Annotated in this window: 109 protein-coding genes and 4 tRNA genes (2 of these 113 cut by a window edge); 55 read left to right on the forward strand and 58 right to left on the reverse strand. The window is 71.0% G+C overall.

Annotated elements, in window-relative coordinates; all coding sequences use genetic code 11:
• The 9 genes from AC6CQV_RS00175 to AC6CQV_RS00215 form a co-directional block, all read right to left on the reverse strand.
• A protein-coding gene (locus AC6CQV_RS00175; protein WP_219879390.1) for a hypothetical protein crosses the window boundary here: on the reverse strand, positions 1-455 show its 5' portion. 445 nt of this gene lie to the left of the window's left edge; the window shows 455 of its 900 coding nt (coding positions 1-455); the start codon lies at positions 453-455; its stop codon lies off the left edge, out of view.
• Entirely contained in the window at positions 452-1,576 is a 1,125-nt protein-coding gene (locus AC6CQV_RS00180) for a Gfo/Idh/MocA family protein (protein WP_060960525.1), read from the reverse strand. The genes AC6CQV_RS00175 and AC6CQV_RS00180 overlap by 4 nt, the downstream gene beginning before the upstream one ends.
• Positions 1,573-2,724, reverse strand: coding sequence for a DUF1972 domain-containing protein (locus AC6CQV_RS00185; protein WP_498259934.1), 1,152 nt, complete (start codon positions 2,722-2,724; stop codon positions 1,573-1,575). Before AC6CQV_RS00185 ends, AC6CQV_RS00180 begins: the two co-directional genes overlap by 4 nt.
• Positions 2,724-4,250, reverse strand: a complete 1,527-nt coding sequence (locus AC6CQV_RS00190) for a sugar transferase (protein WP_101306986.1) — start codon at positions 4,248-4,250, stop codon at positions 2,724-2,726. Before AC6CQV_RS00190 ends, AC6CQV_RS00185 begins: the two co-directional genes overlap by 1 nt.
• 314 nt (positions 4,251-4,564) lie before the next feature.
• A complete protein-coding gene (locus AC6CQV_RS00195) occupies positions 4,565-5,992 on the reverse strand; it encodes a carboxylesterase/lipase family protein (RefSeq protein WP_498259935.1) in 1,428 nt (475 codons plus the stop codon).
• Between the two features lie 80 nt (positions 5,993-6,072).
• Positions 6,073-7,149, reverse strand: a complete 1,077-nt coding sequence (locus AC6CQV_RS00200; RefSeq protein ID WP_498259936.1) for a Gfo/Idh/MocA family protein — start codon at positions 7,147-7,149, stop codon at positions 6,073-6,075.
• Entirely contained in the window at positions 7,146-7,976 is an 831-nt protein-coding gene (locus AC6CQV_RS00205) for a carbohydrate ABC transporter permease (protein ID WP_492492632.1), read from the reverse strand. Before AC6CQV_RS00205 ends, AC6CQV_RS00200 begins: the two co-directional genes overlap by 4 nt.
• Positions 7,973-8,869: a carbohydrate ABC transporter permease gene (locus AC6CQV_RS00210; protein ID WP_492492630.1), complete on the reverse strand. Its 897-nt coding sequence runs from the start codon at positions 8,867-8,869 to the stop codon at positions 7,973-7,975. The genes AC6CQV_RS00205 and AC6CQV_RS00210 overlap by 4 nt, the downstream gene beginning before the upstream one ends.
• A 3-nt stretch (positions 8,870-8,872) precedes the next feature.
• Positions 8,873-10,186, reverse strand: coding sequence for an extracellular solute-binding protein (locus AC6CQV_RS00215; RefSeq protein ID WP_492515579.1), 1,314 nt, complete (start codon positions 10,184-10,186; stop codon positions 8,873-8,875).
• A 571-nt stretch (positions 10,187-10,757) separates the two neighbouring features.
• Here AC6CQV_RS00215 and AC6CQV_RS00220 point away from each other — a divergent pair.
• Both AC6CQV_RS00220 and AC6CQV_RS00225 read left to right on the forward strand, forming a co-directional pair.
• Positions 10,758-12,401 (forward strand): glycoside hydrolase family 13 protein, encoded by a 1,644-nt coding sequence (locus AC6CQV_RS00220; protein ID WP_492492626.1) that lies wholly within the window; start codon positions 10,758-10,760, stop codon positions 12,399-12,401.
• Positions 12,398-13,003, forward strand: coding sequence for a nucleoside deaminase (locus AC6CQV_RS00225; RefSeq protein ID WP_492492624.1), 606 nt, complete (start codon positions 12,398-12,400; stop codon positions 13,001-13,003). Before AC6CQV_RS00220 ends, AC6CQV_RS00225 begins: the two co-directional genes overlap by 4 nt.
• Before the next feature lie 26 nt (positions 13,004-13,029).
• On the opposite strand, the gene AC6CQV_RS00230 is transcribed toward AC6CQV_RS00225, so the two are convergent.
• Positions 13,030-13,242, reverse strand: coding sequence for a chemotaxis protein CheY (locus tag AC6CQV_RS00230; RefSeq protein WP_498259937.1), 213 nt, complete (start codon positions 13,240-13,242; stop codon positions 13,030-13,032).
• A gap of 95 nt (positions 13,243-13,337) precedes the next feature.
• Between AC6CQV_RS00230 and AC6CQV_RS00235 the strand changes: the two genes are divergently transcribed.
• A complete protein-coding gene (locus AC6CQV_RS00235) occupies positions 13,338-13,832 on the forward strand; it encodes a GNAT family N-acetyltransferase (protein WP_498259938.1) in 495 nt (164 codons plus the stop codon).
• Positions 13,833-13,840: 8 nt separating this feature from the next.
• Here the strand turns inward: AC6CQV_RS00235 and AC6CQV_RS00240 are convergent, their stop codons facing one another.
• The 7 genes from AC6CQV_RS00240 to AC6CQV_RS00270 all read right to left on the reverse strand — a co-directional run bounded on the left by AC6CQV_RS00240 (position 13,841) and on the right by AC6CQV_RS00270 (position 17,891).
• A complete protein-coding gene (locus AC6CQV_RS00240) occupies positions 13,841-14,074 on the reverse strand; it encodes a hypothetical protein (RefSeq protein ID WP_498259939.1) in 234 nt (77 codons plus the stop codon).
• A gap of 129 nt (positions 14,075-14,203) precedes the next feature.
• The gene (locus AC6CQV_RS00245; RefSeq protein WP_498259940.1) at positions 14,204-14,692 is read right to left on the reverse strand and encodes a hypothetical protein; all 489 of its coding nucleotides are present in this window, start codon (positions 14,690-14,692) and stop codon (positions 14,204-14,206) included.
• A gap of 624 nt (positions 14,693-15,316) precedes the next feature.
• Positions 15,317-16,696, reverse strand: coding sequence for an RNA/DNA-binding domain-containing protein (locus AC6CQV_RS00250; protein ID WP_498259941.1), 1,380 nt, complete (start codon positions 16,694-16,696; stop codon positions 15,317-15,319).
• Between the two features lie 166 nt (positions 16,697-16,862).
• Positions 16,863-17,198 carry a hypothetical protein gene (locus AC6CQV_RS00255; RefSeq protein WP_498259942.1) on the reverse strand — a complete coding sequence of 112 codons (336 nt, stop codon included), beginning with the start codon at positions 17,196-17,198 and terminating at the stop codon, positions 16,863-16,865.
• Positions 17,199-17,562: 364 nt separating this feature from the next.
• Positions 17,563-17,635, reverse strand: a tRNA-Phe gene (locus AC6CQV_RS00260).
• A gap of 82 nt (positions 17,636-17,717) precedes the next feature.
• Positions 17,718-17,791 (reverse strand) — tRNA-Asp (locus AC6CQV_RS00265).
• A gap of 27 nt (positions 17,792-17,818) precedes the next feature.
• Positions 17,819-17,891: transfer RNA gene (locus AC6CQV_RS00270), tRNA-Glu, on the reverse strand.
• A 284-nt stretch (positions 17,892-18,175) separates the two neighbouring features.
• On the opposite strand from AC6CQV_RS00270, the gene AC6CQV_RS00275 reads away from it, so the two are divergent.
• The gene (locus AC6CQV_RS00275) at positions 18,176-19,579 is read left to right on the forward strand and encodes a peptidoglycan DD-metalloendopeptidase family protein (RefSeq protein ID WP_498259943.1); all 1,404 of its coding nucleotides are present in this window, start codon (positions 18,176-18,178) and stop codon (positions 19,577-19,579) included.
• A gap of 69 nt (positions 19,580-19,648) precedes the next feature.
• Here AC6CQV_RS00275 and AC6CQV_RS00280 read toward each other — a convergent pair whose 3' ends face one another.
• Positions 19,649-20,182 (reverse strand): inorganic diphosphatase, encoded by a 534-nt coding sequence (locus AC6CQV_RS00280; RefSeq protein WP_060960536.1) that lies wholly within the window; start codon positions 20,180-20,182, stop codon positions 19,649-19,651.
• 195 nt (positions 20,183-20,377) lie between these two features.
• Between AC6CQV_RS00280 and tilS the strand changes: the two genes are divergently transcribed.
• The 12 genes from tilS to lysS all read left to right on the forward strand — a co-directional run bounded on the left by tilS (position 20,378) and on the right by lysS (position 31,781).
• Positions 20,378-21,373 (forward strand): tRNA lysidine(34) synthetase TilS, encoded by a 996-nt coding sequence (gene tilS / locus AC6CQV_RS00285; protein ID WP_498259944.1) that lies wholly within the window; start codon positions 20,378-20,380, stop codon positions 21,371-21,373.
• A gap of 31 nt (positions 21,374-21,404) precedes the next feature.
• A complete protein-coding gene (gene hpt, locus AC6CQV_RS00290; RefSeq protein ID WP_060960537.1) occupies positions 21,405-21,956 on the forward strand; it encodes a hypoxanthine phosphoribosyltransferase in 552 nt (183 codons plus the stop codon).
• A gap of 211 nt (positions 21,957-22,167) precedes the next feature.
• On the forward strand, positions 22,168-24,177 hold the full coding sequence (gene ftsH / locus AC6CQV_RS00295) for an ATP-dependent zinc metalloprotease FtsH (RefSeq protein WP_060960538.1): 2,010 nt from the start codon (positions 22,168-22,170) through the stop codon (positions 24,175-24,177).
• Between the two features lie 9 nt (positions 24,178-24,186).
• A complete protein-coding gene (folE, locus tag AC6CQV_RS00300) occupies positions 24,187-24,777 on the forward strand; it encodes a GTP cyclohydrolase I (protein ID WP_060960539.1) in 591 nt (196 codons plus the stop codon).
• Complete coding sequence (gene folP / locus AC6CQV_RS00305; protein ID WP_498259945.1) at positions 24,774-25,601, forward strand: dihydropteroate synthase; 828 nt, start codon at positions 24,774-24,776, stop codon at positions 25,599-25,601. The genes folE and folP overlap by 4 nt, the downstream gene beginning before the upstream one ends.
• On the forward strand, positions 25,598-25,972 hold the full coding sequence (gene folB, locus AC6CQV_RS00310; RefSeq protein WP_060960541.1) for a dihydroneopterin aldolase: 375 nt from the start codon (positions 25,598-25,600) through the stop codon (positions 25,970-25,972). Before folP ends, folB begins: the two co-directional genes overlap by 4 nt.
• On the forward strand, positions 25,969-26,562 hold the full coding sequence (gene folK, locus AC6CQV_RS00315; RefSeq protein WP_498259946.1) for a 2-amino-4-hydroxy-6-hydroxymethyldihydropteridine diphosphokinase: 594 nt from the start codon (positions 25,969-25,971) through the stop codon (positions 26,560-26,562). The genes folB and folK overlap by 4 nt, the downstream gene beginning before the upstream one ends.
• On the forward strand, positions 26,559-27,053 hold the full coding sequence (locus AC6CQV_RS00320; RefSeq protein ID WP_060960543.1) for a DUF3180 domain-containing protein: 495 nt from the start codon (positions 26,559-26,561) through the stop codon (positions 27,051-27,053). Before folK ends, AC6CQV_RS00320 begins: the two co-directional genes overlap by 4 nt.
• 166 nt (positions 27,054-27,219) lie before the next feature.
• On the forward strand, positions 27,220-27,720 hold the full coding sequence (locus AC6CQV_RS00325; RefSeq protein ID WP_060960644.1) for a PH domain-containing protein: 501 nt from the start codon (positions 27,220-27,222) through the stop codon (positions 27,718-27,720).
• Entirely contained in the window at positions 27,717-29,453 is a 1,737-nt protein-coding gene (locus AC6CQV_RS00330) for a PH domain-containing protein (protein ID WP_498259947.1), read from the forward strand. The genes AC6CQV_RS00325 and AC6CQV_RS00330 overlap by 4 nt, the downstream gene beginning before the upstream one ends.
• On the forward strand, positions 29,450-30,139 hold the full coding sequence (locus AC6CQV_RS00335) for a DUF2520 domain-containing protein (protein WP_061781947.1): 690 nt from the start codon (positions 29,450-29,452) through the stop codon (positions 30,137-30,139). Before AC6CQV_RS00330 ends, AC6CQV_RS00335 begins: the two co-directional genes overlap by 4 nt.
• A gap of 91 nt (positions 30,140-30,230) precedes the next feature.
• The gene (gene lysS, locus AC6CQV_RS00340; protein WP_498259948.1) at positions 30,231-31,781 is read left to right on the forward strand and encodes a lysine--tRNA ligase; all 1,551 of its coding nucleotides are present in this window, start codon (positions 30,231-30,233) and stop codon (positions 31,779-31,781) included.
• Between the two features lie 265 nt (positions 31,782-32,046).
• On the opposite strand, the gene AC6CQV_RS00345 is transcribed toward lysS, so the two are convergent.
• Positions 32,047-32,811 (reverse strand): IclR family transcriptional regulator, encoded by a 765-nt coding sequence (locus AC6CQV_RS00345; RefSeq protein WP_498259949.1) that lies wholly within the window; start codon positions 32,809-32,811, stop codon positions 32,047-32,049.
• A gap of 209 nt (positions 32,812-33,020) precedes the next feature.
• On the opposite strand from AC6CQV_RS00345, the gene dhaK reads away from it, so the two are divergent.
• From dhaK to AC6CQV_RS00360, 3 genes are read left to right on the forward strand one after another with little or no spacing between them, the layout of a single operon-like run.
• Positions 33,021-34,013, forward strand: coding sequence for a dihydroxyacetone kinase subunit DhaK (dhaK, locus tag AC6CQV_RS00350; protein WP_498259950.1), 993 nt, complete (start codon positions 33,021-33,023; stop codon positions 34,011-34,013).
• A gap of 1 nt (position 34,014) precedes the next feature.
• A complete protein-coding gene (gene dhaL, locus AC6CQV_RS00355; RefSeq protein ID WP_498259951.1) occupies positions 34,015-34,677 on the forward strand; it encodes a dihydroxyacetone kinase subunit DhaL in 663 nt (220 codons plus the stop codon).
• Positions 34,674-35,465 carry an HPr family phosphocarrier protein gene (locus AC6CQV_RS00360; RefSeq protein WP_498259952.1) on the forward strand — a complete coding sequence of 264 codons (792 nt, stop codon included), beginning with the start codon at positions 34,674-34,676 and terminating at the stop codon, positions 35,463-35,465. The genes dhaL and AC6CQV_RS00360 overlap by 4 nt, the downstream gene beginning before the upstream one ends.
• 3 nt (positions 35,466-35,468) lie before the next feature.
• On the opposite strand, the gene AC6CQV_RS00365 is transcribed toward AC6CQV_RS00360, so the two are convergent.
• Positions 35,469-36,644: a DUF4192 family protein gene (locus tag AC6CQV_RS00365; RefSeq protein ID WP_498259953.1), complete on the reverse strand. Its 1,176-nt coding sequence runs from the start codon at positions 36,642-36,644 to the stop codon at positions 35,469-35,471.
• Positions 36,645-36,761: 117 nt separating this feature from the next.
• Here AC6CQV_RS00365 and AC6CQV_RS00370 point away from each other — a divergent pair, with 117 nt between their 5' ends.
• The 4 genes from AC6CQV_RS00370 (at position 36,762) to AC6CQV_RS00385 (ending at position 42,021) form a co-directional block, all read left to right on the forward strand.
• On the forward strand, positions 36,762-37,001 hold the full coding sequence (locus AC6CQV_RS00370; protein ID WP_101307289.1) for a hypothetical protein: 240 nt from the start codon (positions 36,762-36,764) through the stop codon (positions 36,999-37,001).
• A 50-nt stretch (positions 37,002-37,051) separates the two neighbouring features.
• Positions 37,052-38,512: a cardiolipin synthase gene (cls, locus tag AC6CQV_RS00375; RefSeq protein ID WP_498259954.1), complete on the forward strand. Its 1,461-nt coding sequence runs from the start codon at positions 37,052-37,054 to the stop codon at positions 38,510-38,512.
• Between the two features lie 74 nt (positions 38,513-38,586).
• Positions 38,587-39,297, forward strand: coding sequence for a hypothetical protein (locus AC6CQV_RS00380; protein WP_498259955.1), 711 nt, complete (start codon positions 38,587-38,589; stop codon positions 39,295-39,297).
• Positions 39,298-39,495: 198 nt separating this feature from the next.
• Positions 39,496-42,021 carry an ATP-dependent Clp protease ATP-binding subunit gene (locus AC6CQV_RS00385; protein ID WP_060960554.1) on the forward strand — a complete coding sequence of 842 codons (2,526 nt, stop codon included), beginning with the start codon at positions 39,496-39,498 and terminating at the stop codon, positions 42,019-42,021.
• 310 nt (positions 42,022-42,331) lie between these two features.
• Here AC6CQV_RS00385 and AC6CQV_RS00390 read toward each other — a convergent pair whose 3' ends face one another.
• From AC6CQV_RS00390 to AC6CQV_RS00400, 3 genes are read right to left on the reverse strand one after another with little or no spacing between them, the layout of a single operon-like run.
• A complete protein-coding gene (locus AC6CQV_RS00390) occupies positions 42,332-43,063 on the reverse strand; it encodes a gamma-glutamyl-gamma-aminobutyrate hydrolase family protein (RefSeq protein WP_498260703.1) in 732 nt (243 codons plus the stop codon).
• A gap of 8 nt (positions 43,064-43,071) precedes the next feature.
• Positions 43,072-43,971 carry a transglutaminase family protein gene (locus AC6CQV_RS00395; RefSeq protein WP_498259956.1) on the reverse strand — a complete coding sequence of 300 codons (900 nt, stop codon included), beginning with the start codon at positions 43,969-43,971 and terminating at the stop codon, positions 43,072-43,074.
• Complete coding sequence (locus AC6CQV_RS00400) at positions 43,968-46,499, reverse strand: circularly permuted type 2 ATP-grasp protein (protein WP_498259957.1); 2,532 nt, start codon at positions 46,497-46,499, stop codon at positions 43,968-43,970. The genes AC6CQV_RS00395 and AC6CQV_RS00400 overlap by 4 nt, the downstream gene beginning before the upstream one ends.
• Positions 46,500-46,547: 48 nt before the next feature.
• On the opposite strand from AC6CQV_RS00400, the gene AC6CQV_RS00405 reads away from it, so the two are divergent.
• From AC6CQV_RS00405 to AC6CQV_RS00415, 3 genes are all read left to right on the forward strand, one after another.
• Positions 46,548-47,081 carry an amino-acid N-acetyltransferase gene (locus tag AC6CQV_RS00405; RefSeq protein ID WP_060960557.1) on the forward strand — a complete coding sequence of 178 codons (534 nt, stop codon included), beginning with the start codon at positions 46,548-46,550 and terminating at the stop codon, positions 47,079-47,081.
• Between the two features lie 52 nt (positions 47,082-47,133).
• On the forward strand, positions 47,134-47,817 hold the full coding sequence (locus AC6CQV_RS00410; RefSeq protein ID WP_198553643.1) for a hypothetical protein: 684 nt from the start codon (positions 47,134-47,136) through the stop codon (positions 47,815-47,817).
• Positions 47,818-48,088: 271 nt separating this feature from the next.
• On the forward strand, positions 48,089-48,496 hold the full coding sequence (locus tag AC6CQV_RS00415) for a dehydrogenase (protein ID WP_498259958.1): 408 nt from the start codon (positions 48,089-48,091) through the stop codon (positions 48,494-48,496).
• 604 nt (positions 48,497-49,100) lie between these two features.
• On the opposite strand, the gene radA is transcribed toward AC6CQV_RS00415, so the two are convergent.
• Positions 49,101-50,456, reverse strand: coding sequence for a DNA repair protein RadA (radA, locus tag AC6CQV_RS00420; RefSeq protein ID WP_498259959.1), 1,356 nt, complete (start codon positions 50,454-50,456; stop codon positions 49,101-49,103).
• Positions 50,457-50,521: 65 nt separating this feature from the next.
• Positions 50,522-51,475, reverse strand: coding sequence for an L-lactate dehydrogenase (locus AC6CQV_RS00425; RefSeq protein ID WP_101306964.1), 954 nt, complete (start codon positions 51,473-51,475; stop codon positions 50,522-50,524).
• Between the two features lie 114 nt (positions 51,476-51,589).
• On the opposite strand from AC6CQV_RS00425, the gene AC6CQV_RS00430 reads away from it, so the two are divergent.
• A complete protein-coding gene (locus tag AC6CQV_RS00430) occupies positions 51,590-52,291 on the forward strand; it encodes a DUF899 domain-containing protein (RefSeq protein WP_060960561.1) in 702 nt (233 codons plus the stop codon).
• Here the strand turns inward: AC6CQV_RS00430 and AC6CQV_RS00435 are convergent.
• Positions 52,261-53,658 (reverse strand): MFS transporter, encoded by a 1,398-nt coding sequence (locus tag AC6CQV_RS00435; protein WP_498259960.1) that lies wholly within the window; start codon positions 53,656-53,658, stop codon positions 52,261-52,263. The two genes, AC6CQV_RS00430 and AC6CQV_RS00435, sit on opposite strands and share 31 nt — an antisense overlap.
• A gap of 219 nt (positions 53,659-53,877) precedes the next feature.
• On the opposite strand from AC6CQV_RS00435, the gene AC6CQV_RS00440 reads away from it, so the two are divergent.
• Positions 53,878-53,968 (forward strand) — tRNA-Ser (locus AC6CQV_RS00440).
• Between the two features lie 182 nt (positions 53,969-54,150).
• Here the strand turns inward: AC6CQV_RS00440 and AC6CQV_RS00445 are convergent.
• Positions 54,151-54,489 carry a tyrosine-type recombinase/integrase gene (locus AC6CQV_RS00445; RefSeq protein ID WP_498259961.1) on the reverse strand — a complete coding sequence of 113 codons (339 nt, stop codon included), beginning with the start codon at positions 54,487-54,489 and terminating at the stop codon, positions 54,151-54,153.
• A 132-nt stretch (positions 54,490-54,621) separates the two neighbouring features.
• Between AC6CQV_RS00445 and AC6CQV_RS00450 the strand changes: the two genes are divergently transcribed.
• From AC6CQV_RS00450 to AC6CQV_RS00460, 3 genes are all read left to right on the forward strand, one after another.
• Positions 54,622-54,909 (forward strand): hypothetical protein, encoded by a 288-nt coding sequence (locus AC6CQV_RS00450; RefSeq protein ID WP_498259962.1) that lies wholly within the window; start codon positions 54,622-54,624, stop codon positions 54,907-54,909.
• 48 nt (positions 54,910-54,957) lie between these two features.
• Complete coding sequence (locus tag AC6CQV_RS00455; RefSeq protein ID WP_498259963.1) at positions 54,958-55,164, forward strand: helix-turn-helix transcriptional regulator; 207 nt, start codon at positions 54,958-54,960, stop codon at positions 55,162-55,164.
• A 357-nt stretch (positions 55,165-55,521) separates the two neighbouring features.
• Positions 55,522-56,124, forward strand: a complete 603-nt coding sequence (locus AC6CQV_RS00460) for a hypothetical protein (protein WP_498259964.1) — start codon at positions 55,522-55,524, stop codon at positions 56,122-56,124.
• Between the two features lie 254 nt (positions 56,125-56,378).
• Here AC6CQV_RS00460 and AC6CQV_RS00465 read toward each other — a convergent pair whose 3' ends face one another.
• Positions 56,379-56,960, reverse strand: coding sequence for a hypothetical protein (locus AC6CQV_RS00465; RefSeq protein ID WP_498259965.1), 582 nt, complete (start codon positions 56,958-56,960; stop codon positions 56,379-56,381).
• 20 nt (positions 56,961-56,980) lie between these two features.
• A complete protein-coding gene (locus AC6CQV_RS00470) occupies positions 56,981-57,367 on the reverse strand; it encodes a hypothetical protein (protein ID WP_498259966.1) in 387 nt (128 codons plus the stop codon).
• 180 nt (positions 57,368-57,547) lie between these two features.
• Between AC6CQV_RS00470 and AC6CQV_RS00475 the strand changes: the two genes are divergently transcribed.
• Positions 57,548-59,776, forward strand: a complete 2,229-nt coding sequence (locus AC6CQV_RS00475) for a glycosyltransferase family 2 protein (RefSeq protein ID WP_498259967.1) — start codon at positions 57,548-57,550, stop codon at positions 59,774-59,776.
• Entirely contained in the window at positions 59,773-61,320 is a 1,548-nt protein-coding gene (locus AC6CQV_RS00480) for a carbohydrate-binding protein (RefSeq protein WP_498259968.1), read from the forward strand. The genes AC6CQV_RS00475 and AC6CQV_RS00480 overlap by 4 nt, the downstream gene beginning before the upstream one ends.
• Here the strand turns inward: AC6CQV_RS00480 and AC6CQV_RS00485 are convergent.
• From AC6CQV_RS00485 to AC6CQV_RS00520, 8 genes are all read right to left on the reverse strand, one after another.
• Positions 61,287-63,431: a DUF8320 family protein gene (locus AC6CQV_RS00485; protein WP_498259969.1), complete on the reverse strand. Its 2,145-nt coding sequence runs from the start codon at positions 63,429-63,431 to the stop codon at positions 61,287-61,289. The two genes, AC6CQV_RS00480 and AC6CQV_RS00485, sit on opposite strands and share 34 nt — an antisense overlap.
• Entirely contained in the window at positions 63,424-64,071 is a 648-nt protein-coding gene (locus AC6CQV_RS00490; RefSeq protein ID WP_101306957.1) for a LuxR C-terminal-related transcriptional regulator, read from the reverse strand. Before AC6CQV_RS00490 ends, AC6CQV_RS00485 begins: the two co-directional genes overlap by 8 nt.
• A 148-nt stretch (positions 64,072-64,219) precedes the next feature.
• Complete coding sequence (locus tag AC6CQV_RS00495) at positions 64,220-65,449, reverse strand: Dyp-type peroxidase (protein WP_498259970.1); 1,230 nt, start codon at positions 65,447-65,449, stop codon at positions 64,220-64,222.
• The gene (locus tag AC6CQV_RS00500) at positions 65,449-66,033 is read right to left on the reverse strand and encodes a copper chaperone PCu(A)C (RefSeq protein ID WP_498259971.1); all 585 of its coding nucleotides are present in this window, start codon (positions 66,031-66,033) and stop codon (positions 65,449-65,451) included. The genes AC6CQV_RS00495 and AC6CQV_RS00500 overlap by 1 nt, the downstream gene beginning before the upstream one ends.
• Positions 66,030-66,638, reverse strand: coding sequence for a copper resistance CopC family protein (locus tag AC6CQV_RS00505; protein WP_498259972.1), 609 nt, complete (start codon positions 66,636-66,638; stop codon positions 66,030-66,032). The genes AC6CQV_RS00500 and AC6CQV_RS00505 overlap by 4 nt, the downstream gene beginning before the upstream one ends.
• A gap of 93 nt (positions 66,639-66,731) precedes the next feature.
• Positions 66,732-67,361 carry a hypothetical protein gene (locus tag AC6CQV_RS00510; RefSeq protein ID WP_498259973.1) on the reverse strand — a complete coding sequence of 210 codons (630 nt, stop codon included), beginning with the start codon at positions 67,359-67,361 and terminating at the stop codon, positions 66,732-66,734.
• A 29-nt stretch (positions 67,362-67,390) separates the two neighbouring features.
• Positions 67,391-68,962 carry an amino acid permease gene (locus AC6CQV_RS00515; RefSeq protein ID WP_060960593.1) on the reverse strand — a complete coding sequence of 524 codons (1,572 nt, stop codon included), beginning with the start codon at positions 68,960-68,962 and terminating at the stop codon, positions 67,391-67,393.
• Between the two features lie 348 nt (positions 68,963-69,310).
• Positions 69,311-70,240: a LysR family transcriptional regulator gene (locus AC6CQV_RS00520; protein WP_060960594.1), complete on the reverse strand. Its 930-nt coding sequence runs from the start codon at positions 70,238-70,240 to the stop codon at positions 69,311-69,313.
• A 120-nt stretch (positions 70,241-70,360) separates the two neighbouring features.
• Between AC6CQV_RS00520 and AC6CQV_RS00525 the strand changes: the two genes are divergently transcribed.
• Genes AC6CQV_RS00525 through AC6CQV_RS00560 form a run of 8 tightly spaced genes read left to right on the forward strand, consistent with a single transcriptional unit; the run spans position 70,361 to position 76,992 of the window.
• On the forward strand, positions 70,361-71,080 hold the full coding sequence (locus AC6CQV_RS00525; RefSeq protein ID WP_498259974.1) for an SDR family NAD(P)-dependent oxidoreductase: 720 nt from the start codon (positions 70,361-70,363) through the stop codon (positions 71,078-71,080).
• Positions 71,077-71,790 carry an SDR family NAD(P)-dependent oxidoreductase gene (locus AC6CQV_RS00530; protein WP_492493295.1) on the forward strand — a complete coding sequence of 238 codons (714 nt, stop codon included), beginning with the start codon at positions 71,077-71,079 and terminating at the stop codon, positions 71,788-71,790. The genes AC6CQV_RS00525 and AC6CQV_RS00530 overlap by 4 nt, the downstream gene beginning before the upstream one ends.
• A gap of 57 nt (positions 71,791-71,847) precedes the next feature.
• Positions 71,848-72,720 (forward strand): substrate-binding periplasmic protein, encoded by an 873-nt coding sequence (locus tag AC6CQV_RS00535; protein ID WP_060960597.1) that lies wholly within the window; start codon positions 71,848-71,850, stop codon positions 72,718-72,720.
• Between the two features lie 56 nt (positions 72,721-72,776).
• Positions 72,777-73,562, forward strand: a complete 786-nt coding sequence (locus AC6CQV_RS00540) for an amino acid ABC transporter ATP-binding protein (protein WP_269801237.1) — start codon at positions 72,777-72,779, stop codon at positions 73,560-73,562.
• A 1-nt stretch (position 73,563) separates the two neighbouring features.
• A complete protein-coding gene (locus AC6CQV_RS00545; protein ID WP_060960598.1) occupies positions 73,564-74,226 on the forward strand; it encodes an amino acid ABC transporter permease in 663 nt (220 codons plus the stop codon).
• Complete coding sequence (locus tag AC6CQV_RS00550; protein ID WP_498259975.1) at positions 74,223-74,870, forward strand: amino acid ABC transporter permease; 648 nt, start codon at positions 74,223-74,225, stop codon at positions 74,868-74,870. The genes AC6CQV_RS00545 and AC6CQV_RS00550 overlap by 4 nt, the downstream gene beginning before the upstream one ends.
• Positions 74,867-75,700, forward strand: coding sequence for an aspartate/glutamate racemase family protein (locus AC6CQV_RS00555; protein ID WP_061781954.1), 834 nt, complete (start codon positions 74,867-74,869; stop codon positions 75,698-75,700). The genes AC6CQV_RS00550 and AC6CQV_RS00555 overlap by 4 nt, the downstream gene beginning before the upstream one ends.
• Positions 75,697-76,992 carry a flavin-containing monooxygenase gene (locus tag AC6CQV_RS00560; protein ID WP_498259976.1) on the forward strand — a complete coding sequence of 432 codons (1,296 nt, stop codon included), beginning with the start codon at positions 75,697-75,699 and terminating at the stop codon, positions 76,990-76,992. The genes AC6CQV_RS00555 and AC6CQV_RS00560 overlap by 4 nt, the downstream gene beginning before the upstream one ends.
• 258 nt (positions 76,993-77,250) lie before the next feature.
• Here AC6CQV_RS00560 and AC6CQV_RS00565 read toward each other — a convergent pair whose 3' ends face one another.
• From AC6CQV_RS00565 to AC6CQV_RS00620, 12 genes are all read right to left on the reverse strand, one after another.
• Positions 77,251-78,141 carry an aldo/keto reductase gene (locus AC6CQV_RS00565; protein ID WP_498259977.1) on the reverse strand — a complete coding sequence of 297 codons (891 nt, stop codon included), beginning with the start codon at positions 78,139-78,141 and terminating at the stop codon, positions 77,251-77,253.
• A 65-nt stretch (positions 78,142-78,206) separates the two neighbouring features.
• Positions 78,207-79,004 carry an enoyl-CoA hydratase/isomerase family protein gene (locus AC6CQV_RS00570; RefSeq protein ID WP_498259978.1) on the reverse strand — a complete coding sequence of 266 codons (798 nt, stop codon included), beginning with the start codon at positions 79,002-79,004 and terminating at the stop codon, positions 78,207-78,209.
• A 9-nt stretch (positions 79,005-79,013) separates the two neighbouring features.
• Complete coding sequence (paaE, locus tag AC6CQV_RS00575) at positions 79,014-80,171, reverse strand: 1,2-phenylacetyl-CoA epoxidase subunit PaaE (RefSeq protein WP_498259979.1); 1,158 nt, start codon at positions 80,169-80,171, stop codon at positions 79,014-79,016.
• On the reverse strand, positions 80,155-80,592 hold the full coding sequence (gene paaD / locus AC6CQV_RS00580) for a 1,2-phenylacetyl-CoA epoxidase subunit PaaD (protein WP_375140960.1): 438 nt from the start codon (positions 80,590-80,592) through the stop codon (positions 80,155-80,157). Before paaD ends, paaE begins: the two co-directional genes overlap by 17 nt.
• Before the next feature lie 56 nt (positions 80,593-80,648).
• On the reverse strand, positions 80,649-81,482 hold the full coding sequence (gene paaC / locus AC6CQV_RS00585) for a 1,2-phenylacetyl-CoA epoxidase subunit PaaC (protein WP_060960605.1): 834 nt from the start codon (positions 81,480-81,482) through the stop codon (positions 80,649-80,651).
• The gene (gene paaB / locus AC6CQV_RS00590; RefSeq protein ID WP_498259980.1) at positions 81,479-81,784 is read right to left on the reverse strand and encodes a 1,2-phenylacetyl-CoA epoxidase subunit PaaB; all 306 of its coding nucleotides are present in this window, start codon (positions 81,782-81,784) and stop codon (positions 81,479-81,481) included. The genes paaC and paaB overlap by 4 nt, the downstream gene beginning before the upstream one ends.
• The gene (gene paaA, locus AC6CQV_RS00595) at positions 81,784-82,746 is read right to left on the reverse strand and encodes a 1,2-phenylacetyl-CoA epoxidase subunit PaaA (protein ID WP_101306947.1); all 963 of its coding nucleotides are present in this window, start codon (positions 82,744-82,746) and stop codon (positions 81,784-81,786) included. The genes paaB and paaA overlap by 1 nt, the downstream gene beginning before the upstream one ends.
• Positions 82,747-82,774: 28 nt before the next feature.
• Positions 82,775-83,227 carry a hydroxyphenylacetyl-CoA thioesterase PaaI gene (gene paaI / locus AC6CQV_RS00600; protein ID WP_498259981.1) on the reverse strand — a complete coding sequence of 151 codons (453 nt, stop codon included), beginning with the start codon at positions 83,225-83,227 and terminating at the stop codon, positions 82,775-82,777.
• Entirely contained in the window at positions 83,224-85,284 is a 2,061-nt protein-coding gene (paaZ, locus tag AC6CQV_RS00605; protein ID WP_191009126.1) for a phenylacetic acid degradation bifunctional protein PaaZ, read from the reverse strand. The genes paaI and paaZ overlap by 4 nt, the downstream gene beginning before the upstream one ends.
• Complete coding sequence (locus tag AC6CQV_RS00610) at positions 85,281-86,159, reverse strand: 3-hydroxyacyl-CoA dehydrogenase family protein (protein WP_498259982.1); 879 nt, start codon at positions 86,157-86,159, stop codon at positions 85,281-85,283. Before AC6CQV_RS00610 ends, paaZ begins: the two co-directional genes overlap by 4 nt.
• Positions 86,156-86,923: an enoyl-CoA hydratase/isomerase family protein gene (locus tag AC6CQV_RS00615; protein WP_498259983.1), complete on the reverse strand. Its 768-nt coding sequence runs from the start codon at positions 86,921-86,923 to the stop codon at positions 86,156-86,158. Before AC6CQV_RS00615 ends, AC6CQV_RS00610 begins: the two co-directional genes overlap by 4 nt.
• Positions 86,920-88,125 (reverse strand): thiolase family protein, encoded by a 1,206-nt coding sequence (locus AC6CQV_RS00620; protein ID WP_498259984.1) that lies wholly within the window; start codon positions 88,123-88,125, stop codon positions 86,920-86,922. Before AC6CQV_RS00620 ends, AC6CQV_RS00615 begins: the two co-directional genes overlap by 4 nt.
• A 166-nt stretch (positions 88,126-88,291) precedes the next feature.
• On the opposite strand from AC6CQV_RS00620, the gene AC6CQV_RS00625 reads away from it, so the two are divergent.
• Positions 88,292-88,951, forward strand: a complete 660-nt coding sequence (locus AC6CQV_RS00625; protein ID WP_498259985.1) for a TetR/AcrR family transcriptional regulator — start codon at positions 88,292-88,294, stop codon at positions 88,949-88,951.
• A complete protein-coding gene (locus tag AC6CQV_RS00630) occupies positions 88,948-89,382 on the forward strand; it encodes a PaaI family thioesterase (protein ID WP_223848747.1) in 435 nt (144 codons plus the stop codon). Before AC6CQV_RS00625 ends, AC6CQV_RS00630 begins: the two co-directional genes overlap by 4 nt.
• A 30-nt stretch (positions 89,383-89,412) precedes the next feature.
• Here the strand turns inward: AC6CQV_RS00630 and AC6CQV_RS00635 are convergent, their stop codons facing one another.
• Positions 89,413-90,591 carry a sensor histidine kinase gene (locus AC6CQV_RS00635; RefSeq protein WP_498259986.1) on the reverse strand — a complete coding sequence of 393 codons (1,179 nt, stop codon included), beginning with the start codon at positions 90,589-90,591 and terminating at the stop codon, positions 89,413-89,415.
• 70 nt (positions 90,592-90,661) lie between these two features.
• Here AC6CQV_RS00635 and AC6CQV_RS00640 point away from each other — a divergent pair, with 70 nt between their 5' ends.
• From AC6CQV_RS00640 to AC6CQV_RS00650, 3 genes are all read left to right on the forward strand, one after another.
• On the forward strand, positions 90,662-91,201 hold the full coding sequence (locus AC6CQV_RS00640; RefSeq protein ID WP_498259987.1) for a YaeQ family protein: 540 nt from the start codon (positions 90,662-90,664) through the stop codon (positions 91,199-91,201).
• Positions 91,202-91,301: 100 nt separating this feature from the next.
• Complete coding sequence (locus AC6CQV_RS00645) at positions 91,302-92,021, forward strand: VIT1/CCC1 transporter family protein (RefSeq protein WP_101306939.1); 720 nt, start codon at positions 91,302-91,304, stop codon at positions 92,019-92,021.
• A gap of 370 nt (positions 92,022-92,391) precedes the next feature.
• Positions 92,392-93,402 (forward strand): tocopherol cyclase family protein, encoded by a 1,011-nt coding sequence (locus tag AC6CQV_RS00650; RefSeq protein WP_191009120.1) that lies wholly within the window; start codon positions 92,392-92,394, stop codon positions 93,400-93,402.
• 156 nt (positions 93,403-93,558) lie between these two features.
• On the opposite strand, the gene AC6CQV_RS00655 is transcribed toward AC6CQV_RS00650, so the two are convergent.
• Positions 93,559-94,569 (reverse strand): NADP-dependent oxidoreductase, encoded by a 1,011-nt coding sequence (locus AC6CQV_RS00655; RefSeq protein ID WP_498259988.1) that lies wholly within the window; start codon positions 94,567-94,569, stop codon positions 93,559-93,561.
• Positions 94,570-94,647: 78 nt separating this feature from the next.
• Positions 94,648-95,034, reverse strand: a complete 387-nt coding sequence (locus AC6CQV_RS00660) for a DUF1304 domain-containing protein (RefSeq protein WP_498259989.1) — start codon at positions 95,032-95,034, stop codon at positions 94,648-94,650.
• Between the two features lie 75 nt (positions 95,035-95,109).
• On the opposite strand from AC6CQV_RS00660, the gene AC6CQV_RS00665 reads away from it, so the two are divergent.
• The 5 genes from AC6CQV_RS00665 to AC6CQV_RS00685 all read left to right on the forward strand — a co-directional run bounded on the left by AC6CQV_RS00665 (position 95,110) and on the right by AC6CQV_RS00685 (position 100,483).
• Entirely contained in the window at positions 95,110-95,703 is a 594-nt protein-coding gene (locus AC6CQV_RS00665; protein ID WP_498259990.1) for a TetR/AcrR family transcriptional regulator, read from the forward strand.
• Between the two features lie 675 nt (positions 95,704-96,378).
• Positions 96,379-97,929 (forward strand): APC family permease, encoded by a 1,551-nt coding sequence (locus tag AC6CQV_RS00670; RefSeq protein WP_498259991.1) that lies wholly within the window; start codon positions 96,379-96,381, stop codon positions 97,927-97,929.
• Positions 97,930-98,009: 80 nt separating this feature from the next.
• Entirely contained in the window at positions 98,010-99,236 is a 1,227-nt protein-coding gene (locus AC6CQV_RS00675; RefSeq protein ID WP_191009116.1) for a saccharopine dehydrogenase family protein, read from the forward strand.
• A 45-nt stretch (positions 99,237-99,281) separates the two neighbouring features.
• The gene (locus AC6CQV_RS00680; RefSeq protein ID WP_498259992.1) at positions 99,282-99,977 is read left to right on the forward strand and encodes an SDR family oxidoreductase; all 696 of its coding nucleotides are present in this window, start codon (positions 99,282-99,284) and stop codon (positions 99,975-99,977) included.
• Positions 99,974-100,483, forward strand: a complete 510-nt coding sequence (locus tag AC6CQV_RS00685) for a glutaminase (RefSeq protein WP_101306933.1) — start codon at positions 99,974-99,976, stop codon at positions 100,481-100,483. Before AC6CQV_RS00680 ends, AC6CQV_RS00685 begins: the two co-directional genes overlap by 4 nt.
• Positions 100,484-100,530: 47 nt before the next feature.
• Here AC6CQV_RS00685 and AC6CQV_RS00690 read toward each other — a convergent pair whose 3' ends face one another.
• Positions 100,531-101,124, reverse strand: coding sequence for a sugar O-acetyltransferase (locus AC6CQV_RS00690; protein WP_498259993.1), 594 nt, complete (start codon positions 101,122-101,124; stop codon positions 100,531-100,533).
• 75 nt (positions 101,125-101,199) lie between these two features.
• On the opposite strand from AC6CQV_RS00690, the gene AC6CQV_RS00695 reads away from it, so the two are divergent.
• On the forward strand, positions 101,200-102,714 hold the full coding sequence (locus AC6CQV_RS00695; protein ID WP_492493016.1) for an alpha-N-arabinofuranosidase: 1,515 nt from the start codon (positions 101,200-101,202) through the stop codon (positions 102,712-102,714).
• A 72-nt stretch (positions 102,715-102,786) separates the two neighbouring features.
• Here AC6CQV_RS00695 and AC6CQV_RS00700 read toward each other — a convergent pair whose 3' ends face one another.
• Genes AC6CQV_RS00700 through AC6CQV_RS00715 form a run of 4 tightly spaced genes read right to left on the reverse strand, consistent with a single transcriptional unit; the run spans position 102,787 to position 108,329 of the window.
• A complete protein-coding gene (locus AC6CQV_RS00700) occupies positions 102,787-105,108 on the reverse strand; it encodes a beta-xylosidase/alpha-l-arabinosidase (RefSeq protein ID WP_498259994.1) in 2,322 nt (773 codons plus the stop codon).
• A 5-nt stretch (positions 105,109-105,113) separates the two neighbouring features.
• Positions 105,114-106,013, reverse strand: coding sequence for a carbohydrate ABC transporter permease (locus AC6CQV_RS00705; protein WP_060960627.1), 900 nt, complete (start codon positions 106,011-106,013; stop codon positions 105,114-105,116).
• Positions 106,010-107,011: a carbohydrate ABC transporter permease gene (locus tag AC6CQV_RS00710; protein WP_060960651.1), complete on the reverse strand. Its 1,002-nt coding sequence runs from the start codon at positions 107,009-107,011 to the stop codon at positions 106,010-106,012. The genes AC6CQV_RS00705 and AC6CQV_RS00710 overlap by 4 nt, the downstream gene beginning before the upstream one ends.
• A gap of 28 nt (positions 107,012-107,039) precedes the next feature.
• A complete protein-coding gene (locus AC6CQV_RS00715; protein ID WP_101306930.1) occupies positions 107,040-108,329 on the reverse strand; it encodes an ABC transporter substrate-binding protein in 1,290 nt (429 codons plus the stop codon).
• Between the two features lie 170 nt (positions 108,330-108,499).
• Here AC6CQV_RS00715 and AC6CQV_RS00720 point away from each other — a divergent pair, with 170 nt between their 5' ends.
• Entirely contained in the window at positions 108,500-109,498 is a 999-nt protein-coding gene (locus AC6CQV_RS00720) for a LacI family DNA-binding transcriptional regulator (protein ID WP_498259995.1), read from the forward strand.
• A gap of 61 nt (positions 109,499-109,559) precedes the next feature.
• On the opposite strand, the gene AC6CQV_RS00725 is transcribed toward AC6CQV_RS00720, so the two are convergent.
• Positions 109,560-110,732, reverse strand: a complete 1,173-nt coding sequence (locus AC6CQV_RS00725) for an ROK family transcriptional regulator (RefSeq protein WP_492493008.1) — start codon at positions 110,730-110,732, stop codon at positions 109,560-109,562.
• 114 nt (positions 110,733-110,846) lie between these two features.
• Here AC6CQV_RS00725 and xylA point away from each other — a divergent pair, with 114 nt between their 5' ends.
• Together xylA and AC6CQV_RS00735 are read left to right on the forward strand one after the other, a co-directional pair.
• Complete coding sequence (gene xylA / locus AC6CQV_RS00730) at positions 110,847-112,034, forward strand: xylose isomerase (RefSeq protein WP_191009111.1); 1,188 nt, start codon at positions 110,847-110,849, stop codon at positions 112,032-112,034.
• A gap of 98 nt (positions 112,035-112,132) precedes the next feature.
• Positions 112,133-112,508 carry the beginning of an FGGY family carbohydrate kinase gene (locus AC6CQV_RS00735; RefSeq protein WP_498259996.1) on the forward strand. 923 nt of this gene lie beyond the right edge of the window, so 376 of the gene's 1,299 nt are visible here — the first part of the coding sequence; its start codon is at positions 112,133-112,135; its stop codon lies beyond the right edge, outside the window.

The raw sequence follows: 112,508 nt of genomic DNA on the forward strand, positions 1-112,508 counted from the left end.
GCGAACATCTTCAGCTCGGCGTCGATGAGCAGCGTCGCCACGCCCTCGATGTCCTTGCGGGCGAACGAGGACGCGCCGCGGGCGATGCTGTCGAGCAGACCCTCCTCCGGCAGGAACCGCCGCACGGCCCCGAGGAAGCCGTCGTCGGTGATCGCGTTCGCGTACTTGTGCGCGTACGGCATGCACGGGAAGAAGCTCATGCCCTCGTAGCGGTCGGGATGGGTCCGCACGCGTTCGGCGATCTCCCCGATGCGGTCGTGGGTGGTGCACATGAACGTGTGGACGCCCTCGTCGTACGCGGCATCCAGCACCGACATGATCGCGTCGGTGTCCTGGAAGCGCATCTGCTGGGCGCGCGCCTTCTCCTCCGACATGTGGTTCACCCCGAAGAACTGGTTGTCGCCGAACAGCAGGCGATCCATGGTCCGGGTGGACGACGGTGTGATCAGAGTCATCGTGCTCCTCCTCGCAGCGCACGCAGCGCCGTTCCGAACGGGTTGCCGCGTCGAGCGGGCAGGGGTGTGATGGTGGCGACGTGTCCGGGGGTCGTCAGCCTCGCGTCGACGCGGGTCGCGTCTTCGCTGATCATGGCGATGACGCGATCGGTGGCGGCGGCCGAGCCGAAGTCGTTCTGACCGTGCACGGCGTGCGCACGCACGCGCCACACGAAGGCGTCGAGCTGCGCGCTGTACTCCTCGCCGCGCAGGTAGAACCAGGGCGCGGCGGTGAGGTCGGTCGTGTAGCGGACGTTCCAGCCGGCGCGATAGCCCTCGGGGATCTCGGCCGTGTCGCGCAGGTAGACCTGGATCTCCTGCCGGTCGGCGTAGATGCGCCCGTGCTCGCCCCAGAGGGTCACCTTCGTCGTCATCTTGCGCTGCGACTCGTCGGACCAGTTCGCGATGATCTGCGCCGTCCCCTGTGGGTAGTGGAGGGTCGCGGCGACGGCGTCGTCGATCTGGGCGGAGAAGATGCTGGTGAGCTGGCTTCCGCTGACGGACTCCGGCTCGCCGAGATACCAGGTCAGCAGGTTCAGCGGGTGGGCGGCGTAGTCGTACAGGCATCCTCCGCCCGTGGCCCGCTGACTGCGCCACGTGTGACCCGAGGGTTTGAGGACCACCGGCCCGTACGCCTCCGCGAGCGCGGTCTCCACCGTGCCGATCGCGCCGAGCTCCAGCAGTCGCTGCACCTCGCGGAACGCCCCGACGAAGCGGTTGTGGTACCCGACCTGGGTCACGATCCCGCGCGCCTCGGCGAGCGCGGTCAGCTCCGCGCCCTCGTCGGGGTCGATCACGAGCGGCTTCTCGCAGAACACATGGATGCCGCGGCGGATCGCCTCGCGGATCATCCCCGCGTGCAGGTGGGTGGGAGTGGCCACGATGATCGCGTCGGGCTGTGCCGTGTCGAGCATCTTGCCGAGATCCTTGAAGGTCGCCACCCCCGTGTACTTGGCGAGGACGTCGAGGAGGTACCCCGTCGCGTCACACACGCCGACGAGGTTCACCTCCGGGTGCGCCTTGATCATGGACAGGTGAGACAGCCCCATTTTGCCGAGGCCCACGACAGCGACATCGATCACACCAGCACCTCCGTTCGTCGAGTGACATGGCCGTGGCGCGCGAGCGCCGTGAGCAGCGACTGCTCGTACTGGGCACCGATGTGGTCCCAGGTGAACTCCTCGCGATGGCGCGCGCGGCTCGCCTCGCCCATGCGACGTCGGCGTCGCGGGTCGGCGAGCAGGTCGTCGAGCAGGTCGCCGAGATCGTCCGCGCCTCGGAAATAGGCGTTCCCGGGGCCCGCGACCCACGTGTTGTACCTGTTGTCGTGGGCCACGACGGCGTTGCCGGCGCCCATCGCCTCGACCAGGGACGGGTTCGTGCCCCCGACGGTGTGCCCGTGCAGGTAGAGCGCGCTGTGGAAGCGCAGCGCCTGCAGGCGCCCGCTGTCGAAGATCGCCCCGGGGAAGCGCACCTCGTCGGATGCCGCCGCGCGGACGGCGACGTGATACGGATCGGTGTCGGTGTACGGGCCCACCACGACCAGCGGCATCCCGCGGCGTCGCGCCGACCACGCGGTGACGATCTCGAGGACGGAGTTCTCGGGGATGGGACGGCAGACCACGATGCCGTAGGCGTCGGGCTCGAGGTGCAGGTCGCGCACCGGCGCGACCGGTGACGACGTCACCGAAGGGGCGCCGTAGGTGATGGTCTCGACCCGGCGGCGGCCGAAGTGGCGTCCGAGATAGGCCGAGATGACGGGGTGGTCGCCGATCAGGACGTCGCCCACGAGACCCGCGAGGCGTTCGTTGGCCAGCAGGATGCCCTGCTTCGCGAGGCCCCACCGGCGGCGGGTCCACTCCATGCCGTCCATGTTGATCACGTTCGGGATGCCGCGAAGGCGCGGCATGACGTCGAGGACGCCCGTGTTGTAGCCGAACGTCAGCCAGACGTCGCCGTCGCGGTGGTGCTGCGTCGCGTGGCGGATGGACACGAGGTCGAAGTGCGAGGTGCCCTTCCAGCCGTCGCGCGGCTCGGGGATGAGGACGCGTTCGATGCCGTTCCACCGGTCGGAGGCGATCTCGCCTTCCCCGTCGACCTGGCAGTAGACGACGACGTCCCACCCGTGGTCGCGCAGGTACAGCCCCACGTGCTCGGCGGCGGTCTCGAACCCGCCGTAGGCGGCCGGCACCCCGTGGGTGCCGAGGATGCGGACGGTGCGGCGCGTCATCAGTACGCCCCGTCCGGGCGGAGCATGACGCGCACCGTCCGCCACATGAGCACCAGGTCGGTCATGACGGTCCAGTTCTCGACGTAGCGCAGGTCGAGGCGCACGCTCTCCTCCCAGCTCAGGTCGCTGCGTCCGCCCACCTGCCAGGGGCCGGTGATACCCGGCTTGATGTAGAGCCGGCGGAGGACGTCGTCGTCGTACGTCGCGACTTCGCTCGGGAGGGGAGGGCGCGGACCCACGACGCTCATGTCGCCGACCAGCACGTTCCAGAACTGGGGAACCTCGTCGAGCGAGTACTTCCGCAGGATCCGGCCCACGCGGGTGACACGAGGGTCGTCGTGCATCTTGAACAGCGGGCCCGCGCCCTCGTTCGCCGCGAGCAGCGCGGCGCGCCGCTCCTCGGCATCCACGGTCATCGAGCGGAATTTGATCATCCGGAACTCGTGACCGTCCCGTCCGACCCGTGCCTGGGGAAAGAGCAGCGGACCGGGCGAGTCGAGCCGGATCGCGAGGGCGATGACCGCCGCGACCGGTGCGAAGAGCAGAAGGGCCGTGGCGGACACGACGATGTCGAGCGCGCGCTTGGCGAGATAGGCCCGACCGGCGAACGAGGCGATCTCGACGTGGATGAGCGGCAGGCCCTCGATCGGGCGCAGCGACATGCGGGGTCCGGCGACGTCGGACAGGCGGCTCGAGATGACGAGCTCGGCCGCCGTGTTCTCCAACTGCCAGGCGAGGTGCTTGATGTCGTCGGGATCGCGATCACCGCCGCTGGCGACGATGATCGTGTCGGCGTCGAGGGCGGCGGCCGCCTCCGCGACGGTGTGCGTGCGCAGGACCGGGTAGGTGGCGTCGTCGACGCGGAGACTGTCGAGCTCGTCGCCGCGCAGCGAGGCCCCGACGACCTGATAGCCCAGCCCGGGGTCGGCGATCGTGCGGATGACGTACTCGACGTCGGCGCGGTCGCCGACCACCATGGCGCGCGAGGTGTAGGCCCCCGTCGCGCGGCGGCGGATCAGCCAGCGGCGCCACAGCCAGCGCTCCACGAGCAGGACGCTGACGCCCAGCGGGAGCGCGACGAACAGTTGAGAGCGGATGCCGTCGACGTCGAGGGCGACGTCGAGCATCGCCAGCAGCCCGAACGCGAATCCGGTCGCGTGCACCAGCCGGGTGTACTCGGCGGCGCCTGAGCCGATCAGCTTCACATCGCGCGTGGCGAACAGCGACAGCATCAGCAGCCACACGGCCGCGGTCACGAGGGCGATCTGACCGACGAGGCCGGGGTCGCCGGCGGCGAGCGGACCGCCGGCGACCCCTGTCGACACGACCGTCGCGATCGCGCAGGTGATCACGACCGCGGCGGCGTCGCTCGTGCGCAGGATCCACCGGTAGCGGCGTTCCCACGAGTGACGCCGCTCCAGCGCCCGTGACGGGCCGGCGGTCGCCGATGCCCGCGAGGTGATCGTCGTGAACGGTGCGGCGAAGCCCGTTCGCGCGATGCTCGCGGCGTCGTGGATCGCGGTCATCGCGTGACCACCGCCACGACGGAACGCAACAGCAAAGTCGGCATTTTGCCCCCCAGCAAACCGACGGGCGAATCGTGATCCGCCCCATCCCCAGTAAGACGACGCGAAGACCCCCGTCTCCTGCGGACCAACCCCCCGGCTGTCACGCGTGCGTCGGGAGCGACTCTACCCCGCCGATCGTGCGGAGCGCCACCGTCAATCGTCAGACTGTGGACAGATCCCGTTCTCCCGGTGTTCAGACGCTCTCGCCGCCCGCGCCCTCCCGCCCACCTCCCGGTCGTCGAGCGAGGCGCGCAGCGCCGAGTCGAAGCGCCCTACCCCAGTGCGTCGACGACGGCCGCGCGGCGCTGAGGGGTCACGTGTGACGCGGCATCCCACACCTTCGTCGTCCGATCGGCGCCGAAAGCCGGCCAGCCGGGATCACCCGTCGTGATGAACGCCACCCACGCGCGGTGCATGTCGCGGGCGAGGTCGGCGGGTGCGTCGTCGCCCGCCAGTCTCACGGCCTGGTCGGTCGTCAGGGTGTCGAAGACGAAGCCGAGTTCCAACGCGTGCGCGGCGCGGAGGTCTCGCACCGGGCTCTCCCAGGCGAACTCGTAGACGTAGGTCGGGGCGGTCCGCGCCCGTGCGACGCGCGTCGCGGGGCCGCGCAGGAGGCGGTCGGTGAGCAGCTGACCGAGGACCTCGCCGGCGCTCGCGTCGGGCATCGCGGCCCGCACGGCCCGGGCGGCGCGTTCGGGGGTGCGCAGGGCGCGGCGGGCGAGCCACGACTTCACGCCGCCGATGGCGGCGATGGCGTCGGGCGTCAGCCAGAGGCGGTACTCGTCGGTGTTGGTGCCGATCAGGAGCGGTATCCCGAGGCTCGGCAGGGCGTCGACCGGCGATGCGGGAAGGGTCTCCGGGTCGAGCGCGAGCGTGAAGCCGGGTGCGCCTCGCAACGGGGACGAGCCGGCGGCGATCTGCGATCGCGCCCGCAGGAGCTCGGCCGTCGTCCGGGCCGCGAACGCCTCGCGCGTCGCCGGGATGCCGAGGCGGCGCGCGATCGCATCCGACGCGCGGCGCGCCTTCTGCAGGGGTGCCGCGTCGAGCGGCCCGGACTGGATGATCGCGCCGGCGACCAGGGCGCGCGATGCCGGGCGCGACAGGAGTGCGGCCACCAGCGCCCCACCGGCGGACTCTCCCATCAGCGTGATGCGGGCGGGGTCGCCGCCGAAGGCGCCGATCTCGGCGTGCACCCACTCCAGCGCCCGCGCCACGTCGAGCAGTCCGAGGTTCGTCGGCGCCCCGTCGAGCACGCTGAACCCCTCGACGCCGAGGCGATAGTTGACCGACACGAACACGACCCCGTCGCGGGCGAAGCCGGTCCCGTCGTAGGTGGGCTCGGCCGCGGCCCCGCGCTCGAGGGCGCCGCCGTGGATCCAGAGGACGACGGGGGCGGCGGATGCCGCGGCATCCGCCGGGGTCCACACGTTGGCGGTGAGGATGTCGTCGCCCTCGATCGCCGGGCAGCTGAGGAGCTCGCCGATCGCGCCTGCGTAGGGCGCCTGCGGCGCCGTCGCGCCGAACCGCGTCGCGTCGCGCACGCCCGACCAGGCCGCCGGCGGGGCGGGCGCGCGGAAGCGGCGTCCGCCCACGGGTGCCGCCGCATACGGGATGCCGAGGAAGCGGCCGATCCCGTCGGTCAGGCTGCCGCGAACGGTGCCGGTGGATGTCGTGACCTCGAGGGCGACGGGCTGCTCCATGGCCTCACCCTATTCACCCCCGTCGGCGGGATGTCGGCGGGGTGAGGGCGGTGGTGGGGTGAGCCGCACTGTCCTCGTCGTCAGAGGCGCGTGATGGTGACCGTCGGAGGTCTGCTGGTGACGAGGGTGCGACGACCGGTCTGAGCGGACTCGACGATGGCGTCCATGACCTCCAACACATGCGCCGCCACTTCCAGCGACGCGCGATGGGGCACACCGGCGCGCACGGACCGGACGAGGTCGACGATGCCGATCCCGCGCCCGGCTCTTCCGGCCGGCGCATCGATCTGCTCCGAGCGATCGTCGCTGCGCACGCCGATCACGCCGCCGAAGGCATCGGGGTCGGGCACGGAGATTTCCCCTCGCTCGCCTTCGACGGTCAGGATCGCACGGCTGACGACGGTGTCGAAGGTGAAGTACGCGACCGCTTCTGCACCGGCCGCGAATCGGAGCACGGCTCGCACGGCGGTCGGCACTTCGGCCTCGATTCTCGCGCCGGCGTGCGGGCCGGTCGCGACGACGCGAGGGCGGTGGGAGAGAGTCGTCGATCCGACGACGGACTCGACAGCGCCGAGGAACGGCACCAGCGCAGTGAGGTAGTAGACGCCCATGTCGTGCAGGGGACCGGCGCCGCGTCGGTAGAGGAAGGCCGGGTTGGGATGCCAGCTCTCCGGCCCGGGCTTCTGCATCACCGCCACCGCACCGGTGAGCGCACCCACTCGCCCGGCATGCGCGAGGCGGAGGGCACCGTCGACCCCGGGGCCGAGGAAGGTGTCGGGTGCCACACCCACGCGCCGATCCCGGGCCGCGGCGAGGCGTGCAAGCGCGTCCACCCCCTCTCGATCCAGGGCGACGGGCTTCTCGCTCCAGACGTGCTTGCCGGCGTCAAGGATCGCGAGCGACACGTCCACATGGGCATCGGGCGGGGTCAGGTTGACGACGAGATCGATGCTGTCGTCGCCGAGCAGCTGCTCGATCGAGCCGGAATCGCGGATCCCGTGGCGGGCCGCCGCGAAGGCGGCCCGCTGGGGATCTCGGCTCGCCAGCATCGCGACTTCCACTTCGGGGTGGTCGCGCAGGGTGCTGATGTACTGCGCGCTGATGCTGCCCGGACCGATGATGCCGATCCGTGCGCGCGACCGCTGCTCGCCGTTCACTTCAACCCCGTCGTCGCCACGCTCTGGATGAAGAAGCGCTGGAAGAAGAGGAAGACGACGAGCACCGGGATGAGAACGACCATCGCGCCTGCCAACAGCACGCCGAACTCCGTGGTGTTGCCGGTCTGAGTGGCCACCGCCAATCCGACGGGAAGCGTGTACGTGGACGACGACTGCGCGACCAGGAGCGGCCAGAGGAAGTAGTTCCACGAGTACATGAACGTCAGGATGCCGACGGTCGCCAGCGCCGGGCCCACGATGGGAAGGAAGATCGTGAAGAAGATCCGGAACTCCCCGGCCCCTTCCAGCCGTGCCGCTTCCAGCAGTTCCTCCGGCACAGCGGTGGCGAACTGACGCATGATGAAGACGGCGATGGGCATCACCAAGACGGGAATGATGATCGCCGCGAGCGTGTCGATGAGTTTCAGCTGGACGATGATCAAGAACTGCGGGACGAAGATTGCGACGTACGGCACGGTCATCGCGCCGATGACGGCGACGAACACGGCCTTACGCCCCCGGAACGACAGCTTGGCCAGAGCGTAGCCGGCCATGGAGCTGAACACGAGATTGCCCGCGACGGCGGCGATCGACACGATGAGGCTGTTCATGAGGTACCCGCCGAAGCCGCGCTCGGTGAAGAGCACGACGTAGTTCTGCAGGTAGGCGAAGCTCGCCGGGAACCAGGCCCCCGGGTTCGCCAGGAACTCTCCTTGTGTTTTGAAGGATCCGGCGAACACCCAGAGGAAGGGGAGCAGCATCATCGCCACGACGACGACGAGCAGGACGTACATGGAGCCCGCACGCAGGGCGGTCGATGTTTTCAATGTTTGGGCCTCAGCAGTCGGAACTGGATGACGGCGATCACGCCGACGAGTGCGAGCAGAAGGAACGAGCCGGCCATGGATGCGGCGATGTCGCCGAAGCCGAACTTCTCGTAGACCCACAACGCGAGCGACTGGGTGGAGCCCAGCGGTCCGCCGCGCGTCACGAGGTACGGCTCGTCGAAGATGTTCAGGAACGACACGGTGGTCAAGATCGCGACGAGCAGCGTGGTGGGCCGCAGCAACGGGATCGTGATCCGCAGGGTGCGTCCCCAGAACCCGGCTCCGTCCAGCGACGCGGCCTCGTTGATCTCGGTCGAGATCCCCTGCAGGCCGGCGAGGAAGAAGATCATTGCGGTGCCGATGTTGCGCCACACTCCGAGCGAAGCAACGGTGGGCACGGCCCAGAACGGATCGCCCAACCAGTTCGGTCCGTCGATGCCGATGGAGGCGAGGGCGCCGTTGACGGGGCCGCCGATCGTGAAGGCGTACTGCCAGATCACTGCCGCCGCCACGATGTTCGTGATGACGGGCAGATAGATGGCCGCGCGGAAGAACGAGCGGAGCCGGCGGATGCCTTCGTTCAGCACGAGCGCCAGCAGAAACGCGATCACGATCGTGCTCGGGACGGAGATCCCGACGAACAGCAGTGTGTTGAAGGCGGCGCGCAGGAACGTCGGATCCGTCAGCACGTCGCCGAAGGTCTGAAAGCCGACGAGGTTCACCCCGAGCGGATCGCGCAGGTCGGACGGCCCGATGTCGGTGAACCCCAGGATCAGGGCGATGGCGGCCGGCAGCGCGGTGAACGTCGCGAGGATGAGGACGAGCGGGCTGACGAACAGCCACCCGATCCTGTTCGCGTGTCGCTCCCGCGGCGTTGCGTGGATGGTCGACATGGCTCAGTGCGTCCCCGTGCCGATCTGTTCCGCCTGCTGCTGCGCCTCATCGAGGGCCTGCTGCGCCGTCGCCTGGCCGCGGGCGACCCGCTCCATCTGCTTGCCGATGATCGCGCCGACCTGGGCCCAGGTCGATACGGGCGGGACGCCGACGCCGATCTGCATCCCCTCCTTCACCGGAACGAGCAGTGCGTCGTCGGCGATTGCGGGGTCGTCCCAGGCCGAGACCACCGCAGGGAGATTGCCCGAGGCTGCGTACCAGGCGAGCTGAGTCTCAGGTTCCGCCATCCAGCGGACGAACTTCCATGCGGCGACGGGGTTCTTCGCATCCTTCAGGACGGCGAGCGTCGAACTGCCGACGGTCGCGGACTGCCCCTTGGGTCCCGCTGGCGGAAGGACCGCGCCGATGTGGGCCTTCGACCAGCCCTCGCCGTTCGCCTGATCCAGCCAGGAGGTCAGCCACGGTCCGTTGTTCGTGGAGGCGACCTTGCCCGAGGTCAAGAAGGGCACCACGTCGAGGAACTGAGGCTCGTCCGCGGAGGCGTATCCCTCCGCGAACAGGGTGCCCCAGAACGAGAGAGCTTCGACGTTGGCGGGCTCGTTGATCGTCCAGGTGCTCAAGTCCGAGCTGATGAGGCTGCCGCCGTTGCCGACGATGAAGTCGTTCAACTGCTGGGGGGAGTACTGGTCCCAGGAGATGCCGAGTCCGAGCCCGTGCTCGGCCAGGCCGGCATTCTGGAGTGCGGCGGCGAAGGTCTTCATGTCCTCCCAGGTCAATGGCGGCTCGACGCCGGCCTGCTGCGCGAGGTCGGAGCGGTAGTAGAACACCTGCGAGTACGCGTACCACGGCACGGCGTACGACTCCCCGTTCACGACGGTGGGCTCGTACGACGCGGGGAAGAAGACGGACGAGTCGACGAGGCCTGTGGGAACAGGGGCGATGCCCCCGGTGGTGAAGATCGTCGACTGCGTCTGAGAGTAGAGGTTGATCACGTCCGGGACCGATCCGGAAGCGATGGCGGCGGTGATCTTCGCATCGAAGGCCGTGTTGGCGGGGAGGGAGGTCACGGTGACGGTGACGTCCGGGTTCTCCGCCTCGAACGACTTCACGAACTCCGTCAGCGCGCCGCCCTCTCCGGCTTGTGCCCAGATCTCGACGGTTCCGGTGGCGGGGGTGTCATCGATCGAGAGGGAGGCAGCGGACGACGCGCCCGCGTCGTCCGCACGACCGCAGCCGGCGAGGACGAGGGAGAAGACGAGGACCGGCGCGGCGCCGAGCAGCGCGCGGCGCGAGCGGGGGTGAGCGGTGAGAGGCATGAGGTGACGGGTTCCTTTCGGGCAGGGAAGAACCGCAGTGCCGTCGCCCGTCGCCTCGTCGCTGACATCGAGGAGGACCCCGAGATGCACGGGTTTCGTACATCGCTGCAGCGGTCGGTGAGCATCGTGAGCTCCGTGCGAAGCGGGGGCTCGACGCAGACCATCGAAGGGAGGACGATCCGCGGCGGGCACGCGGTGGTTTCTGGTGTGGCGTGGAAAGCCAAGACTCGTTAACCGCGGTCGCAGGAGCCTGCGCGTCGGGGCCGGAGGTGCCGGCCAGCTCGCTGACATCGAACGCCAGGTGCGGCGTCCTCCGCCTCGATCTGATCGAGTGATCGAGGTTGAGTTCAGAGTGTAGGAACTCGGCTGTGCGTGCACAAGTGTTTTTTTCCGGATGTCGATCGTGCCGCTCCGCTGGACTTGCGGGACCGGTGCTGGGCGGTGCTAGTGTGCTCACCGAGCAGCGAAAAGACGACATGCGGTGCCTTCCGTAAACGCGATATTTCACTCCCGCTCGAAGTGATCAATCGCGAAAGGAATGGCACTCTTGCATACCCTCGATGCGTCCGCTGTGACGCGCGCGACCGACGATGCCCGCGCCCACTGGGCCGCGGACGCGGTCATCTATCAGGTCTATCCGCGTTCGTTCGCCGATGCGACGGGCGACGGCGTGGGCGACCTTCCTGGCATCATCCAGCGACTTCCGCAGCTGTCCGAGCTCGGTGTGGACGCCATCTGGCTGTCGCCCTTCTACACGTCCCCGATGAACGACGGCGGCTATGACGTCGCGGACTACTGCGATGTGGATCCGCTGTTCGGCACGATGGCGGATTTCCGCAGGTTGGCCGATGCTGCTCACTCCCTCGGGCTCCGCGTCGTCGTCGACATCGTTCCGAATCACACCTCAGATGAGCATCCATGGTTCCAGGCGGCACTCCGGACGGCGCCCGGTTCCCCGGAACGGTCGCGATACGTGTTCGCCGAAGGGCGCGGGGACGACGGCGACCTGCCGCCGAACAACTGGCAGTCTGCGTTCGGCGGCCCGGCCTGGACGCGCACGAAGGACGCCTCGGGTGCGCCGGGGCAGTGGTACCTCCACACCTTCGACGCGTCGCAGCCCGACCTCGACTGGTCCGACCCGTGGGTTGCCGATCGGTTCGACGAGATCCTGCGTTGGTGGATCGACGCGGGCGTGGATGGATTCCGCGTGGACGTCGCTGCGGGACTCATCAAGGACCCGGCGCTGCCCGATTTCCACCCCGAAGGACCGGAGCTGTTCGGGGTGGCGCCGTTTCGTGGTCAGCCGGGCGTCCACGATGTCTTCCGACGCTGGCGCCGCACCGTCGACAGTGCAGAGCGGCCGGTGATCCTGTGCGGTGAGGTCTGGATCGAGCCGGCGCGACTGCTCGCAGACTGGGTGCGCCCCGACGAGATGCACCAAGTCTTCAATTTCGCCTTCCTGAACGTCGGCTGGGACGCCGACGAGCTTCGGGAGGTGATCGCGGGCACGCTCGCCGACATGGACAGCGTGGGCGCTGCCCCGACGTGGGTGCTGTCCAACCACGACTACGTACGGCACGGCTCTCGCCTGGCGGTGGCCCCGCAGCGCCCGGCGATGATCGGTCGGGCACCCCAGGATCCGGTGCCCGACCCCGACCGGGCCGATGCCATCGCTCGCGCGGCATCCCTGCTCATGCTTGCGCTCCCCGGCGCGGCCTATCTCTATCAGGGGGAGGAGCTCGGGCTCCCGGAAGTCATCGACATCCCCGATGCGGAGCGGGTCGATCCCACCTGGGAGGGGAGCGGACGCACGCTCCTCGGGCGAGATGGGTCTCGCGTGCCCATTCCCTGGGAACGAGACGGGCGCAGCTTCGGGTTCAGCTCCACCGGCGCATCGTGGCTGCCGCAGCCGCGCGACTGGGGCGCCCTCTCGTGGGAGGCGCAACGCGGTGACTCCGCATCGACGCTGGAACTCTACCGCGCCGCGCTCACGCTTCGACGTGAGCTCGCCCTCGGACGTCGGACGGCTACGGATGTCGCCGTCTCCGGAGGGGTTCTGTCCTTCACGGTCGGCGACGTCCGGTGCACCACGAACCTCTCGGCCGCCGCTGCTGACCTGCCGCGGGGCGAGATCCTGCTGCGCAGCTCGCGGTCCGATGACGCCTTCCTGCGTGCCGACGAGACCGTCTGGACGCGCATCGGAGCGGAGCGATGAGCCGTCCCTTTGGAGACCTGTTCGCGGTCGAGCTCCCCGAGTGGCTGCGCGCTCGCCGCGCGCAGCTTCCCGACTCCTTCGACGATCTCGACGACCTCGTCGGGGCGCTGAACGAGCTCGCCGCAACGAACGTCGCCGAGGGAACCGGTGGGCCGTTCGCCGCCGCCGTGATCGAGACCGACACCGGCCGTCTGGTCTCCGTCGGCGTGAACCTGGTGTTGTCCTCCCAGCTGTCGCTCGCGCACGCGGAGATGGTCGCCCTCGGCTTCGCGCACGCGCGAGTCGGATCGTGGGACCTCTCGGAGACGGGGAAGTCGCACACCCTGGTCGTGAACGCGCAGCCGTGCGCGATGTGCTGCGGAGCAGTCGTCTGGTCCGGCGTGAAGGCATTGGACTTCTCGGTTTTCGGAGCCGAGGTCGAAGCGCTGACAGGGTTCGACGAAGGGCCGGTCGCGTTGGACTGGCGTGGACAGCTCGAAGCGCGCGGCATTCGTGTGACCGTCGGGCGTCTCGCCGACGACGCCCGACGGGTGCTCGGAGACTTCGGCGCCAAGGCCCGACGTGGGCAGATCACGCTCTACAACGCACGCTCATCCGGCTGAGCGCCGCGGGGCGGTCGACCGAGGCGTCAGATGGTCGCCGCGGGCTGGTCGGGAGTCTGCTGTGCAGCGCGCAGGCTCTCGACCAGCGGTTCGTGGACGGGGTTCATGAAGATCACCGGGATGCTGCGGCTCATACTGAACAGGTAGCTGTCAGCGGTGACAGCCGAGGTGAAGCGGACCGTGATGTCGGGGTGCTCCGTCATCAGACGGGCCACCCGCTCGGCGACGCGTTCGGCCATGGGGCACTTTCCGGGTGGGGGTAAGAAGGATATCAGCGGCCGGAGGGTCCTCGCCGCGGGCCGATCGGAGTGACCGCTCGTGACACGATCGGTGCATGGCATTCGTGATCCGAGAGCCCCAGCCCGCGGATGCGGCGGCCATCGCCGAGCTCCACGTCGCGACGTGGAAGGAGGCCTACGCGCATCTGCTGCCCGACGGCTACTTCTCGGCGGAGTACGTCGACAGGCGGCACCGGATGTGGCGTCAGGTGCTGGCGGAGCGGCGGGATGGCCTGGTCATCCGTGTGGCCGAGGTCGGTGAAGACATCGTCGGGTTCGCGTGGGTCGGCCCCGGCGAGGGTCTGGACGGCGAGGAGCCGCCTCGGGACCGCCTGCTCTACGCGATCTATGTGCTGGCATCGCAGTATGGGACGGGTGTCGGGCAGGCGCTCTTGGACGAGACGCTCGGGACCGCGCCCGCCATGCTGTGGGTCGCGAAGGAGAATCCCCGCGCGACGGCGTTCTACCTGCGCAACGGCTTCCGCTTCGACGGGACGGAGCAGCGCGATCTGCACGCCCCGCTGATCACAGATGCGCGCATGGTGAGATAGCGAGCACCTCAGCGCGCGCGGCGCTCGCAGAGGATGGCGCCGACGTCGCGCCGGCCTCGCTCGGTTCGCCGGTGCGTTTCGATGACGTCGAATCCAGCGGCGTCGAGCACCTTGATCAGCTCGCCTGCGGGCCAGCGGTACGCGCGAACGACGGCGTGATCGAACGGCTCGACCTCGGCGCCGTCGAAGTAGCCGAGCAGCAGGGCGCCGCCGGGCCGCAGCGTCCTGGTGCACGACTCCACGAAGCCGCCGCTGACGTGTTGGCGTGCGAGATCAGCTTGCTCGACGATGAGGCTCCCGCTGCTAACGACGATCAGCCATCGTGACGCGATGGACGCGTCATCGCGCGTCGCCTGAGTGGATGTGAGACATCAGTCGTCGTCGAGCATCGCGTCCGCTCGACCCTCGTCGAACTCGACCTCAACTCCGAGCCACGCGTTGATCTTCTGTGCTGCGGCGCAAGTTGCCTCCCACGTTCCGGTTGTTACGCCGAGTGGGACTTCATCTTGTTCCGGGTCGGTTGGCCACAGCCAAACCGCGAACGGCTCCGAGTTGCTGCCGCGTCCCGAAAAGAAGCCGTCCCTCATCCGCGTTACCCCAAGTAGCGGCTCGGCCGCGGATAGCTCCGCGCGATCGAACGTCCGCCTGCGCCACCACGATTCAACGACCAGCGAATCTTCAGTGAGGATCAGTCCGTAGCGGCGGGAGCGGAAAACCGCCGACCAAACGATAGGGCTCATCACCACAGCTGCGATCAAGCCGCAAATCGGCAACCGAACGGGGGTGTCGCCACCAAACGTGACTGCGATGCCCGCGGTGGCTGCAGATCCGAGGACCAGCACCGCGCTGACGAAAGCCATCGCTACTATCGCCCCGGCCGTCCGTCGCACACGCCGGCGTTGAAACGAACCGACTTCAGGGATCGGCCCCACCGAGTCAATCTCCGGAGACATCACCCGCCAATCATTGCCGACGAGGACTCACATGCGGAACGTGGAACTGGCTGAGGTCTGTGTGTAGCCGATTGATGGTCCCGGTACCCCCAAGAGGCCCTCGTGCGGGAGGCAACCGGCCGCAGGCCGGCCCAAACGCCCGCCAGCCGGCGAACCATGAACCGATCACAGCGCTTCGTCTCGCTGCGTTCGCTCGCTCGACGCTCAGGTCGAAGAAGCGCGTCTCCATTCGCGACCTCGACCCGTGAGCTCAAGTGGAAAACGGCCCTCACCGGGGAAAAGCATAGCCCCCGCCATGTAGAAGCTAGGCGAGGGTTTCTGGGACCGTTGTAACGACGGTCCGTGTGGCTCCGACGGGCGTCGATCCCGTGACCTCACGCTTTTCGGTCGTATGAGCCGGGTCGACGGGTGCTCACGAGTTCTCGTTGGCCGCGTGATTCCGCGGAAGTCGTGCTCGTTGGTGGTGGCTGGTCGTGGGTGGTTTCAGCTGGGTTCCCGGCCCGGGACCGGCCCAAACAATCTGTCAGCGGCTCAGTCTCGAGGAGCTGAGTCCACGAGGCGATAGGCATAGCCGCGCTTTGCCGTCCCTGGGACATGTTCGAGATGCCCGGCAGCGACGAGCCCCTTCAAAATCTTCTGCATCCGGCTCTCGGACTGGATGCCGACCAGATCTCTGGCCTGCTCGTTGCGAATCGACGGGTTCTTCTTCAGGTACTCGACGACTTGATGCTCCGGAGAGGCGAGGCTTTCATGACGGATGACGACGAGCACGCCGTGGTCGAGTTCCATGATCTCCGGCTCACGGAGATTGAGTTTGCGCATCGACGCGAACGCTGTATCGAGCCCTTCGCCGACGTCTTTGTTCGGAGGGTCAGGGAATCGGTTGAGATGTCTTACAAGCTTTGGATTGCGGCTAAGGCGTTCGTCGAGGATGTTCGTGGGTGTGATGTGACCCGGCAGGCGACCGGGGCTCTGAACCTCGACCCGATTTTCGAAGATGCGAATGTGGACATCGTCGAGCACGCTGTAGTCCCGGTGGAGTACGGCGTTCGTGATCACTTCGTGGAGCGTCTCGTTCGGGTAGCGAACTTGTCGTAGGCCATCCTCGGCGAGGAACTTCGCTTCCTGAATCATCGAGACCGTGACGTCCACCGCGGCGTACACCTGGTTATACAGATGCCCTTCGACGGTCACTGGCGTACCGAGCAGCTGATTCCGATCTGCATCGTTGCTTGTGTAGCGGTAAACCTTGATCCCGCATCGTTTGGGCAGAGCAGCCTGAGGCTCTTCGGCGAACAGGAGGGTTGCCGCCACAGTGGGCTTGCCGTCATGGGTCAAGTACTGACCGCGAAGGTAGATCTCGGGTTCTGCTGTTGGTACCGCCTCGATCAGGTATCCAATCGTGGGTGCAGAATTGGTCACCGCCTCGATGGGGATGGCGACGACTTCGTCTTCGAAGGACTCGACGCCTTTGGCTCGGCGAAGCGCAGTTAGCGCCTCTCCGTCGTTGACGGGGAGAGACTGAGCACCGAGTCGCTTATAGACCTTCCCATCAGTCGAGGTGCGCACTGCGCGTGACTTCTGAGCGTTGATGTGGAGTACCAGCCCCGGCAGCGTTTCGGTGCGAAGGAACTCACCGGAGATGTCGATGCCGAAGGGGGATACGGCTTCAAAGGCCTGCAGATGGCCGTTGGCATCCTCCTCATCTGAGAAGCCTTGCCAATAGTTTCCGGTGTCGAGCTCCTCTACGCCGATGTAGAGATCCCCGCCATCGGCGTTGCAGAACGCCGCAAGGTGCTGTGAGAGCTTTGCCGGCGCGACTCCTATCGACTTGAAGTCGAGAAAGTGTCCCTCCGAACGCGCGAGTAGCCGCGCGGCTTCATCGGCGGTGATTGAGACCGTATCTAGCACGACACAACGCTAGCGGTTGGCGGAGGGTCGTGACATCAATCGCTTCGAAGCGAGATGGGCCGGCGTGATGTCGGAACGCCGAGGAGCGCCCGGACCGCACCGCAGCGCGAACCGGCATCGCGTCGGGCTGGCCGTCAGGCCGGCCTTGAACGAGTAATGAAAGTTCTCACAGATCGCGTGCGGATACGTGCGCCTTTGAAGAGGAACTCGCCGGCGTGGAGGATGGTCGACGCTCAATCTCCCGTTCGAGACGCCGGGAGGCCTGGAGTATGTAGTCGTCCTCGATGTCACTTTGCAGAGCCGAGTCAAAGGCGCTCGCTCCCGCACGGATCGCTGACTCCAGCTGCTCGCGGGTTGCGTCGCGATCGAAAACCGTTGCATCGATCTGAAGAGCGACTTCGATTGCGGCGAGCAGCTCGGGCGTGTAACGCGTAGCGATGGCCACGCCGACGACTTCGCCGACGATTTCGAACTGACGCACATCGAGCGCTCGGTTGCGCACATCGATGCGCTCAACGATGTCTTCGAGCTCTCGGCATCAGGCCGTAAGCTTGCAGGCGAAGACCCCGGAACGATCACTGGCCTCGGCCACATCGCCGGGGTTTCGTCTGTGTGCGGTCGCTCGGACATCGCGCTCGATGACTCGAAATCGGACCTCGACCGGCCCCAGACCGGCCCAATCCGCCGACGAGGCCAGCGAATCGACATCCATCCGGGACGTTTCGACTCGCTCCGCTCGCTCAACGACCGAGGGGTCGGAGCCTCGTGCGTCAGCAAGAAAATCCACTTTGACCAGCCCAAAGCAAAACCCCCGCCATGTAGAAGCTAGGCGAGGGTTTCTGGGACCGTTGTAACGACGGTCCGTGTGGCTCCGACGGGCGTCGATCCCGTGACCTCACGATTTTCAGTCGTGCGCTCTACCAACTGAGCTACAGAGCCGCGCGGCACGCGCTGTACTGAACCTGCCGCGTCCTACGCGAAGGGCCCTCGATCTCGAAAGAAAAGGGCCCGTCGCTCGGAGCGACCCTGACGGGACTTGAACCCGCGACCTCCGCCGTGACAGGGCGGCACGCTAACCAACTGCGCTACAGGGCCATACGTATTCAGTTGTGTGTCGGAGAGTGACCCCAACGGGATTCGAACCCGTGCTACCGCCGTGAAAGGGCGGCGTCCTAGGCCGCTAAACGATGGGGCCGAGCGAACCCGAGGGCTCATTCTTACCGACGCTCAAGCATACGAGATCCCTCCCCAAATCGGAAATCGAGGGCGTGGGATGCCGCGGCGCGCCCCCTCCGCGGGGGAGGATGGCGGCATCCGCATCCGTCGCGCGCAGGCACGTCGCCGCTGGTCGCGGCCGGATTCGCTCCCATCGGGGCGTCGAAGAAACCCTTGGGCGAATGTGACGAATGTTGTTAGTGTGACGTGTGTTGCCATCGCAGGATGGCGGGGGTCGACGCGCGTGAATGACGGAGGTTCGAGGTGAAGACCGAGAAGGCCGCTTCGGCGGAGGACTGCGGGTGCGCGCCGACCGCGAAGGAACTGACGACCCTCCGGGGCCCCCTGAGCCGCCGCACGGCGCTCGGACTGGCGGGCCTGGGCGTTCTCAGCCTCGGCGCCGTGAGCGCTCTCGGACTGCGGTTCAGCCCGTCGGCGTTCGCCGCCGACTACCCCTCGTGGGACGACGTCCAGAACGCCAAGAACAACGAAGCCGCGAAGGCGGCCGAGGTCTCCCGCATCCAGGACCTCATCGCCGCACTGCAGGCCGACGTCGCTGCGAAGCAGGCCGAAGCCGAACGCCTCGCGAACGAGTACGTCGCGGCGCAGATCGCGTTCGAGACCGCCGCCGACAACGCGAACGCGCTCCAGACGCAGGCCGACGCCGAATCGGCGCGAGCCACCGAGACCGCCAAGAAGCTCGGACGTCTCGCGGCGCAGCAGTACCGCTCCGGCGGCGACGACCCGTCGATGGAGCTCTTCTTCTCCGGCTCCGCCGCCAGCGCCGACGACCTGCTCACCAAGCTCGGCACGATGGACCGCCTCGTCGAGGCCAACCGCGGCGTCTACGCCGACGCGGTGAGCGCTCGCAACAACGCCCAGAGCCTGAGCGACAAGGCGAAGGTGGCGCGCGACGCGCGCGATCGTCTGCAGAAGGAAGCCGAGCAGAAGATGCAGGCGGCCCAGGATGCCGCCGCCGCGGCGCAGGCCGCCCTCGCCGAGCAGGACAAGAACCTCGGCACGCTCCAGGCGCAGCTCGCCGCTCTCCAGGACCAGACCGCGAAGACCGTCGCCGACTACCAGGCCGGTGTCGAGGCCGCGCGCAAGGCCGAGGAGGCCCGTCAGGCCGCCCTCGCCGAAGAGCGTCGGCGGCAGGCCGAGGCCGAAGCCGCGGCGAACGCCGGTGGCGGTGGTGGCGGCGGAAGCAGCAGCGGCGGAAGCAGCGGCAGCGGTGGGTCGGCCGGCACCGGAGGCTGGGTGCGCCCGGCATCCGGCTACATCAGCTCCTGGTTCGGAAACCGCGGCTCGGTGTGTGGCAACGGCTCGTGCACCAGCGGCGGACACCGCGGCATCGACTTCGCCACCTCCTGCTGGTCGCCGATCTACGCGGCGGCCTCCGGAACGGTGGTCTGGGCCCAGTACACCGGCGACTGGGGCAACTACATCAAGATCGACAACGGCGGCGGCGTCGTCACCGGCTACGCGCACATCGTCAACGGCGGCTACAACGTCAACTACGGCCAGTGGGTCAACGCCGGCGACGTGATCGCCTACGTCGGCAACACCGGAGCCTCCACCGGCTGCCACCTGCACTTCGAGGTCTACTGGCAGGGCGTGCGGATCGACCCCGCGCCCGTCCTCCTCGACCACGGCATCAACGTCTACTGACGGTTCACGCCGAACACGCAGAAGAGCGGATGCCGATCGGCATCCGCTCTTCTGCGTGTGAGACGGGTCTCAGATGGTCTTCGGGGCGTGGCCCTCGCCCTGCGTGGCCGTCTGGGCGCCCTCGTCCTGGAAGCGCTGGAAGGCCTCGGACACCAGGCGCTCGGCCTCTTCGGCGCCGGCCCACTGGTCGACCTTGACCCACTTGTCGGGCTCGAGGTCCTTGTAGTGCTCGAAGAAGTGGCCGATCTCGCCCTTGGTCCACTCGTCGAGGTCGTCGACGTCCTGGATGTGGTTCCAGCGCGGGTCCTTCGCGAGCACGGCGACGACCTTGTCGTCACCGCCGGCCTCGTCGAGCATCTTCAGCACCGCGACGGGGCGGACCTTCGCCATGACACCCGGGTACAGGTCGCGATCGAGCAGCAGCAGCACGTCGAGCGGGTCGCCGTCCTCGCCGAGGGTGTCCTCGAAGAAGCCGTAGTTGGCGGGGTAGCCCATCGGCGTGAACAGCACGCGGTCGAGGAACACCCGACCCGTTCCGTGGTCTACCTCGTACTTCACGCGGCTGCCGCGCGGAATCTCGATGACGGCGTCGTATGCGCCCATACTGGTGCTCCTTCGGAGGATCTGGTGGATGTTCGGAGGGTCTGGTGGATGCCGGCATCCAGCCTAGTCCGGGGGCCACGTCGCGCCGGTTGCGCAGCCGTCACCTTCACAACTCCGCCTCAGCCGCCCGTATCGGTTCGGTCGGAGGCCCCTACCCCCATTGAGGCGGAGTTGTGCGGGTGGCAACTCGCTACCGTGGATGCCGTGGACCATCTCCCCAGCCTCGATCCCGCCGTCGCCGAGATCCGTCGTGCCGTGCGCACCGCCCTCGCGACCGTGACGGGGCCGGTGCTCGTGGGGCTCTCGGGCGGCGCCGACTCGCTCGCACTCGCCGACGCCGTCGCGTTCGAGGCGCCGAAAGCGAACATCGCGGCATCTGCGGCGGTCATCGACCACGGCCTGCAGCCCGGGTCCGACCGCGTCGCCGCGCGTGCGGCGGCCGTCGCGGAGGAGCGAGGTCTCACCGCGCGGGTCGTCCGGGTCGAGGTCGGCGCCGACGGCGGGCCCGAGGCCGCCGCCCGCGACGCCCGCCGCGCGGCCCTGCTCGCCGCCGCGAGGGAGGCCGGGGCCGAGGCGATCATGCTCGCCCACACTCTCGACGACCAGGCCGAGACCGTGCTCATCGGCCTCGCCCGCGGCTCCGGCGCCGCGAGTCTCGGCGCGATGTCGCCCGACCGGGTCGAGGAGGGCATCCGCATCCTGCGTCCCCTGCTCGAGGTGCGCCGCGCCACCACCCGCGCGGCCTGCGCGGCGGCGGGGCTGCCGCCGTGGGAGGACCCGCACAACCTCGACCGCCGGTTCCTGCGCGTGCGCGTGCGCCAGGACGTCATGCCCGTGCTCGAGGCCGAGCTCGGCCCCGGCGTGGCGGAAGCCCTCGCCCGCACGAGCGAGCAGCTCCGCGAGGATGCCGCGGCCTTCGCGGACATGATCGACGAGACGATCGAGGACATCGTCGAACACGCCGAGGCCGGCATCGCGGTCTCGGTTCCCGCGCTCGCCGCCAACCCGCCGGCCCTGCGTCACCGCATCATCCGGCACGTCGTCGCGAGCGAGTTCGGGGCGAGCCTCACCCGGACCCAGACGCTCGAGGTCGCGCGGCTCGTCACCGACTGGCACGGTCAGGGGCCGATCGACCTCCCGGGATGCCGTGCCCGGCGCAGTGGCAGCCGGTTGGAGTTCGTCGCGGACTGAGAACGCCCGCCGACGGGCCTAAAATCGAGGAATGCGCGCAGCCGACATCGCTGACCAGCTGTCCACCATCCTCGTGACCGAGGAACAGATCCACGAGAAGCTCGGTGAGCTCGCCCAGCGCGTCGAGGCCGACTACGAGGGCAAGGAGCTGCTCCTCGTGGGGGTGCTCAAGGGTGCCGTCATGGTGATGGCGGACTTCTCCCGCAAGCTCCGCCGCGACATCGTCATCGACTGGATGGCCGTCTCGTCGTACGGAGCGGGCACCAAGTCCAGCGGTGTCGTCCAGATCCGCAAGGACCTCGACACCGACCTCACCGGCAAGCACGTGCTGATCGTCGAGGACATCATCGACTCGGGCCTCACCCTGAGCTGGCTGCTGGAGAACTTCGCCTCGCGCGGCGCCGCCTCGATCGAGATCCTCGCCCTGCTGCGCAAGCCCGAAGCGGCCAAGGTCGAGATCGACTGCCGTTACGTCGGCTTCGACATCCCCACCGAGTTCGTGGTCGGCTACGGCCTGGACTACGACGAGCGGTTCCGCAACCTGCGCGACGTCGCGGTGCTCGCGCCGCACGTCTACAGCTGACGCGGCGTTTCGACTCGCTGCGCTCGCTCAACGACCGGGGTGGGGCGTTTCGACTCGCTGCGCTCGCTCAACGACCGGGGGTGAACACCCGGTCGTTGAGCGACGAGCACAGCGAGGAGTCGAAACGCAGACGGCGCCCGGGTCCCTCCCGGTTCGCCTGTGGCGAATGCACAGACGCCCCATAGTCGGTGCGCGGTAGCCTGAGCGGATCATGGACTTCAAGAAGCTCAGCCGCAACCCGTTCGTCTACGTGTTGCTCATCGGCGCCCTGCTGCTGATCGGCATGTCGCTGATCTCGACGCTCACCGGCGCCAAGCAGATCACGACGCAGGAGGGCCTGACGCTCCTGAAGGGCGGCACGGTCACCCAGGTGACGAACACCGACGGCGACCAGCGGGTCGACATGACCCTGTCCGCACCGTTCGAGGGCGCCACGCAGGTGCAGTTCTACTACGTGGGCGCGCGCGCGAACGAGGTCGTCTCGGCGGTGGATGCCGCGACCCCGAAGGACGGTTACAACGACGTCGTGCCGCGCACGACCTTCTTCGAGAGCCTCCTGTCGCTGCTGATCCCGATCCTGCTGCTGGGTCTGCTCTTCTGGTTCTTCTTCTCCGCTGCCCAGGGTGGCAACAGCAAGGTGATGCAGTTCGGCAAGTCCCGCGCGAAACTCGTGACGAAGGAGACCCCGACGGTCACCTTCGCCGACGTCGCCGGTGCCGACGAGGCCATCGAGGAGATGCAGGAGATCAAGGACTTCCTGAAGGATCCCGCGAAGTTCCAGGCGGTCGGCGCCCGCATCCCCAAGGGCGTGCTGCTGTACGGCCCTCCCGGAACCGGAAAGACCCTGCTCGCGCGCGCCGTCGCCGGCGAGGCGGGTGTGCCGTTCTACTCCATCTCGGGCTCCGACTTCGTGGAGATGTTCGTCGGCGTCGGTGCGAGCCGCGTTCGCGACCTGTTCAACCAGGCCAAGGAGAACGCCCCCGCGATCATCTTCATCGACGAGATCGACGCCGTCGGCCGTCACCGCGGTGCCGGCATGGGCGGCGGTCACGACGAGCGTGAGCAGACGCTCAACCAGATGCTCGTCGAGATGGACGGGTTCGACCCGAAGGCGTCGGTGCTCGTGATCGCGGCGACCAACCGTCCCGACATCCTCGACCCGGCCCTGCTGCGTCCGGGACGCTTCGACCGCCAGATCGGCGTCGACGCCCCCGACCTCAAGGGCCGTCAGCGCATCCTCGAGGTGCACGGCCGCGGCAAGCCGCTGTCGCCGTCGGTCGACCTCGCCGTCATCGCCCGCAAGACGCCCGGCTTCACCGGTGCCGACCTCGCGAACGTGCTCAACGAGGCCGCCCTGCTGACGGCGCGCTCCAACGCGCAGCTCATCGACATGCGAGCCCTCGACGAGGCGATCGACCGCGTCATCGCCGGTCCGCAGCGCCGCACGCGCATCATGAAGGACAAGGAGAAGCTCATCACGGCGTACCACGAGGGCGGTCACGCCCTCGCCGCCGCCGCGATGAACAACACCGACCCGGTCACGAAGGTCACCATCCTTCCGCGCGGCAAGGCCCTCGGCTACACGATGGTGCTTCCGCTCGAGGACAAGTACTCCGTCACCCGCAACGAGCTGCAAGACCAGCTGACGTACGCGATGGGCGGCCGTGTCGCGGAGGAGATCGTCTTCCACGATCCGACCACCGGCGCCAGCAACGACATCGAGAAGGCGACGGGCATCGCCCGAAAGATGGTCACCGAGTACGGCATGACCACCGACGTCGGCCCGGTCAAGCTGGGCTCGTCCTCGGGTGAGGTGTTCATGGGGCGCGACATGGGTCACGGTCGCGACTTCTCCGAGCGCATCGCCGAGCGCGTCGACCAGCAGGTGCGCGAGCTCATCGAGCAGGCGCACAACGAGGCGTACGAGGTGATCAACGCCAACCGCGACATCCTCGACAAGCTGGCCCTCGCCCTGCTGGAGAAGGAGACGCTCGACCACCTCGAGCTCGCCGAGATCTTCACCGACGTCAGGAAACTGCCGCCGCGCCCGCAGTGGCTGTCCAGCGACGACCGTCCCGTCTCGATGCTGCCGCCGGTGGACGTGCCGCGCCGGCAGGACGAGACCGGGCTGGCCGCGGCATCCGTCGCCGAGGACCAGCCGGCCGCGCACACGGCGGCGCAGCGTCGCCCGAGCGGGCAGGCGCGCCCCGCCACCGCCTAGGCTCGTGACGTGGCCGTCGATCGAGACCGCGTCGCCGCCGCCGTGCGCGACATCCTCGTCGCGATCGGGGAAGACCCCGATCGCCCGGGGCTGAAGGCGACCCCTCAGCGCGTCGCGGAGGCCTACGCCGACTTCTTCGCCGGCGTCGGCGAGGATGCCGGTGCTCCGCTGGCCCACACCATCAGCGTGTCGCGGGGTCCCGCACCCGACACGCTGCCGTCGGGGGCGGTGCTGCTGCGCGACATCCGCTTCCGCTCGGTCTGCGAGCACCACCTGCTGCCGTTCGCCGGGCGCGCGCACATCGCGTACCTCCCGGGCGAGCAGGTCGTCGGGCTCGGGGCGCTGCCCCGGGTCGTGGAGGTGCTCGCCGCGCGGCCGCAGGTGCAGGAGCGACTGGGCGAGCAGATCGCCGACACGATCGCGGCGGCGCTCGACGCCCGCGGCGTGCTGGTCGTGCTCGGTGCCCATCACGAGTGCGTCACGATGCGCGGCGGCCGCCAGCCGGATGCCGCCACGGTCACGATCGCCGCGCGCGGCGCCCTCGCCGACCCGGCGGCCCGTGCCGAGATCATGATGCTCGTGACCGGGACGCCGACATGACGGCGATCATGGGCATCGTCAATGTGACGCCCGACTCCTTCAGCGACGGCGGGCGCTTCCTGTCCGCCGACGCCGCCGTCGCGCACGGCCGGGCCCTGCGCGCGGCCGGCGCCGACCTCCTCGACGTCGGCGGGGAGTCGACCCGGCCGGGCGCGGAACGGGTGGATCCCGCCGAGGAGCGGGCGCGCGTGCTTCCGGTGATCGCTGCTCTCGTCGCGGACGGCGCGACGGTCAGCATCGACACGATGAACGCATCGACCGCGCTCGCCGCCGTCGAGCGCGGTGCCCGCATCGTCAACGACGTCTCGGGCGGTCTCAGCGATCCCGACATGCTGAGCGCGGTCGCGGCATCCGGCGTCGACGTCGTGCTGCAGCACTGGCGCGGGCCCTCCGCCGACATGTACGCCCACGCGGGGTACGACGACCTCGGCCGCGACCTCGTCGCGGAGCTCGAGGCGCGCCTCGCCGCGGCCGTCGCGGCGGGGATCTCTCCCGACCGGCTGATCCTCGATCCCGGCATCGGCTTCGGCAAGCGCGGTGCGCAGAACTGGGAGGCGCTGCGGGCCCTGGAGCGGGTCGTCGCGATCGGTCCGCGGGTGCTCGTCGGCACGAGTCGGAAGCGGTTCCTCGCCGAAGCGCTGGCCGCCCTCACCCCCGAGGAGGACGTGTCGGCCGAACGGCGCGACCTCGCGACCGCGGTCACCAGCGTGCTGGCGGCGCAGAGCGGCGCGTGGGCCGTGCGGGTGCACGACGCGGCGGGCACGCGCGATGCGCTCGCGGTCTGGACGAACTGGAACGGCGAGAGCGACGGAGGACACGCATGAGCGACCGCATCACGCTGACCGGAGTCCGCGCGACGGGCTACCACGGGGTCTACGAGCACGAGCGCCGTGAGGGACAGGTCTTCATCGCCGATGTCGTGCTGGAGCTCTCGCTCGCCGACGCCGCACGCAGCGACGACGTCGCCGACACGGTGCACTACGGCGAGCTCGCCGACCAGGTCGCCGCCGTCCTCGCGGGCGATCCCGCCGACCTCCTCGAGACCGTCGCGCAGCGCGTGGCCGACCGCGCGCTCGGCTACGCCCGCGTGGATGCCGTCGAGGTCACCATCCACAAACCGCAGGCGCCCATCGCGGTGCCGTTCGACGATGTGAGCGTCTCCATCCGCCGCGTCCGTGAAGGAGCGTCCGCATGAACCGCCGCCTCGCGCAGGGCTATCACGACGAGTCCCCGCCCCGGGATCACGACGAGACCGTCGCCGTCGTCGCGATCGGCACCAACCTCGGCGACCGCGAGGCGACCATGACCGCCGCCCTCGAGGATCTCGCCCGCCTGCCGTTGACCACCCGGATCGTGGCCTCGGCCCCGATCGAGACCGTCGCGCTGACCCTCGACGGACCGGATGCCGAGGCCCCGGCCTACCTCAACGCCGTCGCCCTCGTCACGACGCGCCTCGCGCCCTCGGTGCTGCTCGGCTACCTCCACGCCATCGAGGAGGCGCATGGGAGGCCCCCACGGCGCGTCGACGACCTGCGGTGGCAGAGCCGCACCCTCGACCTCGACCTCATCGCCTACGGCGACGTGCGCTCCGCCGACCCCGCGCTGACCCTGCCCCACCCGCGGGCGGCGGAGCGGACGTTCGTGCTCGCGCCGTGGCTGCACGTCGACCCGGATGCCGTGCTCCCGGGCGCCGGGCGGGTGGACGAGCTTCTCGCGCGTCTGGAGGAGGCGCCGGCATCCGGGCCCGATGCGGAAGCCGCGCCGGCGGACGGCGGTGCGGCGTGAAGCGGACGGGAGCGGGGACGATCGTCGCCGCGGTCGCGATCGGCGTGTTCCTCGGCTTCGCCATCGACCAGGTGCTCACCGCGACGGGGCGCCCGACCTTCACGCCGTCGTTCCTGCTGCCGATCCTGCTCGTGCTGCTGGGCATCGCGCTCGTGCTGTTCGCCCTGCCGATCCGGCGGGCGATCTCGGGGGCGAACCCGACACCCGTCGACCCGTTCCGCGCCGTGCGCATCGCGATGCTCGCCAAGGCGTCCACGCTCGTCGGAGCCGCGGTCGCCGGGGTCGCCGGCGGCCTGCTCGCCTTCCTGCTCACCCGTCCCGTCGCGCCCTCGTTAGGCTCGACGGGAGCGGTGATCGCCTCGATCGTCGGAGGCCTCGTGCTCGTTGCGGCGGGCCTCGTGGCCGAACACCTCTGCACCATCCGGAAGGACGACGATGACGAACACCCCGGACCTCCCGAACCCGGCTTCGGTCTCTCCCACCACGACTGACGGTCCTTCGGCGGGCGACGGCGCGGGCGAGGCTCAGGGCGTTTCGACTCGCTTCGCTCGCTCAACGACCGGGGGCGCGGGCGAGGGTGAGGGCGTTTCGACTCGCTTCGCTCGCTCAACGACCGGGGATGCGGGTGAGGCGCTCGACGAGGGGACGTACGATCGCATCCTCGAGCCGCGCAGCGCGAACCGGCTGCCGCTCGGCGACGGCACGTGGCACCAGCTCTCGCGCAACTACGTCTGGGTCCGGCTGATCTCGACGATCGCGTTCCTCGTGCTCGTCCTCGCCGCGGCGCTGGTGGGTGCGCTCGTCCTGCGTCTGACGTGGGTCTGGATCCCGGCGGCGATCGTCGTCGTCGTGACGGTCTGGACGCTCGTGATCCTGCCGCGCCAGGCCCGGGCCTACGGCTATCAGCTCCGCGAGGACGACCTGGTCTTCCGCCGCGGCATCCTCTGGCAGCGTCTCGTCGCGGTCCCCTACGGACGCATGCAGCTCGTCGACATCACCCACGGGCCCCTGGACCGCGTGTTCGGCATCGCCCAGCTCAAGCTCGTCACCGCCGCCGCGACCACCGGCGTCACGATCCCCGGGCTCGCGCAGCCCGCCGCCGAGCGTCTGCGCGACACCCTGATCGCGGTGGCCGAGACGCGGCGGACCGGCCTGTGACCGATCCCGCCGCCGTCGCCGACGTGCGCTCGCCCCTCAGCGACGGCGAGTGGCACCGGCTGCATCCGCTCACGCCCGTCCTGCGCGGAGGGCTCTTCCTCCTCGTGGTGCTCGGCATCGTCATCACCAACCTCCGCGATCGCATCATCGGGTGGCTGGTCCCGGGTCTCGAGGACTGGGAACGCTACGAGGCCGACCCGGTGGACTACGTCGTCAGCAACAACCTCGTCCTCCTCGCGCTGCTCGCCGTGCTCGGGGTGCTCCTGCTGCTGCTGGGCGGGTTCTGGCTGTCGTGGCGCTTCCACACCTTCCGTATCACCGGTGACGACGTCGAGGTGCGCAGCGGCATCCTCTTCCGCACGCACCGGCGGGCGCCCCTCGACCGGGTGCAGGGGGTCAACCTGACGCGCCCGATGGTCGCACGCCTGCTCGGTGCCGCGAAGCTCGAAGTCGTCGGCGCCGGCCTCGACGCGAACGTCAAGCTCGAGTACCTCTCGACCGCCAACGCCGAGGCGGTGCGGGCGGACATCCTGCGCCTCGCGTCGGGTCGCCAGCTCGCACGCGCCGCGGATGCCGGTGGCCCGGCAGGTCGCGGCCGCGCCGCCGTGGCGGCCGTCAGCGCCGGACTGACCGGGCTGATCGACGGCGCCGAGCAGCCCGTCGCCGAACCGGCATCCGTCGTGCACATCCCGCCCGGACGCCTCATCGCCTCCCGGCTGCTGTCGGGATCGACCCTCTGGCTGCTGCTGCTCGCGGCCGCGATCGTGGTGGGGGCCATCGTGGGCACGCCGTGGGTGCTGTTCACGCTGGTGCCCGCGATCCTCGGTTTCGGGGCGTACTGGTTCCGTACGATCACGCGCGCGCTGCGATACTCGATCGCCCCCACCCCCTCGGGGGTGCGGATCACGTTCGGGCTGTTCACGACGATCACCGAGACGCTGCCGCCGGGTCGCGTGCACGCGTTCGAGATCCGTCAGCCGCTGCTGTGGCGCGGTTTCGGGTGGTGGGCCATCCGGGTCAATCGTCTCTCGGGTCGCTCCGCGAACGATGCCCAGTCCCAGCAGTTCGCCGACGTGCTGCCCGTCGGCACCCGCGATGACGTCGAACGGGTGCTGCGCCTGTTCCTTCCCGGCATCTCGGCGGCGCAGTGGCAGGAACTGGTGGTTCACGGCCTCCTCGGCCCGCACGCCGGCGATCCGTACGTCACGACCCCGCGGCGCGCCTGGTGGCTGCGGCCGCTCTCGTGGCGGCGCAACGGCGTGCTGCTGACGCCCGATGCGCTGCTGCTGCGCCGCGGCATGATCTGGCGCTCGCTGATCATCCTCCCGCTGGCGCGCCTGCAGTCGGTGGGCATCTCGCAGGGTCCGCTCGACCGTGCCCGCCGCGTCGCGAACCTGACCGGACACACGGTCGCCGGACAGGTCGCCGGAGCGGTGGGCATCATCGACCGCGATGACGCCTACGGGCTGTGGCAGCGGATCGCGGCGGCCGTCATCGCCGCCGCCGCCACCGACCGCTCCCATCGATGGGACGCCGAGCCGCCGAGGGATGCCGAGCCGGGTGACGGCGTAGCGGGGGATGCCGGGGCCGGGGATGCCGGAGCGGGCGATGCCGGTGGGGCCGCGGATGCCGGTGCGGGCGATGCCGCGACGGGTGCCGGTGCGTGCGACCTGCCCGTCAGCGCCGCCGCGGCGGTCGGACCGGCGGGCGACGAACGGAGGGAGAACGCGTGACAGGCGCGAGCAGGCTGGGTGTCGGGATCATCGGCGCAGGGAAGGTCGGACCGGTCATCGGTGCGGCGCTGGCCGGAGCCGGCCATGCGCTCGTCGGTATCACGGCGGGGTCGGACCGCGACCGCGTCGAAGCGGTGCTGCCCGGCGTTCCCGTGCTGGATCCCGACGAGATCGTGCGCCGCAGCGAGCTGGTCGTGCTGGCGGTGCCGCACGATGAGCTCCCCGGTCTCGTGTCGGGGCTCGCCGAGCTCGAGCGCTGGCAGATCGGCCAGCTCGTCCTCCACACCGACCCGGTGTGGGGCACCGACGTACTCGCTCCCGCCGCGCGCCGGGGCGCCATCCCGCTCGCCGTGCACCCGGCGGTCACCTTCACCGGCACCTCGATGGACCTGCGGCTGCTGCACGACGCGTTCGCGGCGGTCACCGCACCGGCCGCCGTGCTGCCGATCGCGCAGGCCCTCGCCGTGGAGCTCGGATGCGAGCCCGTCGTCGTCGCCGAAGCGGACCGGGCGGCATACGGCGAGGCGATCGCGACGGCGACCGAGTTCTCGGCATCCGTCGTGCGGCAGGCGACGTCGCTGCTGCGGACGGCGGGCATCGAGGAGCCTGGGCGGTACCTGTCGATGCTCGTCCACTCGGCGGTCGACCGTGCCCTCCAGGACGGTTCGCCGGTCATCGACGTCTGACGCGGCCGGGTCTTCCCTGAGCCGCGGCCCCCGGGGGATGAGGAGTGCGCTCTCGGTAGACTGGAACGTCGATTCCGAGGAGCCCCGCACCATGACTCAGACGCCGAACGCTGCGTCCACGCCCGTCCAGGCCGCGCCCGACGCCGGGGATCTCGATCTCGCCGACGTGCACGAGCAGAAGGCGGTGCGCCTCGCCAAGCGCGAGCGGCTGCTCGCCGAGCGTGCGGATGCCGCGGGCGGCGCCTACCCGGTCACCGTTCCGGTCACCGATACCATCGCCGCCCTTCGCGCGCGGTACTCCGACCTCGAGCCGGGCGCGGAGACCGGCGTCATCGCCGCCGTCGCGGGCCGCGTGGTGTTCAGCCGCAACACGGGCAAGCTGTGCTTCGCGTCGCTGCAGGCCGGCGACGGCAGCCGCATCCAGGCGATGGTGTCGCTCGCAGAGGTGGGCGAGGAGTCGCTGCAGGCGTGGAAGGACCTCGTCGACCTCGGCGACCACGTCTCCGTCACGGGTCAGGTCATCTCCAGCCGGCGGGGCGAGCTGTCGATCATGGTGTCCGACTGGGTCATCGCCGCCAAGGCGCTGCTGCCGCTGCCGAACCTCTACACCGAGTTGTCGGAGGAGAGCCGGGTGCGCTCGCGGTTCCTCGACCTCATCGTGCGCGACCAGGCGCGCGAGACGGCGGTCGCCCGGGCGCGGGTGAACGCGTCGCTGCGGCAGACCTTCACCGACCACGACTTCCTCGAGGTCGAGACCCCCATGCTCCAGGTGCAGCACGGCGGCGCCGCCGCCCGGCCGTTCGTCACCCACTCCAACGCCTTCGACGCCGAGCTGTACCTGCGCATCGCCCCGGAGCTCTTCCTCAAGCGCGCCGTGGTCGGCGGCATCGACCGCGTGTTCGAGATCAACCGCAACTTCCGCAACGAGGGTGCCGACTCGACCCACAGCCCCGAGTTCGCGATGCTCGAGGCCTACCAGTCGTACACGGACTACAACGGGATCGCCGACCTCACCCAGGAGCTCATCCAGAACGCCGCGATCGCGGTGGCGGGCTCGACCACGGTCACCTGGGCCGACGGCACCGCGTTCGATCTCGGCGGGCAGTGGGACCGCATCTCCATGTACGAGTCGCTGTCGGATGCCGCGGGCATCTCGATCACGCCCGAAACCCCTCTCGACGAGCTGAAGGCGCTCGCCGCCTCCGTCGGCGTCGAGGTGCCCGAGAAGGTCGCGACCCACGGCAAGCACGTCGAGGAGCTGTGGGAGCACTTCGTGAAGGGCGGCCTGGAGCGGCCCACGTTCGTGATGGACTTCCCGCTCGACACCTCGCCCCTCGTGCGGGAGCACCGCTCGATTCCGGGCGTCGTGGAGAAGTGGGACCTGTACGTCCGCGGCTTCGAGCTGGCGACCGGATACTCCGAGCTGGTCGACCCCGTCATCCAGCGGGAGCGCTTCGTGGAGCAGGCGAAGCTCGCCGCCCGCGGCGACGACGAGGCCATGCGCGTCGATGAGGAGTTCCTGCGGGCGCTCGAGCACGGCATGCCCCCGACGGGCGGCATGGGCATGGGCATCGACCGACTGCTCATGGCGATCACCGGCCTCGGCATCCGCGAGACGATCCTGTTCCCGCTGGTGAAGTAGGGGCGCGGCGCGCTTCGACTCGGCCTCCGGCCTCGCTCAACGACCGGGGGTGGGGGCGGGGCGTTTCGACTCGGCCTTCGGCCTCGCTCAACGACCGGGGGTGGGGGTGGGGCGTTTCGACTCGGCCTTCGGCCTCGCTCAACGACCGGGGGTGGGGGTGGGGCGTTTCGACTCGGCCTTCGGCCTCGCTCAACGACCGGGGGTGGGGTGGGGCGGAGCCGCGGTCGTTGAGCGAGGAGCGCAGCGACGAGTCGAAACGCGGTGATCAGATCCCGGACCCGGGTCGCGGGGGCCAGCCCGGCGCACCGAGATCGCGCGAGATCGCCTGCGCCGCGTCGCGCAGCTCCTTGAGCACCGCAGCATCCAGCGCGGACGCGGGCGCGGGGAACACGACCCCGAGTGCGGCGACCACGACACCGTCCTCCCCGGCGACCGGGACCGCGATCGACGCATCCCCGATCACCGCCTCCTCGTCCTCGGTGGCGAGGGCCCGGTCGCGCACGACGGCGAGCTGGTCGCGCAGCGCGTCGCCGTCGGTGACGGTGTCGCCGGTGAGGTCCGCCAGATCGCGGGTGAGAACGTCCGCGCGGAACGCGTCGTCGTAGGCGAGCAGGACCTTCCCGAGCGCGGACGCGTGGGCGGGCAGGGTGACGCCGGTCTCGGGCATCTGCTCGGTGCCGTCGGGACGCCGGTCGTGATGGATGACGAGGACGTCGGTGTTGTGCGCGACCCCGAGGCGCGAGGCGAGTCCGGTGCGGTGCGACAGATCGTGCATGCGGCGCAGCGACCGACCGCGCACGTCGAGGGTGTCGAGGTACACGCTCGACAGGGTGAGCAGCGCCGGGCCGAGCGCGTAGCGGCTGCCACGCGTCTCCTGCGCGACCAGGCCGTGCTCCTGCAGCGACTTCACGAGGCCGTGCACCGTCGACGGCGGCAGCTCGAGCGCGGCGGCGAGCTCGCTGATGCCGAGACGCCGCGCGCCCCGCAGCAGAGAGAGGATGCGCGCGGCGCGGTCGATGGACTGGATCATCCCGAGGCCTTTCGCGCGCGGACGGTGGACGTCACACTACCTCTTGACAGGGGTGCAGATGGGGAAGATATTCGACATAGACGAATCGCAGTCGATCATGTCGAAAACCCCACGGCGCAGCCGCGGCCCCGTGACGCACCGCGAAGAAGCCAGTGAAGAACCCGAGCCAAGAACTCGAGCGAAGAACTCAGCGAAGAGGAGAACCGCGCATGAAGAAGCTCATCAACTCGGCCGAAGCGGTGCTGGCCGACGCCCTGCGCGGCGTCGCGGCCGCGCATCCCGAGCTCACGGTCGACCATGACAACCGCGTCGTGATCAGCAACGCTCCGCGCGAGGGACGTGTCGCCCTCATCTCGGGCGGCGGCTCGGGTCACGAACCGCTGCACAGCGGGTTCGTCGGTGCGGGCATGCTGGATGCCGCCTGTGCCGGCGAAGTGTTCACCTCGCCGACGCCCGACCAGATGCTCGCCGCCGCGCAGGCCGTCGACTCCGGTGAGGGCGTGCTGTTCATCGTCAAGAACTACACGGGCGACGTGCTCAACTTCGAGATGGCGGCCGAGCTGGCCGCCGACGAGGGGATCGCCTCGGAATCCGTCATCGTCGCCGACGACGTCGCCGTCAAGGACTCGACCTGGACGGCCGGGCGTCGCGGCGTCGGCACGACGCTGCTCGTCGAGAAGATCGCCGGAGCCGCGGCCGCGGAGGGCAAGAGCCTCGCGGAGGTGAAAGCGGTCGCCGAGCACGTCGCGTCGCAGGGGCGGTCGATGGGTGTGGCGCTCACCAGCTGCACGGTCCCGGCCGTCGGGCATCCCAGTTTCGATCTGCCCGAGGACGAGATGGAGATGGGTGTCGGCATCCACGGCGAACCCGGGCGCACCCGCGTGCCCCTCGCGCCGGCGCGCGATATCGCGGGCGAGCTCGTCGAGGCGATCACCGGCGATCTGGACTTCACCGGGGCTCCCGTGATCGCTCTGCTGACCGGGCTGGGCGGCACTCCTCTCATCGAGCTGTACGTGATCTACGCCGACATCGCCGACGCGCTGGCCGCCAAGGGCATCACCGTCGCGCGGAGCCTCGTCGGCGATTACGTCACGAGCCTCGACATGGCGGGATGCTCGCTGACCCTCCTGCGCGCCGACGACGAGGTGCTGCGCCTCTGGGATGCTCCCGTCGAGACGAGCGCGCTGCGGTGGGGGCGCTGAGATGACGGCTGCGGCGACGACCGACGCGGTGACGCTCGAGATCCTCGACCGGTGGGTGCGTCTCGGCGCCGCCCGGCTGGACGCCGAGGCCGACCGGCTCACCGCGCTCGACTCGGCGATCGGTGACGCGGACCACGGCACGAACATGCATCGCGGCTTCACGGCGATCGTCGCGAAACTGGATGCGACGCCGCCGCAAACGGTGCCGGAGTTCTTCAAGGCCGTGGGTATGACCCTCGTCAGCAAGGTCGGCGGAGCGAGCGGGTCGCTGTACGGAACGCTGTTCCTCGACATGGGGAAGAACGCGCCCGACGGCACGTCGCTGTCGGCAGTCGAATGGGCTCACGCCCTGTCCGCAGGTGTCGCCGCCGTCGTGGCGCGCGGGCACGCGCAGCCCGGCGACAAGACGATGATCGATGCGTTCGGCCCCGCCCTGGAGGCGCTCGACAGCGCTCTCGCCGGCGGTGCGACGCTGGCCGCGGCGGCGGGAGCAGCAGCCGACGCCGCCGAGCGCGGCAGCGCCGACACCGAGCCGCTCGTCGCACGCAAGGGGCGCGCCTCGTATCTCGGGGAGCGCAGCGTCGGTCACATCGACCCCGGCTCGGCCTCGACCGCTCTGCTGCTGAGGGCGTTCGCCGACGCGCTCGCCGGGGAGGCGGCGTGATCGGATTCGTCATCGTCTCGCACAGCGAGCCCCTCGCGCACGCCGCCGTCGACCTCGCGATGCAGATGGTCCACGGTGAGGCCCCGCCGGTGCGGGTCGCCTCGGGCGCCGACGGCGGATTCGGCACGGATGCCGCGGCCATCGCCGACGCCGTCGATGCGTTGGCCGACTCCGACGGCGTGGTGATCATCACCGACCTCGGCTCCGCGGTGATCAGTTCCGAGCTGGCTCTCGACCTGCGCACGAGCACGGTGCCGGTGCGCATCAGCGACGGTCCCTTCGTGGAGGGCATCACCGCAGGGATGGTGCGTGCGGCCACCGGCGGCAGCCTCGACGACGTGGCACACGAGGCCGCCGCCGCGCTCGCGGCCAAGCAGCCGCAGGGATCGCCGGCATCCCCCGGCGCGGCCAACCCCGGAGCGCCCGGAGCGCCTGCCCCCGGCGCGGCCAACCCCGGCGCCCTCACCCCGGTCGCCCCCGACGGCGGGTCGACGCCGGATGCCTCCGCCGACGCGCTGCTGCGAAACCCGATGGGGCTGCACTCGCGGCCGGCGGCCCTGGTCGTCAAAGCCGCCGGCGGGTTCGATGCGGACGTCGCGATCGCCGATGTCACGACGGGTGCCGGCCCCGCTTCCGCCGCCAGCCTGATCGGTCTGCTGACCCTGGGGGCGTCGGAGGGCGACACCGTGCGCATCACCGCGATCGGGGCGGAGGCCGCCGCGGCCGTCGATGCCATCCGCCGACTCGTCGACGACGGGTTCGGCGAGCTCGCTGCCGCGCCGGCCTGACGACTACCGCGCACGGAACGCCCAGTCGGGCAGATGGCCCGCGGTGACGAAAGAGCCGACGATCTCCGCGAGCCCGTGCCGCGGCTCAGCGTGCAGCGCCTGCCGGATGTACGCCTCCGCGTGCGTCGAGCGGCCGCGGGCCCACGCGATCCAGCCGCACACCGCGAGAGCCCCGGCGCGCCGCTTCTTCGGCATGACCGCCGCCACCGCGCGCGCCAGGCGCAGCGCCGTGTCGAGGCGTACGGGATCCGGGCGGGGTCCGTCGCCCCACATCACCTCCGCGAGGTCGCTCGGGTACTCCTCGCCGTCCTCCCAGCGCCGTTGCGCCTCCATCGCCGCGTCGCCGCCGTCGACGTCGCTCGCCCACTGGACCAGCGCGACATCGCGCAGCGCGGGACGTGCGAAGCACCAGCCGAGCATCGCGGCATCCATCGGTGCGAGATCCTCGGCGTTCCACGACAGCGCGCGTTCGAACAGGGCCGGCAGGTCGTCGAGCGCGCACGCCGCCTGCAGCGCGGCGGGGTCGATGCGGGAGGGAGCGGATCCGCTCACCCGAGGGATGCCGCAGAGGGTCTCGAGCGCCGCGTCGAGCGAGCGCAGCGCCTGCCCGACGGCGCGTCGCCGGGTGGCGCCGGGGAGGGGCAGCCGCGCTCCCGCGGCCTGATCCGCGGCGAGCGGACCGTCGACGGCCTCCGCGGGCAGGTCGTCGCGCGGCGCGATGGCGGCCAGCGGGTGACCGCCGGGCGGCAGGTCGTCGGCTCGCGCCGAACCCCAGCCGTTCGCCGCGACGATCAACGCATCGCCGACCGGGAGTCCGCAGTCGTCGGCGCGGTTCAGGAGCGCATCGACGACCGGACGGTGCGGCAGTGCACCCGCGGATCGCGCGCCGCCGTCGGCCGCCGCCCCGTCCCCGTCCGCGGCATCCGCGCTGATCTCGGCATCCGTGTAGACGACGATCATCACGGTCTCCACCTCGGCGATGCGGCAGGCCATGCCGATGATGCTGGCCGCGGCGCCGGCGGCCGCCTCCTCGGATGGGAGATCGACGCGCAGGACGCCGAGGCTCCGCCCCTGCGACAGCGGAACGACCACGACGCTGTCGTGCGGTGTGCACCCCAGCATGTGCGGGAGGACGGACAGGAACTGTGCCGCGTCGGCGGCCCGGACGATCGTGGACATGCGGCGAGTCTGATCGGCGGGCGAGGTCGCCGGGCGGCGCGGACGTCACCCGTGGACAACCTCCGCGGACGTCGGTGCTGGGGAGGAGACGGCGACCACGCGCGTACGATGGAGGGCATGGACTCGTACTGGACCGCCGTCGCGTGGTCGCTCCTGCCGACCGTCGTCGTGCTGGGGCTGTTCGTGTTCGTCCTGCGCTCGATCCTGCGGATGGATCGCACCGAGCGCCGCGTCTACACCGAGGTCGAGAACGAAGAGCGCGCCAAGCGCGGATTGCCGCCCGTCGGCGCCGGCGAGGAGGCGCGCGTCGCGGCATCCCCGACAGCCGCGACCGCCGACGCGCCGCCGACGACCTGAGTCGGAGATAGTCGCTACGCTGGGCGGAGTCCGACAGCGGGGAGAGCGACGTGGATCAGACCGGATGGACCCTCGCCTGGGTGATCCTGGTCTTCGTGACCGATGTGACGGTCCGCATCCTCGCGGTGATCATCGTCCCGCGCAACCGTCGCCCGACCGCGGCGATGGCGTGGCTGCTCGCCATCTACTTCATCCCGCTGATCGGCGTCTTCCTCTTCTTGATGATCGGCAATCCGCGCCTGCCGCGCAAGCGCCGCAAGAAGCAGCAGCAGATCAACGACTACATCCGCACCACCAGCCACGGGCTCGACCTCGGCACGCTGCGCCCCGACCCGCCGCTCTGGTTCGCTCAGCTCGTACGGCTCAACCGCAACCTCGGGGCGATGCCGCTCTCGGGCGAGAACGACGCGACGCTCATCTCCGGATACGAGGAGAGCATCGAGGAGATGGCCGCCGCCGTCCGCGAGGCGAAGAGCTACGTGCACGTCGAGTTCTACATCCTGCAGTGCGACGCCACCACCGAGGTCTTCTTCGACGCCCTCGAGGACGCCATCGAGCGGGGCGTGGTCGTGCGGGTGCTGCTGGACCACTGGGCCAACCGGGGCAAGCCCTTCTACGCCGAGACCTGTCGCCGGCTCGACGCCATGGGCGCGACGTGGCACCTGATGCTGCCGGTGCAGCCGCTGCGCGGCAAGTACCAGCGGCCCGATCTGCGCAACCACCGCAAGCTCCTCGTCGTCGACGGGCACACCGCCTTCATGGGCTCGCAGAACGTCACCGACTCCACCTACAACCTCCGCAAGAACATCAAGCGCGGCCTGCACTGGGTCGACATGATGGCGCGACTGGACGGGCCGGTCGTGGCATCCGTCAACGCCGTCTTCCTGAGCGACTGGTACAGCGAGACGGATGAGATCGTCGAGGGGATCGAGCTCTTCGACGTGCGCACCGGCGGCGGAGACCTCGACTGCCAGGTCATCCCGTCCGGCCCGGGATTCGAGTTCCAGAACAACCTCAAGCTGTTCATGACGCTGCTCTTCGCCGCGCGCGAGAAGATCATCATCGTCTCGCCTTACTTCGTGCCCGACGAAGGACTCCTGCTCGCGATCCAGACGGCGTGCCAGCGGGGCGTCCACGTCGAGCTGTTCGTCTCGGAAGAGGGCGACCAGGCGATGGTCTACCACGCGCAGCGCAGCTACTACGAGGCCCTGCTGCGCGGGGGAGTGAAGATCTGGATGTACGAGAAGCCGTTCATCCTCCACTCCAAGTCGATGTCGATCGACGACGAGGTCGCCGTCATCGGGTCGAGCAACATGGACATGCGCAGCTTCGGCCTCAACCTGGAGATCTCGCTGCTCGTGCGCGGCGAGGACTTCGTCGGCCAGCTGCGCGCCGTCGAGGACGAGTACCGCGCGCTCAGCCGCGAACTGACGCTCGACGAGTGGATGAAGCAGCCGCTGCGCTCGACGGTGCTCGACAACCTCGCGCGCCTGACATCCGCCCTGCAGTGAGGCGCGCGGCAGTCGTTATCCGGTCGTGACCGCCCTCACGGGACGGGTTCAGAACGCTCCGCCAGGATGGTGCCATGACGTCTCGACGCGCGCTCGCCCTGTCCGCCATCGTGATCTCGGGGGCGCTCGCGCTCGCCGGCTGCGCATCCGGCTCCACCTCGCCGGCGGCGACGCCCGCGGCGACCGGCGACGCGAGCGCGCTGGAGGTCTGGGCCGGCTGGCTCGACGGGGGCCGCGCCGTGGCTGTCGTCACCCAGGGCTCGTCCAGCTGTGTGCCGACGGCCTCCGCGGTCGACCTCCAGGCCGACGGCTCCGTCGCCGTCACCCTCGACAACCCCACCGGCGATGTCGTCTGCACCGCCGATTACGCGCCCCGCGCGAGCCTCGTCTCCCTGCCGGCCGGTGTGGACGCCACGCAGAAGATCGCCCTCACGGTGTCCCTCGACGGGGGAGCGCCCGGCGAGACCGTGCTGTCCCCGTACGCCGGACCCGAGGTGGCCGACTATGCGCCCTCGGCGGGCTGGGTCGGCGACGGGATGCTGGCCATCCTCACGTGGGGCTCGTCCTCGTGCGCGCCGACCGTGAAGGATGCCGTCGCCGGCCAGACCGACATCGCGGTGACCTTCGCCGACCTGCCGGACGGTCAGCCCTGCACGATGGACATGGCGCCGCGCGTCGCCCTCGCGCACGTCGACGGCGCGACCGCGGCATCCGGCATGACCGCGACGCTCTCCGGCGGTGACGCGCAGTTCGCGACCCCGGTCACCATCCCCATCGCCGGCTGAGCCGAGCCCGCGGATCGTCTCGGTCCGCTCGGTGGCGGCGGGGCCGTCGTCGGACGGACCCGCCTCGCTCGTGCGGGCGGCGGGCCGAGCGGATGCCGCGGCGGTGCGCCGACGGCGAACACGGGCATACCGGCATTCGCTGATCGTTACCCTCGACGTAAGCGCACCAGAAGACGTGCGCCGGAGGAGTGTCGACGAATGTTCGAGAGATTCACGGACCGTGCCCGTCGTGTGGTCGTTCTCGCCCAAGAAGAGGCGAAGATGCTCAACCACAACTACATCGGCACCGAGCACATCCTGCTCGGTCTCATCCACGAGGGCGAGGGCGTCGCCGCCAAGGCGCTCGAGAGCCTGGGGATCTCGCTGGACGCCGTCCGCGAGCAGGTCCAGGACATCATCGGCCAGGGTCAGCAGCAGCCGACCGGCCACATCCCCTTCACGCCGCGCGCGAAGAAGGTGCTGGAGCTGAGCCTGCGCGAGGCGCTGCAGCTCGGCCACAACTACATCGGCACCGAGCACATCCTGCTCGGCCTCATCCGCGAGGGTGAGGGCGTCGCCGCCCAGGTGCTCGTCAAGCTCGGCGCCGACCTCAACAAGGTGCGCCAGCAGGTCATCCAGCTGCTCAGCGGCTACCAGGGCAAGGAGCCCGCGGGCGTCGCCGCCGGTGCCGGCGAGCAGAACCAGCAGGCCGCCCAGGGCGGCTCGGCGGTGCTCGACCAGTTCGGCCGCAACCTCACGCAGGCCGCGCGCGACAACAAGCTCGACCCCGTGATCGGACGCGAGAAGGAGATCGAGCGGGTCATGCAGATCCTCTCGCGCCGCTCGAAGAACAACCCCGTCCTCATCGGTGAGCCCGGCGTCGGCAAGACCGCCGTCGTGGAGGGCCTCGCGCAGGCGATCGTGAAGAACGACGTGCCCGAGACCCTGAAGGACAAGCAGGTCTACTCGCTCGACCTCGGCTCGCTCATCGCCGGTTCCCGCTACCGCGGCGACTTCGAGGAGCGCCTGAAGAAGGTCACCAAGGAGATCCGCACCCGCGGCGACATCATCGTCTTCATCGACGAGATCCACACCCTCGTGGGTGCGGGTGCCGCCGAGGGAGCGATCGACGCCGCCTCGATCCTCAAGCCGCTGCTCGCCCGCGGCGAGCTGCAGACGATCGGTGCGACGACCCTCGACGAGTACCGCAAGCACTTCGAGAAGGATGCCGCGCTCGAGCGCCGGTTCCAGCCGATCCAGGTGGCCGAGCCGAGCCTGCCCCACGCGATCAACATCCTGAAGGGGCTGCGCGACCGCTACGAGGCGCACCACAAGGTGCAGATCACCGACGGCGCGATCGTCGCCGCGGCGAACCTCGCCGACCGTTACATCAGCGACCGCTTCCTGCCCGACAAGGCCATCGACCTGATCGACGAGGCCGGCGCCCGCCTGCGCCTGTCGATCCTGTCGAGCCCGCCGGAGCTGCGCGAGTTCGACGAGAAGATCGCCAAGGTCCGCGAAGACAAGGAGACCGCCAGCGAGGAGCAGGACTTCGAGAAGGCCGCGGCCCTCCGCGACGAGGAGAAGTCCCTGCTCGCCGAGCGTCTGCGCCTCGAGAAGCAGTGGCGCAGCGGCGACGTCGCCAGCCACGCGGTGGTCGACGAGGGTCTGATCGCCGAGGTGCTGGCGCAGGCCACCGGCATCCCCGTCTTCAAGCTCACCGAGGAGGAGACCAGCCGTCTCGTCTTCATGGAGAAGGCGCTGCACCAGCGGGTCATCGGCCAGGAGGAGGCGATCGCCGCGCTCAGCCGTACGATCCGCCGCCAGCGTGCCGGGCTCAAGGACCCGAAGCGTCCCAGCGGCTCGTTCATCTTCGCCGGCCCCACGGGCGTCGGAAAGACCGAGCTCGCCAAGGCGCTCGCCGAGTTCCTGTTCGACGACGAGGGCGCGCTGATCTCGCTCGACATGAGCGAGTTCGGTGAGAAGCACACCGTCTCGCGGCTGTTCGGTGCCCCTCCCGGGTTCGTCGGCTTCGAAGAGGGTGGCCAGCTCACCGAGAAGGTGCGCCGCAAGCCGTTCTCGGTCGTGCTCTTCGACGAGATCGAGAAGGCGCACCCCGACATCTTCAACTCGCTGCTGCAGATCCTCGAAGAGGGTCGCCTCACCGACGGTCAGGGCCGCGTCGTCGACTTCAAGAACACGGTCATCATCATGACCACCAACCTCGGTTCGTCGGCGATCGCCGGCGGCCCGGTCGGGTTCCAGGTCGAGGGCAACGCGCAGACGACGTACGAGCGGATGAAGGGCAAGGTCGACGAGGAGCTGAAGCGCCACTTCAAGCCCGAGTTCCTCAACCGCGTCGACGACGTCATCGTCTTCCCGCAGCTCAACAAGGACGAGCTCCGTCAGATCGTGGGCCTGTTCACGAAGCGGCTGAGCGAGCGTCTGCTCGACCGCGACATGACGGTCGAGCTGTCGGACGCCGCGAAGGACCGCCTCATCGAGATCGGGTTCGACCCGACGCTCGGTGCCCGGCCGCTGCGCCGTGCCATGCAGCGCGAGGTCGAGGACCAGCTGTCCGAGCGGATCCTGCACGGTGAGCTCAACCCCGGCGACCACGTCAAGGTGGATGCCGAGAACGGCAAGTTCCTGTTCGAGCACGGCCCGCGCGGCGAGAAGGTCGCGGTCGGCGTCGGCGCGGCGGGAGCCATCGAGGCCACCCCGGACATCGTCGCCGGAGGCTGACCCGGATCGAACGTCACCCGCAGGGGCGGATGCTGCGGCATCCGCCCCTCCGGCGTGTGCGGCGGGGGTGGGGGCGTTTCGACTCGGCGCTGCGCGCCTCGCTCAACGACCGGGGGCGGGGTGGGGGCGTTTCGACTCGGCGCTGCGCGCCTCGCTCAACGACCGGGGGCGGGGCGGGGCGGGTGAGGGCCCGGGCCCTAACTCCTCCACACCGACCGTCGCAGGCGTCGAGGGCACCGCTTTTCGGGGTGCGAGCGGGCAGCTGGAGGAGTTCGGGACCGCCGCCCGCTCCCGCGGCGGCGGCGAACGCCTAACGCCCCGCGCGGAAGCGGCGCGCTTCCGCGACCAGGGCCGCGAAGAGGCGCCGGTCGGCGGCATCCTCCTCCGGATGCCACTGCACCGCGACGAACCACGACCCGTCGGCGGCCTCGATCGCCTGGGGCAGCCCGTCGTCGCTGCGCGCCGTCACGGTCAGGCCGTCGCCGACCCGGTCGATGCCCTGGTGGTGGTAGCTGCGCACCGCGATGTCGCCGGCGCCGACGACGGCGGCCAGGCGGGAGCCCGCGGAGACCGTCGCGGTGTTGAGGGCGAAGACGCCCCCGCCCAGCTGGTACCGATCCGTGCCGAGGACATCGGGCAGGTGCTGGTGCAGCGTCCCGCCGAAGGCGACGTTGCCGAGCTGCAGCCCGCGGCAGATGCCGAACACCGGGATGCCGCGGCGACGCGCCCCGGCCAGCAGCGCGAGCTCCCACGCGTCGCGGTCGCGGCGCGGCTCGTCGGTCTCGGGGTGCGGATCGGCCCCGTAGAGCGCGGGGTCGACGTCGAGACCCCCGGTGAGCACGAGGCCGTCGAGGCCGTCGAGGACCGCCTCCGCCGCGGCATCCGGCTCGATCTGCGGTGTGAGCAGCACGCCCGCGCCGCCGACGGCGGTGACCGCGTCGAGGTACACGTGCGGCAGGAACGCGGCCCGTACGTCCCACACGCCCTGCTGCGCGCGCTCCAGGTAGGTGGTCAGTCCGATGACCGGTCGTCCGCTTCCCATCGCCGAGCTCACGCGGCGCCGTCCGCGACCGCGAGCGGCGCGACGTCGACCGAGACGCGCAGCGTGGAGTTCTTCGCCTTCGTGAAGATGATGCCGCGCACCGGCGACACGTCACCGTAGTCGCGGCCCCACGCGACCGTGACGTACCGGTCGTTCGCCCACTGGTCGTTCGTCGGATCGATCGCGAGCCACTGGTCGGTGCCGGGCAGCCACACGGCCAGCCAGGCGTGCGAGGCATCCGCACCGAACACGCGCTCCTTGCCGGGCGGCGGCTGCGTCGCGAGGTACCCGGAGACGTAGCGCGCCGCGACGCCGTGGGACCGCAGGCATGCCAGCGCGACGTGCGCGAAGTCCTGACAGACGCCCGCGCGGGCGCGCATCGCATCGCCGACCGTGCTGGTGACGGTGGTCGCCGTCTTGTCGTAGTCGAAGTCGCGGTAGATCCGTCGCATGAGGTCGGTGGCGGCCTCGCCGATCGGACGACCGGGCGTCAGTGAGGCGGCGCCGTAGGCGGCGGCCTCGGCCTCGTGCCGCACCCGCGGCGACTCGAGGGCGTACTCGACGGCCCGCCAGGCCTCGGGCAGGTGGGGGTTCTGCAAGGGCCGGGCGTCCTCCCACGGCCGCGCGAGGGCATCGGCGTCGTAGGCGGGCTCATGCACGGTGACATCGCTGGATGCCGTGATGGTGAGCTCATCGTGCGCGTCGGTGAGGTGGAAGTAGGTGGCGGAGTTGCCGAAGGCATCGGTATCGGGCGCGATGTCTCCCGGCGCCGGGTCGACCTCGACGCGCGCCGACGACACCTGCTGCCACGGCAGCTCGCGGGGGACGAGGTGGAACTGCCCGACGCTGTCCTGCACCGGCTTGCCGTAGGCGTACGCCGTGCGGTGCCACACGCGGTACTGCATCATGCGCGGCTCTCCATCAGTTCGACGAGGGACAGGTCGGTCATCGCCACGGCCGGCGGGCCGCTCTCGAAGTGCAGGTGGGTGACAGCATCCGAGAGCTGTTCGAGCTGCGCCGTGACGCCCGCGAGGAAGTCGACCAGCACCTCGCGACGGCCCCCCTCGATCGCGCCCAGCGCCCCGACGTCGGCGGCGGTCAGCTCGGTCTCGAGGTGGTCGAGCAGACGCTCCGCGCGCGTCGAGCCGGTGGATGCCGGCATGGCGGCCAGATGCTCGCGCAAGCGGGCCAGGGCGAAGGCGAGGGAGCGGGGGTTGCTGAGGTCCAGCAGCAGGAGATCGAGCACGTCGGCGGCCCGCATCGAGCCGCGGTAGCGCCGACGATGCGTCACGACGCTCTCGGCCGCCAGCAGCACCGCCTCCAGCACGCTGCGCGCCGCGCGCGGGCCGTGCCGGTCGGCGAGGGCCGTCGACAGCAGCTCCGACAGCTGCAGACCGCGCTCCAGGAAGCGACCCGCCTCGATCATGTGCCAGCCCGTGTCGCGGATCATGTTCGCCGTGATGCCGTAGAGCGACAGCATCGCCGACAGCATCCGGCCGCCCGACTCCGCCGTCCGGTGCGGGTGGGCCGATCCCCGCAGGGCCCGCGTCGCCCGATCGATCGTCGCGAACACGCGCCACGTGTCGCCCGACAGCTGGTCGCGCACGCCCTCCATCGCCTCGCGCAACCGGGCGATCGAGTGGGCCGCCGATCCCGGGCGCCGCGCGTCGAGGAGCAGGGAACGGAACTCCGCCTCGGGATCGAGCGACCGCATGCCGGCGAGCCGTCCCAGCACGTCGAGCAGGACGCGCGGGCTCTCGGCGAGAGCGCCCGACGCGTAGGCTCCCGGCTGGTCGAGCTCGGTCTGCGCGGTGAGCAGCAGACGCAGGAGGTCTTCCGTGCGCTCGGCGTAGCGGCCGATCCAGAACATGTCGGCGTGGGCGCGGGGCGCGAGCGGCGGGATGCTGCGCGCCGTCGGACCGGGGGCGATCTCCGCCAGGTTCTGGTCGGGATCGTCCTCCGCCGCCTTCAGCACCCAGACGTCCTTCGTCCGCAGCGGGCCGTCGGGGCTCTCGCGGACGGTCGCGAGGCCGCCGACCAGCGGACGGTAGGCCGAGCCGTACCGCAGCGCGAACGCGCGCAGCGTGAGCGGCAACGCTCCGATGCGCGCGCCCTGGCCGTCGGCGCCGGACGCCCAGACGGGCGTCTGCGACAGCGGGAGCAGATCCTGCCCGACGAAGCGGTGCGGAGCGGCCTCGACGCGTCGGGCGAGCTCGTCGGCCGGCAGGTCGCTGAAGACCTTGCGCGGCTCGTCGATGGTCCGGACGATCAGTTCCGGGTCGCCGTCGCGCAGGCGCGCGAGCACGGCGTCGAGCGCCTGGGGCTCGCCGCACCACACGGTCGGCACCGCGGGGATGCGCAGCTGCTCGCCGAGCAGGTGCTCGCACGCGGCCGGGAGGTACGGCAGCAGGCCCGGGTTCTCGAGCACGCCCGCACCGAGCCCGTTCACGAGCCGCACGCGGCCGCGGCGCACGGCCTCCGTCAGCCCGGCGACACCGAGTCGTGAGTCGCCGCGCAGCTCCAGGGGGTCGCACCACGCGGCATCCACTCGGCGGATGATGACATCGATGCGGTCGGTCGGGCGTGTGCGCGGCCAGCCCGCCGGCTTCATCCACACGTACCCGTCCCGCACGACGAGGTCGTTGCCCTGCACCAGCGGGAAGCCGAGGGCGGTCGCGAGGAAGGCCTGGTCGAACGCGGTCTCGCTCAGGGTTCCGGGGGAGAGGATGACGACGCGGGGGTCTTCGACCTCGTCGGCCACCGACGACAGCAGCGCCGCCCGCAGGGCGGAGAAGTAGGGGTCGATGCGGTGCAGACTCCCCTCCTGGAAGAGGTCGGGGAGCACCTGTGAGATGACGCGGCGGTTCTCCGCCGCGAATCCCAGCCCCGACGGTGCCTGCACGCGGTCGGCGAGCACATGCCAGTCGCCGTGACCGTCACGGCCCAGATCGGTGGCGGCGAGCAGGAGCGGATGCGGGTCGACGGCGCTCGCCCGCGCCAGCGGACGGGTGAAACCCGAGTGGCCGAACACCACGGCAGACGGCACGATGCCCTCCCGCAGGAGGGACTGCTCGCCGTACAGATCCACCAGCACGGCGTTCAGCAGCTCGGCGCGCTGGGCGAGGCCGACCTCGAGCGGCGACCAGCCGGCGGCGTCGAGCACGAACGGCACGGCATCCAGCTGCCAGGGCTGCGGGCCGGACTCGCCGCGCAGATACGAGACGCCGTCATCGGCGAGGAAGCGCACGATCTCGCCGTCGACGCGGTGGAGATCGTCGGCGGTGAGGCTGAGCGCGTGGGCTGCCAGCGCCTTCCAGCCGGGGCGCAGGCCGCCCTCGGCATCGACGAACTCGTCGTAGCGGAACGTCTCCGGCGGAGCCGACAGGGGCAGCGTCGGCTGCGACACCGTCGCGGCATAGTCGCGCAACACACTCACGGCGAAGTCCCCTCCCGGCTCCAGCGTAGGGGGCAATACAGTGGGTCGGTGACCCTTCCCGCCCCCTCCGACCCGGCCCGGCCGCCGCGACCGGTCGTCCGCCCCGCTCGGACCTCCGACGTCCGCGGCATCCTGGACCTGCTGGAGCCCTGGGTGCAGCGCCGCATCCTGCTCGGCAAGGAGATCGTCACCCTCTTCGAATCGGTGCAGGAGTTCGTCGTCGCGGAGATCGGCGACGAGCTGATCGGGTGCGGTGCGCTGCACGTCATGTGGGAGGACCTCGGCGAGATCCGCACCCTGATCGTCGCGGAGGAGTGGCTGCACCACGGCGTCGGCGGCGCGATCGTCACGCAGCTCGAACAGCGCGCTCGGGAGCTCGGTCTCACGCGACTGTTCTGCCTCACCTTCGAGGTGGACTTCTTCACCCGCCGCGGATTCGCCCCCATCGGCGAGCAGGTCGTCGACCCCGACGTGTACTCGCAGCTGCTGCGCAGCCCCGACGAGGGTGTCGCGGAATTCCTGGATCTCGCGCACGTCAAGCCGAACACGCTCGGCAACACGCGGATGCTGAAGAACCTCTGACCCCCCGCGCGCCACGTCGAGGGCGGGGGATGCCGCGGCCTAGCCTGGAAGGGTGAGCACCCCGACGCGTCGCACACGACGACCCAGCCCCGCCGTGTACCGGCGGCGCCGGCTCGTGGCCGTGCTGATCCTGATCGCCGTGGTGGCCGCCGTCGTGCTGGCGTTCTGGCAGCCGTGGCGGGGGAGCGGAGAGCCGGCGGCATCCCCGTCGGCGACACCGAGCGCCTCGCCCAGCGCGCTCGTCACCTCCCCGGCGCCGGAGACTCCGGCCGCGGATGCCGCGGCATCCGAGGAGCCCGCACCGGCGCCCGACCCCTCGGCGAGCACCCCGGCCGTCGCGGCCTGCTCGACGGCGGACATCTCGGTGCAGGCCGTCACCGACCAGGACGTCTACGCGTCGGGCGAGCAGCCGAAGCTGTCGATCACGCTCTCCAACACGACCGCGGTGCCCTGCTTGATCAATGTCGGCACGGCGACGCAGTCGTTCGTGATCACGAGCGGGAGCGACACCTGGTGGCGCTCGACCGACTGTCAGTCGGAGTCCAGCGACCAGGTCGTGCAGCTCGCCGGCGGGCAGACGGTGTCGAGCGTGAGTCCGCTGCAGTGGGATCGCACGCGGTCGTCCGTCGACACGTGCGGGTCGTCCCGACCCCAGGCGGCGGCCGGCTACTACCACCTGTCGGTGTCCATCGGAGGCATCCAGGCCGCCGACACGAAGATGTTCGAACTGCGCTGACGATATCTAGATACTGATATATCTCTGAGTCTGAGAGATTTCTCACGTTCCTCGGTGCCGCCACCGAAGTGAGCGAGGTTACCCTTGTCTCAGCTCTCGGTGCGAGCCGCCGTCGCCCCCAACGACGGTCGTCGCGTCACCCCCAATGACCGGCATCTCCGGCACGAACGCCCGACGAGCTCAGGCCCTCTCGATCCCCCCAGCCCCCAATGTGGGGATCGAGAGGGCCCCTCCTTTCTGGCGACCGGTGACACCCTCGTATGCTGGACGGATGGCCGGCAAGAAGCGCGCGAAGCCCCCGCTCGAGTTCCGCAACACGCAGCTCGCCGACGCCCTGCAGACCCAGGACATGGCCGCCCTCGCCTTCGCGCTGCGCCACGGTCCCATCGTGGCGCCGCTCCTGCGGCCGGGCCAGCGCGACGACCCCCGAGACAGCGGCGAGGTCTGGACGTACCGCGACCCGAACACGGGCGATGTCGCGCTGCTGCTGTTCAGCGACGCCGCGAACAAACCCGAAGCGCTGCCGCCCGCGGTCGCGCTGCAGTCGCCCGCGTGGCTGCGCGCGTTCCTGGCCGCGCACCGGGAGGAGATCACGACCGTCTTCTTCGACATCGCCGGCCCGCATCCGATGCAGGCCGCACCCGGCGACCTTCTGGCGGCCCTCGACCTGGGCGCCTGACCGCGGCTTCGCCGCCCGGTCGTTGAGCGAGCGGTTCTGCCCCCGGTCGTTGAGCGAGCGGAGCGAGTCGAAACGCGGTGGTTCAGCGTTTCGACTCGGTCGCTGCGCGTCCTCGCTCAACGTCCGGGTGTTGGGGGTGCGGTGGTGCCCCCCCGGTCGTTGAGCGAGCGGTTCTGCCCCCGGTCGTTGAGCGAGCGGAGCGAGTCGAAACGCGGTGGTTCGGCGCTTCGACTCGGTCGCTGCGCGTCCTCGCTCAACGACCGGGTGTTGGGGGCGCGGTGGTGCCCCCGGTCGTTGAGCGAGCGGAGCGCGTCGAAACGCGGTGGTTCTGCGTTTCGACTCGGTCGCTGCGCGTCCTCGCTCAACGACCGGGTGTTGGGGGTGCGGTGGTGCCGCCCCGGTCGTTGAGCGAGCGGAGCGAGTCGAAACGCGGTGGTTCGGCGTTTCGACTCGGTCGCTGCGCGTCCTCGCTCAACGACCGGGTGTTGGGGGTGCGGTGGTGCCTCCGGTCGTTGAGCGAGCGGAGCGAGTCGAAACGCGGTGGTTCGGCGTTTCGACTCGGTCGCTGCGCGTCCTCGCTCAACGACCGGGGGGAGGGGGAGGATCAGAAGTCGGGCTGGTCGCCCGGCTCGACCGGATGCCCCTGCGTCAGATCGCGCAGGGCTCCGCGCAGATCGCGGGATGCCGTGTCGATCACCGACCGATACCCGACCCGGTTCGCCTCCGACCGGCGCTGCTCGTGGGCGGTCACGGCGCGGACCTCGCCCGCGAGGCTCAGCTCGCCGATCGCGACGAGGCCCTTCGGCGTCGCCCGGCCGGTGACGGCGCTCGCCACCGCCAGCGCGATGGCGAGGTCGGCCGCGGGCTCGACCAGCCGCACCCCGCCGACGGTCGAGACGTAGACATCCTGGTCGGACACGCGGATGCCGGCCCGCTTCTCGAGCACCGCGAGCACCATCGCCACGCGGGCGCCGTCGACGCCGCTCACGATGCGCCGCGGGTTCGGCCCCGACCCGGGCAGGGTCAGCGCCTGCACCTCGACGGGCAGGGCGCGCCGCCCCTCCATCGCGATCGTGACGCAGGTCCCCGGTTCGCGGGAGCCGTGACCGAGGAAGAGCGCGCTGGGGTCGGGTACCTCGGCGATGCCGCGGCTGGTCTGCTCGAAGCATCCGACCTCATCGGTCGCGCCGAAACGGTTCTTGAGGGCGCGGACGAACCGCAGCGCCGTCTGCCGATCACCTTCGAAGTGGCAGACGACGTCGACGAGGTGCTCGAGCACGCGCGGCCCGGCGACCTGACCGTCTTTGGTGACGTGTCCGACGATGATGACCGGGAGATCGCGCTCCTTGGCGACGCGGATGAGCGTCGAGGCGACCTCTCGCACCTGGCTCGGATGTCCGGGCGCCCCGTCGACGAGACTCGAGGCGACGGTCTGCACCGAGTCCACGATCAGCAGTTCGGGCCGGGTCTCGTCGACGTGACCGAGGATCGTGGCGAGATCGGTCTCACTGGCGAGGTAGAGCTCGTCGTGCAGCGCGCCCGTGCGCTCCGCGCGAAGCCGCACCTGCCCGAGCGACTCCTCCGCGCTGACATAGAGCACGCGTCGTCCTGCGCGCGCGGTCTGCGCGGCGACCTCGAGCAGCAGGGTCGACTTGCCGACCCCCGGCTCGCCGGACAACAGGATCGCCGCCCCCGGTACGAGCCCCCCGCCGAGCACGCGGTCGAACTCGCCGATGCCCGTCGTGCGCCGGGGTGTCTCGCGCGTGTCGATCGAGGTGATGGGGCGTGCCGCGCGCGTCGGCGCGAGCGGCGCCACGGCGTGGACGGGCGTGGACGACACGGCCTCGACGACCGTGCCCCACTGCTGGCACTCGCCGCAGCGCCCCACCCACTTGGCACTCGTCCAGCCGCACTCCGTGCAGCGGAACGCGCTCGTGGTCGCGGTGCGCTTGGATGCCATGCGTTCAGGCTAGTCGCGGCATCCGACAGTGCACGCGCGGCGGCTGCCCCGCCGGTGCCCGCGACTCAGCGCAGCGAGTCGGCGACCTCGCGGAGGGCGTCGGCCGAGCGGCGGAACAGTCCGAGCTCGTGGTCGGAGAACGACGTCTCGCGGATCGGCACGGCGCCGGCGGCCGAGACGACCGCGGGCACCGAGAGGGCGACCCCGCTGACGCCGTGGAAGTCGTCGAGCACGGCCGAGACGGGCATGACCGCGTGCTCGTCGTCGAGGATCGCCTCGACGATGCGCGCGCTCGACAGCCCGATGGCGTAGTTGGTCGCGCCCTTGCCCTGGATGACCTTGTACGCGGCATCCCGCACGTCGACGGCGATCTGGTCGAGCTCCTCGACGGTGAACTTCGGCTGGCCGTCGAGCGGCTGCCAGTCGAGGATCGGGACGGTGCCGATCGTGGCGTGCGACCACAGCGGGAACTCGGTGTCGCCGTGCTCGCCCACGATGTAGGCGTGCACGCTCGAGATCGACACGCCCGCCCGCTGGGCGATCTTCCAGCGCAGGCGGGAGGTGTCGAGCACGGTGCCGGAGGCGAAGATGCGCTCGTAGGGCAGTCCGGTGGTCTCCTGCGCGAGCACGGTCAGCACGTCGCAGGGGTTCGTGACGATGACGAACGTCGCGTCGGGGGCGACGTCGAGCAGCTGCGGCATCATCGACTTGAGGATGCTGGCGTTCACGCCGGCCAGTTCGATACGCGTCTGGCCGGGCTTCTGCTTGGCGCCCGCGGTGATGACGACGACGTGCGAGCCCTTGGCGACCGAGATGTCGGCGCCGCCGATGATGTCGCTCGACCCCGTGAACTGCGCGCCGTGCGCCAGATCGAGCACCTCGGCCTCGGTCTTCTCCGCCGCGATGTCGTACAGGGCGACGTGGCGGGCCGAGCCGCGGATGAGGGCCGCATAGGCGACGGACGATCCGACCGCGCCGGCGCCGACGACGGTGAGTTTCGAGTTCTCGATCACGCTCATGGCCCCAGTCTGACAGGCGGGGGATGCCGAGGCCACCGCGGCCGCGTCGGCGGTGGGGTCCCGGGACCGGCGCGGCCCTTGCGGGCGGCTGCCGAGCGGCGGACGATGGGCGGCATGACGGATGCCCCGGCCCTGCCCCCTGTCGTCGACGCCGACACCTGGCGACGCGAACTCGATGCCCTCCGCGTACGCGAGAAGGCCGCCACCCGCGAGCTCGACGCGATCGCCGCGCAGCGACGCCGGCTGCCGATGGTCGAGCTGCCGGACTATGTGCTCGAAGGGCCCGACGGCCCCGTGCGACTCGCGGACGTCTTCGGCGACAAGCCGCAGCTGATCGTCTACAGCCACATGTGGGCGGACGGGAAGCAGTGGCAATGTCCGGGCTGCACGAGCTGGACGGCCCAGTTCACGCGGCTCGAGTTCCTCGACGACTACGACGCGCGGTTCGTCATCGTGACGCAGGGGCCGATCGACGAGGCGCTCGCCTACCGGGAGCGCGTCGGCAACCGCATGGACTGGTACTCCACGGCGCACAGCCCGTTCGGAGCCGACATGGGGGCGCCACCCGATGCGGGGTTCGCCGTCAACGTGTTCCTGCGCGACGGCGACACGGTCTACCGCACCTGGCACACCGACGGTCGCGGTACGGAGCAGCTCGGGCACCTCCACGGGCTCGTCGACGTGCTGCCGTACGGGCGTCAGGAGGCCTGGGAGGATTCGCCGCACGGGTGGCCGCAGCATCCGACGTACGAGGGCGGTATCGGCTCTCCCGGTATCGCGGCGCTCTACGGGCCGGGAGGATCGGCCGCGGGCTGATCCCGTCCGGCGGAGGACGGATTGCGGATGCCGCCGAGCGCGACGAGGCCGCCGACGACGAGGAGTGCGGCCGTCGTGATCGCCGCGCGGTGGAAGCCCGCGAGATCGAGGGTTCCGCCCGTGATGGCCGCCAGTGCGGCGATCGGGAGGAGTCCCGCGACGCGGGCGACGGCGTTGTTGACGGCCGAGGCGATGCCAGAGCGGTCGGGGTCGGTCGCGCCGAGGATCGTGGACGTCAGCGGCGACACCGTGAGCGCGAGTCCCAGACCGAACACGATCATCCCCGGCAGCACCTGCCACCAGTAGTCGAAGTCGTCGGCGACGAGGAGCAGGAGCAGGGCGCCGCCGGCCATGATCAGCGGGCCCGCGGTCATGAACAGCCGGGGTCCCCACCGGCCGACGAGGGCGCCGATGCGTGCGCTCAGGGCGATCATGAGCAGTGTCGTCGGCAGGCTCGCGAGTCCGGCGAGGGTGGCGCTGAGACCCGCGCCCTGCTGCAGATAGATCGCGAGCACGAAGCCGTTGAGCGACAGGGCGGCATAGATGAAGAGAGTCGAGAGGTTGCCGGCGGAGAAGTTGCGGCTGCGGAAGAGGTCGAGGGGCAGGATCGGATCGGGAACGTGACGCTGGCGCCACACGAACGCGGCGAGCAGGACCAGCCCGGCGAGCCCCGGCATCCAGATCGCCGGTGAGGTCCAGCCGAGGTGGGGCTGCTCGATGAGCGCGAACACCGCCGCGCCGAGGCCGAGGGTGCACATGATCGCCCCGAGCACATCGACGTGGGCGCCGGCGCGGCGCTCGTCGCGGTGGTCGAGTCGGGTGAGCAGCCACAGGGCGACGGCGATGGGCAGGAGGTTGATCCCGAACGCCCATCGCCACGAGGAGTTGTCGACGATCAGCCCTCCGACCAGGGGGCCCACGATCATGGCTGCGGTGGTGGATGCCGTCCAGATGCCGATCGCGCGGGAGCGCAGCGGCTCATGCATCGTGGCGGTGATGAGCGCGAGCGAGCTCGGGACGAGGAACGCCCCCGCCGCGCCCTGCACCGCGCGCGCCGCGACGAGCAGCTCGGGGGAGGGGGACAGGGCGACGGCGACCGAGGCGATGCCGAAGCCGATGAGGCCGATGCGCAGCACGAGGATGCGACCGAACGCGTCGCTGACGGCGCCCGCGACGAGGATGAGCGCGCCGAGGGTGACCAGATACGCGTCGACGGTCCACTGCTGCGTGGACAGGCCGCCGCCCAGGTCGCGCGCGATGGCCGGCAGCGCCACGTTGACGATGGTGCCGTCGAGGAACGCCACGAACGAGCCGAGGATCGCGATCGCCAGCACCAGTCGCTGCGGGGGGCTCAGCTTGTCTGCCACGGTGTCCGCTCGGTCATGTCCTCACGCTAGGGCGCGGCACGGACATCGAGAAGGGGGTGGACAGGGCCGCTCGGGATGCCGCGGCCGTCGCCGGCCACACCCACCGTCTCGTTTCCGAGGAGATGACGCGATCTGAGGAGCTTTCCGGTCGCCGGGCTCCTCGGCATCCGACATCTCCTCGGTTCGCGGCGCCCCGCGGAGTGTCGTAAGCTATACGGCGGTGACGTGTCCGAGCGGCCGAAGGTGCAACTCTCGAAAAGTTGTGTAGGGTAACCCCCTACCGTGGGTTCAAATCCCACCGTCACCGCCACGGAGAACCCCCGCAGATCCCCTGGAAACACTGGGATCGCGGGGGTTTCTTCATTCCCCGGATTCGCTCCGTGGCAACGCTTTGACAACAACTGCTGCACGGTGAGCCGCGTCGAGAGCGGTCGCGACGCCGTCGAGATCGTCGTCGAACAGGTCCGCGTACGTTTCGAGGGTCATGCTCGCCTACGCGTGCCCGAGCATCCGCTGCACCGCCTTGACGTTCGCGCCGGCGCTGATCGCCAGGCTCGCAGCGGTGTGGCGCAGATCGTGAGGAGTCACGCGCGGCATCCGAGGCGGCTCCTCCTCGCCTCGAGCCTTCGCCTCCGCAGCGGTCTTGGCCTCTTCGTCGAGGACGCGACGCACGGCGGCCGCGAACCACCCGTCTCGGCTGTTCGGAAGACGCATGCGGAGGCGGCCGTCGCCGAACAGCAGATCGTCTCGGCTCCTCCCTTCGCAGAGCTTCGCGATCGGCAGCGCCAGGAACTCGGGGTAAGGGACCGACCTGGTCTCGTGGGTCTTCACGGCTTCAACCCCGGCACAGAGTCCGAGTAGGGGCGCACTCTCGGGTACCTAACAGATAGGCGCGCAGCGCCGCTCCGGTCGGTACGATCGTCGGGCAGGAGAGCTGCACCTGGTGGGGCTGGGAGGAACAGCATGGCAACGAAGTACGACGTACTCGCGAAGCTGATCGAACGGGACGCCGAGGTTCTCGGACCCGATCGAAGCGGGAAGACCGAGATTCTCGTCGAGGTCGTCCGCTTGATCAGCGAGACGCACGGCAGTGAGGACGAGCTCGCGGACGCCATCTACGAGATGCTCGCGGACGTTTTCGCAGGCGGAACTGTCGAGCAAGAGCCGAGCGGATCACCCGTCCCTCCTCTTCCGGCGTCCGTTCCTCGTAGTCCTGAGGATGGGCCTAACCCGCTGACGGTGGGGTTCTAGCGCGACGCCGACCGGGGCTCGTCCACTGGTTGCCGCGATGCTGGTCGGATGAATGAACACAAGACGGTCTACTTGTCGCCGGCGCAGGTGTGCGAGCTGATCCCCGGGATGACGGAGCGTCGCCTGGAGTACTTGCGGGGGAGGCGTCAGGGGCCGCGGTGCAGCAAGCGGACGCCGAAGACTGTGGTCTACACCGAGGCGGATGTGCGCGCGTGGGTGCGGGAGTCGACGGTGACGACGCGCGATCAGTCGTAGCATCGTCTAGATCTCCACGTCAGTTCCTCGTTAATTTTCGGCTTTGTTCGATCTGTTTAATTCTCAGGTTCACGTGCTAGATTCCTTGCAGCTAGCGGTACACGCACCAGCCGCGAGCACAGCCTCGACCCACTGTCCTGGCCAATCGAGACGGAGATCGGAATGGCTTCGGAAGCCCTCGGCAGCGCATACGTTCTTTCGGACGATGGCGTTCGCCAGTTGCTTGCCATGGCAGCCCAAGGAAGCGCCCCGGTGGCGTCTCCCGGGTTTTCGTCGCGCCTGCGCGAGGCCGGTAGCGCCGATGACAGGCTCTCAGCTCTAGAGCGGCTCGTTCGCGCGCACTCTTGAGCTCCTGAGGTGTCAGGGGACGCCGCTCAGCGGATCGAGTACGACGTGTTTGCTCTTGCTGACGTTCGGCAAGAGAAGTACGCGCTACTAGCCGCTGTGATCGACGAGCGCTTGAAGACGTTCAACTGCGCCAAGTCAGATCATCTACAAGCCTTCGCCCGGGGCGGTGTCCGGAAGTGGGAGGACCACGGACACAGCCGTACGTACGTCCTTGTCACACCTCGTCACGACACGGTCGACGTCGCCGCATTCTTCACTGTCGGGATGACAGCGCTGAACCTCGAGAAGGCGTCGGCGAGCATGCGTAAGAAGCTCATGGGGAACGTCAGCCTCGATCAGACTGGTGCATACAGCATCGCGGAGCTGGCTCGATCAGACGAGTACACGTCAGCGCAGCTTCCGGGGTCGGTCATCCTTGATGAAGCGAAGGCCGTCATCTCGCTAGCCCGCAGGTACGTCGCCGGCCGGTTCGTCGTTGTAGACGCGCGTGAAGAGGTCTTCACGAAGCTCTACGAGCCAGCCGGTTTCAGCCGCATCCACCTCGCGGAATCACCGAGGGCGATGGAAGGCGTTGCATTCGTGACGGCGGGAGCTGTCATCAAGGATTGGTGACACGCGCGTGGCAACGCGGTGGCAACAGTCCGCGGAGAAGGTTGTGACTGAGTCTCGCCATCGTGACCGAAAACGCGCGTAATCACGCGGTGCTCACCGGCGCCCACGCCACGATGCGGTGGTCATGGGGGTTCAAATCCCACCGTCACCGCCAGCTTTGCCAGATCAGCCCCGCTTTCGAGCGGGGCTGATCTGCGCGTGGGGATGACGAATCCGGCGGCAGCGTCAGGCTCCGCCGCGCGCCTTCTCTGTGCTCATCGCGTGTCGAGTGAGCGTCGATAATCGCGCCGGAGCGATCCTGCGGCGTCGGGCGCGCGTCGCCGCCTCTCCGTCTCGCGACGCGTGCGGAGGCGTCGACGGCGGGGGAAGGAAAGATCACCCCAACGCCCAGCCTTGTAGAGCATGTACGCCACCCACCCGATCAGAAGGACCCCCGTCGCCCACGGCCCGGCCGCGGAGAACGCGGGCGCGTGGACCACATCGGAGCCGAGCAGTGCAGTAGGCCGGTAGGCGGCTGGGGCAATCCCCGTATCGTCGGTCCAACCGTCCAGATCCACGTCGTGCAGGACGATGGTGCGGTCGTCGCTGATCCATATGCCGACGGGGCGGCAGGCGCCGCGCAGCTGTGGCGTGCAATCGGTCTGCGTGAACGTTCCCCAGATCAGCGGCTTTCCGACATCGATCGCACTGGCGATCAGGAGCGCGACGAGAGCGATGGTCAGGAGGCCGCCGACGACGTAGAACGCGATCTGGCCCCACCGTCGCCACGAACCCCATCGCCGTCGTCGCGGCATCCCGCTGTCACGTCGCGCGGGCAGAACGCCAGGACTGTCCACCGTTCGTCGTCGGCTGCCGGTCAGCCGCCGTAGCGGACGTAGAAGGAGCCGGGTCCGCAGGTGTACGTCGCGGGGCCGACGGTGTGCACGCCCTCCCCGAGGCGTGCACAGGTCTGCGCCGCATCCACGAGCGTGGCGCCGATCACGAACAGGATCACCAGTGCCACGGCGACCCCGATGCCCGCGATGACCACGCCCGCGAGCGCGAACCCGTTGCGGTGGCCGTTCCGACGAGAGCCGACCAGGGCGATGATGCTGATCACGAGGCCGGCCACATTGAGGACGACGAAGAACGACAGCACGAATCCGACGATGCCGAACGTGCGGTAGGCGTCCGTGGCGACGGCCGGCGGAGTCGGTGCGGCGGTGCGAGGCATGCCGTCGACGGCATCCGGAGGGATCGACATGGCCTGACCTTATCGGGTGTCCGGGTGCGACGCAGAACCACCGATTCCGGTGGCTGAAACGGCCGCTACGAGACGGCCGCGCCCGGCACGATGGCCCTACCGTGACCGACCTGGGACGTGTCGGGCACGTCGCCGCGGCGACCCGACGCCGCGGACTCCCCCGTCGAAGGAACGTCGACAATGACTTCAGACACCGCCGTCACCCGAGCCCGCCGCCGCCAGCGCGGCACCGATCGCGACGCGACACCGCAGCCGGCGCAGCACACACGGCCCTCCACGGCCCGCATCGCGCGGTCGCGGATCGCCCTGATCTCCTGCGTGGTGCTGTGGATGCTCTACCTCACGACGGTCATCGTCACCCTCTCTCGCGGCGGTGCGCTCGTCGACTCCACCCAGCTCCTGGCCACGACGCTGTTCCTCGTCTCCGTGACCGCGCTCACGTTCTCGGCCTGCATGTATCTGCTCGCGCGGGCGGGCGCCCTTCCTCGGCTCGCGGATCATCGCCGCCCCCGCCGCATCACGATCGACGAGCACTTCTTCGATCACGAACCCCTGCTGACCGCTCTGCTGCCCTCTCGACGCGAGGATCCCGACCTCGTGCGGATGGCGCTCTGGTCCGTCGCGTTGCAGGAGTTTCCGCGGCTCGACGTCGTGCTGCTGCTGGACGACGACCCCGACCCCGCCGACGACGCGGCGCGCGCCGGGCTGGAGGGATGCCGCGCCCTGACGGGAGAGCTGGATGCCGCACTGCGTCCGGTCTTCGAGCGCGTGGATGCCGCCGCCGCCCGCATCCGCGCGGGCGAACTCTCCGCGGCCGCGGCGACGGAGCTCGTGATGCGTGAGCATGCGGCGTGCGCGCAGTGGCTGCACGCACGCGCCGAGGAGGCGCCGACCCGGACGCACGTCGAGGTCTTCTTCGTCGAGCAGGTGCTGCGGCGCCTGGCATCCGATCTCGAGGCCACGGCCGCGGCGCTGCTCGAAGCCGCGGAGAGCGGGGCGGCGCCGCTGACGCTCGCGCGTGCGCATCAGCTCGTCAGCCGCCTCGTGCGGATCTTCGGTGTGGACGCCTCCACCTTCGAGCGGCGGCGCTACGCCTCGTTGTCGCACGTGTCCAACAAGGCCATGAACCTGAACGCGTACCTCGGCCTGATCGGCGGTCGCTACCGGGAGCGATGGGTGGGCGGTCAGCGGGTCCTCGAGGATGCCGGCGCAGGGCGCAGCACCCTCGAGGTGGCTGAACCCGACTACGTGCTGACCCTGGACGCCGACTCGATGCTGCTGCCCGGGTACTGCGCGACGCTGGTCCACACCCTCGAGCAACCGGAGAACGCGCGCGTCGCGGTCGCCCAGACGCCCTACTCGGCCTACCGCGGGGCTCCGACCCGGCTCGAACGTATCGCCGGGGCGACGACCGACCTGCAGCACATCGTGCACCAGGGACTCACGGCGTTCGGGGCGACGTTCTGGGTGGGCGCGAACGCCGTGCTGCGCTGGCAGGCCCTGGCCTCGCTGCGACGCGAGTCGGTGGAAGACGGCACGCGCATCGTGCGGTACATCTCCGACCGGACGGCCATCGAGGACACCGAGTCGAGCATCGACATCGCCGAGCACGGCTGGACGCTGATGAACTACCCGGAGCGCCTCAGCTACAGCGCCACACCGCCCGACTTCGGCTCCCTCGTCATCCAGCGTCGCCGCTGGGCGGACGGCGGGCTGCTGATCATCCCCGCCCTGCGCGCCCTGGCCGCTCGCCGTCGCCGCGTCGGCGAGCCGATGCGGGTCGCCGAGCGGCTGCTCCGACTGAACTACCTCGGTTCGATCTCCTGGGTCACGGTGGGCCTGCTCGCGGTGCTCACTCTGTACCCGATGGACGGGCAGCTGGTCACCATCCTGCTCATGCTGATCGCGTTGCCCTACTTCGTCGAGATGGCGTCGGATCTGCGCATGCTCGGCTACCATCGGCGCGACGTCGTCGCCATCTACGGACTCAACCTCCTGCTCCTGCCCGTCAATCTCGCCGGCAGTGCGGCGTCGGTGCTGCAGGTCCTGACCGGCCGCAAGGCGCAGTTCGCGCGGACGCCGAAAGTGTCGTCGCGCACCCGCGTTCCGGCCTTCTTCCTCGTGGCGCCCCTGGCGCTGGTGCTCGTGGCGGGCGCCGTCGGCGTGCGCGCCGCGATGGCGGGAGCATGGGGCACCGCGGTCTTCGCGGCGTTCACCACGATCGCGACGCTGTGGGCCATCGTGCGTCTCATCGGCGTGCGTGCCACGGCATCCGATCTCTGGTTCGCGTGGATGGACTGGATCTGGGTGGAAAAGAGGGACGCCGCCGTTCCCGCGGTCGCCTCCTCTCCGCGGTGGGCTGCGGTCCTCGACGACGGGCCGCTGGACGCGATCGGAGCACTCTCATGAGCCCGGTGCACGCGCCCCGGCGTTCGCGTTTCGCCGGACGGCAGCTCTCGTTCGGGCGCCTCGCCCTCAGCATGGCCGTGGTCGTCACGCTGGGACTCGGCGCGACCGCGGCCGCCCTCGTTCCGACGTTGCCGCCGGCGGTGGCCGGTGCCGACGCCGCCCACCGCTGGTTCGCGCCGTACTACGACGTGACGCTCGAATCCGGCGACGAGCTGTCGCGCAGCACGATGGACGATGCCCCCGGGGGGCTGGTCCTCGCCTTCGTCGTCGCCGCGGGTGACGACGACTGCACGCCCACGTGGGGACGCACGTACACGCTCGACGACGCCGCCCAGCGGTTCCAGCTCGATCGTCGCGTCGAGCGGATGCAGCGCGAGGGACGCGCGCTCGCCGTGTCGTTCGGAGGGGCCCTCAACACCGAGCTGGCCTCCGCGTGTGCGACGGTCGACGCCCTGGCGACGGCGTATCGCACCGTGCTCGACCGGTACGGCATCGACACCGTCGACCTCGACATCGAAGGGGATGCTCTCGACGACGCGGCGGCGACGGCACGACGTGCCGCGGCGCTCGCACAGCTGCAGAAGCAGCGGAGCGCGGAGGGCGCGTCGTTGCAGGTGTGGCTCACGCTGCCCGTGGCGCCCGACGGTCTCACCGCCCAGGGGTCCGCGCAGGTCTCGGCGATGCTCGACGGGGGAGTCGAGATCGCGGGCGTCAACGCCATGACGATGGACTTCAACGCCGACGATCACGCCGCCTCCACGTCGTCGCTCGCGATCAGCGCGTTGGACGCCACCGCCCGGCAGGTCACCGACCTGTGGGGCGCCCACGGGCGCACCCTGCCGCCGGGCGGAGCGCGGGCGTTGCTGGGAGCGACCCCGATGATCGGTCAGAGCGACATCGAGCGCGAGGTCTTCACGCTCGATGACGCCCGGGCGCTCGCCGACTACGCCACCGCGCAGGGCATCGCGAGGATGTCGATGTGGTCCCTCAACCGCGACCGCACCTGCGGATCGAACTACCCGCTCGTGCATCGGGTCTCGCCCCTGTGCAGCGGCGTCGATCAGGCCGGCGTGAGCTTCGCCGGCATCCTCGCCGACGGGCACACGGGCACGCCGTCGGGCGAGCCCCTCACCCCGCACGACGGTCCGATCGTCCCCGACGACGCCGCCACCAGCCCCTTCCCGCTGTGGACGTCGCAGTCGTTCTACTCGGCAGGGGTGTTCGTGGTCTGGCGGGGCTCGGTCTACGTGTCCAAGTGGTGGAACGAGGACGGCCCCCAGCCCGATGATCCCTCGTTGGATGCCGCGGCATCCGCGTGGACCTACGTGGGTCCCGTGCTCTCGAGCGACCGCCCGTTCACCCTGCCGCAGCTGCCGGAGGGCACCTACCCGGAATGGTCTGCCACCGGCCTCTACAACCAGGGCGATCGCGTCCTGTACGACGGCAGCGGGTACGAGGCGCGCTGGTGGTCGCAGGGACAGCGTCCCGATCGGTCGGTGCTCGATCACGACTACTCGCCGTGGAAGCTCCTCGACGGGTCGTGACCGCTGACGGCATCGAACACGTGCGGGCGGCCGTCGATCGCGATGGTCGCCCGCACGGCTCGTCCGTCCGGATGCAAGCGTCCGACGACGTGCCGGCGCGCATCGGAGATGCTCTCGGCCATCCACCCCACGGCCGCATCGATCCCGTCGTCGGCGGCGGCGCCGCTGTCGTCGAGCAGGACCACGTCGACGCCGCGGGCGCGCGCGGCCGCGACGGCGCTGCGCAGCGGCTCACGCGCCAGCGCGCCGGCGCGCAGGTCGTCGCGCAGTCGGCCCTCTTGCGCCGCATAGGCGCGCCGCTCCTCGGGTGAGGGCGACCGCCCTTCGGCGATGCGGTTCAGCAGGGGCACGACGGAGGCGGCGAGATCGTCGGCGTGCTCGCGCAGCTCCGCACGTGCCGACATCGACCAGCTCTGCCGTTCCGCGGCGGCGACGGCCTCGTGGTGCAGGACGACGATGCCCCGCTGCATGCGCGCGATGACGTGCAGCATCAGGACGGCGACGCCGACGACGAGTCCGGGGCGGGTGATCAGCTGGAGGATCTGGCCGGGGGCGACGCCCTGAGCGGCTCCCGCGGCGATCAGGACACCGACGACCAGGGCGGCGCCGACGAGCGCCGTGCCCCCGCGCCCTCGCAGAGCCAGCGGCACGAGCAGGAAGGACAGCGCCATCACCGGCCACAGGGTGCCGTAGGTCAGCGGGGCGACCGCGACGGTGCCGAGTGTGCCACCGACCACGAGCCCGACGACGCCGATCGACCGGCCCCACGACGGCTCGGCGGGCAGGGAGCGGCGCAGCAGCTCGGCGGTGACCAGGATCGCCGCCAGTGCCGCCACCTGCAGCGCCCACGTGTGCGGCGCCACGACCGTCGCCGCCATCGCGCACAACGACTGCAGCACGACGTAGTCCACCCCGATGCGGGTCACACCGCGTCGCAGCGCCGCGGAGTCGGTGACCGCCGCCATCTGGACGCCCGGCGCGGGCGGCGCGTACCGCAGCGTGACGCGCGTGCCGACTCCTCGTGTGGAGACGATCTCGGCGGCGCCGCCGGGAACGCGTTCCATGCGCGCGACGATGCTCTGGCGGATGCCGAGGCGGTCGTCGTCGATCCGGGCCAGCTCGAAGCCGGGGCCGTCATCGACGATGTCGATGCGGACGTCGTCGTCGCGGGAACGGAGATGGACCTGCCGCCGCGCCAGCGGTGCATGCCGGGCCGCGTTCGTCAGCGCCTGACGCGTCGCCCCCAGCATCGCCGTGGTCGCACCGTCGTCGAGGAGGAGGGGACCTTCGATGTCGCAGGTCAGCTCCGCACCCTGCCGGCGGGTCTCCACGACCAGCTCGGCATCCAGCGGGAGAGGCTCGCGCGCGCCGTCGTCGACGAGCGACGTGACCATCCCCGCCGCCCGCCGCGCCTGGACGGCGAGGCGATCGAGCGGAACCGGGAGCTCGGAGGCGGCCAGCACGAGCGTCGCCAGCACCTCGTCGTGGACGAGGGCGGCTGCGTGCGTCCGCGCCGCCAGGCGACCCCGCTCGGCCGACTCGCGGGCCGCGGCGGCCCGGCGCTCCGCTGCGGCGGTGTCCAGGCCGGCGCCGACCGACAGCACGTGGCCGCCGAGCACGCAGACCACGGCCGCGGTCAGCAGCGCGTGCGAGTCGTTGACGATTCCGTCCAGATCGAAGCCCCCGAACGTGAGACGGTACGTCGCCCCCGCGAGAGTCCCGATCGCCAGCGTGGCCCACCCCGCACGCGGGCCGAAGGCGACGAGCGCGCAGGCGGTGGCGGCGCTGGATGCCGTCAGCACCCACGGCATCCGCTCCACCTCCGACGTCGCCGCCGCCGGGGCGAACAGGATGACCGCGGCCCAGAACAGGATCGTCGCAGCGCCGGCCGTGCGGCGCAGCATCCGGGTGCCCAGCAGGGGGGAGAGCGCCCCGCCGACGATGGTGATGGCCGTGGCGGCGACCACGATGATCAGATACCAGAGGGGAAGGACGGGGTGTTCGCGGGCCACGACGGTCAGGTTGAACGTGCCGACCGCCGCCACCATCGCGCCGCTGGTCGCCAGCAGCACCCGCCGAGCGGCGCGCTCGGCGGCATCCGCGTCACTCACGCCGCGGTACCGGCACGTAGCCGTCTTCGAGGCCCCGCTGATACAGCTCGACCTTCGTCGCCGCCGGGCGGCCCAGCTGATGGTAGACGGAGCGGATGCGGCGAAGGTGATCGTTGACGGTGTTCTCGGAGATGAACAGCCGTGTCGCGACGTCCCGCGCGCCGAGCCCCGACGCGTACAGCGCCAGGACCTCGCGCTCGCGTGCGGTGAGCGGGGCGCCCTCGAGCAGAGGATCGGTGTCCAGCGCCGAGGCCCATTCCGCCGTCGAGACGTGCTCGCCGCGCGACGCCGACACGATCGCGGTGAGCAGCCCCGCCGACGGCGCGGACTTCCTCACGACGCCGCGGATGTCGGCGCGCGACGCGGCGCGCACGAGGTACGGATCCTCGCCGGAGGTCAGCACGAGAACCTGGGCGCCCCAGCGGCGCAGCGCCGCGACGTTGTCCGCCGGATGCGATCCGTCGCGCAGGCTCAGATCGAGCAGGACCAGTTCGGCACGTCGCGGGTGGCGCACCAGCTCGTCGACGGTGCGGGCGTGACCGACGAAGCTGACCTCGGGCGTCGCGGCGAGGAGGTTCTGCACCGCCATCGCGACGAGTTCGTGGTCGTCGACGACGGCGACGGATGCCGCATCCACCATCCCCAGGACACCTCTCTTCGAGCCGGCCCCCCGGCGGTGGACGTGCCGCACCTCGCGCCGCTCCAGGATAGGGGCAGGATTCGCCGTGCGCGCCGTCGACTCCGCATTATTACCGGCGCGCCCGCCCGGCTGCCGTCGGCCGGCATCGTCACGCCAGCAGCGTCTCCCCGATGTACCCGCCCGGCCGGCACCCGGGTGGGACGGCGAACACCGCCGAGCCGATCGGCGTCGTCCACTCGTTGAGCAGGTCGAGCTCGTCCAGCCGCCGCTGGATGGGAACGAACTGGGCGTCGACGTCGGCCTGGAACGACACGAAGATCAGCCCCGAGTCGGACACCTGCCCGCCGTCCGGACGCTCGTCGTAGTTGTAGCCGCGACGGAAGATCCGCTGTCTCGCATCATCGGGCCGCGAGCGGCGCAGGTGCGAGAACTCCGGGATCACGGGGAAGCCGACCGGGGTCTTCGCATCGAAGTCGGGCTCGTCGTGCTCGGCCGCACCGGTGAGCGGAGCGCCGTTGGACAGCGTGCGCCCGACGGAGTCCTCGCGTCCCGGGCGGTCGAGCCTGTCCCATTTGTCGAGGTCCATGTGGATGCGGCGGATGACCATGCCCGTCCCGCCGGCCATCCACCCCGCATCCGACCAGACGACCTCGTCGAAGTGCCCGGTTCCGGGCTGAGGGTTCGCGGTGCCGTCGACCTGGCCGAAGAGGTTGCGCATGGTCGTGCCCGGCGCGACCGTGCCGTAGGCGCGGCGGAACCCCTGCTGCGTCCAGCGCACCTCGGCGAAGCTGCGGGCGTCCTTCAGGAGCATCCGCGTCGCATGGGCGACCGTCAGCGGGTCGTCGCCGGCGATCTGCAGCAGCAGGTCGCCGTGGCTGAACTCGTCGCGGAGGCGATCGATGCCGAACGCGGGCAGCGGTCGCAGCCAGCTCGGCGCGGCTCCCTGCGCCCGGGAGACGAGCCCGGGTCCGAACGCGAACGTCACGGTGAGGCGGGCGGGCGCCGCGGCCAGCTCCGGTTCGGAGTCGGCCAGGGCCGGCCGCCCCTGCGTCAGCCGCTCGGCGTCATCGCTCAGCACGCGCAGGAGGCGGCGCAGGTCGTCGCGGTCGACATCGGCGTGCAGGTCGAGCGCGACGAACGTCCCGTGCGCCTGCGCGTCGGTGTCGACGCCCGCCTGGTGGACGCCGTGGAACGGCACGATCTCGGTGCCGTTGAGCGGGACGGATGCCGCGGCCGGCGCGGCCGCGTCGGGAGACGGGGTGAGGGCGAGGTCGATGCCGATGGCGGCGGCGGCGCCGACGCCGGCGACAGCTCCTCCGAGGAGGAACTGCCGCCGGGTCGACGCCGATCGACCCGCGCCCGTGTCGGGCGCGGCCATCAGTTGCTCGGCGTGGGGCTCGGGCTCATGTCCATCTCGCCGCCCTGGTAGGTCTCGTTGGCACCGGAGTAGTCCTTGACCGGGGCCGAGAACGCCGCCGTGGAACCGTCGGAGAACGTCAGCGTGAAGCGGGTCTCCTCACCCGCCTTCAGCGGCGCGGTCAGGTCCATCAGCATGATGTGGTTGCCGCCCGGCTGCAGCACGAGCTCACCGCCGGCCGGAATCACGAAACCGCCGTCCTTCTCCTTCATGACCATCGCGCCCGAGGCGTCGGAGACGGTCTCGTGCAGCTGCAGCATGGAGGAGGCCGGGGAGGTCGCCGACACGAGGGTGATTGGCGCGGACGAGTCGTTGCGGAGGGTGCCGAAGGCGGCGGACATGCCGGAGTCGGCAGCCTTGACCCAGGCGTCGGAGATCGTCACGGCGGCGCCGGCGTCGGCGCTCGTCGCCGAGGCGGACGGCGTCGATCCGGCGGAGGAGCTCGTGCTGGCGCAGCCCGCGAAGGCCAGGAGGCCGACGCTCAGGAGAGCGCCGGCGCGGGCGGCGACGCTCAGGCGGGTGCGGGTGGTGGTGTGGATGCTCACGAGGAGGTGCCTTTCTTTCGGCGGAGGAAGTGGAAAGCGGCGTAGGCGGCGACGGCGATGATCGCCCCGCCCGCGCCGACCAGCAGGATCCGGATGATCCCCTGGTCCTCTCGTGCGCCCTGATCCTGTGCGGTGGTGTCCTGTGCGTCCGCGGCCGTTCCGGCATCCGTCGATGTCGACGGGGTCGTGGCCGCCGGCGTCCGCGTCAACGGCTCGGCGCCGCCGACCGTGAACGGGATGATCCCGCTGATCGGATGCCCGTCCTGCGAGACGACACGCCAGCGGATCTCGTAACCGCCGGTCGGCAGCTGCGGGTCGAGGCTCACCGTCACCGTGCCGTCGCGCACGACGGGGGCGTCGGCGACCCAGTCGCGGTCCGCTCCGTCTGCGACGATCACGGCGGCGCCGATCGTCAGCACGTCGGCCGAGAAGGTGAGCGTCACCTCCGCCGGGGCGACGGTGAGCGCCTCCCCGGATGCCGGGGTGCTGCCGAGCAGCTCATCGTGGGCCGCCGCGGGCAGGGCGGTGACGAGCACCGACGTGCCGGCGAGGGCCACGGCGAGCAGCAGCGTGCGAAGACGGGTGCGGAAACGGGAAGACGACATGGAACGACCACCGATCGATCGCGCGCTCACGACGCAGGTGCGAGCGCACAGCGGATCCGCGCCCGGACATCGCGTCGCGGGCGGGGACAGGGATCAGAGCGCGGGGGCGAGCGGGGGTCCGCGGCGGCGACCGTCGACGACGTGCGCGGCGGGGCGCACCCTCCAGGCGACCGCGTCGGCCGCACGGGCGGCGGGAACGGGACGGGCGATGACGGTACGGGCCCGCGCGACCGCGCGGCGGGCCCAGGCGCGGATGTCACGGGCCAGCTGCAGCAGAGCGCGGACGGTGCGCTCGCCGCGGTACAGCGCAGCGGTCGTGACGAGTGCGGCCGCCGCGTGCAGCGCCCACATCAGCGGGTCGGCGCACAGCGCCGACACGAGTGCGCTCGCAGACGTGGTGGTGACGGCATCCGCGGACATCGCCATCGCACCGTGATCGTGGTGCGAGATCGCCGAGGCGGCGCCCGAGGCGGGGGCGCCCATCACGAACAGGGTGTGGAACAGCAGCTGGCTCGCCACGACGCTCAGCCCGAGCCGCAGCGCGGAGAGCGTCCGGCCGGCGAGGAGCGTCGACACCATGAGCGCCAGCATCCACGGGGCGACGATCCCGAGCGGTCCGGGAACCGACCCGCCGGCGACGACGTGCGACACGAGCGCCGTGAACGTCGCGACGGAGGCGACGACGGCACCCCGCGCGACGCGCGGAGTCCGGGAGCGTCGCATGCGCCCAGTCTGCCAGGTCGTGCCGGTGCTCAGCGTCGCCGCTTGGCCGCTTCCGTCGCCTGGCGCTCGGCGATCACCGGATGGGTGCCGGTGTAGCCCTCGCGCGCGGCGACGGCCGCCTGGATCTTGCCGCGGGCGGCGAACCAGCCGATGATCAGCGCCGGGATCAGCACGATCAGCGAGGCGAGCACCCACCGTCCCGTCTCCGAGAAGCCCATCGTCACGAGCACGAAGAAGAGGAACGCGAGCGTCAGGTACGACGTGTACGGCGCCCCGAACAGGCGGAACGACGGCCGCTGGAGCCTGCCCTCCTTCGCCCACTTCACGAGCTTGAGCTGGCAGAGGATGATCGTCGCCCACCCGCCGATGATGCCGAGGGCCGACACCTCCAGCACGATCTCGAACGCCTGCGACGGCCAGAGCGCGTTGATGCCGACGCCCGCGAGCGTGATCACGGCCGTCAGCAGGATGCCGCCGTACGGCACGCCGTTTCGGCTCATCGCCGCGGTGAACGCCGGCGCCGACCCGTTGACCGACATCGAGCGCAGGATGCGGCCCGTCGAGTACAGGCCCGCGTTGAGGCTCGACAGCGCCGCCGTGAGGACGACGAAGTTCATGACCGAGCCGGCGATCGCGCCGGTCTGCGGCGAGCCGATGTGCGAGAAGAAGGTGACGAACGGCGACTGCCCGGCCTCGTAAGTGCCGAACGGCAGCAGCAGCGACAGCAGCAGGATCGAGCCGACGTAGAAGACGGCGATGCGGATGACGACCGTGTTGATCGCCTTCGGCATGACCTTCTCGGGGTTCTCCGTCTCGCCGGCGGCCGTGCCGACGAGTTCGATGGCCGCGTAGGCGAAGACCACGCCGGAGATGGCCAGCAGGGGGGCGACGACACCCATCGGGAAGAGACCGCCGTTGTCCGAGATGACGCTGAAGCCGGTGGGCCCGACATCCGTCGCGCCGCCGAAGATCAGGAAGCAGGTGCCGACGATGAGGAAGATCACGAGGGCCGCGACCTTGATGAGGGCGAACCAGAACTCCATCTCGCCGAAGAGCTTGACGCTCACCAGGTTCAGCGACAGCACGACGACCAGGGCCACGAGGGCGATCAGCCACTGCGGGATCTGCTGCAGCGGCTCCCAGTACTGCGCCCAGAACTTGACGTAGAGGGCGGCCGCGGTCACGTCGACGATCGAGGTCATCGCCCAGTTGAGGAAGTACATCCACCCGGCGCCGAACGCGAGCTTCTCGCCGTAGAACTCGCGGGCGTAGGACACGAACGACCCCGACGACGGGCGGTGCAGCACGAGCTCCCCGAGCGCGCGCAGGATGAGGAACGCGAAGAAGCCGCAGACAGCGTAGACCAGGATCAGCGAGGGTCCGCTCGAGGCGAGACGGCCGCCGGCGCCCATGAACAGACCGGTGCCGATGGCGCCGCCGATCGCGATCATCTGGATCTGTCGCGGGCGCAGGGTCTTGTGGTAGCCCGCATCCTCGCTGGAGAAGTCCTGCACCGCTTCGGTGCGATCGCCCGTCAGCTCGCGCGCGTTCTCGCGGGCGTCCTCCGGGTCCAGCCCGGACGTCGGCTCGTTGTGCGTCATCCCGCAATCATGGATGCCGTGCGTTTCGGTGTCGTGACGCGTGGCCACGCGTGTCGTGAAAAACCAGCCGATGGTCGAGGGTGGGGTGGGGGCGTTTCGACTCGCGGCTGCGCCGCTCGCTCAACGACCGGGAGGTGGGGTGGGTGGGGCGTTTCGACTCGCGGCGGCGCCGCTCGCTCAACGACCGGGGGGCGGTGGGGGCGTTTCGACTCGCGGCGGCGCCGCTCGCTCAACGACCGGGGCGGTGGGGTGGGGGCGTTTCGACTCGCGGCGGCGCCGCTCGCTCAACGACCGGGGGCGGGCCGGGCGTTGAGCGAGCGCAGCGAGTCGAAACGACGTACGCCCGGGTCAGCCCGCCGTCGGCGGAGGCGCCTGCAGGCCGGCGAGGATCTGGCGGGCGAGCGCCATGAACGCGGCCGTCGCGGGCGAGATGGAGCCGGCGCGGCGGGTCACGAACGCGTAGTGCTCCTCGACGGCGGGTGACAGCGGCGTCATGTAGAGCCCACGCTCGGCGATCACCGAGCGGCCGACGTGGTACGACACGAGCGAGTCCCCGACGCCCTGCGCCGCGAGCTCCAGCGCGTGCGTCTGGAACTCGACCTCGATGATCGGGTCGAGCCGTACGCCCGCGGCCTGCGCGCGCTCCAGCAGCGACACGCGCAGCGGATCGTCGAGCGACCACCGCGCCTCGGACAGGATCAGCGGCCGGGTCGAGAGCGTCCGGATGTCGATCGGGGCGCGGGTGTGCTCGGGGTTGCGCGAGACGTACACGACGTGGTCCACGAAGATGCCGGGGATCAGACGCAGCTGTCGGTCGTCGATCGGCAGCTGGACGATCCCGGCCTCCAGGTCGCCGTTGCGCACCGACTCGGCGACCTCGGACGAGTTCAAGCCGGTGACCTTGACCTTCACGGCCGGATGCCGCGAATGGAACTCGCGGATCAGGTCGGTCAGAAGGTACAGGTGGGCGCTGTTGAAGGTGCCGAACAGCACCGTGCCCTCCTCGAGCGAACCCACTCGGCGCCCGAAGTCGGCGATCTCGTCGACGTCGGCGAGCGTCTTCTCGGCGAGGGGGACCAGCTGCTTGCCCACGTCGGTGAGCAGGAGCCGCCGCGTCGTGCGGGTGAACAGCCGCAGCCCCAGGTTGGCCTCGAGGACCGAGATCTGCTCCGACAGGCTCGGCTGCGCGATGTGGTGTTCGGCGGCCGCCGCGGAGAACGTGCCGAGCCGCGCCGCGGTGAGGAAGTACTGCAGCTGTCGTACGGTCGGGGTGGCCATGGGCGCTCGCTTTGTAGAGGTTTGTCCTATGGCGACTATAACGGTTTGAGGATTGTCCTTGGTGGGCGGCCAGTGGTCCACTGGGTTTTACACGGCCCGACTATCCGAGGAGATCCCCGCATGCAGACCCCCACACGCCCGGTTGCACTCATCACCGGGGCCGCCAGCGGAATGGGACAGAGCACCGTCGAGCTCTTCCGCGAGCGCGGGTACACGGTGGTCGCGCTGGATGTCGCCTGGCCGGCGGAATCCGCCGCCGTCGACGGCGACCTGCTGCGGATCGTCGCCGACGTACGGTCGCGGGATGCCGTGGCCGCCGCCGTCGACGCCGTACTCGCCCCCGGCCGCGGTATCGACGTGGTCGCCAACATCGCCGGCGTCTACCCGCCGACGACGCTCGCGAGCTACGACGAGGCCACCTACCGGCGCATCTTCGACATCAACGTCCTGGGCGTGCTGAACGTGATCGCCGCCGCACGCCCCCGCCTGTCGCGCGGCGCGTCCGTCGTGAACTTCGCGTCGGTCGACGCGTTCACGGTGTCACCCGGTCAGCTCCTGTACGGCGCCTCGAAGGCGGCGGTCGTCATGCTGACCAAGGCGCTCGCCCTCGAGCTCGCCCCCGACGGCATCCGCGTCAACGGCATCGCACCCGGCTGGGTCGCGACGCCCGGCAACGCGGCGACCGGCCGGATGGAGGCGGCCGCCGCGTCGATCCCCCTCGGCCGCGTCGCGACGCCCGAGGAGATCGCGGCGTGGGTGTGGCTCGTCTCCCAGCCCGAGTACGGCGCGTTCCTCGACGGCGAGACCATCGTCCTGTCGGGTGCGGACGTGATGCGATGAGCACCGTGGTCATCACCGGCGCGGCGCGCGGTCAGGGAGCGGCACACGCCGCCGCCCTGGCCGAGGCCGGCCACGCGCTGGTGCTGGCCGACCGGATGGACGACGCCGGTCGTGCCGTCGCCGCGACCCTGCGCGACCGCGGCGCCGACGCGCGCTACTTCTCCCTCGACGTCGCCGATGAGGGAGGGTGGGCCGTGCTCGCCGCGCAGCTCGCCGAGACGGGAGACCCGCTGGTCGGCCTCGTCAACAACGCGGGCATCCTCCGGCACGGGGCGATCGCCGACACCGACGCGGCCACCTGGCTCTTGCACGACCGGGTCAACGCGCTCGGCGCATTCCTCGGCATCCGCGCCCTCGCCCCGCTCATGCACACCGGCGGGTCCATCGTGAACGTGTCGTCGACGGCGGCGCTGGTGGGGACCGCGGGCTACGCCGCCTACTCGGCGTCGAAGGCCGCCGTGCTCGCGCTGACGCGTGTCGCCGCGGTGGAGTACGCGCCGCTGGTGCGCGTCAACGCGATCTGCCCGGGCGGCGTCGACACCCCGATGAACGACGACGAGCCCGCCGGGGGCAGCTCCTCCGGTGCACCCCTCGGCCGACGCGCGCGCCCCGACGAGATCTCCCCGCTCGTGCGCTACCTCATCTCCGACTCCTCCTCTTTCGTCACCGGATCCGTCCTGACGATCGACGGCGGCCTGACGGCCGTCTGACCCACCCGAATCCACACCCGAAAACCCACTCGAGCACTACCCAGAAAGCAGGAAGCCATGTCCCGCACCACCCGCGCCCGCGCCGCCACCGCGCTCGTGTCCATCGCCTCCGTCGCCGTGCTGCTCACCGGCTGCGCCGGCTCCGCCGCCCCCGCGTCCACCGTCGCCTCCGACTGCACCCCCGCACACGAAGGGCTGACGACCTTCACGCCGGGCACCCTCACAGTGGGCGTGCCGGAGAACCTGCCCTACACGCAGACCAAGGGCTCCGACGCGTCCGGCCTCGAGATCGACGTCGTGCGCAAGCTCGCCGAGGCCGAGTGCCTCGCCCTGGCGTTCGTGCCGATCACCTACGCCAACGGCATCCCGATGATCAGCGAGCAGAAGAAGACCGACATGATCACGGGCGGCTGGTATGTCACGGCGGCCCGCGCCGAGAAGGTCGGCTTCACCAGCCCCACCTTCTACGACTCCATGGGCATCATCTCCAAGGACGGCATCGACACCGTCACGGGCCTGGAGAGCGTCGGCGCGGTCGGCTCCGGCGCGGGCTTCTCGTGGGAGGCCGACATGTCCGGCATCCTCGGCGACAAGTTCAAGACCTACCCGGGCACCGCCGAGATGAAGCAGGACCTCCTCAACGGTCGGATCCAGGCGGCCCTCGACGGGTACGCCGTCGCGACCGTCGCCTACAAGGACACGGGCTTCGTCGTGAAGCCGGCCCAGGAGGACGACCGCGTGGCCATCACCACCGAGCAGCCGATGATCGCGTTCCCCATCGACAAGAACAACACGGCGCTCGCCGACGCGTTCAGCGAGCTGATCGACGGCTTCCGCGCCGACGGCACCCTCGCCGAGCTCAACGCGAGCTACGACCTGCCCGACTCCCTCATCGTCCCCGCCGACAAAGCGGCGACCTCCATCCGCTGAGCCGGCCGTGGTGGGGGCGCCGGGCGCCCCCACCACCTCGAACGTTAGGAACCGCCGTGTCCCGACCCCTCATCACGCAGGCCAACGAGCTCGCGATCGCCGGAGTGACGATCGAGAACCTGTCGAAGAGCTTCGGCGACCACCTCGTGCTCGACGACATCTCCATGTCGGTCAGCCCGGGCAGCGTCACCGCCCTGATCGGGCCGTCGGGCTCCGGCAAGAGCACCCTGCTGCGGTGCGTCAACCTCCTCGAGACCCCGGATGCCGGCACCATCACCGTCGGCTCGCAGACGATCACCGCGGGCCGTCGCGTCCCCGACCGCGACCTGCTCGCCCTGCGGCGCCAGGTGGGCATGGTGTTCCAGTCCTTCAACCTGTTCCCCCACATGAGCGTGCTGCGCAACGTCGCCTTCCCGCAGGAGCGCATCCTCGGCCGCTCCCGCGAGGAAGCGGAGCAGCGCGCGCTCACGCTGCTGGACCGCGTCGGCCTCAAGGACAAGGCGCACCAGCATCCGGGTCGGTGCTCCGGCGGTCAGCAGCAGCGCATCGCGATCGTGCGCGCGCTGGCGCTGAACCCGCGCGCGATGCTGTTCGACGAGCCGACCAGCGCGCTGGACCCCGAGGTCGGCGTCGAGGTGCTGGCCGTCATGCGCGAGCTCGCCGAGTCGGGCATGACGATGATCGTCGTCACCCACGAGATGCAGTTCGCCCGCGACGTCGGCGACCACCTGGTGGTCATGGCCGACGGACGCATCATCGAGGAGGGCGTGCCGCACGAGGTGATGGCCGACCCCCGCGAAGAGCGCACACGGCGCTTCCTCAGCGCCGTGCTGGAGCGCTGACATGGGCGGCGTCGACATCTCGGCGGCGATGCTCCTCGTCCTCGCCGGCCTCCCCATGACCCTGCTGGTGACGGCGCTCGCCTACGCGGTGGGGGTCGTGCTCGGCATCCCCCTCATGCTCGGCCTGCGCTCGCGCATCCTGCCGCTGCGACTCGCGCTGCGACTGGTCGTGGACATCGTGCGCGGCGTGCCCCCGATCGTGTGGCTGTTCCTCATCTACTTCGGCGTGCAGGTGGGCACGATCCGCTTCGACTCGCTGTCCGCGGCGGTCACGGGGCTCGGCCTCATCTCCAGCGCCTACCTCGCCGAGATCTACCGCGGCGCGTTCGCCACCGTGGCCCGCGGCCAGGGTGAGGCGGCCGCCGCCCTCGGACTCGGACGCGTCACGACCTTCGTCCGCGTGCTGGCGCCCCAGGCGTTCCGCACCGCCCTGCCGTCGATGGCGACCTTCCTGCTGTCGCTGCTCAAGGACTCGTCCATCGCCTCGACGATCGGCGTCGCCGACATGGTCTTCCAGGCCACGATGTTCGCCCGGCAGAACCCGGCCGTCGCCGGCATCGTCCCCTTCTTCCTCGCCGCCGCCGTGTACCTCGTCGTGTCGATCCCGATCGCCGTCACCGCACGCCGGCTCGACACCCGCCTGCGCAAGGAGGCCGTCGCATGATCGACCTCGCCGTCTACCTGCCCCGGCTCGGACAGGGGCTCGTCGTCAGCCTGCAGCTGACCGCCCTCTCCGTCGTGCTCGGCTACCTCATCGGGCTGCTGTTCGCCCTCGGGGTGTCCGCTCAGCGCGGCTGGGTGCGCTGGCCGTGCCTCGTGCTCGTGGAGGTCGGCCGCGGCATCCCCGCACTCGTCGTGCTCTACATCGTCTACTTCGGCCTTCCCGCCCTCGGCGTGCTGTTCGAGAACTTCTGGGCCGCGGTGATCGGTCTCACCTTCACGGCCGCGGCGTACTCGTCCGAGATGATCCGCTCCGGCATCCAGTCGGTGCCGACCGGTCAGCGCGAGGCGTCGGCGGCCCTCGGACTGTCGCGGACGACCACGTTCGTGCGCGTCGTGCTGCCGCAGGGGGTGCGCGCCTCGATCCCGGCCCTCATGGGCCTGGCGATCATGTCGTTCCAGGGCACCTCGCTGGCGTACTCCATCTCGGTCAACGAGCTGATGAGCCAGGCGTACCAGGTCAGCACGATCACGTTCCAGTACCTGTGGGTCTACGCGCTGACCGGGCTGATCTACGCGGCCATCGCCGTCCCGGCGACCTGGCTGTCGGTCTGGGTCGAGCGCCGGCTCAACCGGGGGTACGCATGAGATCCGTCGTCTGGCTCGAGGCCACCGTGGGCGATCCGGCCCTGGGCGGGCTGTGGGACTTCCTCGGCGAGCGGATCGCACGGCTCGCCGCGGGGCGGGTGCGCACGCGCCTCGTCCACGCGGGCGCCGACGCCGGCGGCATCCGCACCCCCGCCAACCGTCTGCTCAGCGACGCCGTCCTGCTCGCCCGCGCGGCCACGCTGGAAGAGGCGGGCGACGCGGACGCGTTCGTCATCGGATGCTGGGGCGCGCCGACCGCGGTCGTCCGCGCCGCCGTCACGGTCCCCGTCACCGGCCTGGCCGAGGCGAGCGTGCGCGCGATGGGCTCGCTCGCCCGCCGCGCCGCGGTCGTCACCGTCGCCGACAGCCTCGTCCCGGTCTTCGCGGACGAGATCCGCGGGCTGGGAGGTGCGGGAGTCTTCGCCGCGCCGCCCGTGCGGGCCTACCGGCCCGAGTCCACGCACCTCGACGTGCTGCGCGCCGTCGACGATCCGACCGACCTCATCGAGCGCTTCGACGCGTCCGCCCGGGTCGCCGTCGACGAGGGCGCCGATGCGGTCGTCGTCGGATGCGGTTACCTCGGGGCGATCTTCGACGCGCACGGCTACCGCGCCGTCAGCACCGCGGCCGACGTGCCGGTGATCGACCCGAACCGGCTCGCGCTCGAACACGTCCTGCAGCTCTGCCACCTCGCCGACGCCGGCATCCGTCCCACCGATCGCGGCTACCCGTCCGCGGCCGGCGCCCGACGCGCGGCGCTGCTCCACACGTCCCGGCGGCTGGTCCCCGACGCCGCGGCATCCACCTCCCAGGAAGGAACCCCCGCATGACCCGCTACTGCGTGATCGGAGCCGGCGCGGCCGGCATGTCCGCCGTCGTCCAGCTCACCCGTGCCGGCTACCAGGTCGACTGCTTCGAGAAGTCCGACCGGGTCGGCGGCCACTGGAACACCGACTACGACGCCCTGCACCTCATCACCTCGCGCGACATGACCGGCTTCGAGGGCTTCCCCATGCCGGCGGAGTACCCGCACTTCCCGCGGCGCGACCAGGTGCGCGACTACCTCGCCGCGTACGCGCATGAGCACGGCCTGTTCGAGAAGGTCGTCTTCGGCGTCGAGGTCGTCGCGGTCGTGCCGCGCGCGACGGAGGGGCCCGTCGGGTCGGCCGGCTGGACCCTCACCCTGTCGACCGGGGAGTCCCGCGACTACGACGGCGTGTTCGTCGCCAACGGTCACCTGTGGGATCAGAAGGTCCCGGCGGTCGGTCGTGACTTCACCGGCACCCAGGTGCACTCCGGCTCGTACCGCAACACGTCCGACATCACGGGGCGCCGGGTACTGGTCGTCGGCGCGGGCAACTCGGGCTGCGACCTCGCCGTCGACGCGGCGCAGCACCGCTTCGAGGTCGACATCGTGATGCGCGAGGGGATGTTCTTCCAGCCGAAGTCGTACTTCGGCGTGCCCCGCCAGGAGATCCCGTGGATGGGGCAGTTCTCGCCCGAGGAGCAGGACTTCATCGCCCGCATGCTCGCCAAGGTCTCGATCGGCGAGGCGAAGGACTACCCGGGCATGCCGGCGCCCGCCGCCGCGACCCTCGCCGAGGGGCGCGCGGTCGTCAACGACCTGCTGCTGTACTGGGTGCAGCACGGCCGGGTGCACATCCGTCCCGGCATCGACCGCATCGAGGGCACGACGGTGCACTTCGCCGACGGCACCGCGGGGGAGTACGACACCATCCTCTGGGCGACGGGCTTCCACGTCTCCCTGCCGTTCCTGGACGAGGCGCTGATCGAGCGCCGCTCGTCGGTGCCGCTGCGGTTCGCGGGGGGTATCGTGCCCGCGGGGCTCGAGAAGCTGTACTTCATCGGGCTGACGGCGCCGCGGGGTCCGCAGCTGCCGATCTACGGCGAGCAGACGAAGATCGCCCTCCGGATGCTGCAGCTGCACGAGACCGCGCCCGGCGGCTTCGCGCCCATCGCGGAGTACCTCTCCCGGCTGCAGGAGCCCGACGACCGGATCGACATCGTGCGCGTCACCTGGCTCGCGCAGCTGGCCGACACCGAGCGGCTGCTCGAGGCGTTCGCCTTGTCGCGGCAGGAGGAGCTCAGCGCCGCCGGGTGAGGGCGTTTCGACTCGCGGCTGCGCCGCTCGCTCAACGACCGGGGGGGTGGGCTGCGCCGGGTGAGGGCGTTTCGACTCGCGGCTGCGCCGCTCGCTCAACGACCGGGGGTGCGGCGGTGCCGGGTGAGGGCGTTTCGACTCGCGGCTGCGCCGCTCGCTCAACGACCGGGTGGGCTGCGCCGCTCGATCAACGACCGGGGGCGGGCTGTGCCGCTCGCCCCCGGTCGTTGAGCGAGCGCAGCGAGTCGAAACGCGGTGTCAGAGCTCGAGTCCCACCGCGGCGGAGCAGCGTGCGAGCTCGTCCGCATCGAGCATGAGGTCGGCTGCGCGCGCCGAGTCGACGATGGATGCCGCGCGTCGCGCCCCCGGAATCGGGACCACGACGGGGCTCAGCGACAGCTCCCATGCGAGCACCACCTGCTGAGGACTGACGCCGTGCGCCTCGCCGATCTCCCGGAAGACGCCGAACCGCTCGCCCACCGAACGCCCGCCCCCGCCGGTGCCGCCGAGCGGGCTCCACGGCAGGAAGGCGATGCCGTGCGCGTCGCAGTACCGCAGCTCGTCGAAGCTGCCCGGATGCCGCGGCGAGAACTCGTTCTGCACGCTGGTCAGGTTGCCCTCGCCGAGAACCTCCCGGGCGATCGCGATCTCCTCGACGCTCGCGTTGGAGATGCCGATCGTGCGGACGAGTCCCTCGTCCTGCAGTGCCTTCAGGTTCTGCATGATCTCGCCGTAGACCATCCAGCGGTCGGGGCGGTGGTACTGGTAGAGGTCGATGACCTCGACCCCGAGGTTGTCCAGGGAGCGCTGCACCGCCGAGCGCAGGTAGGCGAGCGAGCCGTCGCGGCCGAAGTCCTTCTCGGCCGTGCGCGTGATGCCGCCCTTCGTGCCGACGAGGATGCCGCTCGTGTCGCCGTCCCACGAGGCGAGCGCATCGCGGACGATGCGCTCGTTGTGGCCCATCTGATCCCAGGACGGCGCGTAGATGTCGGCCGTGTCGATGAAGGTGACCCCGGCATCCAGCGCCGCGTGCACCGTCGCCACGGCGTCGCCCCGGTCGGGCAGGACGTTGTCGTTGTTCATCGAGACGGGCATGGCGCCCAGCCCGATGGCGGAGACGGTGAACGGTCCGATCGTGCGCTGCTGCATGGGGTCCTTCCGGTGGGGTCCGAAGACGTGCGCTTCACACTCTGCCGCACGTCGCCGACACCGGCTCACCGTCCGCGGAACACGGGTGCGCGCCGCTGCTGGAACGCGGCGAAGCCCTCGCGGTAGTCCTCGGTCGTCGACAGGGTCGCCTGCACGCTGCTCTCGGCGTCGAGCGCATCCCAGAAGCCGAGCCGCTCGGTGCGCAGCCGCCACAGGAGCCGCTTGCTCGCGACGAAGGCGGCGGTGGGGCCGGATGCCGCGGCGATCGCCGCCTCGCGGGTGCGAGCGGTCAGCTCGTCCAGAGGCATCGACCGCGAGAAGAGACCGCCCGCGACCGCCTCGGCGCCGCTGAGGAGGCGGCCGGTGTAGACGAGGTCGAGGGTGCGGTGCGCCCCCATCCGTTCGAAGAGGAACGCGTGGCCCCCCGAGTCCAGCGCCGCACCGAGCGCGCCGAAGGGCGACCCGATCTTGGCGTCGTCGGCCACGTACACGACGTCCGTGGCGATCAGCAGGCCGAGGCCTACGCCGAGGCAGGCGCCCTGGGCCGCCGCGAAGGTGGGCGCCGGGAAGCCCGCGATCCGTCGCAGCAGGGGCGCCAGCAGGCCGTCGAGGTAGCCCGGCACGTCGTCGGTGCGCGGATCGACGCGGGAGATGTCCCGCCCCGCGCAGAAGGCTCGGCCCTCGCCCTGCAGCAGCACGGCGCGGGCGCCGTCCGCCTCCGCCCTCCGGTACGCGGCGTCGAGGGCGCGCAGCGCCTCCTCGTCGACGGCGTTGCGGACCGCCGCGTTGCGGAGGGTGATCGTCGCCAGATCGGCGGTGCCTCCGGCATCCGTCTCGATGCGCTCGAACGCGTACTCGATCACGGCTTCCCCTCACACGTCGTAGTCGACGACGACGCGCGCGGTCGTCGGGTGGGACTGGCAGGTGAGCACGTAGCCGCGCTCGATCTCCTCGGGCTCCAGCGCATAGTTCTCGCTCATCTGCACGGAACCCGAGACGAGGCGTGCACGGCAGGTGCCGCAGACCCCGCCCGCGCACGCGAAGGGCACGTCGGGGCGCACCCGCAGCGCGGCCGTCAGGATGCTCTCGTGCGCGTCGACCGGGCTGTCGACGCGCGTCGAGGTGCCGTCCAGCGTGAGGTCGATGCGGTGCACCCGCTCGTCGGGCCGCGCAGCGCGCGGCCGTCCGCCCGCCGTGCCGGGTGCCGTGGCGGGCGCCGGGGCCTCCCCGGTCGTGAAGAGCTCGAAGCGCACGCGATCCGCGTCGACGCCCAGATCGGCGAGCACGTCACGGCAGAGCTGCACGAGCGCGAACGGGCCGCAGAGGAACCACTCGTCGACCGTCTCGGGGCGGATGAGCGCGGTGAGGATGAGCCGCAGCCGCTCCTCGTCGATGCGTCCGGACAGCACCGGGGCGGCGCGCTGTTCGCGCGAGAGCACGTGGTGCACGGCGATGCGCGCGGGATAGCGGTCCTTGAGGTCGGCCAGCTCGTCGACGAACATCACGTCCGTCGACGAGCGGTTGGTGTACACGAGCGTGAACCGCGACGTCGTCGAGGCGCTCAGCACGGATGCCGCGAGGGACATGATCGGTGTGATCCCGGAGCCCGCCGCGATGCCGACCACGTGGCCGGCGGCGGCATCGGCCCGCGCCGACACGAACGTGCCCTGCGGGCTCATCACGTCGATCTCGTCGCCCGGCCGCAGCGCCGTGTGCGCCCACGTCGAGAAGCGCCCACCGGGATCGCGCTTGATGCCCACGGCGATGGCGCCGCGCACCGGCGGCCGGCAGATCGAGTACGAGCGCCGCACCTCGACGCCGTCGATCACGGTGCGCAGCGCCACGTACTGCCCGGGGGCGTAGTCGAACGCGTCGGCGAGCTCGTCGGGCACCGCGAACGTGACCTCCACGGCATCCGCCGTCAGCGCGCGCACGTCCGCCACCCGCAGACGGTGGAAGCGGGCGCGGCGGCGGGTGGGCGCGGCGGTGTCGGTGCGCACGGTCGGATCCCCCTCAGAGCGCCTTGACATGGTCGAAGGGTTCCCGGCAGGCGCGGCAGGTGAACAGCGCCGTGCACGAGGTCGCACCGAACCGCGACACCTCCTGCGTGTCGAGGGAGCCGCAGCGCGGGCAGCGCACCGCGAGGCGCACGCGGACGGGGCCGCCCGACCGCGCGAGGGAGGCCCGTCCGGAGGGCGGTGCGATGCCGGCGGCGACGAGCTTGCGCCGCGCGGCATCGCTCATCCAGTCGGTCGTCCACGCGGGCGACAGCACGGTCTCGACGCTCACCCGGTCGAATCCCGCGTGCGCGAGCGCCCGCACGATGTCGTCGCGGATCGCGTCCATCGCCGGACAGCCCGAGTAGGTGGGCGTGATCGTCACGACGACCCCGCGTTCGTCGACGCGGACGTCCCGGAGCACGCCGAGGTCGTCGATGGTGAGCACGGGCATCTCCGGGTCGCAGACGGCGGCGACCGCGGCGCGCGCCGTCTCGACCGCCGCCGCGGTCACCACGTCGCCCCCGGATGCTGTCGGGCGAGCACCTGCATCTCGGCCAGCACGAACCCCAGCGTGGGGAAGTGCCGTCCGTCGCGCCCGCCCCCGGCGGCGGGGGGAACCCCGGGGACGCTCATCTCCTCCTCGGCGAGCACGCCCGCGACCACGTCGTCGAAGCGTTCCCGCAGAGACGACGGACGCACGGCGATGCCGCCGAGGCGGTCGATGAGCGCGTCGTCGCGGAACAGCTCGTCGACGTAGGGCCACACGTCGGTCAGTCCGCGGAGCAGGCGGCGGCGCGACGTGTCGGTTCCGCCGGCGAGGCGGAGCGTCCACTGCGCGGCGTGATCGCGGTGGTAGTCCACCTCTTTGACGGCCTTGGCCGCGATCTCGGCCAGCGCCGGCTCCTCGGACGCCTGCAGGTCGGTGTAGAGCTCGAACAGGTAGACCGAGGCGATCAGCTGGCGGGCGATCGTGCGGGCGAAGTCGCCGTTGTCCTGCTCGAACAGCCACGCGCTGCGGAACTCGGGCTCACCCCGGAAGTAGGCGAGGTCGTCCTCCGACCTGCCGTCGTACGAGCCGGCGAAGCGCAGCAGCGAGCGCGCGTGGCCCAGGAGGTCGAGTGCGATGTTGGCCAGCGCGACGTCTTCCTCCAGCTCCGGGGCGTGCGCGATCCAGCGCGAGAGCTGCTGGGCCAGCACGAGCGCGTCGTCGCCCAGTCGCAGCGCGTACTCTGCGACGTCGGCCGTCGCGGCGCGGCGGCGAGTGCCCCGCAACTCCTCGTCGAGCGCGGCGCGGTCGACCTCGACCGTGCCGTGCGGGCCGTCGTCGGATGTGGGGGTCACAGGTGCGGCACCCCCTCGGATGCCGTGTAGTAGGCGGCGTGGCGGTAGTTCTTGCCCGCCGGGGACTCGAAGAAGGCGCCCTTCGCTCCCGGATCGCTCGTGGTGACGGCATCCGAGGGGACCACCCAGATCGACACGCCCTCGCCCCGTCGCGTGTACAGGTCGCGGGCGTTGCGCACCGCCAGCTCGGCGTCGGGCGCGTGCAGCGACCCGACATGCACGTGGCTCAGGCCGCGGCCCGCGCGGACGAAGACCTCCCACAGCGGCCACGTCTCGTCGGGGGAACCGCCCGGCGTCGGCATCAGGCGGCCCTGCCCGTCGCGGCGGTCCGCGCCGCCTTCTTGGCCGCGTAGGCCGCGGCCGCTTCGCGCACCCACGCACCCTCCTCGTGCGCGTCGCGCCGGTTGCGGATGCGCTCGGCGTTGAGGGGGCCGCGCCCCGCGAGCACCTCGTGGAACTCGGTCCAGTCGATCTCGCTCATGATCCAGCGCCCCTGCTCCTCGTCGAAGCGCAGGGCGGGGTCGGGAAGGGTCACCCCCAGCGCCGCGGCCTGTGGGACGAGCATCCCGACGAAGCGTTGGCGCAGCTCGTCGTTGCTGAACCGCTTGATCTTCCACGCCATCGACTGCGCGGAGTTGGGGGAGGCGTCGTCGGGTGGTCCGAACATCATCAGCGCCGGCCAGTACCAGCGGTCGACGCTCTCCTGCGCCATCGCGCGCTGCGCGGGCGTGCCCTGCATGAGGCTCAGGAGGATCTCGAACCCCTGGCGCTGATGGAACGACTCCTCCTTGCAGATGCGCACCATCGCGCGGCCGTACGGTCCGTACGACGCGCGGCACAGCGGCACCTGGTTGCAGATCGCGGCACCGTCGACGAGCCACCCGATCGCGCCCATGTCGGCCCACGACGGCGCGGGGTAGTTGAAGATCGAGGAGTACTTCGCGCGCCCGTCGATGAGCTGCCGGGTCATCTCGTCGCGCGTGATGCCGAGCGTCTGAGCCGCCGAGTAGAGGTAGAGCCCGTGCCCGGCCTCGTCCTGCACCTTCGCCATCAGGATCGCCTTGCGCTTCAGGCTCGGGGCTCGCGTGATCCAGGCCCCTTCGGGCTGCATGCCGATGATCTCGGAGTGCGCGTGCTGCGAGATCTGCCGGATGAGGGTCCTGCGGTAGGCCTCCGGCATCCAATCGCGTGGTTCGATGCGCTGATCGGCCGCGATGAGCGCATCGAACTCGCCGTGGAGCTCATCCTCGGTCGGTGCCGTCATCGTCGACTCCTTCGGCTGGACGATGGTGTCACTTTACAGACCGATCGTTCAGTAAGTCAAGATCGCCCCCGTCCGCGGGGTCGCCGGCCGGGTGGCGCCGCGTCGTCACCGAACGGCCGCGCATCTCGGCGACGGTGGTGCCGGTCTCATCGACCACCCGGACGTCGTAGAGCCCCGTGCGGCCCGTCCGTGCCCGTCGCACCGCGTGCGCCGTCAGCGTCTGCCCCGCCGTCGTGGGGTGCAGGAACGTGATGTCCGCACCCCCGGCCACGGTCACCCGCTCGTCCTCGTTGCACGCGATGGCGAAGGCGGTGTCGGCGAGGGCGAACACGATCCCCCCGTGCGTGATCGCATGGCCGTTGAGCATGTCGGGGCGGACGCTCATCGACACGACGGCGTCGCCGGGAGCGGAGCGCTCGACCATCATCCCGAGCATCGCGGAGGCCGCGTCGCGGCGCATCATCTCCTCGGCGCCGCTCACGCCGCCCACTCCTTCGCCACGAGCGTCAGCACGTCGTAGGCGGCGACGACCTCATCGCGCTGGTTGTGGATGACCGCATCCCAGCGCACCTCGCCGTAGTCGTCGGTCTCGCGCGGCGTGATCTGCTTCGCCGTGAGGGTCACGCGGATGCGGTCGCCGGGCGAGACCGGCGTGAGCAGGCGCAGGTCGTCCAGCCCGTAGTTGGCGAGCACGGGGCCCGGGTCGGGATCGACGAACAGGCCGGCCGCCCACGACACCAGCAGGTAGCCGTGGGCGACCCGGCCCGGGAAGAACGGGTTCGCCGCGGCCGCCTCCTCGTCCATGTGGGCGTAGAAGGTGTCTCCGGTCAGGTGCGCGAACGCCTCGATGTCGTCGAGGGTCACCTCGCGCGAGGGCGAGGCGATCCGGTCGCCGATGCGCAGCCGCGAGAGGGGTTTGCGGAACGGGTGGACGTCCGAGACGTCGACCTCGGCGCCGGCGTGCCACACGCCCGTCACGGCGGTCAGCATCCGCGGCGAGCCCTGCACCGCCGTGCGCTGCAGGTAGTGGTGCAGGGCGCGGATGCCGCCGAGCTCCTCGCCTCCGCCGGCGCGACCCGGCCCGCCGTGCACCAGATGCGGCACGGGGGCCCCGTGACCCGTGGATGTGCGGGCGTCGTCGCGGTCGAGGAAGAGCACGCGCCCGTTGACGTCGGCGATGCGCGTCAGCAGCGCGGCCGCGACCGCGGGATCATGCGTCGCGACGCTCGTGACGAGAGAGCCGCCGCCGCGGGCGACGAGCGCGCCCGCCTCGTCGAGGTCGCGGTAGCCGATCACGCTCGTGACCGGTCCGAACGCCTCCACCTCGTGCACCGCGGCCCCGGCATCCGCGGCGTCGAACGCGAGCACGATCGGTGCGACGAACGCCCCCTCGGCGGCGGGGGCGACGGTCCCGTCGGCGTGCACGACCGCGGGCTCGTCGACGTCGCCGAGGACCAGGCGCCCGCCGGCCTCGCGCAGCGCCGCGACCTGGCGCAGCACCTCGTCGCGCTGGTCGCGCGAGACGAGCGGTCCCATGGTCACGCCCGGACCGCGGGGGTCGCCGACGACGACGCGCTCGGCGATCCGCGCGGCCAGCGCGTCGATGAGCGCGTCCTCCCGGCCGGCCGGCACGATCGCGCGGCGGATCGCCGTGCACTTCTGGCCGGCCTTGGTCGTGAGCTCGACCAGGAGCTGGCGGACGAACGCGTCGAACTCGGGGGTGCCGGGCGCGGCATCCGGCCCCAGCACGGAGGCGTTGATCGAGTCGGTCTCGCTCGTGAACCGCACGCCCGGCCGCACCTGCGCGCGCAGGCGCGAGGCCGTCGAGGCGCTGCCCGTGAAGCTCACGGTGTCGCCCAGCTCGAGCAGGTCGAACAGCCCGGGGACCGGCCCGCTCACCAGCTGCAGCGTGCCGTCGGGGACGAGCCCGGATGCGACGAGGATGCGCACCCACGCCTCCGCGAGGTAGGCGGTCGGCGTCGCGGGCTTCACGATCGTCGGCATGCCGGCGAGGAACGCGGGGGCGAACTTCTCCAGGGCGCCCCACACGGGGAAGTTGAACGCGTTGATCTGCACGGCGACCCCGGGCAGGCGCGTGAGCACGTGCCGGCCGAGGAACGAGCCGTCCGCCGACAGCGTCTCGACGGGGCCGTCGAGCACCACCCGCGCATTCGGCAGCTCGCGGCGGCCCTTGGAGCCGTAGGTGAACAGCACGCCGATGCCGCCGTCGACGTCGGCCGCCGCGTCGCGCGCCGTGGCGCCCGCGCGCGCCGAGAGTGCGTACAGCTCGTCCTTGCGCGCCGTCAGCGCGATCGCGAACTGCTTCAGCAGGAGGGCGCGCTGGTGGAAGGTCAGGGCACCGAGCGTGCGCTGTCCGACGCTGCGGGCGTGGGCGACGGCCCCGGCCAGGTCGATGCCGACCGTGCCGACGCGGCACACCTCGGCGCCCGTCGAGGAATCGCGCACCGTCGCCGTCTCGCTGTCGTCGGTCGGCGACCACCAGCCGTCGCGCACGTAGCTGGGCAGGATCTCGGTCATCGGGCATCGCTCCATTCGTAGAATCCGCGGCCGGTCTTTCGGCCGAGGTTGCCCTCGGCGACCAGCCGCCGCAGCAGGGCCGGGGGCGTGAACCGCGGGCCGAATGCCGCCTCGAGCTCCTCGGCGATGCCGAGCCGCACGTCGAGGCCGACGATGTCGGTCGTGCGCAGCGGACCCATCGGATGCCGGTAGCCGAGCTCCATCGCCGCGTCGATGTCGGCGGCGTCGGCCACCCCCTCCTCGAGCATGCGGATGGCCTCCAGCCCCAGGGCGACGCCGAGGCGGCTCGAGGCGAAGCCTGGACTGTCGCGCACCACCACGGGCGTCTTGCCGAGAGCGCGCGTCCAGCCGCGGGCGCGCTCGACGAGCCCCGGTGTCGTCGCCGTCCCCGCGACGACCTCGACGAGCGACGACGCGGGCACCGGGTTGAAGAAGTGCAGGCCCAGGAAACGCTCCGGCCGCGTCACCGCGGTCGCGAGCGCGTCGATCGAGATCGACGACGTGTTCGATGCGATCGCGGATGCCGCGCCCACGACCGCGGCGATGCGCGCCAGCGCCGCAGTCTTGACGGCGCGGTCTTCGGGCACCGCCTCCACCACGAGGTCGGCGCCGTCGAACGCGGCCGGGTCGAGGCCGACGCGCACGCGTGCCTCGAGCGCGGACAGCGGCGCCGTCGCGGAGCCGCGCGCCGTCGACTCCGCGAGCATCCGACCGATGCGGCCGCGCGCGGCCTCCGCGCTCACCTCGTCCCGCTCGACGACGGCGACCCGGCTGCCGGCCAGCACGAAGGCGTGCGCGATCCCGGCGCCCATCCGTCCACCGCCCAGCACGCCCACGCGGGCGGGGGCCGTGGCCTCGGCATCCCGCGCGCTCACCGGCGCGGCTCCGTCCGGTGGGCGCGGTCGCGACGCCGCTCGAGGAACGCGGTCATGCGTGCCGCCTTCTCGGGGCTGTCGAACAGCTCCGCCTGCAGCTCGAGCTCGATCGCGGGGTGTGCCTCGATCGGCGCGCTGAGCGCCTGTTTGGTCAGCTGTGTCGCGCGTGCGCCGTTGGCGGCGATGCGGTCGACGATCGCGTGCGCCGCCGCCAGCAGTTCCGCCCGCTCATGCAGAGCGCTCACGAGTCCCCACGCGAGGGCGGTCTCGCCGTCGATCATCCGACCGGTCAGCAGGAGGTCGCTCGCGCGTGCGTGCCCCACGATCTCGGGCAGGCGCCAGGTCGCGCCGGCGGCGGCGATGATGCCGAGCCCCGTCTCGGGGTTGCCGAACCGTGCCCCCGGCGTGGCGATGCGCACGTCGGCCGCGTAGGCGAGCTCCGCGCCCCCGCCGAGCGCGTAGCCGTCGATCGCGGCGACGACGGGCATCGGCAGCGCGCGGATCCGGCGGAACAGCGTGGCGTTGATGCCGCGGCGGGCATCGGCTGAGGTGCGCTCGCGCAGCTGCGCGATGTCGGCGCCCGAGGCGAACACGCCGCCCGCGCCGGTGAGCAGGAGCGTCTTCGGCTGCGCTTCGAGCAGGGCGCACAGGGTGTGCAGCTCGTCGACCATCGCCTGGTCGATCGCGTTGAGCGTCGCCGGTCGGTCGAGGATCGCCACCACCCGGTCGGGGCGCTCCTCGATGCGCACGCTCGGCTCGGTCATCGGGTGCTCGCCCCGTCGGCGACGCGCTCGACGATCATCGCGGTGCCCTGGCCGACGCCGACGCACATCGTGGCGAGCCCGTAGCGGGACCGCTCCCGCTCGAGCCGTCCCAGCAGGGTGACGACCAGGCGCGCGCCGCTCGATCCCAGCGGATGTCCGAGGGCGATCGCGCCGCCGTCCGCGTTCACCGACTCCGGGCGCAGCCCGAGGCGGCGGATCACGGCCAGTGACTGCGCGGCGAAGGCCTCGTTGAGCTCGACGGCTCCCATGTCGGACACGTCCAGGCCCGCCCGGCGGAGGGCCTTCTCGGATGCCGGGACGGGCCCGAGGCCCATGATCTCGGGCGCCAGCGCCGCCGCCGCGTGCGCCACGATCCGCGCCCGCGGCCGCAGACCGTGACGGGCGACCGCGTCGGCGCTGGCCACCACGATGGCGGCGGCACCGTCGTTGAGCGCGCTGGAGTTTCCCGCGGTGACCACCGCGCCGCCGGTCACGACCGGGCGCAGGGCCGCCAGCGCCTCCGCGGAGGTGTCCCGGCGCGGTCCCTCGTCGGTGTCGACGGCGCCGCCGCGGGTGGGCACCGGCACGATCTCGTCGCGGAATCGTCCCGCGTCGATCGCCGCGATCGCGAGCCGGTGGCTGCGGAGCGCGAACGCGTCGGCATCCGCGCGGGTGATCCCCTCGAGCCGGGCCACCTCCTCCGCCGTCTCGGGCATCGACAGGGTGGCCTTCTCGCGCCGCGCGAGGGCGGGGTTCACGAACCGCCAGCCGATCGAGGTGTCGTACGTCTCGCCGGGCGCGGCCCACGGCCGCGACGGCTTGGCCTGCACCCAGGGCGCGCGGGTCATGGACTCCACGCCGCCGGCGACGATCACGTCGGCCTCGCCGGCGCGGACGGCGTTGGCGGCGATCGCGATGGCCGACATGCCGGAGGCGCACAGCCGGTTCACCGTCAGACCCGGGATCTCGTCGGGCAGCCCCGCGAGCAGCACCGCCATGCGGGCGACGTTCCTGTTGTCTTCGCCCGCCTGGTTCGCCGCCCCGAGCACCACCTCGTCGACCGCGTCGGCCGCGATGCCGGCGCGGTCCACGGCGGCGCGCACCACGAGGGCGGCGAGGTCGTCGGGCCGTACGTCGGCGAGGGCTCCGCCGTGACGGCCGACGGGGGTGCGGATGCCGCCGATCAGGTAGGCCTCGGACATCGTCATCCTCTCGTCCGCCCCCGTCGGCGGATCCGCTCATCGGGGTTGATTACCGAATGATCGTTCAGTAATAATGACAGAGGTCCCGACGCCGGGGCAACCCGCCGTCGCCGGATGCGGGGACGCGCGCCCCCGGACCCGATCGGCGCAGTGCCAGACTGGAGCGATGACCGTGCACGCGACCGCGCCGCAGCCGGAGACGGCCACCCCGCCGGCGGCCGCGCGCCGAGGGCGGCCGGGGTACGACCGCGCGCAGGTCGTCGAGATCGCCGTCCAGCTGTTCAACGAGCAGGGCTACGACGCCACGTCGGTCGCCGATCTCGCCGGACGGCTCGGCCTCACCAAATCGGCGCTCTACCACCACGTCGACTCCAAGGAGTCGATCCTGAGCACCGCGCTCGACGACGCGCTGACGGCGCTCGAGTCGGTGCTCGACGAGGCCGCCGCCGCGGACATGCCGCCGATGGAAGCCCTGCGCGTCGTGGTGCGCGGGGCGGTGCGGGTGCTCGCCGCCCGGCTCCCCCAGGTGACGCTCCTGCTGCGGGTGCGCGGCAACAGCGACGTCGAGCGCGCGGCGCTGGAGCGCCGCCGCCTGTTCGACCAGCGCGTCACGGCCCTCGTCGAGGACGCGCAGGCCGCCGGCGCCATCGCCGCCGACATCGACGCCGCCGTGGCGACCCGCCTCGTCTTCGGCATGGTCAACTCGCTCACCGAGTGGTACCGGCCGGGCGGTCCCCTCGACCCCGATGCGATCGCCGACGACGTGCTGCGCATCGCCTGGGACGGCCTGCAGCGACGCCCGACCGATGCGGCGGCGACGCGGTGAGCAGCCCCGCCGACCCCTCGGCGCTGCGCGCCGGTCCGTACGAGCCCTGGCGCATCGTCCCGGGTGCCCTCGATGAGAAGCTCGGCATCGTCGTCCTCGAGCAGAGCGTGGCGGCCGTGATCGCCGAGATGCCCGTGGCGGGCAACACGCAGTCGCTCGGGCGCCTGCACGGCGGGGCGAGCGCGGCGCTCGCCGAGGCGGTCGGGTCGTGGGCGGCGCTCGTCTACGCCTCCACGTTCGGCAAGGCGTGCGTCGGTGTCGACCTGAACATCACGCACCACCGCGGCGCGCGCGAGGGCGTCATCCGTGCGACGGCCACCCCGCTGCATCTGGGGCGTCGTTCGACGGCGCATCAGATCGTCGTCACGCACGAGGACGGCGCCCACCTGGCCACCGCCCGCATCACGAACTTCCTCATCGACCCCGAGTGAGCCCCGCGCCGATGCGGCGGGCGAGCGCTCTCACGCCGCGGGCAGCGTCACCCGCACGCGCGCTCCGCCGCGCGCGCCGTCCTCGATCGCGATGCGCCCGCCGTGCGCCTGAACGATGCGCCGGCAGGTCGCGAGTCCCAGCCCCAGCCCCGGCACGTCTCCCGGGTCGCCGCGTTCCATGACCTCGAACACGCGCTCGCGCAGCTCGGGGGCCACGCCCGGTCCGTTGTCGTCGACCGTGATCGTCCACCCGGCCGGGCCCACCTGCGCGTCGAGGTCGACGAGGGGGGAGACCCCGGCGGATGCCGCGAACTTCAGCGCATTGGCGAGGAGGTTCTGCAGCAGCACGGCGAGGAGCGTCGGGTCGCAGACGATCGCGTCGTCGGGCTCGATGCGCACGGTGATCGCGGCGTCGAACGCGGCCACCGCCCGCTCCAGGTCGGCGACCACGCCCTCCACGATCACACCGAGCGCCGCGGGCTCGCGGTGGGCCTCCGCCCCGCCCACGCGCGCGTACGCCAGCAGTTCGGTGATCATCGTGCCCATGCGGGATGCCGCGGCATCCGCTCGCCCCAGCGCCCGCACCGCCCGTGAGCCGTCGCCGTCGTCCAACCCGTCGAGGGCGAGGTCGAGCTGGCCCATGAGCGCGGTGAGGGGGTTGCGCAGGTCGTGGCTGATCTGGCCGGCGAAGTGCGCGAGCTGATCGTTCGAGCGCTCCAGCTCGTGCGTGAGCCGGCGGAGCTCGAGCACCTCCACGGCCTGCCCGGCGAGGAGGTCCAGCGCGGCGCTCTGCTCCGCCGTCAGGGTGCCGGTCGTGTCGTCGAAGACGCACAGCGTGCCGATCGCGACGCCCGCGGGGGTGATGAGAGGGCTGGAGGCGTAGAAGCGCACGCGACCGCGCTCGCCGGTGACGAACGGGTTCGCCGCGAAGCGCTCGTCCGCGCGCGCGTCGCTGACGAAGACGTGCCGGGCGTCGGGCAGCACGACCGCGCACATCGAGTCCTCGCGATCGCAGATCGCCCCCTCCACCCCCGACGTGGCCACCTGGTACTGGTACCGGTCGTCGATGATGTTGACGGCCGCACCGCTCACGCGGCACAGGGTCGTCGCGAGGCGAGCCAGGCCCTCGAGGTTCGGCTCCGCCGGAGCACCGACGATGCGGTAGTCGGCGATCGCCTCGGTGCGCGCCGCGGCATCCGTGATCGGCATGGGTTCTCTCCTCCTGGCTGCGACCAGGATAACGGCGGCGTCGCGGCGGTCGGCCGCCTAGGCTGGAGGGATGGCGACCGGCGCGGTGATGCACACCTTCGATGTCCAGGTGGCGGATGTCGACCGCGGCGTCTACGAGGAGTTGTCGCTGCGCATGGCGCGGCATCCGTCCGAGACCGACGCCTTCATGGTCACCCGTCTCCTCGCGTACTGCCTCGAGTACGTGGAGGGCATCGCCTTCACCGAGGGTGTGTCGGCCACAGACGAGCCCGCCGTGCTCGTGCGCGACGCCACCGGATCGATCACCGCCTGGGTCGAGGTGGGCGCCCCCGACGCCGACCGGCTGCACCGCGGCAGCAAGCTCGCCGACCGCACCGTCGTCTACAGCCACCGCGACCCGGCGAAACTCCTGCCCCTGTGGGCGGGCAAGAAGATCCACCGCGCCGACGCCATCGTGCTGCGCACCTTCGACCCCGGGTTCGTGGATGCCGCGGCCGGCGCCGTCGAGCGGCGCAACGCCGTCACCCTCTCGGTGACCGAGGGCCAGCTGTACCTCGACGTCAACGGGACGAGCCTCTCGTCGGCGCTGCACGAGCATCCGCTCGCCTGACGGCGCGTCTCGACGCGCTGCGCCCGCTCAACGGCCGGGGGCGAGTTCGCTTGGGCTTGCCTTGCTGGCGGACCCGCAGCGGTCGGCCTACGGTGACGGTATGAGCGAGATCGACTCCTCCCACCCCGACGAGCCGCACCGCACCGGCATCGCGCAGCGACTCAACTGGCTGCGCGCCGGGGTGCTGGGCGCGAACGACGGCATCGTGTCGACGGCTGCGGTGGTGGTCGGTGTCGCCGGTGCGACGTCGGAGGTCATGCCCGTGCTGCTGGCCGGATCGGCCGCGCTCGTCGGCGGCGCGATCTCGATGGCGCTGGGCGAGTACGTCTCGGTGTCCAGCCAGCGCGACACCGAGCGCGCGCTCATCGAGAAGGAGCGCAAGGAGCTCGCCGACGATCCCGAAGCCGAGTTCGTCGAACTCGTCGGGCTGTACCGGGCGCAGGGTCTGAGCGAGGAGACGGCGACGCGCGTCGCGACCGAGCTCACCGAGCGCGATGCGCTGTCCGCGCACCTCTCGGCCGAGCTCAACATCGATCAGGACGACGTCGTCAGCCCCTGGCACGCGGCCCTCGCGTCGGCCATCGCGTTCACCGTCGGCGCCCTCCTGCCGATGGCGACGATCCTGCTGCTGCCGCACCCGGCGCGCCTCATCTGGACCTTCATCGCGGTGCTCGTCGCGCTGGCCGTCACCGGCTACCTCGCCGCCTGGCTCGGCGGGGCCAACCGCGGTCGCGCCATCATGCGCACGGTGATCGGCGGGGCGCTCGCGCTCGGGGCGACCTTCCTCGTCGGCACGCTGTTCGGCACCGCCGTCGGCTGACCCCGCCCCGCGGCATCCCCCTGACGCAACTGCAAGGCCTGTCAGCCGACACACCGGCGTGGATGCCGTGGTCACGGCGTGTCGCGCCGGATCCCTTGCAGTCCGGTCGTGCTGGGCCCGGTCGCCCGGTCGTTGAGCGAGCGCAGCGAGTCGAAACGCTCCGCCCCGCGGCATCCCCCTGACGCAACTGCAAGGCCCGTGAGGCGACACACCGGCGCGGATGCCGTGGTCACGGCGTGTTGCGTCGGATCCCTTGCAGTCCGGTCGTGCAAAGCCCTCGCCCCGTCGCGCAAAGCCCCCGCCCCCACCCCCAGCCGTTGAGCGAGCGCAGCGAGTCGAAACGTCCCGGGCCGGGCGTAGGGTGAGCCGCATGCGGACTCCGATGGCGTATCTGCGGGGGGCGCGGCATCCCGAGGCCTTCCACGGCCGCGGGGCCGGGCGGCCCTTCTTCGAGGGCTGGTACGTCAAGCTCGTCACGGCCGACCGGGCGCAGCGCTGGGCGGTGATCCCGGGGGTCTTCCGCGGCGACGGGCGCGGCGGGATGCCAGTGGACGAGGCGTTCGTCCAGGTGCTCGACGGCGTCTCGGGGAGGTCGTGGTACCACCGTTACGATCCGGCGGAGTTCTCGGCATCCGATCGGCGGTTCGAGGTGCGCGTCGGGGCGAACGTGTTCGACGCCGAGGGTGCGGTGCTCGATCTGCCGCAGCTTCGCGGGCGGATCTCGTACACGACGGCCCTCGAACCGTGGCCGGTCACCGCCCGCGAACCCGGGATCATGGGCTGGTACGGGCTCGTGCCGTTCATGGAGTGCTTCCACGGCGTCGTCTCCTTCGGGCACGGGCTCGCCGGCACGCTGGAGGTCGAGGGCGCGGAGGTCGCGTTCGACGGCGGCCGCGGCTACATCGAGAAGGACTGGGGTCAGGCGTTTCCCGCCGGCTACGTCTGGCTGGCGTCGAACCACATCGACACGGTCGACGACGCGCCGACGGATGCCTCACTCGTGGCATCCGTGGCGATCATCCCGTGGCTGCGCGGATCGTTCCGCGGGTCGATCGTGGGGCTTCGTCACAGCGGCCGGCTGCACCGCTGGACCACCTACAACCGCTCCCGCGAGCGCAGCCTGCAGATCGACGACGATCGGGTGCGCTGGAGCATGAGCGGACCCGACGGGCATCTCGAGCTCGAGGCCGAGCGCGTGCGCGGCGGTCTCCTGCACGCGCCGCTGCGCACCGCGATGCACCAGCGGGTGGAGGAGACGCTCGACGCCCGGGTGATGATCCGGCACACGGATGCCGCGGGGCGGGTGCTGCTGGAGGGCGTCGGTGCGTGCGCCGGGCTCGAGGTCTTCGGCGACACGGCCCGGCTGCTCGCCCTGCGCTGACGGCCGCGGGGAGCGCCCGGCCGGCCGGAGCGCAGCGGGTCGGCGCGCGCCGCGCGGGGGTGCCCACGACGCGAATCGGGGCCGCGATCCGCCGTGACGGTTGTCACAGGGCGGACGCGACCCCGATGCGGCGGGCCTCCGCGGGTCGGGTGCGGCTCAGATGCGGACGAGCATCTTCCCGGTGTTGGCGCCGCGCATCATCGACAGGAAGGCCTCGACGGTGTTCTCGATGCCGTCGACGATCGTCTCGTCGTAGACGATGCCGCCGTCGGCGAACCAGCCCGACATGTGCTGCTGGAACTCGGGCGCGAGGTGCAGGTACGCCGCGAGGGTGAAGCCCTGCATGGTGAGGGCGCGGGTGATCATGTTCGACATGTTGTCGGGGCCCGGCGTGCGCTCGGTCGTGTTGTAGCCGGTGATCGCGCCGCAGAGGGCCGCGCGGCCGCCGTCGTTGAAGACGTCGAGGGCGGCTTCGAGGTGGTCGCCGCCGACGTTGTCGAAGAACACGTCGATGCCCTCGGGGGCGGCCTCGGCGAGCAGCGTGCGCACGTCGCCGGATTTGTAGTCGAAAGCGGCGTCGTAGCCGTACTTCTCGGTGAGGAGGGCGACCTTCTCCGCCGTCCCGGCCGAGCCGATGACCCGGCCGGCGCCGAGGCGCTTGGCGATCTGGCCCACGGCGGTGCCCACCGCGCCGGCGGCGCCCGAGACGAAGACGGTGTCGCCGGGCTTCAGGTGCGCGATCGCCGTGAGGCCGACATAGGCGGTGAGGCCGGTCATGCCGAGGATGTGCAGGTTGAGCGACAGCGGCACGCCGGGGATCTCGGGGATGGCGCGGAAGGTCGCGGCATCCGCCTGCACGATGTCCGCCCATCCGTGCTGGTGCAGCACGACGGTGCCCACCGGAAGGTCGTCGGATGCCGAGGCCACGACGCGTCCGACGGCGCCGCCGGTGATGGTCTCGCCGAGGGCGTACGGCGCGACGTAGCTGCGGGTGTCGTTCATGCGTCCCCGCATATAGGGGTCGACGGACACGAACTCGTTGCGCACGCGCACCTCGCCCGGCTGCGGGGCGCCGTAGGTGACCTGCGCGACGTGGAAGTCGTCGTGCGTCGGCCACCCCACGGGGCGGGCGGCGAGCTGGATCTGGGTGCTGGTGGCGTCTGTCATTCGTTCTCCTTGTGGGATGGGGTCGGGCTGTGCGGGTCGGAGCCCGGTGGGTGGGGCGGGAGGGGGACGCGGGTGGCGTCAGATGAGAAGGCCGATGGCCAGCGCGATCACGCCGAGCGCGGGCAGGACACCCTGCTTCAGCGCGGCGGACGCCTTGTCGGGGCTCGACAGCAGCAGGACGAGCGCCGCGGCGGCCATGGAGCCGGCGCCGGCGAAGACGAGAGCCGCTCCGGGGACGGTGGCGCCCGTGGCGAAGAGGATGACGCCGACGGCGACGAGGATCGCGAGGAACAGGTTGTAGAACCCCTGGTTGAACGCCATCTCGCGCGTGGCCTGGGCTTCCGTCTCGCTCGTGCCGAACGTCGCCCGCGCCCGGGGGGTGGTCCACGCGATCGACTCGAGCCAGAAGATGAAGACGTGCAGGAGTGCCGCGAGGGAGGCGAGCACGAGACCGACGATGACCATGGGGGATCCTCCTGTTTCTGAACTGACTGGTTCAATATATACTGAAACGGTCGTTTCGGAAAGTGGGCGGATGCCGTGGCCAGGAGTCGTGAGTTCGATCGTGCGGCGGTCGTGCGCGCCGCACGGCAGTTCTTCTGGGAGCACGGCTACGAGGACGCGTCCATCGCGGGGCTCGAGGCCGCCACGGGGCTGAACCGTTCCAGCATCTACAACGCGTTCGGCTCCAAGCGGGGACTGTTCGACGAAGCCGTGCAGAGCTATCTGGACGAGATCGTCCGTCCGCGTCTGGCTCCCCTCCAGGCCGCTGCGGTCGAGGAGCGGGCGCTCGCCGAGTATCTGCGGGGACTCACCGCCGCCTTCGGCCGGGTCGGGTCCATGCCCGCCACCCACGGCTGCCTCCTCATCAACGCCGCCGGCGCCCCGGTGTCGCGCGACGCCGAGGTGGCCCGCGTCATCGAGGACTACCGCGCCGAGCTGCACGCGGCGATCTCCCGCGGAGTCGACGCCGCGGTGCCCGCAGCATCCGCTGTCGGACGCAGGCGCCTCGCCGACGCCGTGACGGGTCTCGTCGTCGCCGCGTTCGCGCTCGTGCGCACGTCGCCCCGGGAGGCGATCCGCGGTCTCGAGACGGCGGCCGCTCTGGTGGACGCCGAGGGCGCCACCGCCTGACCGCGGGGGTGGTGCGCCTGCGGGGTGCTACGGGGGTGCTGTGGGTGGCCGCGGGTGGCGGCGGGTGGCCGAACTGCAAGGGTTCGGGCGCGGCGCGCCGTGGCCGCGGCATCCGGTGCGGCGTGTCGCCCGGGAGGCCTTGCAGTTGGGTTTGGGGATGCCGGGGGTCGAGTTCACACGGTGGCGCAGGCGAATGCGGTGCCCGCTGCATGCGCGGGTGCCCCGGGGTGCGCGGCGGGGCCTAACTGCAAGGGCGCAGGCGCGGCGCGCCGTGGCCGCGGCATCCTGTGCGGCGTGTCGCCCGGGAGGCCTTGCAGTTGGGTTTGGGGGATGCCGGGAGTCGAGCTTGGCCGATGCGGCGGCGGTGGTCGTGGCGCGCGGTGACGGCGGAGACCGAACTGCAAGGGCGCAGACGCGGCGCGCCGTGGCTGCGGCATCCGGTGCGGCGTGTCGCCCGGGAGGCCTTGCCGTTGGGTTTGGGGGATGCCGGGACTCGCCCCGCCCCCGCCCGCCCGCGCCGCGCCCCCAACCCCGGAATGTACGCGGGGGCCGCATGATCGGCGCAGATTCGCCCTCGTGTCGACCGCGCTCGCGTGCGCTCTCGTTCTAGTCTTCCCTCACCGCGTCACTGGGGACGTCGGCGCACGCATGATCACGCGAGGGCGGAGAAGAGCGATGAGCGACTTCGGCAGCACCACACCGATCCACCTGGAACGCGGCGAGGGCAAAGGCCTCGCCGCCGGCACGCTGGGCCTGTGGGGGTCGACCGTCATCGGTCTGGCATCCACCGCCCCCGTCTACTCCCTCGTCGCGACCCTGGGCTTCGTCGTGCTCGCCGTCGGGGGCCAGGCGCCGATCGCGTTCATCATCGCCTTCGTGCCGATGCTGTTCATCGCGTTCGCCTATCGCGAGCTCAACAACGAGATCCCGGACTGCGGCACCACCTTCACCTGGGGGACGAAGGCGTTCGGTCCGTGGGTGGGATGGATGGGCGGCTGGGGCGTCGCGGTGGCCGGCATGGTCGTGCTCGCGAACCTCGCGCAGATCGCCTCCGTCTACTTCTGGGACCTGTTCGGTCTGGAACTCGAGAACAACGACTGGCGCATCGTGCTGGTCGCCGTCCTGTTCATCGCGGCGATGACGTGGGTGAGCTGGCGCGGCGTGGAGATCGGCGAACGGATCCAGAACGTGCTGCTCGCCGTGCAGTACCTCGCGCTGGCGATCTTCGTCGTCGCTTCGCTCTGGCAGTTCTTCGCCGGGTCGGCACCGAACCCCACGCCGTTCGACTGGAACTGGCTGAACCCCTTCGCCTTCACCGACTTCCACGGCTTCACCGAGGCGGTGCTGCTCGCCCTCTTCATCTACTGGGGCTGGGACACCTGCCTCGCCCTCAACGAGGAGACCAAGGACCCCAAGCGCATCCCGGGTCGTGCGGCGCTGCTCACCACGATCATCCTGCTGTTCACCTACGTGTCGGTGACGATCGCCGCGATGATGTACGCCGGGCTCGGCGAGGACGGCACGGGGCTGGGCAACGCCGACAACGCGGACGACTTCTTCCTCGCGATCAAGGACGGACTGCTCGGCCCGTGGGGCTGGCTGCTGGTGGTCGCGGTGCTGATCTCGGCGGTGTCCTCGACGCAGACGACCATCCTGCCCACCGCCCGCGGCACGCTCGCGATGGGCGTCTACCGCGCGCTCCCCGCGCGTTTCAAGACCGTGCATCCCGTCTACAAGACGCCCTCGTTCTCCACGATCGTGGGCGGCACGGTCGCCATCTGCTACTACGTCGGCATGACGCTGATCAGCGACAACATCCTGCAGGACTCGATCCTGTCGCTCGGGCTCGCGATCGCGTTCTACTACGCCATCACCGGCTTCGCGTGCGTCTGGTACTACCGACGCGACCTCGGCCGCTCCGCGCGCGACCTGTGGTTCAAGGGCATCTTCCCCCTGCTGGGCGCCCTCATGCTGACGTTCGCGTTCGTGCAGTCGGCGATCGACATGTATGACGTGGACTACGGCAACTCGGTGCTGCTGGGCATCGGCGGGACGTTCGTGGTCGGCATCGGAGCCCTGCTCGTCGGCGTCGTGCTCATGTTCGTCTGGTTCGTCTTCCCGCGCTCGAAGCCGTTCTTCCAGGGGCGGGCCCTCAACCGCGAGACCCCCGTCCTCGTGCCCGACGAGCCGGGCGACATCGTCCGCTCCATCGACGGCGGCATCTGACCTCCCCGGCTCCCGGCCGGGCCCGAGCGGCCCGCGCCGGCCCGGCATCCGCACCCTCATCACCACGACTAAGGAACACCATGCGTATCCTCATCGTCGGCGCCGGCGGCGTCGGCTCGGCCGCCGTCCGCATCGCCGTGCGTCGCGACTTCTTCGAGAAGCTCGTCATCGCCGACTACGACCCGGCGCGCCCGCAGGCGCTCGTTGCCGAGGTCGCCGACCCGCGGGTAGAGGCGGCCCAGGTCGACGCCTCCCGTGCCGATGCGGTGGCCGGGCTCATCGAGGCGCACGGCATCACCCACGTGCTCAACGCCGTGGACCCCCGCTTCGTCATGCCGATCTTCGACGGCGCGCTCGCCGCCGGCGCGACCTACCTCGACATGGCGATGAGCCTCTCGACGCCGCACCCCGAGCAGCCGCACGCGCTGCCGGGGGTGAAGCTCGGCGACGAGCAGTTCGCCAAGGACGACCAGTGGAAGGATGCCGGTCGGCTCGCGCTCGTCGGCATCGGCGTCGAGCCGGGGCTGTCGGACGTGTTCGCCCGCTACGCCGAGGATCACCTGTTCAGCGAGATCGACGAGCTGGGCGTGCGCGACGGAGCGAACCTCGTCGTCGCCGGATACGACTTCGCGCCCTCGTTCTCGATCTGGACGACGATCGAGGAGTGCCTCAACCCGCCGGTCATCTACGAGGAGGACCGCGGCTGGTACACGACGGCGCCGTTCAGCGAGCCCGAGGTGTTCGACTTCCCCGACGGCATCGGCCCGGTCGAGTGCGTCAACGTCGAGCACGAGGAGGTGCTCCTCATGCCGCGGTGGACCAAGGCCAAGCGCGTGACCTTCAAGTACGGGCTGGGCGACGAGTTCATCGGCGTGCTGAAGACGCTGCACAAGCTCGGTCTGGACAGCACCGAGAAGGTGAACGTCAAGGGCGTCGAGGTGTCGCCGCGCGATGTCGTCGCCGCGTGCCTGCCCGATCCGGCGACCATCGGCGACAAGATGAGCGGCAAGACCTGCGCAGGCGTCTGGGTGACCGGCACCGGCGTCGACGGCCGTCCCCGCTCGACCTACCTCTACCACGTGGCCGACAACGAGCAGACGATGCGCGAGTACGGCTCCCAGGCGGTCGTCTGGCAGACGGCCATCAACCCGGTCATCGCCCTCGAGCTGCTCGCGACCGGCGTCTGGACCGGCACCGGCGTGCTCGGCCCCGAGGCCTTCGACGCGAAGCCCTTCCTCGATCTGCTCGCGGCGCCGGCGCCCGGCGGCTACGGCTCTCCGTGGGGCATGGAGGACAAGCCCGTCTGAGCCGTCGGCGGGCGCGGGCGGCGTCCGCGGTGGAAGGATGGACAGATGGCCACCCACGTGATCACCGGAGCGGGCTCCGGCATCGGCACCCTCATCGCAGAGCGGCTCGCGGCGCGCGGCGACCGGCTCGTGCTGGTCGTGCGCGACCGCGCGCGGGCGGACGACCTCGTCCGCGCGTTCCCCGGCAGCATCCCGATCGTCGCCGACCTCGCGCACCCCGAGACGATCGCCGACGCGGTGCGGGATGCCGCGGCGGTCCCCGACCGCATCGACGCGGTGATCCATGCGGCGGGCATCGTCGAGCTCGGGCGGGTCGGCGACCTGCCGGTGTCGGCGTGGACGAGCCAGCTCGCCGTGAACCTCGTCGCTCCCGCCGAGCTCACCCGCGTGCTGCTGCCGCGGGTGCGTGCGGCACGCGGCCAGGTGCTGTTCGTCAACTCGGGGGCGGGCCTCACGGCGCATCCGAACTGGGCGGCGTACGCGGCATCCAAGCACGGGCTCAAGGCACTCGCCGATGCCCTGCGCGGCGAGGAGGCCGAGCACGGCGTGCGCGTCACGACGGTGTACCCCGGGCGCACTGCGACGCCCATGCAGGCGGAGGTGCATGCGCAGGAGGGCGCCGCCTACGACCCCAATCGGTGGATCGACCCGGCCTCGGTGGCGACGGCCGCGCTCACGGCGCTCGACCTGCCGCGCGACGCGGTCATCAGCGACCTGACGGTGCGGCCCGGCCCCCGATGACCGCCCCGTCCGCGTCCGGCGCCGACGTCCCCGTCGGGCCGGGACTGCTCGATGCGATCCTCGACGACGCCCGCCGCCGGCTCGTGGGCACGCCGAAGGAGCGGCTCGGCGACTGGGCGCATGCCCGCCGCCTGCTCGGGTTCGGCCGCGCGCCGCGCATCGTGCCGGTGGGTGAGGCGTGGCACGTCGGCGTCCTGCTGATCGGGGATGCCGACCTCTTCGCGACCGGCGAGGTGCTGCGCGCCCGCACCGAGGCGATCCGCGGCTACACCGCCGAGGCGCAGCGCGCCCGCTCCGAGCGTGCCGCCGCCGCGGCGCGTGGCGGGTTCGCCGACGGCGAGGTGCTGCACCTCGGTGCGACGGCGATCGACCTCGACGCCGTGCGCCGCGGGGAGGCGTCGGGTCCGCTGGCGCTGGTCGACGGCATCCCGCTCGTGACGTGGACGCCGGCCGGCGCGCGCCGCCCCCTGGCGGACTACCTGGACGATCAGCTCTCGCTGCGCTGACCCTCGCCCCGCGGATGCCGCGCCCTCCGCCCCGCGGGTGCCGCGCCTCAGACGTCGGCGCGGATCGGCCGCACGACGCGGCACGGGTTGCCCACCGCGACGACCCCGGCGGGGATGTCGCGCGTGACCACCGATCCGGCTCCGATGATGCTGTCGCTGCCGATCGTCACGCCCGGCAGGATCGTGACCGAGCCGCCGAGCCAGACGTTGTCGCCGATCGTGACGGCGGACGCGCGCTCCCATCCCTCCCGGCGGAGGGTGGGATCCTCGGCGTGGTTGGGCGTGTAGATGCTGCAGCGGGGCCCGATGAGGCAGTCGGCGCCGATCGTGACGTAGCCGCCGCCGACCACGAGGAAGTCCTTGTTGAGGAAGGTGCGGTCGCCGATCGTGAGCCCGATGCCGTAGTCGAGGTTGAGCGGCGGACGGAAGTCGATGCCGGATCCGGCGCCCGGCACGAGCTCATGGAACAGGCGCTGGGCCTCGGCGGGGTCGTCGAAGAAGATCCGGTTGATCCGGGCGCACGTCGACTGGGCGTGCCAGGTGAGATCGGGCAGGGATGCCGAGGCGCGGTAACGGACCCCGTCGCCGGCGAAGAGCGCGCGCACGTCCGCGTCGTCTGCGATCAGCGCGGCGAGATCCATATTTGTTGTCATACGGAACATATTAGTGGGAGGATGGCCGTACGGCGATGTCGCCGCAGAACAACGGGAGCCGTCATGACCATCGCCCGCGCCGCCGTCGACCTCGACGTCACCGGTCCGCAGATCAGCCGCCACCTCTACGGGCACTTCGCCGAGCATCTCGGCCGGTGCATCTACGGCGGCTTCTGGGTGGGGGAGGAGTCGCCGATCCCGAACGAGCGCGGCATCCGCCTCGACGTCGTGGAGGCCCTGCGCCGCCTGCACGTGCCCAACCTCCGGTGGCCGGGCGGATGCTTCGCCGACGAGTACCACTGGCGCGACGGCATCGGGCCCCGCGATGAGCGCCCGACGATGGTCAACACGAACTGGGGCGACGTCGTCGAGGACAACGCGTTCGGCACGCACGAGTTCATGGACCTCTGCGACCTGCTCGGGGCCGAGCCCTACGTCAACGGCAACGTCGGCAGCGGCACGGTGCAGGAGATGAGCGAGTGGGTCGAGTACCTCACCCGCTCCGGCGACAGCCCGATGGCGCGTCTGCGCCGCGAGAACGGTCGCGACGAGCCCTGGCGGGTGCCGTTCTGGGGCCTCGGCAACGAGGCCTGGGGATGCGGCGGCCACATGACGCCGGAGTACTACACCTCGCTCGCCCGCCGGTACGCGACGTTCTGCCGCGAGCACGACGGCAACCGGCTGTACCGTATCGCCGCGGGCGCGGCCGACGACGACGTGCGCTGGACGCACGCGCTCATGGCCTCGGCGACGTCGTCGAACGCGCCCGACCCGCAGCCGTCCCCGTTCCAGGCGATCTCGTTCCACTACTACACGCACGCCGGCACCGGCATCCAGAAGGAGTCGGCCACGACGTTCTCCCGCGACGAGTACGTGCGCACGATCGGCAAGGCCTACGAGATCGAGCGCGTGATCCGCGCCCACGAGGCGGTCATGGACGCCTACGACCCCGAGCGGTCGATCGACCTCGTGTGCGACGAGTGGGGCACCTGGTGGAGCGTGGAGCCCGGCACCAACCCCGGCTTCCTCTTCCAGCAGAACACGGTGCGCGACGCGCTGGTCGCCGGCATCCACTTCGACGTGTTCCACCGTCACGCGGCGCGCCTGCGCATGGCGAACATCGCCCAGACCCTCAACGTGCTGCAGGCGATGATCCTCACCGACGACGACGGCGGGCTCGTGCTGACGCCGACGTACCACGTGTACGAGATGAACGTCGGCCACCACGACGCGCAGTCCGTGCCCGCGCACGTCGTGTCGGTTCCCTCCGTCGGCGTCGACGGCGCGGAGCTGCCGGCGCTGTCGCTGTCGGCATCCACGAAGGACGGCGCGGCGCTCCTGTCGCTCACGCACGTCGGCGTCGACGGCCCGCTCGCGGTCGAGATCGACCTGCGCGGCCGCGCCGCGACGCTCACCCGCGCCCGGGTGCTCACCGGCGCGGACGCCGCGGCCCACAACACGCCGGAGAGCCCCGACGTCGTCCGCCCGGTGCCGCTGGACGCGTCGATCGACGACGGCGTCCTGCGCCTGCAGCTGCCCCCGCACGCCTTCGCGACCGTCGAGCTCGCCCTCGCCTGATCGACGCGTGAGAACGGCCCGCCCCGGGAGGGGCGGGCCGTCCGATCGAGCGGCGGAAGAGACGAGAGACCGCTACTCGACGTGGGTGGCCACGGTGCGCGCGTCCGCGGCGGTGACCCGGTGCACGTCGCCCGTGAGGGTGACCGTCGCGGCCGTCTCGCGGTCGGCGACCGACGCGCCGACCCACAGGTCGACGCGGCCCGGCTCCACGATCCGGATGCCGTCCCGTCCCGTGAACGCCAGGCGCGCCGTCGGCACGTCGAAGCGGACCGTGGCGGACGCCCCCGGTGCCAGGCTCACCCGCGCGTAGCCGAGCAGCTGCGCGACCGGGCGGACGACGCTCGCGTGCACGTCGTGCGCGTACAGCTGCACGATCTCGGTGCCGGCGCGGTCACCGGTGTTGGCGACCGTCACGGTCACCGTCAGCTCGTCGCCCGCGGCGACCTCCTCGGGTGCCGACAGGCCCGTGCGCGCGAAGGTCGTGTACCCGAGCCCGAAGCCGAAGGGTCGCACCGGCGTGCTGTCGGCGCTCGTCACCTCGCTGTCGCCGCCGAGGATCGGATGCAGGTACGAGAACGGCTGCGCGCCCGCCGACCGTGGCAGCGAGACGGGCAGCCGCCCCGACGGGGCGACGGCGCCCGTGAGCACGCGGGCGATCGCCGTGCCGCCCTCCTCGCCCGGGAAGAACGCCTGCACGACGGCTGCGGGGGCCGAGCCCGCGTCGCCGTCCAGCGCCCAGGCCAGAGCGTAGGGCCGGCCGGTGACGACCACGAGCACGACCGGCGTGCCCGTCGCGGCGACCGCCTCGGCGAGCTCGCGCTGCACCCCGGGCAGCTCGAGGCTCTCCGCATCGTTGCCCTCGCCGACCGTGCCGCGTCCGAACAGCCCGGCCCGGTCGCCGACCACGACGATCGCCACGTCGGCGGATGCTGCGGCATCCACCGCGGCGGCGAAGCCCGAGCGGTCATCGCCCTCGACATCGCAGCCGGCGACCGACACGATCGCGGCCTCCGGCAGCTCGGTCCGAAGGGCCTCGGCGACCGTCGGGATCGCGAACCCGTACGGCGTGCCCGGGTGGTGGGCCAGCACGTGGTTGGCGAAGGAGTAGCAGCCCATGAGCGCCGACGCGTCGTGGCCGTTCGGCCCGATCACGGCGACGCGCCCGGGACGGGCCAGCGGCAGCGTGCCGTCGTTCGACAGCAGCACCAGCGAGCGCTCGGCCAGCTCGCGCGCGACGGCGCGGTGGGCGGGGGAGTCGAGGTCGACGGCGGTCGGCGGCGCGCTGTCGTCGGGATCGAGCAGGCCGAGCTCCTCCTTCTGCGCGAGCACGCGCGCCAGCGCGCGGTCGACGAGCGCCTCGTCGATGCGACCGTCGCGCAGGCCCTCCCGCAGCGGGGCCGCGTACGCGTCGCCGCTGGGCAGCTCCACGTCGATGCCGGCCGTCAGGGCCAGGCGGGCCGCCTCGGTGCGGTCGACGGCGACGGCGTGCATCGTCTGGAGGAACGCGATCGCGAAGTAGTCCGACACCACGACGCCGTCGAAGCCCCACTCGCCGCGGAGCAGATCGGTGAGCAGTCGCGGATCGGAGGCGACGGGGATGCCGTCCACGTCCGTGTAGGAGTTCATCACCGACCGCGCCCCGCCGTCGCGCACCGCCATCTCGAAGGGCGGCAGGAACACGTCGGCGAGCTCGCGCGGACCGGCGTGCACGGGTGCGTGGTTGCGACCCGCCTGCGACGCGGAGTAGCCGACGAAGTGCTTCAGGGTCGCGTGCACCCCGGCATCCTGGATGCCGCGGACGTAGGCCGTCGCGATCGTGCCCACGACGTACGGGTCTTCCGAGATGCACTCGTCCACCCGCCCCCAGCGCGGATCGCGGATGACGTCCAGCACCGGTGCGAGGGTCTGGTGCACGCCCAGCTCGCGCATCGTGTCGCCGATGAGGCGGCCCATGCGCTCGACGAGCTCGGGGTCGAACGCGGCGCCCCACGCGAGCGGCGTCGGGAAGGTCGCCGCCTTCCAGGCCGCGAGACCCGTCAGCGACTCCTCGTGCACGATCGCGCCGATGCCGTGGCCCGATGCCGCGCGCAGCCGCTGCTGCTGCTCCCACAGCCAGCTCGCGCGCTCCGCGGCATCCACCGGCCGGGTGCCGTAGACGCGTGTGAGGTGACCGAGCCCGTGGGCGGAGGCCTGCTCGTACCGGTCGGAGGCGGTCGTCGCGCCGGCCCTCATCTCGTCGGCCAGGGGCGCCACCGCCTCCTCGCCCTGGTCGACCCAGAAGCCCACCAGCTGCGCGACCTTCTGGTCGGGCGTCATGTCGGCCATGAGGGCGGCCACCCGTGGCGAGACCGGCTGGACGAGACGGCGGTCGAGGGAGTTGTCGGAGATCGTCATGCGGATCAGCCCTTCACGGCGCCCGTGAGGCCGCCGACGATACGACGCTCGAACAGGCTGAAGAACAGCAGCGCGGGGAGCATCGACAGAGAGGTGAAGGCCAGCACCTTGGCGGTGTCGACCGAGTACTGGGACGAGAACGCCTGCACGCCCAGCGGCAGGGTGAAGCTCGCCTCGTTGTTGAGGATGAACAGGGGCAGCAGGTAGCTGTTCCAGCTGCCGATGAACGCCAGGATGCCGACGGTGATGACGCCCGGCACCGACAGCGGCAGCACCATGCGCCAGAAGAAGCCCAGGCGGCTGCACCCGTCGATGAACGCGGCCTCCTGGATCTCGTCGGGGATCGCCCGGAGGAACGGCACCAGGATGATGATGGTCGTCGGCAGCGCGAACGCGATCTGGGGCAGGATGATCCCGGCCAGCGAGTTCATGAGACCGAGGTCGCGGATCACGATGTACAGCGGGGTGATCGCGACCGTGATCGGGAACATCAGCCCGGCGGCGAACAGCGCGTAGAGCGCGCCGCGCCCGCGGAACGGGTAGCGCGCGATGACGTAGCTCGCCATGAGTCCCAGCGCGACGACGCCCGCGGTGGTGGCCGTCGCCGCGATCAGCGAGTTGAGCACCTGACGCCAGAACTGCGGACCCGTGAGCACCGTGAGGTAGTTCTGCACGTTCCACGGGTCGGGCCAGCCGGCGGGATCGACCGTGATCTGGGAATTGCTGCGGAACCCGCCGATGACGATGTACAGCACCGGGGCGAGCATGAGGGCGATGACGACGAGCGCGATGAAGTAGACGAGCGGGCTGCCCCAGGGCAGGCGCTCCTTCGCGCGGCGGCGTGCGGGCCCGCGGCCGGCGGCGCCGGTCGCGAGGGTGGCGGTGTCGACGGTGAGCGCGCTCATCGGGTCTTCTTCCCTTCGGTGATGGCGCCGGCCGTGTCGCGGCGCAGCACGAAGCGCTGGTAGATCAGGGCGACGACGAGCGAGATGACGAAGATGACGACGGCGACGGCGTTGCCGAAGCCGAAGTTGCCGGCGTTGCGGCCGTTGACGACCATGTAGGTCGCCATCGTGGAGGTGCCCGCCGTCGAGGCGACGTACTGGCCCCAGATGATGTAGACGAGGTCGAACAGCTGCAGGGCGCCGATGATCGACAGGAACGCCCAGATGCGCAGGGTGGGCGCCAGCAGCGGCAGCGTGATGCGCCAGTGGGCCTGCCAGTATCCCGCGCCGTCGAGGGCGGCGGCCTCGTAGAGCTCCTCCGGGATGCCCTGGAGCCCCGCGAGGAAGAGGATGACGGCGAAGCCGACGTACTTCCAGGTGAGGATGGCCATGAGCGTCCAGATGGCGATCGCCGGATCGGAGATCCAGTCGTGGGCGAGCGCGCCGAGCCCCCAGCTCTCCAGCAGGCCGTTCAGCGCTCCCTGTGTCTGCAGCATGAGCCCGAAGCCCGTGCCGACGACGACCTCGGCGATGACGTACGGCACGAAGATGAGGACGCGGATGAGGGACTGCCCCCGCATCCGGCGGTTCAGCAGCAGTGCCAGCAGCACCGCGACCGGCCCCTGCAGCACGATGGAGGCGATGACGATGAAGCCGTTGTGGCCGAGTGCCTCGAGGAAGGTCGGATCGGTGAGGATCGTCAGATAGTTCTGCAGGCCGACGAAGTCGGTGGGGGCGCCGTAGCCCTGCCACCGGAAGAAGCCGTAGTAGGCCGCCATCGCGACCGGGAAGATCACGAAGCCGAGGAACATGATCAGCGCCGGCCCGACGAGCAGCGCGATCTCGAATCTCCCGGCCCAGCCCAGTCCACGGGGACGGCGGCGCGGCGTGGGCGGGGGCGGCGTCACGCCGCCCCCGCCGTGCTGCGCGAGATCCGTCTCCGGGTCGGTGACGGCCACGGAGGTCTCGCGGATGGACACGATCCGATCAGCCCTTCTTGGCCGCGTCGGTGACCGACTGGATCATCTGCTGCGGGTTGCTCTTGCCCGCGAGCAGGTCGACCACGGCCACGTTCAGCGCGTTGCCGACGTTCTGGCCGAGGACGGTGTCGAGCCACTGCGAGACGAACGGCGCCTTGTTGTATGCGGCGAGCACCTCCTGGAGGTAGGGCTCCTTGACGGCGGCCTGGGCGGTCTTGTTGACCGGCGGGGCGCTGAAGGCCGCGTAGTACGCCTCCTGCTGGTCGGCCGACGCGATGAAGTTCAGGAAGTCCGCGCACTCCTTGGGCGCCTTGGCCGAGCACGAGTAGCCGTCGACGCCGCCCATCATCGATCCCGGCTCACCCTGACCGCCGGAGACCTCCGGGAAGGGGAACCACGCCAGGTCGGGGAGGGGCTTCTCGTCGGGGGTGAGCGAGGCGATCACACCCGGGTCCCAGGCGCCCATGAGCTCCATCGCGGCCTGGTGGTTGGCGACGAGACCGGCGGAGCTGCCGGCGCCCTGCTGGGCGGAGGTGGTGAGGAAGCCCTCGTTGAACGGCTTCGTCGCGGCGAAGTCGTTGAGGTCTTCGGCGGCCTTCAGCCAGCATCCGTCGCTGAAGTCCTTCGAGTCGCCGGTCTTCTCGATGGTCTGGGGGCTGCACTCGCGCAGAGCGAAGTTGTAGTACCAGTGCGCGGCGGGCCAGGCGTCCTTCGCGCCGAGCGCGATCGGGGCGACGCCCGCGGTCTTGAGCTTGTCGACGGCCGACTCGAGGTCGCTGATCGTCGTCGGGGCGGTCGTGATGCCGGCCTTGGTGAAGAGGTCGGAGCTGTACCAGAAGCCGCTCGGCAGCACCGCCAGCGGCATCGCCCAGATCTTGTCCTGGTAGGTCTCGGCCTTGAACGAGCCCTCGGAGATCTCGGACTTCGCGGTGTCGCCGATCTTGTCGGTGAGGTCCATGAGCTGGCCCGCCTGCACCATCGCCGCGAGCTTTCCGCCGCCGCGCTGCAGGAAGATGTCGGGAGCGTCGCCCGCGTTGAGGGCGGTCTGCAGCTTGCCGTCCATGTCCTCGTTCTGCACCGACTGCATCGTGATGGTGACGTTCGGGTTCGCCTTCTCGAAGGCCGCGATGGCGTCCTTCCAGAACTGCTGGCCGGGGCCCGTGGTCGAGTTCTGCCACAGCGTCATCTCGACCTTGCCGTCGGCGTTGGTGTCGCCCGACCCGCCGCTGCAGGCGCTCAGACCGAGCGTGCCCGCGACCAGGAGCGCCGCTCCGGTCAGGATCTTGTTCGCCTTCATGTGATTCCTGTCCTCCTCATTGAGCCTCACCCCGGTCATTCGGGGCACGGAGTATTCCGGTGAACGCGTTCGGGCCGGAATGAGCACCAGTGTGACCATTTGTTGTCAACGACGTCAAACGTTTTCAAAAACCTTTTCAATAACGTTTCCGCGCCCGTAGTATCACCCACGTGAGTCGCAGAGCCACCATCCATGACGTCGCCGCGGCCGCCGGTGTGTCCGTGGCCACGGTTTCCAAAGCGGTCAACGGTCGATACGGCGTGGCGAGCGAGACCGTGTCGCGCGTGCTCGACGCCGTGGCCGAGCTCGGGTACGAGTCGAGCCTGGTCGCCAGCAGCATGCGCTCGCGCCGGACCGGCGTCGTGGGCGTGCTGGTGTCGGACTTCGAGCCGTTCAGCGCCGAGGTGCTCAAGGGGGTCGGCGCCGCGCTGAGCGGGCATCGCTACGACCTGCTGGCCTACAGCGGCGCCCGCGACGCCGACCCGCAGGGGTGGGAGCGGCGCTCGCTCAGCCGGCTCAGCGGCACGCTGATCGACGCGGCGATCATGGTCACCCCGACCGTCGTGGGTGTGAACGCCGACGTCCCGATCGTCGCCGTCGACCCGCACGCGGGCCGGGTGGACATCCCCTCGGTCGAATCCGACAGCCTCACCGGCGGCTTCGAGGCGACGATGCACCTCATCGAGCTCGGCCACCGCCGCATCGGCTACCTCGCGGGCCGCCCCGAACTGCGCTCCTCGGAGATGCGCGAGGCGGGCTACCGCCGTGCACTGCGTCAGTCCGGCATCCGCTTCGATCCCGCCCTCGTGGCCGTCGGCATGTACGACCCCGACACGGTGCGGGTCGTCGGACGCGCCCTGTTGCAGCAGCCCGACCGCCCGACCGCGGTGTTCGCGGCCAACGACCGCACCGCGCTCGGACTGATCGACGTCGCGGCGGAGCTCGGGCTCGACGTCCCGGGGGATCTGTCGGTGATGGGCTTCGACGACATCCCCGAGGCATTCCTCACCGCGCGCCCGCTGAGCACGGTGCGCCAGCCCATCCAGCGTCTCGGCGCCGAGGCGGCGCGGATGCTGGTCACCATGCTGGCCGGGGCCACCCCGGAGGCGACGCACCTGGTGCTCCCGACGCGCCTGATCCCGCGGGCGACGACCGCTCCGCTGCGCTGACGCACGGTCCGGTCGTCGGCGGCCGGGGTGCGCGACGCCGGTCGCTCCCGGCGTCGGGCCGTCACGCGGGCGTGAGCGGATCGGTCAGCAGCGCCTCGAACGCGATCTCGGCGGCGCCGACGAGCAGGCGGTCGGGGCCGAGGTCGGCCGGGCGCAGCTGCAGGTCCTCGGCGTTCATCGCCATGGCCTGCGCGCGCACGGCGGACAGGAGGGCCTCGGCATCCTGATCCAGGATCGTCGCGAGGAAGCCGCCCAGCACGACGGTCGACGGGTTGAGAACGTTGACGGCGTTGGCGAGCGCCGTCGCCAGGATGCGGCGCTGGCGCTCGACCTCGGCGGCCACCTCCACACTGCGCGATTCGCGGATCGCCCGCTCGAGCGTCGGCTCGTCCGCGCTGTGCAGACCGACGACGGCGAGCAGTCGCGACCGGCTCACCTCGTCCTCCAGCGTGCCCTGCGCGCCGGAGCGGCGGTCGGCGGGCTGTGCGATCCCGGGGCGGTTCTGGCCCAGCTCGCCCGCGTAGCCGCCGGCGCCGCGCACGAGGCGCCCGCCGATCACCAGCCCGCCGCCGATGCCGCTCGCGCCGCCGTTGAGGTAGATCAGGTCGCTCACGTCGCGGCCCGCGCCGTACATGCTCTCGGCGAGGGCGCCGAGCGTGGCGTCGTTGTCGATCGCGACCGGCAGCCCGCTCGCGCGGGCGAGGGTGTCGCGAAGCGGCGCGTCGGTCCAGTCGAGGTGCGGCGCGCGGCGCACCAGGCCGTCGGCGGTGCGCACGAGGCCGGGAACGGCCACGCCGATGCCCGCGATGCGGTGGGCGGCGAGCTCGCCCGCGCGCCACCGGTCGGTGACGCCGGTCGTGAGCTCGACGGCCTGCGCGGCCGAGATCAGTCCCTCCAACTCGATGCGCTCGCGCAGCACGATCGTGCGATCGAGCCCGATCGCCGCCACGGTGAGCGCGTCCACCTCGGGGTTCACCGCGATCGCGACGACGTCCGGCGCGGCCGCGACGGAGGGGGAGGGACGCCCGACGCGGCGATGCACCTCCGGGGCGCCCTCGCTGGCGAGTCCCGCCGCGACGAGGTCGGCGACGAGGGCTCCGATCGTGGAGCGGTTCAGACCCGTCGACTCGGTCAGGGCGGCACGCGAGAGCGGGCCGTCTTCGTGCACGAGCCGCAGCACCCGTGAGAGGTTGGCGCGACGGACGCCCTCGACGGTTCCCTCTGCGCGTGCCACGCGTCCACCCTAGAGGCGCGGATGCCGGTGGGCGTGGTGGACGGAGGGTGCGTCGTGGTATAGGTTGTGACTAACAACAAAACTCCCTCACGGGAGTCCTCGCGAAGGAGCGCCATGACCGTCCCGACCCCCGCCGACAAGTTCACCTTCGGTCTCTGGACCATCGGCTACAACGGCACCGACCCGTTCGGCGGGCCGACCCGTCCGCCGCTCGACGTCGTCCACGCGGTCGAGAAGCTCGCCGAGCTCGGCGCGTACGGCCTCACCTTCCACGACGACGACCTGTTCGCGTTCGGCTCCTCCGAGGCGGACCGGCAGCATCAGATCGACCGGCTGAAGGGCGCGCTGGACGCGACCGGCCTCACCGTGCCGATGGTCACGACCAACCTCTTCAGCGCCCCCGTCTTCAAGGACGGCGGGTTCACCTCGAACGACCGCGACGTGCGTCGCTTCGCGATCCGCAAGGTGCTGCGCCAGATCGACCTCGGCGCGGAGCTGGGCGCGCAGACCTTCGTCATGTGGGGCGGCCGCGAGGGCGCCGAGTACGACTCCGCGAAAGACATCCGCCAGGCGCTGGAGCGCTACCGCGAGGCCGTCAACTTCCTCGGCGACTATGTGGTCGACAAGGGCTACGACATCCGCTTCGCGATCGAGCCGAAGCCGAACGAGCCGCGCGGCGACATCCTGCTGCCGACCGTGGGTCACGCCCTCGCGTTCATCGACTCGCTCGAGCGTCCCGAGCTCGTGGGCCTCAACCCCGAGGTCGGCCACGAGCAGATGGCCGGGCTGAACTTTGCGGCCGGCATCGCGCAGGCGCTGTACCACGGCAAGCTCTTCCACATCGACCTCAACGGCCAGCGCGGCATCAAGTACGACCAGGACCTCGTGTTCGGTCACGGCGACCTGCACAACGCGTTCGCGCTGGTCGACCTGCTCGAGAACGGCGGCCCGAACGGCGGGCAGTCGTACGAGGGCCCCCGTCACTTCGACTACAAGCCGTCGCGCACCGAGGACGAGACGGGTGTCTGGGACTCGGCAGCCGCCAACATGCGCACCTACCTGCTGCTGAAGGAGCGTGCGGCCGCGTTCCGCGCCGACCCCGAGGTGCAGGAGGCGCTCGCCGCCGCGCGCGTCGCGGAGCTCGCACAGCCGACGTTCGGCGAGGGCGAGAGCTACGACGACTTCGTCGCCGACCGCTCCGCCTACGAGGACTTCGACACCGACGCGTACCTCGGTGGCAAGGGCTTCGGCTTCGTCCGACTGCAGCAGCTCGCGACCGAGCACCTGCTCGGCGCGCGCTGACCCCGGCATCCGCCCGCGTCCGCGCGTGAGACCCTGGTCGTCCGGCCGGGGTCTCACGCGCGGACGCCCCCGACTCACGAAGAGATGAGGATGCCGACATGGCACTCGTGATGGGCGTCGACAGCTCGACGCAGTCCTGCAAGGTCGTCATCGTCGACACCGCGACGGGCGCCGTCGTGCGCACGGGGCGCGCGTCGCATCCCGACGGCACGAGCGTCGATCCCGAGGCGTGGTGGGTCGCTCTGCAGGCGGCGATCGCGGATGCCGGCGGCATCGCCGACGTCGCCGCCTGGGCGATCGGCGGGCAGCAGCACGGCATGGTCGCCCTCGACGCGCAGGGTCGGGTCGTGCGCGACGCCCTGCTGTGGAACGACACCCGCTCGGCGGGGGCGGCGGCGGATCTGATCGCCGAGTTCGGCGCCGACGCCCTGGCCGCGCGCACGGGAGTCGTGCCGGTGGCCTCGTTCACGATCA

Source organism: Microbacterium sp. EG9 (genome assembly GCF_059759475.1).

Excerpts from the sequence above, each read along its gene's own strand:
- AC6CQV_RS00530 (WP_492493295.1), top strand. The coding sequence starts at position 71,077 with ATGAGCACCGTGGTCATCACCGGCGCGGCGCGCGGTCAGGGAGCGGCA.
- AC6CQV_RS00615 (WP_498259983.1), bottom strand. The coding sequence starts at position 86,923 with ATGACCGAGCCGAGCGTGCGCATCGAGGAGCGCCCCGACCGGGTGGTG.
- AC6CQV_RS00525 (WP_498259974.1), top strand. The coding sequence starts at position 70,361 with ATGCAGACCCCCACACGCCCGGTTGCACTCATCACCGGGGCCGCCAGC.
- dhaL (WP_498259951.1), top strand. The coding sequence starts at position 34,015 with ATGACGGCTGCGGCGACGACCGACGCGGTGACGCTCGAGATCCTCGAC.
- AC6CQV_RS00715 (WP_101306930.1), bottom strand. The coding sequence starts at position 108,329 with ATGAAGGCGAACAAGATCCTGACCGGAGCGGCGCTCCTGGTCGCGGGC.
- AC6CQV_RS00650 (WP_191009120.1), top strand. The coding sequence starts at position 92,392 with ATGCGGACTCCGATGGCGTATCTGCGGGGGGCGCGGCATCCCGAGGCC.
- paaD (WP_375140960.1), bottom strand. The coding sequence starts at position 80,592 with ATGCCCGTGCTCACCATCGACGACCTCGGCGTGCTCCGGGACGTCCGC.
- AC6CQV_RS00470 (WP_498259966.1), bottom strand. The coding sequence starts at position 57,367 with ATGTCGATCCCTCCGGATGCCGTCGACGGCATGCCTCGCACCGCCGCA.
- AC6CQV_RS00635 (WP_498259986.1), bottom strand. The coding sequence starts at position 90,591 with ATGCCGATCACGGATGCCGCGGCGCGCACCGAGGCGATCGCCGACTAC.
- AC6CQV_RS00670 (WP_498259991.1), top strand. The coding sequence starts at position 96,379 with ATGAGCGACTTCGGCAGCACCACACCGATCCACCTGGAACGCGGCGAG.
- AC6CQV_RS00490 (WP_101306957.1), bottom strand. The coding sequence starts at position 64,071 with ATGGTGGATGCGGCATCCGTCGCCGTCGTCGACGACCACGAACTCGTC.
- AC6CQV_RS00705 (WP_060960627.1), bottom strand. The coding sequence starts at position 106,013 with ATGAGCGCGCTCACCGTCGACACCGCCACCCTCGCGACCGGCGCCGCC.
- hpt (WP_060960537.1), top strand. The coding sequence starts at position 21,405 with ATGCGCGCAGCCGACATCGCTGACCAGCTGTCCACCATCCTCGTGACC.
- AC6CQV_RS00280 (WP_060960536.1), bottom strand. The coding sequence starts at position 20,182 with ATGGGCGCATACGACGCCGTCATCGAGATTCCGCGCGGCAGCCGCGTG.
- AC6CQV_RS00380 (WP_498259955.1), top strand. The coding sequence starts at position 38,587 with ATGACGTCTCGACGCGCGCTCGCCCTGTCCGCCATCGTGATCTCGGGG.
- AC6CQV_RS00415 (WP_498259958.1), top strand. The coding sequence starts at position 48,089 with ATGGCCGGCAAGAAGCGCGCGAAGCCCCCGCTCGAGTTCCGCAACACG.
- AC6CQV_RS00370 (WP_101307289.1), top strand. The coding sequence starts at position 36,762 with ATGGACTCGTACTGGACCGCCGTCGCGTGGTCGCTCCTGCCGACCGTC.
- AC6CQV_RS00225 (WP_492492624.1), top strand. The coding sequence starts at position 12,398 with ATGAGCCGTCCCTTTGGAGACCTGTTCGCGGTCGAGCTCCCCGAGTGG.
- AC6CQV_RS00690 (WP_498259993.1), bottom strand. The coding sequence starts at position 101,124 with ATGGATCTCGCCGCGCTGATCGCAGACGACGCGGACGTGCGCGCGCTC.
- folP (WP_498259945.1), top strand. The coding sequence starts at position 24,774 with ATGACGGCGATCATGGGCATCGTCAATGTGACGCCCGACTCCTTCAGC.
- AC6CQV_RS00480 (WP_498259968.1), top strand. The coding sequence starts at position 59,773 with ATGAGCCCGGTGCACGCGCCCCGGCGTTCGCGTTTCGCCGGACGGCAG.
- AC6CQV_RS00545 (WP_060960598.1), top strand. The coding sequence starts at position 73,564 with ATGGGCGGCGTCGACATCTCGGCGGCGATGCTCCTCGTCCTCGCCGGC.
- paaA (WP_101306947.1), bottom strand. The coding sequence starts at position 82,746 with ATGACGGCACCGACCGAGGATGAGCTCCACGGCGAGTTCGATGCGCTC.
- AC6CQV_RS00695 (WP_492493016.1), top strand. The coding sequence starts at position 101,200 with ATGACCATCGCCCGCGCCGCCGTCGACCTCGACGTCACCGGTCCGCAG.
- AC6CQV_RS00190 (WP_101306986.1), bottom strand. The coding sequence starts at position 4,250 with ATGACCGCGATCCACGACGCCGCGAGCATCGCGCGAACGGGCTTCGCC.
- AC6CQV_RS00455 (WP_498259963.1), top strand. The coding sequence starts at position 54,958 with ATGAATGAACACAAGACGGTCTACTTGTCGCCGGCGCAGGTGTGCGAG.
- AC6CQV_RS00215 (WP_492515579.1), bottom strand. The coding sequence starts at position 10,186 with ATGCCTCTCACCGCTCACCCCCGCTCGCGCCGCGCGCTGCTCGGCGCC.
- dhaK (WP_498259950.1), top strand. The coding sequence starts at position 33,021 with ATGAAGAAGCTCATCAACTCGGCCGAAGCGGTGCTGGCCGACGCCCTG.
- AC6CQV_RS00655 (WP_498259988.1), bottom strand. The coding sequence starts at position 94,569 with ATGACAGACGCCACCAGCACCCAGATCCAGCTCGCCGCCCGCCCCGTG.
- AC6CQV_RS00195 (WP_498259935.1), bottom strand. The coding sequence starts at position 5,992 with ATGGAGCAGCCCGTCGCCCTCGAGGTCACGACATCCACCGGCACCGTT.
- ftsH (WP_060960538.1), top strand. The coding sequence starts at position 22,168 with ATGGACTTCAAGAAGCTCAGCCGCAACCCGTTCGTCTACGTGTTGCTC.
- AC6CQV_RS00675 (WP_191009116.1), top strand. The coding sequence starts at position 98,010 with ATGCGTATCCTCATCGTCGGCGCCGGCGGCGTCGGCTCGGCCGCCGTC.
- AC6CQV_RS00660 (WP_498259989.1), bottom strand. The coding sequence starts at position 95,034 with ATGGTCATCGTCGGTCTCGTGCTCGCCTCCCTCGCGGCACTCCTGCAC.
- AC6CQV_RS00645 (WP_101306939.1), top strand. The coding sequence starts at position 91,302 with ATGAGCGAGATCGACTCCTCCCACCCCGACGAGCCGCACCGCACCGGC.
- AC6CQV_RS00365 (WP_498259953.1), bottom strand. The coding sequence starts at position 36,644 with ATGTCCACGATCGTCCGGGCCGCCGACGCGGCACAGTTCCTGTCCGTC.
- folK (WP_498259946.1), top strand. The coding sequence starts at position 25,969 with ATGAACCGCCGCCTCGCGCAGGGCTATCACGACGAGTCCCCGCCCCGG.
- AC6CQV_RS00505 (WP_498259972.1), bottom strand. The coding sequence starts at position 66,638 with ATGTCGTCTTCCCGTTTCCGCACCCGTCTTCGCACGCTGCTGCTCGCC.
- AC6CQV_RS00450 (WP_498259962.1), top strand. The coding sequence starts at position 54,622 with ATGGCAACGAAGTACGACGTACTCGCGAAGCTGATCGAACGGGACGCC.
- paaZ (WP_191009126.1), bottom strand. The coding sequence starts at position 85,284 with ATGACCGAGATCCTGCCCAGCTACGTGCGCGACGGCTGGTGGTCGCCG.
- AC6CQV_RS00640 (WP_498259987.1), top strand. The coding sequence starts at position 90,662 with ATGGCGACCGGCGCGGTGATGCACACCTTCGATGTCCAGGTGGCGGAT.
- AC6CQV_RS00680 (WP_498259992.1), top strand. The coding sequence starts at position 99,282 with ATGGCCACCCACGTGATCACCGGAGCGGGCTCCGGCATCGGCACCCTC.
- AC6CQV_RS00395 (WP_498259956.1), bottom strand. The coding sequence starts at position 43,971 with ATGATGCAGTACCGCGTGTGGCACCGCACGGCGTACGCCTACGGCAAG.
- paaB (WP_498259980.1), bottom strand. The coding sequence starts at position 81,784 with ATGCCGACGCCGGGCGGTTCCCCCGACGAGACGTGGCCGCTGTGGGAG.
- AC6CQV_RS00560 (WP_498259976.1), top strand. The coding sequence starts at position 75,697 with ATGACCCGCTACTGCGTGATCGGAGCCGGCGCGGCCGGCATGTCCGCC.
- AC6CQV_RS00495 (WP_498259970.1), bottom strand. The coding sequence starts at position 65,449 with ATGGCCGCGCCCGACACGGGCGCGGGTCGATCGGCGTCGACCCGGCGG.
- lysS (WP_498259948.1), top strand. The coding sequence starts at position 30,231 with ATGACTCAGACGCCGAACGCTGCGTCCACGCCCGTCCAGGCCGCGCCC.
- AC6CQV_RS00510 (WP_498259973.1), bottom strand. The coding sequence starts at position 67,361 with ATGCGACGCTCCCGGACTCCGCGCGTCGCGCGGGGTGCCGTCGTCGCC.
- AC6CQV_RS00210 (WP_492492630.1), bottom strand. The coding sequence starts at position 8,869 with ATGTCGACCATCCACGCAACGCCGCGGGAGCGACACGCGAACAGGATC.
- folB (WP_060960541.1), top strand. The coding sequence starts at position 25,598 with ATGAGCGACCGCATCACGCTGACCGGAGTCCGCGCGACGGGCTACCAC.
- AC6CQV_RS00555 (WP_061781954.1), top strand. The coding sequence starts at position 74,867 with ATGAGATCCGTCGTCTGGCTCGAGGCCACCGTGGGCGATCCGGCCCTG.
- AC6CQV_RS00565 (WP_498259977.1), bottom strand. The coding sequence starts at position 78,141 with ATGCAGCAGCGCACGATCGGACCGTTCACCGTCTCCGCCATCGGGCTG.
- paaE (WP_498259979.1), bottom strand. The coding sequence starts at position 80,171 with ATGTCAAGGCGCTCTGAGGGGGATCCGACCGTGCGCACCGACACCGCC.
- AC6CQV_RS00550 (WP_498259975.1), top strand. The coding sequence starts at position 74,223 with ATGATCGACCTCGCCGTCTACCTGCCCCGGCTCGGACAGGGGCTCGTC.
- AC6CQV_RS00385 (WP_060960554.1), top strand. The coding sequence starts at position 39,496 with ATGTTCGAGAGATTCACGGACCGTGCCCGTCGTGTGGTCGTTCTCGCC.
- AC6CQV_RS00430 (WP_060960561.1), top strand. The coding sequence starts at position 51,590 with ATGACGGATGCCCCGGCCCTGCCCCCTGTCGTCGACGCCGACACCTGG.
- AC6CQV_RS00390 (WP_498260703.1), bottom strand. The coding sequence starts at position 43,063 with ATGGGAAGCGGACGACCGGTCATCGGACTGACCACCTACCTGGAGCGC.
- AC6CQV_RS00185 (WP_498259934.1), bottom strand. The coding sequence starts at position 2,724 with ATGACGCGCCGCACCGTCCGCATCCTCGGCACCCACGGGGTGCCGGCC.
- xylA (WP_191009111.1), top strand. The coding sequence starts at position 110,847 with ATGACCGTCCCGACCCCCGCCGACAAGTTCACCTTCGGTCTCTGGACC.
- AC6CQV_RS00520 (WP_060960594.1), bottom strand. The coding sequence starts at position 70,240 with ATGGCCACCCCGACCGTACGACAGCTGCAGTACTTCCTCACCGCGGCG.
- radA (WP_498259959.1), bottom strand. The coding sequence starts at position 50,456 with ATGGCATCCAAGCGCACCGCGACCACGAGCGCGTTCCGCTGCACGGAG.
- AC6CQV_RS00700 (WP_498259994.1), bottom strand. The coding sequence starts at position 105,108 with ATGACGATCTCCGACAACTCCCTCGACCGCCGTCTCGTCCAGCCGGTC.
- AC6CQV_RS00245 (WP_498259940.1), bottom strand. The coding sequence starts at position 14,692 with ATGGCTTTCGTCAGCGCGGTGCTGGTCCTCGGATCTGCAGCCACCGCG.
- AC6CQV_RS00475 (WP_498259967.1), top strand. The coding sequence starts at position 57,548 with ATGACTTCAGACACCGCCGTCACCCGAGCCCGCCGCCGCCAGCGCGGC.
- AC6CQV_RS00425 (WP_101306964.1), bottom strand. The coding sequence starts at position 51,475 with ATGAGCGTGATCGAGAACTCGAAACTCACCGTCGTCGGCGCCGGCGCG.
- AC6CQV_RS00345 (WP_498259949.1), bottom strand. The coding sequence starts at position 32,811 with ATGATCCAGTCCATCGACCGCGCCGCGCGCATCCTCTCTCTGCTGCGG.
- AC6CQV_RS00535 (WP_060960597.1), top strand. The coding sequence starts at position 71,848 with ATGTCCCGCACCACCCGCGCCCGCGCCGCCACCGCGCTCGTGTCCATC.
- AC6CQV_RS00230 (WP_498259937.1), bottom strand. The coding sequence starts at position 13,242 with ATGGCCGAACGCGTCGCCGAGCGGGTGGCCCGTCTGATGACGGAGCAC.
- AC6CQV_RS00515 (WP_060960593.1), bottom strand. The coding sequence starts at position 68,962 with ATGACGCACAACGAGCCGACGTCCGGGCTGGACCCGGAGGACGCCCGC.
- AC6CQV_RS00620 (WP_498259984.1), bottom strand. The coding sequence starts at position 88,125 with ATGTCCGAGGCCTACCTGATCGGCGGCATCCGCACCCCCGTCGGCCGT.
- AC6CQV_RS00625 (WP_498259985.1), top strand. The coding sequence starts at position 88,292 with ATGACCGTGCACGCGACCGCGCCGCAGCCGGAGACGGCCACCCCGCCG.
- AC6CQV_RS00235 (WP_498259938.1), top strand. The coding sequence starts at position 13,338 with ATGGCATTCGTGATCCGAGAGCCCCAGCCCGCGGATGCGGCGGCCATC.
- AC6CQV_RS00685 (WP_101306933.1), top strand. The coding sequence starts at position 99,974 with ATGACCGCCCCGTCCGCGTCCGGCGCCGACGTCCCCGTCGGGCCGGGA.